This window comes from Flavobacterium sp. GNP010 (genome assembly GCF_056428945.1).
In genome coordinates this window covers 1-81,010 of the sequence record NZ_JBWJVK010000016.1, presented here as the reverse complement: position 1 = coordinate 81,010, position 81,010 = coordinate 1, and the positions used below count along the sequence as shown (strand labels likewise).

63 protein-coding genes and 1 tRNA gene are annotated in these 81,010 nt (G+C 34.7%); 39 read left to right on the top strand and 25 right to left on the bottom strand.

All coding sequences use genetic code 11. The features are described 5' to 3' along the window. The 4 genes from mreC to rodA form a co-directional block, all read left to right on the top strand. On the top strand, positions 1–494 hold a 494-nt coding region (gene mreC / locus AC061C_RS08770), incomplete at its 5' end, for a rod shape-determining protein MreC (protein WP_478290853.1). Beyond that, positions 487–993, top strand: coding sequence for a rod shape-determining protein MreD (locus AC061C_RS08765; RefSeq protein ID WP_417968934.1), 507 nt, complete (start codon positions 487–489; stop codon positions 991–993). The genes mreC and AC061C_RS08765, both read left to right, overlap by 8 nt. Further along, positions 990–2,945, top strand: coding sequence for a penicillin-binding protein 2 (mrdA, locus tag AC061C_RS08760; protein ID WP_478290852.1), 1,956 nt, complete (start codon positions 990–992; stop codon positions 2,943–2,945). The genes AC061C_RS08765 and mrdA overlap by 4 nt, the downstream gene beginning before the upstream one ends. A 5-nt stretch (positions 2,946–2,950) precedes the next feature. Beyond that, on the top strand, positions 2,951–4,186 hold the full coding sequence (gene rodA, locus AC061C_RS08755) for a rod shape-determining protein RodA (RefSeq protein WP_478290851.1): 1,236 nt from the start codon (positions 2,951–2,953) through the stop codon (positions 4,184–4,186). 81 nt (positions 4,187–4,267) lie between these two features. Here the strand turns inward: rodA and AC061C_RS08750 are convergent, their stop codons facing one another. Then, positions 4,268–5,128 carry a DNA/RNA non-specific endonuclease gene (locus AC061C_RS08750; RefSeq protein WP_478290850.1) on the bottom strand — a complete coding sequence of 287 codons (861 nt, stop codon included), beginning with the start codon at positions 5,126–5,128 and terminating at the stop codon, positions 4,268–4,270. Between the two features lie 224 nt (positions 5,129–5,352). Further along, a complete protein-coding gene (locus AC061C_RS08745; RefSeq protein WP_478290849.1) occupies positions 5,353–7,530 on the bottom strand; it encodes a carboxy terminal-processing peptidase in 2,178 nt (725 codons plus the stop codon). 208 nt (positions 7,531–7,738) lie between these two features. Here AC061C_RS08745 and surE point away from each other — a divergent pair, with 208 nt between their 5' ends. The 5 genes from surE (at position 7,739) to AC061C_RS08720 (ending at position 12,654) form a co-directional block, all read left to right on the top strand. Then, entirely contained in the window at positions 7,739–8,518 is a 780-nt protein-coding gene (gene surE, locus AC061C_RS08740; protein ID WP_478290848.1) for a 5'/3'-nucleotidase SurE, read from the top strand. Next, positions 8,511–8,783, top strand: coding sequence for a hypothetical protein (locus AC061C_RS08735; RefSeq protein ID WP_478290847.1), 273 nt, complete (start codon positions 8,511–8,513; stop codon positions 8,781–8,783). Before surE ends, AC061C_RS08735 begins: the two co-directional genes overlap by 8 nt. A 100-nt stretch (positions 8,784–8,883) precedes the next feature. Then, on the top strand, positions 8,884–9,996 hold the full coding sequence (lpxB, locus tag AC061C_RS08730) for a lipid-A-disaccharide synthase (RefSeq protein WP_478290846.1): 1,113 nt from the start codon (positions 8,884–8,886) through the stop codon (positions 9,994–9,996). 29 nt (positions 9,997–10,025) lie between these two features. Continuing rightward, positions 10,026–10,547 carry a C40 family peptidase gene (locus AC061C_RS08725; protein ID WP_478290845.1) on the top strand — a complete coding sequence of 174 codons (522 nt, stop codon included), beginning with the start codon at positions 10,026–10,028 and terminating at the stop codon, positions 10,545–10,547. Between the two features lie 70 nt (positions 10,548–10,617). Continuing rightward, positions 10,618–12,654 (top strand): ComEC/Rec2 family competence protein, encoded by a 2,037-nt coding sequence (locus AC061C_RS08720; protein WP_478290844.1) that lies wholly within the window; start codon positions 10,618–10,620, stop codon positions 12,652–12,654. A gap of 3 nt (positions 12,655–12,657) precedes the next feature. Here AC061C_RS08720 and AC061C_RS08715 read toward each other — a convergent pair whose 3' ends face one another. The 5 genes from AC061C_RS08715 to AC061C_RS08695 all read right to left on the bottom strand — a co-directional run bounded on the left by AC061C_RS08715 (position 12,658) and on the right by AC061C_RS08695 (position 19,264). Next, positions 12,658–13,116, bottom strand: coding sequence for a thioredoxin family protein (locus tag AC061C_RS08715; RefSeq protein ID WP_478290843.1), 459 nt, complete (start codon positions 13,114–13,116; stop codon positions 12,658–12,660). Positions 13,117–13,225: 109 nt separating this feature from the next. After that, on the bottom strand, positions 13,226–13,684 hold the full coding sequence (locus AC061C_RS08710) for a thioredoxin family protein (RefSeq protein ID WP_478290842.1): 459 nt from the start codon (positions 13,682–13,684) through the stop codon (positions 13,226–13,228). A gap of 44 nt (positions 13,685–13,728) precedes the next feature. After that, the gene (locus AC061C_RS08705; protein ID WP_417947870.1) at positions 13,729–15,534 is read right to left on the bottom strand and encodes a peptide MFS transporter; all 1,806 of its coding nucleotides are present in this window, start codon (positions 15,532–15,534) and stop codon (positions 13,729–13,731) included. 4 nt (positions 15,535–15,538) lie between these two features. Beyond that, a complete protein-coding gene (locus AC061C_RS08700; RefSeq protein ID WP_478290841.1) occupies positions 15,539–17,083 on the bottom strand; it encodes a peptide MFS transporter in 1,545 nt (514 codons plus the stop codon). Positions 17,084–17,092: 9 nt separating this feature from the next. Further along, positions 17,093–19,264 carry a S9 family peptidase gene (locus AC061C_RS08695; RefSeq protein ID WP_478290840.1) on the bottom strand — a complete coding sequence of 724 codons (2,172 nt, stop codon included), beginning with the start codon at positions 19,262–19,264 and terminating at the stop codon, positions 17,093–17,095. A gap of 179 nt (positions 19,265–19,443) precedes the next feature. On the opposite strand from AC061C_RS08695, the gene AC061C_RS08690 reads away from it, so the two are divergent. Both AC061C_RS08690 and AC061C_RS08685 read left to right on the top strand, forming a co-directional pair. Further along, positions 19,444–20,760: a hydroxymethylglutaryl-CoA reductase, degradative gene (locus tag AC061C_RS08690; RefSeq protein WP_478290839.1), complete on the top strand. Its 1,317-nt coding sequence runs from the start codon at positions 19,444–19,446 to the stop codon at positions 20,758–20,760. Positions 20,761–20,829: 69 nt separating this feature from the next. After that, positions 20,830–21,747, top strand: a complete 918-nt coding sequence (locus AC061C_RS08685; RefSeq protein ID WP_478290838.1) for a GYDIA family GHMP kinase — start codon at positions 20,830–20,832, stop codon at positions 21,745–21,747. Between the two features lie 198 nt (positions 21,748–21,945). Here the strand turns inward: AC061C_RS08685 and AC061C_RS08680 are convergent, their stop codons facing one another. From AC061C_RS08680 to AC061C_RS08655, 6 genes are all read right to left on the bottom strand, one after another. Continuing rightward, positions 21,946–24,042 (bottom strand): peptidylprolyl isomerase, encoded by a 2,097-nt coding sequence (locus tag AC061C_RS08680; RefSeq protein WP_478290837.1) that lies wholly within the window; start codon positions 24,040–24,042, stop codon positions 21,946–21,948. A gap of 108 nt (positions 24,043–24,150) precedes the next feature. Further along, on the bottom strand, positions 24,151–25,410 hold the full coding sequence (locus tag AC061C_RS08675) for a hemolysin family protein (protein ID WP_478290836.1): 1,260 nt from the start codon (positions 25,408–25,410) through the stop codon (positions 24,151–24,153). 3 nt (positions 25,411–25,413) lie between these two features. Beyond that, complete coding sequence (locus AC061C_RS08670; protein WP_309755206.1) at positions 25,414–25,608, bottom strand: hypothetical protein; 195 nt, start codon at positions 25,606–25,608, stop codon at positions 25,414–25,416. Between the two features lie 12 nt (positions 25,609–25,620). Next, positions 25,621–26,175 (bottom strand): LPS export ABC transporter periplasmic protein LptC, encoded by a 555-nt coding sequence (lptC, locus tag AC061C_RS08665; protein ID WP_417968902.1) that lies wholly within the window; start codon positions 26,173–26,175, stop codon positions 25,621–25,623. Positions 26,176–26,222: 47 nt separating this feature from the next. After that, complete coding sequence (gene bamG / locus AC061C_RS08660) at positions 26,223–27,473, bottom strand: BamG family beta-barrel-assembly machinery protein (protein WP_478290835.1); 1,251 nt, start codon at positions 27,471–27,473, stop codon at positions 26,223–26,225. Continuing rightward, positions 27,466–28,200: a type III pantothenate kinase gene (locus AC061C_RS08655; RefSeq protein WP_478290834.1), complete on the bottom strand. Its 735-nt coding sequence runs from the start codon at positions 28,198–28,200 to the stop codon at positions 27,466–27,468. Before AC061C_RS08655 ends, bamG begins: the two co-directional genes overlap by 8 nt. 98 nt (positions 28,201–28,298) lie before the next feature. Between AC061C_RS08655 and AC061C_RS08650 the strand changes: the two genes are divergently transcribed. Beyond that, a tRNA-Phe gene (locus tag AC061C_RS08650) sits at positions 28,299–28,374 on the top strand. Between the two features lie 522 nt (positions 28,375–28,896). Here the strand turns inward: AC061C_RS08650 and AC061C_RS08645 are convergent. Next, positions 28,897–30,207, bottom strand: a complete 1,311-nt coding sequence (locus AC061C_RS08645; RefSeq protein ID WP_478290833.1) for a M28 family peptidase — start codon at positions 30,205–30,207, stop codon at positions 28,897–28,899. A 748-nt stretch (positions 30,208–30,955) separates the two neighbouring features. Here AC061C_RS08645 and AC061C_RS08640 point away from each other — a divergent pair. From AC061C_RS08640 to acs, 8 genes are all read left to right on the top strand, one after another. After that, positions 30,956–31,375 (top strand): IS1/IS1595 family N-terminal zinc-binding domain-containing protein, encoded by a 420-nt coding sequence (locus tag AC061C_RS08640; RefSeq protein WP_478290832.1) that lies wholly within the window; start codon positions 30,956–30,958, stop codon positions 31,373–31,375. 112 nt (positions 31,376–31,487) lie between these two features. Beyond that, entirely contained in the window at positions 31,488–32,867 is a 1,380-nt protein-coding gene (locus AC061C_RS08635) for a porin (RefSeq protein ID WP_478290831.1), read from the top strand. A gap of 25 nt (positions 32,868–32,892) precedes the next feature. Then, positions 32,893–34,428 carry an MFS transporter gene (locus AC061C_RS08630; protein WP_478290830.1) on the top strand — a complete coding sequence of 512 codons (1,536 nt, stop codon included), beginning with the start codon at positions 32,893–32,895 and terminating at the stop codon, positions 34,426–34,428. 10 nt (positions 34,429–34,438) lie between these two features. Continuing rightward, positions 34,439–34,663 (top strand): DUF6814 family protein, encoded by a 225-nt coding sequence (locus tag AC061C_RS08625; protein WP_309758767.1) that lies wholly within the window; start codon positions 34,439–34,441, stop codon positions 34,661–34,663. 329 nt (positions 34,664–34,992) lie between these two features. Beyond that, positions 34,993–37,698, top strand: coding sequence for an ATP-binding protein (locus AC061C_RS08620; RefSeq protein WP_478290829.1), 2,706 nt, complete (start codon positions 34,993–34,995; stop codon positions 37,696–37,698). A gap of 2 nt (positions 37,699–37,700) precedes the next feature. Beyond that, entirely contained in the window at positions 37,701–38,063 is a 363-nt protein-coding gene (locus AC061C_RS08615; RefSeq protein WP_309758763.1) for a response regulator transcription factor, read from the top strand. A 17-nt stretch (positions 38,064–38,080) separates the two neighbouring features. Continuing rightward, the gene (locus AC061C_RS08610; protein ID WP_478290828.1) at positions 38,081–39,979 is read left to right on the top strand and encodes an acetate--CoA ligase; all 1,899 of its coding nucleotides are present in this window, start codon (positions 38,081–38,083) and stop codon (positions 39,977–39,979) included. Positions 39,980–39,993: 14 nt separating this feature from the next. After that, on the top strand, positions 39,994–41,901 hold the full coding sequence (gene acs / locus AC061C_RS08605) for an acetate--CoA ligase (RefSeq protein WP_478290827.1): 1,908 nt from the start codon (positions 39,994–39,996) through the stop codon (positions 41,899–41,901). A 111-nt stretch (positions 41,902–42,012) separates the two neighbouring features. Here the strand turns inward: acs and AC061C_RS08600 are convergent, their stop codons facing one another. From AC061C_RS08600 to AC061C_RS08580, 5 genes are all read right to left on the bottom strand, one after another. Next, positions 42,013–44,901, bottom strand: a complete 2,889-nt coding sequence (locus AC061C_RS08600; protein ID WP_478290826.1) for an alpha-amylase family glycosyl hydrolase — start codon at positions 44,899–44,901, stop codon at positions 42,013–42,015. A gap of 73 nt (positions 44,902–44,974) precedes the next feature. Further along, a complete protein-coding gene (locus AC061C_RS08595) occupies positions 44,975–45,790 on the bottom strand; it encodes a SusE domain-containing protein (protein ID WP_478290825.1) in 816 nt (271 codons plus the stop codon). Positions 45,791–45,801: 11 nt separating this feature from the next. Beyond that, a complete protein-coding gene (locus tag AC061C_RS08590) occupies positions 45,802–46,800 on the bottom strand; it encodes a SusE domain-containing protein (RefSeq protein ID WP_478290824.1) in 999 nt (332 codons plus the stop codon). 21 nt (positions 46,801–46,821) lie between these two features. Beyond that, positions 46,822–48,432, bottom strand: a complete 1,611-nt coding sequence (locus AC061C_RS08585) for a RagB/SusD family nutrient uptake outer membrane protein (RefSeq protein WP_478290823.1) — start codon at positions 48,430–48,432, stop codon at positions 46,822–46,824. 10 nt (positions 48,433–48,442) lie between these two features. Further along, entirely contained in the window at positions 48,443–51,388 is a 2,946-nt protein-coding gene (locus tag AC061C_RS08580; RefSeq protein ID WP_478290822.1) for a SusC/RagA family TonB-linked outer membrane protein, read from the bottom strand. Between the two features lie 236 nt (positions 51,389–51,624). Between AC061C_RS08580 and AC061C_RS08575 the strand changes: the two genes are divergently transcribed. The 9 genes from AC061C_RS08575 (at position 51,625) to AC061C_RS08535 (ending at position 64,027) form a co-directional block, all read left to right on the top strand. Next, positions 51,625–52,647: a LacI family DNA-binding transcriptional regulator gene (locus tag AC061C_RS08575; RefSeq protein ID WP_309760261.1), complete on the top strand. Its 1,023-nt coding sequence runs from the start codon at positions 51,625–51,627 to the stop codon at positions 52,645–52,647. A gap of 190 nt (positions 52,648–52,837) precedes the next feature. After that, positions 52,838–54,358, top strand: a complete 1,521-nt coding sequence (locus AC061C_RS08570; RefSeq protein WP_478290821.1) for an MFS transporter — start codon at positions 52,838–52,840, stop codon at positions 54,356–54,358. Continuing rightward, the gene (gene pgmB, locus AC061C_RS08565) at positions 54,351–55,010 is read left to right on the top strand and encodes a beta-phosphoglucomutase (protein WP_478290820.1); all 660 of its coding nucleotides are present in this window, start codon (positions 54,351–54,353) and stop codon (positions 55,008–55,010) included. The genes AC061C_RS08570 and pgmB overlap by 8 nt, the downstream gene beginning before the upstream one ends. Before the next feature lie 95 nt (positions 55,011–55,105). After that, positions 55,106–57,409 carry a maltose phosphorylase MdxK gene (locus AC061C_RS08560; RefSeq protein ID WP_478290819.1) on the top strand — a complete coding sequence of 768 codons (2,304 nt, stop codon included), beginning with the start codon at positions 55,106–55,108 and terminating at the stop codon, positions 57,407–57,409. 175 nt (positions 57,410–57,584) lie between these two features. Then, positions 57,585–59,459 carry a glycoside hydrolase family 13 protein gene (locus AC061C_RS08555; protein WP_478290818.1) on the top strand — a complete coding sequence of 625 codons (1,875 nt, stop codon included), beginning with the start codon at positions 57,585–57,587 and terminating at the stop codon, positions 59,457–59,459. Between the two features lie 105 nt (positions 59,460–59,564). After that, positions 59,565–61,223, top strand: coding sequence for an alpha-amylase family glycosyl hydrolase (locus AC061C_RS08550; protein ID WP_478290817.1), 1,659 nt, complete (start codon positions 59,565–59,567; stop codon positions 61,221–61,223). Positions 61,224–61,303: 80 nt separating this feature from the next. Further along, entirely contained in the window at positions 61,304–61,981 is a 678-nt protein-coding gene (locus AC061C_RS08545; protein WP_417968865.1) for a glycerophosphodiester phosphodiesterase, read from the top strand. Then, on the top strand, positions 61,978–63,198 hold the full coding sequence (locus AC061C_RS08540; protein ID WP_478290816.1) for a BaiN/RdsA family NAD(P)/FAD-dependent oxidoreductase: 1,221 nt from the start codon (positions 61,978–61,980) through the stop codon (positions 63,196–63,198). Before AC061C_RS08545 ends, AC061C_RS08540 begins: the two co-directional genes overlap by 4 nt. A gap of 85 nt (positions 63,199–63,283) precedes the next feature. Then, the gene (locus AC061C_RS08535) at positions 63,284–64,027 is read left to right on the top strand and encodes a BamP family beta-assembly machinery protein (protein WP_478290815.1); all 744 of its coding nucleotides are present in this window, start codon (positions 63,284–63,286) and stop codon (positions 64,025–64,027) included. 64 nt (positions 64,028–64,091) lie between these two features. On the opposite strand, the gene AC061C_RS08530 is transcribed toward AC061C_RS08535, so the two are convergent. From AC061C_RS08530 to AC061C_RS08520, 3 genes are all read right to left on the bottom strand, one after another. Continuing rightward, positions 64,092–64,568, bottom strand: a complete 477-nt coding sequence (locus AC061C_RS08530) for a TspO/MBR family protein (RefSeq protein ID WP_478290814.1) — start codon at positions 64,566–64,568, stop codon at positions 64,092–64,094. A 204-nt stretch (positions 64,569–64,772) separates the two neighbouring features. After that, entirely contained in the window at positions 64,773–65,486 is a 714-nt protein-coding gene (locus tag AC061C_RS08525) for a LytR/AlgR family response regulator transcription factor (protein WP_478290813.1), read from the bottom strand. A 3-nt stretch (positions 65,487–65,489) separates the two neighbouring features. Continuing rightward, positions 65,490–66,536 (bottom strand): sensor histidine kinase, encoded by a 1,047-nt coding sequence (locus AC061C_RS08520; RefSeq protein WP_478290812.1) that lies wholly within the window; start codon positions 66,534–66,536, stop codon positions 65,490–65,492. Positions 66,537–66,738: 202 nt separating this feature from the next. Here AC061C_RS08520 and AC061C_RS08515 point away from each other — a divergent pair, with 202 nt between their 5' ends. The 10 genes from AC061C_RS08515 (at position 66,739) to AC061C_RS08470 (ending at position 78,350) form a co-directional block, all read left to right on the top strand. After that, positions 66,739–69,138: a TonB-dependent receptor gene (locus AC061C_RS08515; RefSeq protein ID WP_478290811.1), complete on the top strand. Its 2,400-nt coding sequence runs from the start codon at positions 66,739–66,741 to the stop codon at positions 69,136–69,138. Between the two features lie 102 nt (positions 69,139–69,240). Further along, positions 69,241–70,323, top strand: coding sequence for a diphosphomevalonate decarboxylase (locus tag AC061C_RS08510; protein WP_478290810.1), 1,083 nt, complete (start codon positions 69,241–69,243; stop codon positions 70,321–70,323). 41 nt (positions 70,324–70,364) lie between these two features. Next, a complete protein-coding gene (locus AC061C_RS08505) occupies positions 70,365–70,559 on the top strand; it encodes a hypothetical protein (RefSeq protein ID WP_309755039.1) in 195 nt (64 codons plus the stop codon). A 49-nt stretch (positions 70,560–70,608) separates the two neighbouring features. Further along, a complete protein-coding gene (locus tag AC061C_RS08500; protein ID WP_478290809.1) occupies positions 70,609–71,547 on the top strand; it encodes a mevalonate kinase family protein in 939 nt (312 codons plus the stop codon). A 262-nt stretch (positions 71,548–71,809) separates the two neighbouring features. Further along, positions 71,810–73,243 carry a sensor histidine kinase gene (locus AC061C_RS08495; RefSeq protein WP_478290808.1) on the top strand — a complete coding sequence of 478 codons (1,434 nt, stop codon included), beginning with the start codon at positions 71,810–71,812 and terminating at the stop codon, positions 73,241–73,243. Then, complete coding sequence (locus AC061C_RS08490; RefSeq protein ID WP_478290807.1) at positions 73,227–73,667, top strand: response regulator; 441 nt, start codon at positions 73,227–73,229, stop codon at positions 73,665–73,667. Before AC061C_RS08495 ends, AC061C_RS08490 begins: the two co-directional genes overlap by 17 nt. A gap of 123 nt (positions 73,668–73,790) precedes the next feature. Continuing rightward, the gene (locus AC061C_RS08485) at positions 73,791–74,747 is read left to right on the top strand and encodes a geranylgeranylglycerol-phosphate geranylgeranyltransferase (RefSeq protein WP_478290806.1); all 957 of its coding nucleotides are present in this window, start codon (positions 73,791–73,793) and stop codon (positions 74,745–74,747) included. A 274-nt stretch (positions 74,748–75,021) separates the two neighbouring features. Further along, a complete protein-coding gene (locus tag AC061C_RS08480; protein ID WP_478290805.1) occupies positions 75,022–75,930 on the top strand; it encodes a pseudouridine synthase in 909 nt (302 codons plus the stop codon). A gap of 83 nt (positions 75,931–76,013) precedes the next feature. Next, positions 76,014–76,376 carry a nuclear transport factor 2 family protein gene (locus AC061C_RS08475; protein WP_478290804.1) on the top strand — a complete coding sequence of 121 codons (363 nt, stop codon included), beginning with the start codon at positions 76,014–76,016 and terminating at the stop codon, positions 76,374–76,376. A gap of 210 nt (positions 76,377–76,586) precedes the next feature. Next, complete coding sequence (locus tag AC061C_RS08470; protein ID WP_478290803.1) at positions 76,587–78,350, top strand: DUF885 domain-containing protein; 1,764 nt, start codon at positions 76,587–76,589, stop codon at positions 78,348–78,350. 108 nt (positions 78,351–78,458) lie between these two features. Here AC061C_RS08470 and AC061C_RS08465 read toward each other — a convergent pair whose 3' ends face one another. From AC061C_RS08465 to AC061C_RS08455, 3 genes are all read right to left on the bottom strand, one after another. After that, entirely contained in the window at positions 78,459–78,608 is a 150-nt protein-coding gene (locus AC061C_RS08465) for a hypothetical protein (RefSeq protein ID WP_478290802.1), read from the bottom strand. A gap of 264 nt (positions 78,609–78,872) precedes the next feature. Beyond that, positions 78,873–79,751 carry a viperin family antiviral radical SAM protein gene (locus AC061C_RS08460; RefSeq protein ID WP_478290801.1) on the bottom strand — a complete coding sequence of 293 codons (879 nt, stop codon included), beginning with the start codon at positions 79,749–79,751 and terminating at the stop codon, positions 78,873–78,875. A gap of 117 nt (positions 79,752–79,868) precedes the next feature. Next, a complete protein-coding gene (locus AC061C_RS08455; RefSeq protein WP_478290800.1) occupies positions 79,869–80,627 on the bottom strand; it encodes a LytR/AlgR family response regulator transcription factor in 759 nt (252 codons plus the stop codon). Between the last annotated feature and the right edge of the window lie 383 nt (positions 80,628–81,010).

Here is an 81,010-nt window from a genome sequence, read left to right as displayed (position 1 = left end):
ACAACTCCTATAATGTACATGAAAATTATCTAACTTTAAATTCGGGTGAGTTAGAAGGTATTAAACCAGATATGGGCGTAATAAACAGTTTGGGAATTGTTGGTATTATTGAAAACACTTCTCCTAATTACGCTACTGTCATTAGTATCTTAAACAAAAAATCACAAATCAATGCCAAAATCAAGAAATCAAATCATTTTGGTTCTTTAATTTGGAACGGTAAAAGTACCGGATTCGTTCAATTGGTCGATGTACCACGATTAGCTGCAATTCGAAAAGGAGATACCATTGTTACTGGTGGACAATCTGTAATTTTTCCAGAAAATATCAATATTGGAACAATTGACAAGATAGAAATAGACAATCAAACAAATTATTACACGATAACTGTGAGACTGTTTAATGACATGACTAACTTAGGCCATGTGTATATCATCAAAAATAAAGATCGAGAAGAGATTACTAATTTAGAAAAAAAGGGTAAAGATGAATAGCGCATTGTTAGTCAATATTTTTCGATTTATTCTATTATTAGCATTTCAAATTATCATATTCAACAATATGAATTTTTTGGGCTACATCAGTCCCTTTCCATATTTATTATTCATCATACTGTATCCTGTCAATGGGAACAAGACAGGTCTTGTGGTAGCTAGTTTTTTACTCGGTATTATGATGGATATGTTCAGTAATTCAGGAGGGATACATGCAACTGCCTGTTTGCTCCTAGCCTATTTTAGAACATCTATTTTTAAATTCTCATTTGGTTTAAGTTATGAGTATCAAACGGTAAAATTAAATGACGTATTAACCCCTGAGCGGTTCTCGTTTATTTTACTATCAATAGTCATACATCATTTTACACTATTTTTATTAGAAGCTTTCCAGTTTAGCCTAATTTTTGATGTATTACTCAGAACTGTATTGAGCACTGTTTTTACACTAATTATTTGTATTATTATCATTTACCTTATTAAGCCAAACAAAAGATGAGAAAAGTCTTGTTGCCTTCTTTAATCATTCTAGCAACCTCTTTGCTTGTGGTTCGCATCTTTTATTTGCAAATTGTTGACGATACTTTAAAGCTAAAGTCCGAAAACAACGCCATTAAAAAAAAATACGATTATCCAGAACGCGGTTACATTTATGACAGAAAAGGAAAGCTATTGGTTGCCAATCAAGCTTCCTATGACATTATGGTTATTCCTCGAGAGGTAAAAAATACAGATACTTTAGAATTCTGTCAACTATTAAACATCACCAAAGAAGATTTTATAAAAAAAATAGAGAAAGCTACGGTTTACAGTCCGCGATTACCTTCTGTTTTTTTACCACAATTGAATAAAAGCGAATTTGCTGCTTTTCAAGAAAAAATAAGAAAGTATGAAGGCTTCTATTTTCAAAAACGTTCCTTACGTGACTACGAAGTGGCTTTTGGTGCAAATGTGTTTGGATTTATCACTCAAGTAAATGAAAAGCTGGTTGCTAAAAATCCGTATTACAATAGTGGCGACTTAATAGGAAGACAGGGAGTTGAAGAAAGTTACGAAGATCTTTTACGCGGAATTAAAGGCGTCAAATACATTCAAAAAGATAAATTTAACCGTGAAATAGGTTCCTATAAAAATGGAAAATACGACACCATTGCGGTACAAGGAGAAGATATCAATCTAACTCTAGATGCCGAACTCCAAAAATACGGTGAAGAATTAATGATCAACAAAAGAGGTGGGATTGTTGCCATTGAACCAAGTAGTGGTGAAATATTGGCATTAGTCACCGCTCCATCCTATGATCCAGGAATACTAGTTGGAAGACAGCGCTCTAAAAACTATACCCAATTATACCGCGACTCCATAGCAAAACCGTTGTATGATCGTGGATTACTTGCCGAGTATCCTCCAGGATCTCCATTTAAAATACTTACTGGTCTTATAGCATTGCAGGAAGGTGTAGTCGATGAGCAGACCACTTTCTTCTGCAACGGTGGATTTAGTTATGGCCGAGGTCGTTTTCAAAAATGCCACTGCAAATCATTTGGACCACTACAATTACACAATGGAATTTACAAATCGTGTAACGCTTATTTCTCGAATGCCTATTTGAAAACAATTGGCAAATATGCTAAACCTGCTATTTCAGTAGACATTTGGTCCAATCACGTAAAAAGTTTTGGTCTGGGTCAATTTATGGGTTATGATTTACCTACAGGTAAAAAAGGGAACATCCCAGATTCAAAAACATATAAAAAAGTGTATCCTAATGGTGGTTGGCGAGGAACAACGATCATATCTAATGCTATTGGTCAAGGAGAGGTACTGATGACACCTATCCAATTAGCAAACATGATGGCAACGGTCGCTAATGAAGGCTATTATTACACCCCTCATATTATCAAAAGAATAGAAGGTCATAAAATTGATGAAAAATTCACAACTAAACACGTTACCACTATTGATAAAAAACATTTCAAACCCATGATTAGCGGCTTGTTTGATGTGTATAACTTAGGAACAGCAAGTGCACTGCGAGTGGATGGTATTACTATTTGTGGGAAAACTGGAACCGCAGAAAATTATGCCAAAATTGGTGGGATGCGCGTAAAAATGGAGGATCATTCTATCTTTGTCGCTTTTGCACCAATGGAAAATCCAAAAATTGCCATTGCTGTAATGATTGAAAATGGTGGATTCGGGTCTGCAATTGCTGGACCTATTGCCAGTTTACTAATTGAAAAATACCTTCGTCAAAAAATAACTAGAGTTGATCTAGAAAAAAGAGTACTTGCAACAAGTTTACAAAGCCGTTATGCTAAATTAGGAGGATTGTCAGAGGCCATAAAATTACAACTACGCATTGCTGACTCACTCCAAAAAAAGAAAACAGCAATTCCTGCAGTCAAAGCAAAAATAGACACTACTAAAACGAACAAACAAGCCATTTAAATAAAATGAAAAACCAAAGCATAGCCAATAATATTGACTGGATAAGCATTATAATCTATGCTTTATTGGTTATTTTGGGATGGCTCAACATCTATTCCTCGTCACTCTCTTCCATGGAGGATACCTATGAAAAACAATTAATTTTTATTGTATTAACCATACCTTTAATATTTATTGTTTTGTCTGTTGATGGGAAATTTTATGAAAAATACGCTACAATTATATTTGGACTATCCCTGCTAACACTGGCAGGACTATTCTTATTTGGAAAAACGATTGCAGGACAGCGCTGCTGGTATGCAATAGGAAGTTTTACCATACAACCGTCTGAATTTGCGAAAGCAGCAACATCATTAGCATTAGCAAAATTTCTAAGTGATACACAAATAAATCTCAAAGAAACGAATAGGCAAGTACAAGCACTTGCTATCCTTTTATTACCAGTTTTACTTATACTACCACAACCAGATCCAGGAAGTGCTTTAATTTATAGTATATTCATTATCGTTTTATATCGCGAAGGACTTCCGTCCTGGTATGTTTGGACTGGGTTTATCACCGTACTATTATTTGTTTTAACCTTAATTCTGGAACCACAATATGTAATATTATCTGCCTTACTTGTTTTAGTATTAGTGCATTTTAAATCCCGATTAGCGGATAGAAACATAGTAGTTAGCAGTATTCTTTTGGTCCTAATATCAGGATTTGTATTTTCTGTAGATTATATTTTTGATAACGTTTTCAAGCAACATCATAGAGACCGATTTAACATCCTATTGGGGAAATCTGTAGATATGAGTGGATCGGGATACAATACCAATCAATCTGAAATAGCTATTGGATCAGGCGGATGGTTAGGGAAAGGGTTCCTCGAGGGCACACAAACCAAAGGAGGATTTGTTCCAGAACAACACACCGATTATATCTTTACTACAGTAGGCGAAGAATGGGGTTTTGCTGGTTCCTTAGTTGTAATGGCGCTATTTGCAGGATTGTTACTCAGAATAATTTACTTAGCAGAACGACAAAAAACAAAATTCAGTAGGGTTTATGGCTACTGTGTTGCAGGAATTTTATTTACCCATTTCTTTGTAAATATTGCCATGGTTTCAGGCATCTTCCCAACTATTGGAGTTCCACTTCCATTTTTCTCTTACGGAGGGTCTGGACTTTGGGGCTTTACAATTTTACTATTTATTTTTATCAAAATGGATGCAAATAAAGTAAACGAATGGTAAAAATTAGCTCTTTAAAACACAAAAAATGCGATTAGGGTATGAACAAACGCTTACTACTGAACGCTAAAAACTAAAACTAGATTACTCAAAACTCCAGTTTTTATAACTACTTCCTTTTTCTAATGTACTTTCGAGTACGTCATTCAATTTTGGAAAAAAATTAATACCCGTTACTTTTTCGATAGCATCTACCGATACCACAAATTGATATAAAGGTGCGTTACTTTCTTTATTGGGGATTAAAAACCCTATCATCATGCAATTTTTTTCTGATTTGCTGAGCACTATTTTATAAAACAGTTTAGGAACAGCCACTTTCTCTTTACCAATAGTTGCCAAATTAGGTTCTAAAACACCACCTGTCACCACATAAAGACCATCATATTTAACTGCCCAATACCTCACTTTCTGCTCTAACCTATTCCATACTCCATTATTAAAATTATGCTCTTGCGGTGCAATGTTGGACGTCAAAAAAGTATCATTATATCCATTTACATCAAATTCCATATCACCCGCTGGACAAAGATGTCCTTTATCAAATGATGACTTTTTATAATTTCTCCAGTCAGCAGAACCAGTCTTAACTTTGATGTCTTTAATAAAAAAAGGGCGTTTGAAATTATTGTTTTTAACATAGCTACTTTTCAACTCATAGGCAACCCATTCTGCTTGTTCATACTCTTCATTATAGGATAAAGAATAATACTGATGATTTACTATTTGATTGGTGGTAGATACAGGCAAAAAATCAAAAACTAACGCTCTTGTTGTTGCTCTATCTGTTTTAGGTTCGACAAGCGCGCTACTATCAATAGTGAAAGGGCGACCGCTACTCACATTATCTTTTGACAGATTTGTTACTTCCTCCTTTTTGCAAGAGGATATGAATAAAACAATACTGCTAAAAATAACTGCGCTACCAAAAGACTTCCATTTCATATTTGATTCTATTAATTATTTCTATTATAAATACGCATATCACATTAAGAATTACTGTCAATTTCTCAAAAACCAACCTTCAATTTCATTTTTAATACTATCAATTTACTTATTTAAAAAGTTTATTTATCCTAATTTCAAAATAAAAACGCTCCATAAATTCTCAGTGAATTTATGGAGCGTTTTGCTTTACTAAATGTTATATCTTACTAAACAATGCCTATTTATGATTTAGCCAATTTATCCTTTTTAATTTTAACTGGTATATCTTTTGCAGACATTGATCTTGGTTGCAAATCATCCAAAACATTTATTGCTTCCTCCATATAAATATCTTTTGACAAAGCCTCATGCCAACTGTCTCTTTTTTCTTTTAATGAGGCATCTTTACTCATAGCCTCCATTTCATTTGGTAAAGAAGAAAAACTCAATGTGCTTTTATAGTTTACAAGTGGTTTGTATTTTTTAGCTTTCTCTTCAATATCCGCTTGAGCAACTTTAAATTTATCGATGTTTAGGCTATACACATTCTCTTCACTTCTACTATCAATCCATTTTGCATTTTCTTCAATTAATTGGAAGTTTGGATTAATACTAATTCTATTCTTACTATTTGTAATGGCTTGATTAAAATTAGAATTGTTGTTCCAAATAGTATAATCAGTAGGATCAATTTTATCCCAAGGCATAGCATTATCAATATCACGTTCCCCCATTTTTAAATAAGTATAACGATCTGGCATAACAATATCACTGCTTACTCCTTCTAATTGTGTAGACCCACCATTTATTCTATAAAATTTTTGAGTAGTCGTTTTAATAGCTCCAAGGTCGCCTACTGCATTGCTTCTTACAAACTGATTTAAATCAATTACATTTTGAACCGTACCTTTACCGTAAGTTTGTTTACTACCAATGATTATACCTCTTTTATAATCTTGTATGGCTGCTGCGAGAATTTCTGATGCTGATGCTGAAAAACTATTCACCATAATCACTAAAGGACCATCCCACTCAATTTTTTTGTCTCGATCATACAGCACCTCTTTTCTAATACCCGCAGATTTTATTTGAACAATAGGACCTTGTTCAATGAATAATCCAGCAATATCAACAACTGTTGACAACGATCCACCACCATCATCGCGTACGTCAAGAACAATACCGTTGACTCCAGCTTTTTTCAATCGACTCACTTCTAATGCGATATCTTTACCTGCATCTCTACCGTCTTTATTTTCAAAATCAATGTAGAATTTTGGTAAATAAATGACGCCATACTTTAATCCGTTCTTGTTTACAATACTAGACTTAGCATACGTTTCCTCAATTTCAACGATGTCTCTAATGATAGAAATAATTTTAATAGTGCCATCTACTTTTTTAACCGTAAGACGCACTTCAGAACCTTTTGGTCCTTTAATTTTCTTTACAACATCATCCAGACGCATTCCAACTACATCAACTGCTTCGCTTTTGCCTTGAGCAACTTTCATAATTAAATCTCCAGCTTCTAACTCTTTTCCTCTCCAGGCTGGACCGCCTGAAATAAGTTCAGAAATCTCTGTAAGATCATTCTTTTTTTGTAAACGAGCACCAATTCCTTCAAGTTTACCGCTAATACTTACATCGAAACGTTCTTTCTCTTCTGCTGCAAAATAATTTGTATGCGGATCAAAACGAGCGGTTATGGAATTAATGTATACTGAAAACCAATCATTTCTATCTAAATCTTTGATAAAACCAAAATATTCATCAAGTGCTTTTTTAGAACTTTCTCTAGTTTCTTTTTCTAAAGCATAATAAGACTTCGTTTGATACGTGGGGTCATTTTTCTTTTTGTCTTGTTCAAGCTTTTGCTTATCAACTAGGGAAGAAAGTGTCGATAATTTAATTTGCTTGCGCCACTTGTCATTAAGCTCTGCTGCGTTTTTAGAATACGGCGCTTTTTCGTAATCTATGTTAAAACTTTCATCAACAGCATAATCAAAAGGCTTGCTTAATACACTATTGTAAATTCTAGTACTTTCTTCCATACGTTTCACCAAACGGTCGTACGTTAGATTGAAAAAACTCAAATCTTTATTCAACAACTGATTGTCTAATTGTAGTTCATATTTTGAAAATTCATCGATATCCGATTGCAAAAAGAAACGTTTAGAAGGATCTAAAGCTTGAATATAATCTTTATAAATACCTTTAGAAAAGGCATCATCAATAGTCGATGGACTGTAATGTCCTTTCTCTATAACAAAAGTCAACAACTCTAATAGCAACTTATCTTTTTCTGGATCTGTTGTCTTTGCACCATTCATTTTGAATGCAAATAGTGTAACCGATAGGCCTAAAACAACTAGAAGTATTTTATAATTTCTTTTCATAAAGGTAACAATAGTATTCATGAATTTTTTTATCTAAAGTACAGTAAAAACTGTGCCAACGGTGGCATAACTCGCATAAATTTTTGTTAAAGATATAAAAATGTTCTTTCCTTTTAACTTAAATAAAACAACATTAACTATTTTTATTTTTTGTTTATAAATTCAGATACATGTAGTTACATTTGTCTTACAAAAAATAAATATACTATCTCTTTTTGAACTCTTAATGATGAAAAAAAACAAACCTTTAATTTTGATTACCAATGATGACGGTATTGCTGCACCAGGAATACGTGCTTTAATCGAAGTTATGTCCGAAATTGGCGAAATCGTAGTGGTAGCACCAGACAAACCACAAAGCGCTATGGGACACGCCATTACTATAAATAGTACATTATATCTCAATAAAATCTCAAAAGAGACTGATCCTTTTTTAGAATACAGTTGCTCTGGAACACCGGTTGACTGTGTAAAACTTGCTGTAAATGAAATCCTAAAGCGCAAACCGGATCTTTGCGTTTCTGGAGTAAACCACGGATCCAATTCCTCTATAAATGTGATCTATTCTGGAACAATGAGCGCAGCCGTTGAAGCAGGCATAGAAGGAATTCCTGCTATTGGTTTCTCATTATTGGATTATGACTGGAACGCCGATTTTGAAACCATAAAATCTTTTATCCGAAAAATAACTTTAGAAGTTTTACAAAACGGGCTGCCTAATGGTGTCGTTTTGAATGTGAATTTTCCTAAGTTAAAAGAATCAGAAATTAAAGGAATCAGAATTTGTCGTCAAGCTAAAGCGCTTTGGGTAGAGAAATTTGACAAGCGAAAAACACCTCAAGGAAAAGACTATTACTGGCTTGCAGGAGAATTTGTAAACCAAGACAAGGGAGAAGATACCGATGAATGGGCGCTACAAAATGATTTCATATCGGTTGTACCCGTGCAATTTGACTTGACGGCCCATCACACGATACAAGAACTTAACACTTGGAAATGGAATGAATAAAAAAGACTTGTTTTTTGGGTTTATCCTAGGATTTGTTACAACCTTATTGGGTAGTTATATTTTTATAACTCTTTTCACTGACTTTACTTTTACAGCCGGAATCCAAATCATGCATTCGCAAGGAAAGCTTGGTAAAATCATAACCTTGGGAACCATTTTGACACTAATAACTTTCGGAGTTTTGCTAAAATTAAATAGAGAAACAATGGCACGAGGTGTTGTTTTAGCAGTGATAACGATGACTTTTTTAACCCTATTTATTTAAGAAATAATATAAGTTTATCTTTGCGATTGCAAAATAACGATACAAAAACAAAAACGTGACTGGTTTGTTATCCTACTCATAAATTCCTAATCAATAAAGCATGAAATATTATATTATCGCAGGTGAAGCGTCTGGAGATTTGCACGGTTCAAATTTGATGAAAGAATTATACAAAAAAGATCTCAATGCCAACATTCGATTTTGGGGTGGAGACTTGATGAAAAATGAAGGCGGCACTCTTGTTAAGCACTATCGAGAGTTGGCATTTATGGGTTTCATCGAAGTGATTTTTAATTTAAAAACGATCTTAAATAATATCACAATATGTAAAAAAGACATTCTAGAGTTTCAGCCTGATGTATTAATTTTTATCGATTATCCTGGTTTTAATATGCGCATTGCAAAATGGGCTAAAGCATTAGGAATGAAAACACATTATTATATTTCTCCACAAATCTGGGCATGGAAAGAAAGTAGAATAAGCGCTATCAAACGGGATATTGATAAAATGTACGTGATTTTGCCTTTCGAAAAACAATTTTACGAAGACAAACACCACTTTCCTGTTGCGTTCGTTGGACATCCGCTCATCGATGCTATTCAAAATCAGCCTGCAATCGATGCCACTACTTTTAGAAGAGAAAATCAGTTGGATCAAAAACCAATAATCGCCATTTTACCAGGAAGCCGAAAACAAGAAATTACAAAAATGCTTTCTGTAATGCTAAGCGTTGTTAATGATTTTCCTGCTTACCAATTTGTAATTGCTGGCGCTCCAAGTCAAGAATTTAATTTTTATAAAGATTTTATTTCGCAGGAAAACATAAAATTCATCTCCAATAAAACATACGATTTATTACGAAATTCAACTGCAGCATTAGTTACCTCTGGGACTGCAACTCTAGAGACGGCACTTTTTAAAGTTCCAGAAGTTGTATGTTACAAAGGCAGTTGGGCCTCCTACCAAATTGCGAAACGAATCATTACACTCAAATACATTTCATTAGTAAATTTAATAATGGATGAAGAGGTGGTCACAGAATTAATTCAAGAAGAATGCACCACAAAACGCATTAGAGAAGAATTGACAAAAATACTAGAAGTAAACCATAGGAATACGCTTTTAGAAAAATATGCGTTATTAGAAAATAAATTAGGCGGAATTGGTGCGAGTGAAAAAACAGCTGCATTGATTATTAATGATTTACAATAACACGTTTCTATTCATCAAAAAAAACTCTTTTGAAACATTTTACAGGCTTACTACTAGTTCTTATTTTTTTCTCGGCTTGTAAATCGAGTAGTCCAATAGTCACCTCTAAAAAAACAGAACTCAAAAATGAAAAAATAGTAAAGGGAGCCAAAAGAAAAACTAATCGGCAAGCCGAAGAACTTGTTGAAAAAGCGAGTGAAAATCTAGGAGCAAAATACAAGTATGGTGGCACAACCGCTGCAGGTTTTGATTGTTCAGGTTTGGTTTACCACGTTTTCGAACTGCAAAATATAACATTGCCTCGTAACTCTTATCTGCAATCATTAGTAGGCACCGTTTTAGATCCAAATCGGGATGAAATTCAAAAAGGAGACTTAATTTTTTTTAAAACCAACAATAAATCACAAATAAACCACGTGGGAATTGTTATTGAAGCTACTGATATTGAGATAAAATTTATTCATTCCTCTACTTCAAAAGGTGTAATTATTTCCTCTACAAAAGAACCGTATTACAAAAAAACTTTTGCGCAATTGAATCGAATCCTTTAAAACAAGGAAATTCATAAACCACACATAAAATACAAAGTTGTTTCTTACTAAAAATGCGTACTTTAGATACATGAAAGTACTCCATTTTCCGTTGACAAGAATAACATTAGGTTTTGTAATAGGCATCCTTTATGCCAATTACGTTCCCCTACAGGACTTTGTGTATTATTTTTTACTAGCCACATCCATAAGCGCTTTTGGAGTATTATTCCTTTTGTTTAAAAAAAATAGTCGGTATACTTTTTACTTTGGTCTATCCACTTACGTACTCTCTTTTATAATCGGAATTTCAACACAAATAATTCATACCCATCGCTACCAAAAAAGCAACTACATCCACAATACTACAATATTTGAAAAACCGAGTCCCATATCCCTCACTATTCGTGAAAAACTGAAAAGTAATGCCTTTAGTGATCGCTACATAGCAGAGATTAACACTATAGGTAAAGAAAGGCAAACGGGGAGGATTATTTTGAACATACAAAAGGACAGTTTGCATCGAAAATTCGAAATTGGAACACCATTACTAATTAAATCTGTTTTGTCTAAAAATAGGCCTCCTAACAATCCATATCAGTTTAATTACAGCAAATATCTAGAAAATAAACAAATTTATGCGCAATTGTATGCTGATGCACTTGATATAAAAATTGGTTCAGAAATTAAGAAAGACATTTGGTATTATTCCTCAAAATTAAGAGCACGAATCATTCATAATTTAGAAAAAAATAACTTCCATAAAACAGAATTAAACGTTGCAGTAGCTTTAATAATGGGACAACAACAAGATATTGACCCAGATATTATTCGGGATTACCAATATGCTGGTGCCGTACATATTTTATCCGTGTCAGGATTACATATTGGCTTTATTTTAATTTTTGCAACTTTTATATTAAGACCCATTCCTAATACAAAACGCGGCTCTTTTATTAAATTACTAATTATTCTGTGTTGCTTGTTCACTTTTGGGATTCTTGCAGGTTTAGCACCCTCCGTTGTTCGATCCGTGACTATGTTTTCATTTGTGGCCATAGGAAATCATTTACGTCGTAGCGATAATATTTACCATACTTTAATTGTCTCCATGTTATTGATTTTGCTTTTCGAACCATCGTTCCTTTTTGATGTGGGTTTTCAATTAAGCTATTTGGCCTTGTTCTTTATCATTTGGCTGCAACCGCTATTAGCCTCGATTTGGATACCGCAACATAAAATTACAAAATACATTTGGGACATTCTTACTGTTTCATTCGCAGCACAATTAGGAACACTACCGCTAAGTATTTATTACTTTCATCAATTTCCCGGACTATTTTTTATCACCAACCTCGTGGTAATTCCGCTATTAAGTATTATAATGATTTTGGGTGTTGTAGTGATTACTTTAGCAGCGTTAAACAGCATTCCTTTGTTCCTCTCTCAATTATTAGAACAAAGCATATTTTACTTGAATAAAATTATCAATTCAATTGCATCTTTTGAACAATTTATAATTCATGATATCCCTTTGCATTATTCTGTGATGGTGGGCAGTTACTTTGTCATTACAACTGTTATCGTTTGGATAAAAAAACCCACTTTTAACAAACTAGCGTTAATGCTAATTGCTATCATTACAGTACAAATATGTTGCTTAAGCAAGCAGTGGGAAATACAAAATGAACAAGAATTGATTGTATTTAATGTCAAGAAGAACACTATTGTCACAGAGAGAAATGGGCAAAACATAACGGTTTATGCTACTGATAGCATCTTAAAAAACATTCAAAAAAACAACACAATAACCTCCTACCGTATAGGCAGTTTAAGTGTTATTGAAACGAAAAAAAAATTACAAAACTTTTTTTATTTTAACGGGAAAAGGATTTTCATTATTGACAGTTCAGGCATTTATCCAAAAAACATCAATCCAGATGTTGTCATATTAACCCATTCTACTAAAATAAATCTAGATCGTTTAATAATGACCCTACAGCCAAAAATAATTGTAGCTGATGCCTCCAATTACAAAACCATTCAAAAAGTATGGAAGTCAAGTTGCGAGAAAAAGAAAATCCCTTTTCACGCAACTGTTGAAAAGGGATTTTATAAATTACAGTAAAAATTATTCTTCAACAGGTCCAGCCAAAACTATTTTTGCATCAGCAATCCAAGATTTAACGCCTCCAGGTTTAACACCAATTTTACCTATTAATTCGTAATTAATTTTTTCCTTTCTAATTTTTGCCTTAGCAAAGCAAATTGTAGGCAATTCCTGCACTCCAAAAGCTTTTTTTAATGACGAACTACGTTCTAAAGATCCATTGGATTCGTCATCTGTTAAATCTAATTTTACCGCAACCACATTATCTCTAGCCCAAATAGCAAAATCTAATGTATTAAAAATTTGAGCAAACAATGGGCTTTTGCTGGAATTAGCATCTGTAAAGATCAAGAGCATAGGCTTGTTCTCTTTATTACTAATTGAAATAGCACTATCAACATCAGTAATCCAGTTAAAAACTTGAGCGTTCGAATTAAAAAAGATAAGTAATAAAAAAGGCAATAGTAGTTTAGTAGTCATAAGGGGTTGTTTTGGAATATTTTTCTAAAAATAACAAAAAACAAACACACCTGACAATTAAAATACAAAAACCTTCCGTATAATTTAAAAAATTAAGTAAATACCACTTTTATTTTTTAAGAAAGCCATTGGCAACAGCCAACCAAGCAGTGGGCCCGCCAGCTACATAACCGGTACTTCCAATGCCTTCAAAATTAACTTTACCCTCTTTGGTCGTAGCATTTGCCAATATAATGGTTGGAAACCCTTGAATTCCAAAAGCCATTTGCAATTCTTCATTTTGCTTTTTAATCTCAGGAGTTTGTGGGGCTCTTCTAGGATAATCCAACTCTACTAAAACCACATTATCCTTTGCCCAAGTAGCAAATTCTGGTGTTTTTAAAACCTCTTTTTGCAAACGAATACACCATCCGCACCAATCGCTACCCGTAAAAAATAACAATAACGGTTTCTTGGTTTCATTCGAAATTGCCATTGCCTTAGTGACATTGGTTTCCCAAACTAATTCTTGTGCTTCGGCGGCAAACGAGCCTGCAAACAATAACAAAGCAACTATTATTTTCTTCATATTTATAATTTTATTGATTCAAAATCAAAAATGATGCCTAAAATTTATCGAACCCCGTGCATCAATTTTTTAATAACCGGAGTCATCGCAACAGAAAATAAAGCAACTACAATAGAGATGATGGTCAACATCCAAAAGAAGTAACTCAATCCGTGTTCATTGGCAATTTTATCAATATTTTCTCCAAACATACCTGCTCCTTTCATACCGATTGCTACAGCTAAGTACCAAACACCAAACATAAAAGCAATCATACGAGCCGGAACTAATTTACTCACATAAGACAATCCTACAGGGGAAATACACAATTCAGCCATTGTATGAAACAGGTAAACTAGAATCAACCAAATCATACTTACAGAAGCAGTTTTCGCACCAGCTTCAATTCCGCTTGCACCAAAAGCAACACAAGCCATTCCAAGCGCTAATAACCCCATTCCAATTCCGTATTTTAAATTGGCTGAAGGATTGTATTTACTCTCCCACCATTTAGAAAATAACGGCGCTAAAGAAATAATAAATAAAGAGTTTAAAGTAGAAAACCAAGTAGCAGGAACTTCGGTCAATGCCGTTGTTACTTTATCAATTTTAAGTGCTTGCAACGTCTCATCAGACAAAGTTAAATATCCTGCCGTGTAATAATCTTTGGCTAACATCCAGATTGCAATTGCCCAAATTATAACAAAACTGATGCTCAAAATAATATTGGCAACAGCATACAACTTGAAAGTTTGCTTGAATAATAATATTAATACCCAAGTAATAATTACTAATGGTAAAATCGTAATCAAAGAATTCATTACCAAAAAAACTACACTCCAATTACCCGTTAAAACACGATCTGTATAATCACTCGCAAAAATGGTTAAACTATTTGGAGATTGTTCAAATATAGCCCAAAAGAAAATAGTTAAGAAAGCAAAAAATGTCACCGCAATTAATTTTTCTTTAGTGATTTTTGAGTACTGAGTAAAGCGATAAATTAAAAGAAGAATAAATACTACCAGTGCTGAAAGAATAGCAATAGCGTTACCATTTTCGCCCAAGAATGCAAAAACATTTACTTTACCACCTGATATTTTTGAAGCAGGATCGTTCAATAACCATAACAAAGCTAAAATAGAAGAGAAAGCAATTGCTGCTAATTGTATAGGAGAAAAAGGATTTCTTTTATCGGTATCCAAAGCTTCTGCTTTTGCTTTGCTTTCTTTATTGGGTTTCAAACCAATATCTCCAAAGATGTTTTGAGACAACCAAAACTGTAACATTCCAAAAAACATAAAGATTCCGGCTAAACCAAACCCGTATGTCCATCCTACTTTTTCACCTAAATAACCGCATAATAAAATCCCAAAGAACGCTCCAGCATTTACACCCATATAAAACAATGTATACGCACCATCTTTCTTTTCAGGACGATCTTTGTACATTTCAGATACAATAGAGGTCATGTTTGGTTTGAAAAAACCATTTCCAAAAACCAATAATACCAATCCTAGATAAATAGAAAATTCTGTTTCAACAGCCATAGCAGCATGACCTAAAGTCATCAAACTTGCACCCACAACTACTGCCCATCTAAAACCAATTACTTTATCTGCAAAATAACCACCCAACATAGTAGATAAATAAACCAAACCTACATACGATCCAAATAATGCAGAAGCATTTTCACGAGTCCATTCCCAACCACCATCTGTAAAGGAAGCGGTTAAAAATAATATCAATAAAGAACGCATTCCGTAGAATGAGAAACGTTCCCACATCTCTGTGAAAAACAAAACGAATAATCCCGCTGGATGTCCTAAAACGGTACTTTTAAAAAATTGATCTGTAGTATTTTGACTCATGTTATTAATTGTTTAATTCTTTATCTACTCCGTGCATTAATTTTTTTATTATTGGCGAAAGTACTAACAGTAGTACTCCGAAACCAAGTCCTGTGTAAAATAAATATTCAAAAAGGACTAAGTAACTCTGTTTTGCTAAATTCAAATCTGGCGCTGTACCATTTGAAGTATCGACAGAAGCTATATTTGCTAAAATAGAAGCAATAAATTCTGAACTGGCTGTTGCCAAAAACCAAACGCCCATCATAAACCCAACAATTTTTGTTGGAGATAATTTAGTTACTGCAGAAAGCCCTACTGGCGATAAACTCAGCTCTCCACAAGTATGTAAAAAATAGGCTAATATCAACCAAATAGCCGCTACTTTACCAGTACCAGAAAGATTTATTCCCATGACTAACGCTCCAAAACCTAAACCGACTAAAGCTAATGCTAAAGCAAATTTTACGGCTGTATTAGGATTATATTTTCCCAAATTAGGCCATATCCAAGCGAAAACGGGTGCCAACAAAATAATAAATAAGGCATTAAAACTTAAAAACTGTCCAGCAGAAACTTCATAACCAAAAACAGTTCTATCTAAAATTCTATCGGCAAATAAATTCATGGATGTATAGGCTTGTTCAAACAATGCCCAGAATACAATGGTAAAAACAATTAAAATTGTCAAAGCCATCAATTGATGACGTGCTTTACCATCTAAATGTGTAATGGCATAATAAACAATATATACAAAAGAAATCCCACCTGCAATTTTTAAAGCCCAAGAAACAGCGTCGTGATTTTGAACCATTTGCCAAAACAATACTGTAGACAAAACGCTTCCCGCATAAATTAACCATTCATTTTTAAGTCCGAATGATTTTATCTCTAAAAACGAAGCGTTGTTCGATTCTCCTTTCCCCATTAATAATTTCCTTCCGGAAATAAAAGTCAATAATCCAAAAAACATTCCGACTCCAGCTGCACCAAAACCATAACTCCAGCCGTATTTTTCACCAAGCCAAACACAAATTAGCGTAGCCAAAAATGAACCTAAGTTGATTCCCATGTAAAACAATGTAAATCCAGAATCTCTTCTTTTATCTCCTGTTTCGTAGAGCTCGCCTACTAATGACGAGATGTTTGCTTTAAGAAAACCAACACCAACAATTATTAACGACAAAGAAAAGTAGAATATCTGCAAGGCCGTATTGTCTCGTGTGATCTCGCCAGTCATGGATTGTGTGGCGGCATTCCCTTCATAAGCCATTCCTAAATGACCTAATACAAGCATTATACCTCCAAAAACAATTGCTTTTCTAAATCCCAAATACCTATCGGCTATAAAACCTCCTATTACGGGAACAGCGTACACTAAAGCTGCATAACTACCAATTAATAAATTCCCCGAAGTGTCTGAAAACAAATGGTACTTTGTCAGATAAAAAATCAACAATGCTTTCATTCCATAAAAGGAGAAACGTTCCCACATTTCGGTAAAAAACAGTATAAAAAGCGCTTTTGGATGTCCAAAAAATTCTTCCTTATTCAATGCATCGTTCGTCATAAAGCGCTGTTATAAATTTTCTTTAATAAAATTAGTCATTTTTGTATACAATTGAATTCTAGTTTTTCCACCGTAAATACCGTGATTATTGTCTGGATAAATTTGCGAATCAAATTGTTTATTGGCTTGAATCAAGGCTTCCATCATTTGCATGGAGTTTTGAACATGCACATTGTCATCTCCTGAGCCATGTATCAAAAGAAATTTCCCTTTCAATTTGTTCACATGGTTTATTGGTGAATTGTCATCGTAACCGTTTGCATTTTCTTGCGGTGTCTGCATGTAACGCTCGGTGTATACACTATCATAAAAACGCCAGTTGGTAACCGGAGCTACTGCAATTGCCATTTTAAAAACATCACTCCCTTTCAAAAGGCAATTAGAAGACATAAATCCTCCATACGACCAGCCAAATATACCGATTCTAGATTTGTCTACAAATGAGTAATTCCCTATAACTCTAGCAGCATCAATTTGATCCTCTACTTCGTATTTTCCTAACTGTAATTGCGTCACTTTCTTGAAAGCAGCTCCTTTAAAACCAGTTCCGCGACCATCAACACAAGCGACAATATATCCTTGTTGTGATAACATCATAAACCAGTAATCATCCGTACTGTTCCACTCGTTGTTCACTTGTTGTGAACCTGGACCTGAATATTGGTACATGAAAACAGGATATTTTTTAGTAGGATCAAAATCTTTAGGCTTAATCATCCATGCATTCAATTGATTCCCTTTATCTGTTTTTAAAACAAAAAATTCTTTTGAAGGTAAATTATACCCTTTCAACTTTACAGCCAATGCTTCATTATTTTCAATAACCTGAACTTGTTTACCTGCTTTAGCCTCGTTCAAAGTGTAGGTTGTAGGTTGTGACGCACTAGAAAAAGTATTGATATAATATTGAAAATTAGGACTAAATGTCGCAGCATTTGTACCCGTATTTTGAGATAAACGAATTTTACTTTTTCCGTCTAGGCCTATTCTGTAAACATCTCTGTTAATGGAACCATTTTCTACAGACTGATAGAAAACTGTATTAGTCTTTTCATCTAAGCCATAGTAATTTGTAACTTCCCACGCTCCTTTGGTCAGTTGATTTTTTAGTTTTCCGTTTTTATCGTATAAATAAATATGATTGAAACCATCTTTTTCAGAAGTCCAAATAAAACTGTTGTCTTTTAAAAAAGTTAAATTATCAGTTACATCAACGTATGCTTTATCTTTTTCATTTAAAACTACTTTTACAGCACCTGAATTCCCATCGATAAAAACGAGGTCTAAATTATCTTGGTGACGATTCAAAACTTGAGCTGATAACGTATTGGCATCGTTCGTCCATTTTAATCTGGCGATGTAAAAATCATTGTAATTCCCTAGATTTATGTTTGTCACTGCATTCGAACTTACATCATAAACATGCAACGATACTACTGCGTTCTTTTCACCCGCTTTAGGATATTTAAATGTTTGCATTGTAGGATACAAGTCTTTTCCAAACATAGACATCGAAAATTCAGGAACCTGACTTTCATCAAAACGAATGTAGGCTACTTTCTTGCTGTCAGAGCTCCAATCAAATGCTTTTACAAAAGCAAATTCTTCTTCATAAACCCAATCCGTAATACCGTTGATAATACTATTTTTTTGTCCGTCTCTAGTTATTGGAGTCGATGTTCTTGTAGTTACATCATATACAAACAGATTATTTTCTTTGGCATACGCTATTTTTTTTCCATCAGGAGAAAAAGTTGGCTCTTGCACTTGAAAATCGAATAATTTCTTTAATTTTTTACTGGCGATATCGTACAAATAATAATCTGCAGTAAAGGAGTGGCGAAAGATTTGATTGGTGTTGCAAGCAATTAAAATCAATTTTTCGGTAGCATCAAACGTATAACTATCAATCCCCTGTGCCAACTCTTTGTGTGCCTTAGTATCAATTAGTGTTGCTACTTTTTTTAAGGTTGCAAAATCATACAAATCAATCTGCATGCTTCTACTCTGTCTGTCTGCATTTAAGACCGTGTATTGATTTGTATTTATCAAGGACTGTAATTCATCCATACCCTTTGCACGAAATGAACCGTTATACATTTCATCAATTGTGATTTTTTGTTGACCCACAACCGTAAAACATAAGAACAAAAATAAAGTTATAATTTTTTTAGAATGCATGATAAATATTTAAAGATAAAAACCGTCAATTTTAGTGAAAAAATTACAATTAATGGTCATTTTATATGTTAAATGTAAAAAGTATCATTTACAACAACCTGGAGCTACGATAAATTTGATTGTAAATAAAAGGGCTAAAACCGTATATTTGCAACCAGTTATACCATAATTAATTGAGAATGAACAAGGCTATTAGCGGATTTTCTAAATTATCCAAAGAAGAAAAAATAAAATGGATTGCCAATGAATATTTTTCAACACCTGCGGATGCCGTTGCCTTGCTGAAAAACTATTGGAATTCTGACGAAAAACTACAGCAACTACACGATGAATTCATCGAAAATACTATCACTAATTTCTATATTCCGCTTGGAGTTGCCCCTAATTTTCTCATTAACGGAAAATACAGCACCATTCCCATGGCCATTGAAGAAAGCTCAGTGGTTGCAGCTGCCTCAAAAGCAGCTAAATTTTGGTCTACACGTGGTGGTTTTAAAGCTACCGTCATTAATACCGAAAAAATAGGGCAGGTTCATTTTATCTATAAAGGCGATGTGTCAAAATTGAATTTGTTTTTTGCTCAACACAAAAACAAATTTTTCTCAGAAACCGAATCGATTACCACAAATATGCAAAAACGCGGTGGTGGGATTTTAGACATTATTCTAAAAGACAAAACCGATTTGTTGCCTAATTATTTTCAGCTACATGCCACTTTTGATACCAAAGACAGCATGGGCGCCAATTTCATCAATTCGTGTTTGGAACAATTTTCTAAAACATTAAAAACAGAAGCAAACAATTATACGTTGTTCACAGAAACGGAAAAAGAGATTGAAGTTGTGATGAGTATTCTATCTAATTATGTTCCAAATTGCATCGTAAGAGCAGAAGTATCATGTGCAGTAGCTGACTTGGAAGATAAAAACATTCTACATCCACAAGAATTCGCCGATAAATTTGTGCAAGCCGTTCAAATCGCCGAAGTCGAGCCGTATCGCGCTGTAACACATAATAAAGGAATTATGAATGGTGTAGATGCCGTTGTATTGGCTACGGGTAATGATTTCCGTGCCGTTGAAGCCGGAATACATGCCTACGCCTCTAGGAATGGAAAATACTCGAGTCTTTCTCATGCCAAAATCGAAAATGATACTTTTACTTTTTGGATGGAAATCCCATTAGCATTAGGAACTGTTGGTGGTTTAACCTCGTTGCATCCTTTAGTAAAATTATCTCTAGAAATGCTGGAAAAACCATCTGCCAAAGAATTAATGCAGTTTGTAGCTGTGGCCGGATTAGCACAGAATTTTGCAGCTTTACGCTCTTTGACAACTACTGGAATTCAGGAAGGACATATGAAAATGCATTTGAACAACATTATCAATCAGTTTGAAGCTACTAATGCAGAACGCCTCATGATTCAGAAACATTTCAAGAAAAATCCCGTAACACACAATGCTGTGGTCACTTATATTGAAAGTTTAAGAAAATAATTTTTAGAATAAGCTCAGAGTTCCTAGACTTTAAGGAGTGAAAAAGATACTGAAATAAATTCAGCATACATGAAAAAAAAATTTTATAGCAACGGCAAGCTTTTAATCACGGGAGAATATCTTGTTCTTGATGGCGCCAAGGCTTTTGCATTACCAACAAAAAAAGGTCAAAATCTCATCATTGAAGATGGAAATAACAATGAAATCATCTGGAAAAGTTATGATGCCGATGGCAGTATTTGGTTTGAAGACACCCTTTTATTTGCTACTATTTCTAGCGGAATAACTGATGAAAATGAGTCGGTAAAGGTTACATTGATTACCATTTTGCACGAGGCATACAAACTAAATCCAGATTTTATTTCAAATTCGAACGGTTATAATATCACAACAGAACTTGGGTTTCCTAAAAGCTGGGGACTAGGAACGTCATCTACGTTGATAAACAATATTGCGCAGTGGCTGCAAATTGACGCCTTTACGTTGCTTAAAAACAGTTTTGGCGGTAGCGGTTATGACATCGCCTGCGCGCAAAATGACACTCCTATTGTATACCATTTGGATCAAGGCGTTCCTTCTGTTGAACAAGTTACTTTTAACCCTCCATTTACAAATCATTTATACTTTGTTTACCTAAATAGAAAACAAAGTAGCAAAAATGCTATTGCTGCATACGAAGTGAATAAAAAAAATAGTTTGGCTGAAACCATTAGTAACAATAACGCTTTAACCGCGCAAGTTCTAGAGGCTAACACCATCCAATCCTTTGCGACAGCACTGCAAAAACATGAAATTGCAATGAGCATACTATTAGAAACGGCAACCATCAAAGAATCACTCTTTCCTGATTTTGATGGCATAATTAAAAGTCTTGGTGCTTGGGGTGGCGATTTTGTAATGGCGCTTTCTGCGGACCATCCTGCTGAATATTTTGCTGCCAAAGGATATGAAACTATTGTAGCTTACGAGGATATGATATTGAGCTAGCCTTATCATTATTACCATTAAACCTCTTTTTTTTGGAGCAAGGATCTAAAAAGTTAAAGCAACTCTACAGATACTTAAAACTTGTGTAAGCTATACAAAATTAGTGGCGATACTATTTACAAAACGAACCATACAAAAAATCCCGATACATTTAAATGCATCGGGATTTCTATTTGAATTAATTACCTTCTAAAAAAATTAGTAACTAAAATCTATTCTGTTATCTTCAATTTTAGCGTTAGCTTTCAATGCAGGAATTACTCTGTTTGCATCAGAAGCAGTTTGCGCTTTCAATTTCGTTACATAAGCAGCGTGGCTTTTTAAAACTGGCGCTTTTACAGTACTCACGTTTTTTACAACATAAACACCGCTGTTTCCTTCGATTGGTGCAGATAATTTATTAGCCTGAAGTGCAAATGCGCTCCCCACTACTTTTGCCTCTGGACCAACGTTTGGCAACATTGTATTTTGCATTGTTAAATCTGTAGCTTGCTGAACCGTTCCACCCACTGCTTTAGCAATCACTTCTAGTGATGAACCTGTCATTTTAGCTTTGATCAACTCTGCTTTTTTCTTGTTTTTAAGGATAGACTCCACATAAGGACGAACAACAGTAACTGCCACTAATCCAGAATTGTCAATGCTTTTCAATTTAGCAATTACGTGACCAATATTAGCCACTTCAAATCTTTTTACCGATCCAATTTTTACATCCTTTTCAAAAGCCCATCTTACAATAGTTCTTTGTTTCCCTAATGTTCCGAAGTTCTCATCCATTCCTTTTACAGAAACCGCTGGAGCAACAGTAAGTCCCATTCCTTTTGCTACTTTATTAAAGTCTTTATCTGCAGCATCCATTTCTAACTTAGTTGCTTGCGTAAAAATTTTATCAGAAGTTGCTTCTGAAGCTTCGATTTTTTGAGCTACGGTAGCCAAACGGATTCCGTCTTGCTTGTCAGTGATTTTAATAATATGAAAACCAAAAGCAGTTTCTACTAAACCAACTTTACCAATGCCGTTACTAAATACGAAATCATTAAAAGGTTTCACCATTTGGTTTGGACCAAAACTTCCTAAATCGCCACCTTGTTGTGCAGATGAATCATCAGAATTAGTAAAAGCCAACATCATGAAACTATCTGGATTAGCATTTACTTGTGCCAAAATACTTTCAGCTTTAGCTTTCGCTTCCTCTTTCGTTCTTTTTTCTTTTTGATTTGGAACTTGTGAACCTTCATATCCAATTAAAATATGACTCGCTTTGGCATTAACACCAGATTTCATACCTAAAGATTTAGAAATACAATAGTATTTTCCAAATATATACGGCCCATAAACAGCACCTGCAGGAAGGTTAAACAACTTGTCTGCATCTACTGCAGGTAAATCTTTCTTAGCAATATAAGTTGAATCGTAAGGAACATCTGAATTAGAGTTCACAAAATCAATTGTGTTTGCAGTAGTTCTAAATCCTGGCAACGTATCGTTTTTACCTGTAGCTTGGTTGTAAACTACACTTCCAGACAACAATGAATTTATTTTTGTTTTAACTTCTGTTTCGTCAGCAGGCGAAGCTTTATCTTCGATCAAAACATATTCTACTTCACGAGACTCCTCTGCTTTGTATTTTTTTTCATTTTTCTTCATGAAATCAACAATCTCAGCATCTGTGATTTTTACATCACTGTCCTTAATTGTAGAGTATAAACCTGCTACATATGCAAAGTTCACTTTGTTTGATTCCATTTCGTATTTAAACTTTCCTTCGCTTTCAGTTGTGTATACACCCGCTTTGATCATGGTAGTATACATTTGGTATTTTGCATTCAAGTCGGCATCCTTTTCTCTATCTTTTAAGAATTGAGCTTGAGCAGGGTTTGCCTTGAAATATTCTTTGAATTTTACAACATCAAATACACCTGCAGCATTTAAAAATAATGGATTTCCTCCAATGTTTTGATCCGCTTTCAAAACTTCTAATAAGTGCTTTTCACCTACTCTAAGTCCTAGTTTCTCAAATTCAGTTGTGAGTAAAGCCACAGAAACTTCTTGCTCCCAAACTCTGTTTGCTGCCTCAGTTGAAGTAATACCCTGACCACTTTTTTCTACATTACTTACTTTCACTCTAAAATCTTCAAAAGAAATATCTTTTCCATCAATGCTTCCTACATCTTTTGATGTACTATTGAAACCACCGCTATTAAAAATATCACCTATGATAAAAGCTAATAAACAAAACCCAATAACGAGTATGAGAAGAAGTGAACGTTGTCTAATTTTTTGTAAAACTGCCATTTTTTTGTTGTTAATTTTTATAATCAGTTTGCGAAAATACAATTATCTAATTAATAATTATACTAGTAGCGTTTTATTTTGCAAGAAATTTTATTTTCCTAAAAAAAATCACTCTTGCCGTGTCATTTTTACTAATTCTATTTTCTTATTTGTGGCCTCTTCAATGATAAAATGATAGCTACCAATGGTAATCACCTCTCCTTTTTGAGGAATTTCTTTTGTGAAATCGACTATAAAACCCCCGAGTGTACCATAGGAATCACTTTCTGGAATAGCAAACTTGTAAGTGTTGTTTAAATATTCAACATCAAATCGAGTAGAAAAAATAAAAACCCCATCACCCAAGTCTTTTTCTATTAGCTCTTCATTTGAATCGTGCTCGTCTTCTATTTCCCCAAAAAGCTCCTCTACGATGTCCTCAATAGTTATAATTCCTGAGGTTCCGCCATATTCGTCTATAACTACTGCTACGCTTTTACGTTTCTTAGTTAGCAAATTCATAGCATCCTTTATAAAGATAGTTTCAGGAACAAACTCAACCGAAATTACCACCTCTTTAATATTTCTTGGCTTTTTAAACAAATCAAATGAATGCACATACCCAATAATATCATCTAGCGAATTTTGATACACTACTATTTTTGAATAGCCTGTCTCGATAAACAATTCTTTAAGATTTTCAATAGAATCAAATAAATCTACAGCAATAATCTCAGTACGCGGACTCATTACATCTCTGGCCTTTACACCTGAAAATTCTAATGCGTTTTGAAACATTTGTATTTCAGAGTCTACCATCTCATTATCCTCCACGCTACTCATTTGCTCTGTAATGTAATTCCCTAGCTCGATTTTACTAAAATACAACTGAATTGTATCTCCATCTGTTTTAAAGAATTTGCGTAAGATAAAATCTGAAACCCCAATATAAAAGGCCGCTATCAAATAGAATAACTTGTAAAATACGAATGCTGGGACAGCAAAAATCTTAATCAAAGAATTGGCATAAATTTGAAAAAAAACTTTAGGTAAAAACTCTGCAGTAATTAAAATTACGAATGTCGAAATCACGATTTGCAACAGCAGAATAAACCCATTAGAAAAATGAAATGACAAATCCCCAAACCACAGCAGCACGAGTTTGCCTATAAAAAAACCATAGACCGCTGTAGCCATGGTATTACCAATAAGCATTGTAACGATGAAATTAGTTGGTTTTTCTGTAAGCTTTGTCAGAATTTTTGAAACGAAATTATCTTGTTTTTTTTCAATCTCAAGATAAATTTTATTGGAAGAGACAAAGGCTATCTCCATTCCTGAAAAAAAAGCACTTAGTATTAGACACAATATGATAATACTAATTTCCATTTACTAGGATTTTTTGTTTCGATCCTCAAATTTTTTGGCAAATTTACGTCTAAAGAAAAACATAAAAATAGCCAATCCTGCAATCATGAAACTCAACCAAAAGGTCCCTGAAGGATCACTTAATTTAGTAATTCCGTCGTAAATAAAATACGCTCCAAAAACCAGATAAACGTATTGTGTATATTTTAAGTAGTTCATATTGTTTTGATATTAATCGGCAGATTGTATTTCGCCAGTTATTTTTTGGGAATTTATCACTTTAAAGTCTTTGCTAAAATCGATTCCTTGCCCATTGGAAGTTCCCTTTGGATCTGATAATTTAAATTTTCTTTCTGTAAAAAACCATTCGTTTTTTTGATCAAAATACAATTGCTCCGTCTCTAAGGTTTTCCCATCTTCAGTAGAAATTTTTACTTTTCCTTGCAAATCAATAATGTTGGTTCCTTTGTAGGAAATCGCATAATTGGATTTTATGAATGTTTTCTTTGCCTTTTTATCAAATAAAGTGACGTCAATCCCTTTTGGAAATTCAGTAAAAGGAAAATCAACACTGGTGTAATCTAACATTTTAGAACTAACCAAAATGGCTGTAATTCTGCCTGAGTCGGTATACTTTAAATTTACCATATCTGCATCACTACCAGGAACAAATTCAGAGAAGTTAATTTTTTGAATTTCCTTAAAATTACTTTCGCACCCAAAAAACAGTGTCACGGCAAATACCGTGACAACTAATTTGATATACTTTTTTTGGACTAAAGTCATACGCTATACTTTGCATAGACAACTGGCACTGCTACCAATCCTTGTTGTTAGTTGAATTTTCGTTTTTCAAACCATTTATCGTTAAGTGAGAAACTCACACTTAAATTTGCATAGTTTTCCTGAACAAGAGCTGCTTTTGTAGTCCCTTTTTTCCCTAGTTCGAAACCAAAATTTACATTCGAAAAAGTCCCTGTTATTGGCAATCCTAAACCAAAAGTCATTCCCATATCATTGATAGACTCATTGTTGATCACTAATCCTGTTTTTTCATATTTAAGACCAGCTCTGTAAACAATTCTTTTAGCATAACTCGTAAACGAATTATAATTCGGAATAAAATAACCTCCTAAGCTTACGCTACCGTATTTACCATAGCCCACATTAGCCTGATCGTTATAATTATTTGCCTGACCTGAAGTTTTGCCATAAGCAATTTTCCCTCCTACAAGCCACTTTCGAGCTTCTCCTATTCCTCCACTCAAGGCTATTTTACTTGGCATGGTTAGACTAACTTCTGACTTTACATCATCCAAAGCATCAACAACTCCCAAATCAAAATTCGAATTAAAAACTACTGTAGCAATATTTCGAGTATTTTTAGAATTTAAAGTGCTTTCTAATGAATACGTTAAACTACTAAAAATTGATATTTTTTTATAAACCTTGGTTTGATACATCATTCCAAAATTAAAATTTACTCCTGATAAATCCGCTGAATTCAATTCGCGTGTCCCTACTGGAACTCCGTTAATATATTCAAAGCTTGTACTTTCAATTTTTCCAAAATTATAATTTGCATCCGCACCAACGCTTAACTTACGATTTATTTGATATCCAACGCCCAAAAATGCTTTGTTTAAACCACCAGTACCATTAAAACGTCTGCTGTTTTCTGTATCATTTTCTGCGTCATACTTAATTTTATATCCAACAGAAGAATAAGGAATCAATCCAAAACCAACTCCTAACTTACCCAAAGGCAATCCAACTGCCATATAATCTAGCGTTGTTCTTGTAGCTTTCGCAGATTCTGTTGAGTTCTTTAAAGTTGCTGTCGCATATGTACCACCTAAAGTAAAAGTTGTAAGCTTAAGATTTGCATAACTTGCTGGATTTTGAATATTCATGTGAATACTATCTTGCTCAACAGCAACACCAGCCATAGAACGATTTTCAAGCGTTCCTTTGAACCTTACATCCCCAATCCCATAAAAAGAGTACGGTGATGATGTGCCTTCTTGTGCAAAAGACACTAATGATAAAAGCAAACAAGCGCTTACTAGAATTTTTTTAATCATTTTTGATTTTATATTGAAATGTTTGGTTCAAACTCTCCAGAAGAAAATTTGAATTGGCAAATATGGTATTTTTTAATCGTTTAGCCAAAAAATCTGCATCTCCACCCGTTAAAATTATTATAAAATTTGAATACTTTGCTTCGTACGCCTCTATAAAACCATCGATTTCAAACACAAGACCATTCACTACGCCAGAATGAATGGATTCCGTTGTAGCGTTTCCAATGAAATTTTTTGGACTATCCAAAGACAATAAGGGAAGCTTAGCGGTAAAATTATGCAATGCTTCATAGCGTAGTCGCAGTCCTGGTGAGATAGCGCCACCTAAATAATTATTTTCAATATCAATAAAATCATAAGTAACGCACGTTCCTGCATCGATAACCAATCGATTCATCATTGGGAACTGCAATGTTGCTCCGGCAGCAAGAACCATTCTATCTATGCCTAATGTTGCAGGTGTTGCATAACTATTGTTAAACGGAAAAGGATCGTCATGATTTAAAAAATGAACATTTACCCGATTGTCATACTCCAAAAAAGATTGTTTTTCGACATCACCAACAGACGAAACGACCAAATCTGCTATATTCTCAAAATTTTTTAAAATATTTTCAATTTTTTTTTGCAGTTCAATCTTTGAGAAAATAAAAATTTCAAAAAGGGTATCACCCTCAAAAACAGCGGCTTTAATTCGGGAGTTTCCAACATCAATAACTAAAATCATAACTAAGTTTTTATGGAGGCGAAGGTACGAATTGATTTTTTTTAAAAAATGTTTTGGATAAACTAAAAATGATTCTATATTTGCACCCGCAACAGCGAGGTACCTTAGCTCAGATGGTAGAGCAATGGACTGAAAATCCATGTGTCCCTGGTTCGATCCCTGGAGGTACCACCAAAACCCACTAAGAAATTAGTGGGTTTTTTGTTTTATGTAGTGTACCTGAAAAATTGCAATTTTTATTTATAAAAATTGGCTTCTAAACTAAAATTACTTTACACTTAAATCATTCATTAACTAGCATGAAAGATATATTGTCCCAATTATTAAAGGAGTTTTTTTTCCACAGATTAGAAGGATTAAAAAGATTTTTAAAATTACATAACGAATTAATTTGTGCTAATTTTTGAAATCTGTCGCAAAGAAATTTAGTGCTTTATTAAAGTACGTCATTAAATTTTAGCCATCACTTAAAACACAAGTTTTATTTTAACCATCGATTTATAAAACTTTGCTATACCTAAGGAACATCATTTTATACAGTCCGTAGCTATGAGATCCTCTTCAAATGGTTAAAAAATCAAATAAAAAATAAGCAAAATAAACCAAACAAAAATGGGCAATTATCTGCTTATAAATTGCAAATAATTACCCATTGTCGCACATTCTCAGTATTAGAAATGAAAATGTAGAAGTTTATTATTTTCTAATCAAAGTACTACTGTCAACACGTGATGGCGTATCCTTTCCGTTGATGATTGAAGCCGAACTAATTGCAATAGCTTTTATAATTTCAGTCATGTTTACCATATCTAAAGTTTCTATTTCATCGCTTACTTTATGATAATTAGGTTCGCTATCCATTTTTGAGGTAGAAATCGTGTGTGCTGGAACGCCAAGCTTAGCGAGCGTAGCATTATCTGAACGATAGAACAACTGTTGTTCTGGATAAGGATCTGGATAAAATTTAAACGCTGATCCTTCTAAATTTTTTTGAAGTATTTCTCCCATACTTGATTTTTCAAAACCAGTTATGTAAGCAGAATTTTTACCCCACTTTGATTCCGTTCCTATCATTTCTAGGTTAAACATAGCCACAACCTGCTCTGGATTTAATTGTTTTGAAAAATATTGAGAGCCATAACCTCCTATTTCTTCAGCCACGAATGTGGTAAATAGGATTGTGCGCTCATTATTATTTAGTTTTTTAAAATATTTGGCCAACATGATCACGGCTGTTGTTCCCGCAGCATCATCATTGGCACCATTGTAAATAGAATCAGTTGCATCATGTTGTTCTCCTTCGGCTGGTGACCCAACACCTAAATGATCATAATGCCCAGAAAACACTACATATTCATTTGGCTTACTTTTTCCTGCTATGACACCTACTACATTATTTAATGCTTTTTTTGTGACTACGTTAGTACCTTCAATAGAGAATTGTGTTGCTTCCATTGTTCCAAAAACAAAAACTACCGTATTACCGGCAGGATTAGCACTCATTTGCGGAATGTGCTTTACATTTTGAATTCGGGATTTGAAAGAGGCATCTACTAAAACCAAAAGATTCTTACCGCCTTGATAGTATTCGTAAAATTTTGGACCAAATTTATCTCCAGCATTAATTTTCACAACTTGAACGTCGCTTTTTTCAGTCATAAGGACTTGCGGTTGGTATGAAAAAGAAACTACATCTACTTCATCCATTGTTTTACCATCAATAAGCACTTTGATACTACTATTTTTAGACTCGGTCATGAAAAACTCCTGCTTAAAATTTTTCGCACCGTTAAAGGTTTGTAAGCCTATTTTCTTGAATTCAGATTCAATAAAAGAGGAAGCCTTATCAATACCCGGAGTAAATGCTCTACGGCCTTGCATATCATCTGCCGCGAGTGTTTTCTCAATTTTAGTAACGTCGTTTTTATTAATAATTGTATTGATGGACTGTGCTTGTAACAAGCACGTTGAACAAAGCACAACAGCACTTAAAATGATTTTTTTCATAAAGTATATTTTTTACAATAGATTCAACAGTAAGAGTGTCATATTACAAATGTGTTACAGTAAAACTACTAAAAAGGTTTGGTCTAATTGATAAGTTGGAGCAGAATGATTGCCATTTTCAAGAATAAATCCTCCTGCTGTACGCTCTATCTCTTTGCTACGCTACGAGGATGCCGCTTCCATCAGGGCTAAAAATCACGAACTATTTTCATAATACCGTTTTCACAATCTGAACCTTACGCAAAACGAATCCATTGCAATACATTATTCCCTAAAACAATTAATCCAGTTAAACTACTAAAATACCAGAATCTATCGTGCTGCAATGTCATTAAGTTAAGTGTTTATTTGTCATTCCGACGAACGAGGAATCTCTGTTTTTTGCGCACGTTTGTTGAGATTCCTCCTTCGTCGGAATGACACAATCATAGGGATTATTCCTTAACCTAATGACATTGACCGCGTGCATTCCCCTCGTGCCTCTAAACAATATTAGTTACATGCTTTTTATAAAAATATCTTTTACTTTAAAAATCGTATCAAAACCATAAGAGCGAATTTTTAAACAAATCGATTTCAAGATATACCTACAGTTGAAAGTGAAATATTTGTTTAAAAGGATAAAAATTATCAACCACGTACATTTTTTATAATAAAAATGCATCTTTCACTAAATTAAAACAGATTACTTGGACAATTCATTTTTATATAATTGCTAAATTGCTATATTTATGCAAAATTTATATATATGGAACTTTTAACGTGTCCAAAATGCCAAAATAACCACATTATAAAAAGTGGCATAATCAACAGTAAACAAAGGTACTTATGTAAAAAATGTAACTATTTTTTTACGGTAAATAAAATAGGCAAAAAGATCGATGATTACTATGTAACCAAGGCATTGCAACTATACCTTGAAGGGTTGAGTTTTCGTGAAATTGAGCGAATTATAGGCGTCTCCCACGTCACTGTAGGCAACTGGGTTAAGACCTTCAACATAAAAAAACCATCGCATGCCAACTACCATCCTACTTACAAGATATTAAGTCATTTAGAGCTTATTGAATACCTTAAAAACAAAGAACAATTATCTGGAGCAGGCATGATCATAACCGAACTAGGAGATAAATTTATGCTTATAAAATGGGAGCGATTTAAAGATTAACTATAGCAGTTTACACATAAATATATCTAAATTTTTTTTAACAATAAAATAATAGAATTTGGCACTTTATTAACCAACCATTTACTAACCATTTACTAACCAAATTTTATTTATGAAAAAAATATTTTTTTTGGTGGCAGTACTCTTACTGTCACTCAAAGGATTTTCACAAGGCTCCACTGACTATGGCGCTGGATTGAAATTTAACCTGAACGAAGACGGTTCCAAATTCATGCGAGTAATTGCGTGGAACCAAATCTGGTTTCGTTCTGCACAGATGAATCCCGGAACCATGATTGGAGGGGAGCCAACATCAACTGCAACAGATATTGGTAATCGACGTTTGCGTTTTCTAGCGTATGCTCAAGTATCCAAAAGATACATGATCTTAACCCATTTTGGAATCAACAACCAAACTTTTATTAATGGCGGTGCAGCAGGAACCTCAGGTACTGGTGGCTACGGTGCCGGAAAAAAACCTGGTTTATTTTTTCATGACGCATGGAATGAATATGCAGTTGTATTGCCAGAAAAAGACAAGAAATTTAGTTTTACCCTTGGTGCTGGATTGCACTACTACATGGGATTGTCTAGACTTACGATGGCTTCAACACTAAACTTCTTAACCATAGACGCCCCTATTTTTAACTGGCCATTAATAGAGAACTCCGATCAGTTTGCCAGACAAGTAGGTTTATTCGCTAAAGGAAAATACGGTAAGTTAGAATACAGAATGAGTTATAATAAACCGTATGCTACAAATTTAGTCCCTACTAATGTAACAGCAGCCGATAATGCAGTAGCGGTTGACAATAGTGGCAACACTAAATGGTCTAAAGCAGGTTATTTTGAGTATCAATTTTTAGAACAAGAAGCTAATGTATTGCCTTTTAAAGTAGGCAGCTATTTAGGAACTAAAAAAGTATTCAACATTGGCGCTGGTTTTTACACCGCGCCTGATGCCACAAAAACTTCTGTAAACAGCACTATCAACAAACACGATATCAAACTTTTCTCTGCCGATGTTTTTCTTGATATGCCTATTGGAAAAAAAGAAAATAAAATGGCCGTTACAGCTTACAGTGTACTATATGATTATGATTTTGGTCCTAATTATTTGCGTAATGTTGGGATTATGAATATTGGCTCAGTAGATCCAAATTTCACAGGGAATAGAGCTATAGCGGGGGCTGGAAATGCACAGCCAACGATGGGTTCTGGAAATATTTGGTACACACAAGCGGGTGTTTTATTACCATGTAAAGACGCAAAACCTAAAATTCGTATCCAGCCTTTTGGTGCTGTTACCTATAAAAAATTTGATGCTTTGGAACAATTAAGCACACAGTTTGACGTAGGATCTAACTTTTTCCTAGACGGCCATCATGCAAAAATAACAGCACAATATTCTACTAGACCTGTTTATACAGCTCCAACGACTCGTTCTGGATCATTGGGAGACTTCATAGTACAAATTCAAATCTATCTATAAACCAATTTTAAAAAAATATAAATTTATGAGTACAAAATCAACAAAAGGAATTTGGAAAGTCATTTCCGCATCCTCAATGGGTACTATGATCGAATGGTATGACTTTTACATCTTTGGAAGTTTAGCCGTCGTAATTTCAACTAAATTTTTCCCTTCAGATAATCCTACAGCAGCCTTCTTATCAACCTTGGCAACATTCGCAGCAGGATTCGTAGTTCGTCCTTTCGGAGCCCTTTTCTTTGGTAGATTAGGCGATTTAATTGGAAGAAAATATACGTTTATGGTTACGCTTTTATTAATGGGTGGAGCAACTTTCCTTATAGGCTGTATACCGAGTTATGAAACTATTGGATTCATGGCGCCTTTATTAGTATTAATTCTTCGTTTATTACAAGGTCTTGCACTGGGTGGTGAATATGGTGGAGCCGCAACCTATGTGGCTGAGCATGCTCCTGTAGGTCAACGAGGATATTGGACTTCTTGGATTCAGACTACTGCAACGGTGGGTTTATTCATCTCTTTAATGGTAATTCTTGCTACAAGAAATATCTTAACACCAGAACAATTTGATGAATGGGGATGGAGAGTTCCGTTTTGGTTATCGATAGTTATGGTTGGAGTTTCATATTTGATTAGAAAAAACATGGATGAATCACCTGTTTTCGCCAAAGCTAAAAGCGAAGGAAAAACAAGTACAAATCCTTTGAAAGAAAGTTTTGGAAATCGTTACAATATGAAATTTGTATTATTGGCTTTATTTGGAGCTACAATGGGGCAAGGTGTTGTTTGGTATACTGGTCAGTTTTACGCAATGAATTTCATGAAAACAGTAATGTCCATTGACTCCTCTCAAGTGGATACCTTATTAGGAGTTGCTTTAATTCTTGGAACCCCATTTTTCGTGTTTTTTGGTTGGTTGAGTGATAAAGTAGGTAGAAAATACATTATGATGGGCGGAATGTTATTGGCCATTTTATTATACCGACCAATCTACAAACAAATGTACGAAACCACATCGGTGAAAAACAAAACCGAAATGGTCGAAAAAACTACGGTACTTGCTGAATTGAAAGAAAATAAAAAGCAAACCATGGATTCTATCTACACGACTAACAAAGGGTATTCAGATGGAACAACTTTAGTAGAAGTAAAAACGGTACCTTTAGAAAACGGTACAGCTAAAGTTGTAGATGGTAAACCTAAAACAGAAACTAAAACCACTATTAAAATTAACTCCAGTGACAATTGGGCTTTGATATTTTTAGTATTTGTACAAGTAATTTTTGTAACTATGGTTTATGGTCCTATTGCAGCGTTCTTAGTTGAAATGTTCCCGGTAAAAATTAGATACACATCAATGTCATTGCCATATCACGTAGGAAATGGGATTTTTGGAGGGTTACTTCCTGCTATTTCAACCTATTTTGTGACAAATGCAAAAGACTTAGGCCATCCGGAGTTTTACCTGGAAGGACTTTGGTATCCAATTGTTATCGCTGCAGTCAGTTTTGTAGTTGGAATGGTTTACATTAAAAATAAAGATAAAAACGCTCACGAATAAAAACACAGCTATGAATCAGATAAAAAGACTTTTAGGATTAGTTTGGATTGCATTAGCAGTTGCTACGGCCTATTATTGCATTGACATTTTTGGAGGAAAATTGACCTCCGGCAAACAGGAAGATTTAGTTTTCGGAATAATCATATTTTTCATACTGCTACCGCTTGTGGTTTTAGGACTCGGCACTTTTGGTTACTTCTCCTTAATGGGAGATTACGATGAAAAAGACAGTTAACCAAACCATTACCAAAATAGACAGTCTCTGCATGAATTTACAGAGGTTGTTTGTTTTTTTTAATTTAAGCCTTCGATTCTAAAACAGAATTATAACAAAAAGACGAATGCACATTCCGCTGCAAAACAAACTGCACCATCGTATGAAAAAGAGACATGAACAAAAGTTGGTTATCCTTTCAATGCTAATATTATTGGCTTTGAACGCGCCTCTCTTGCTGCTATTTGACAGTTCACAACCACTTTTTGGATTCCCAATAATCTATATTTATATCTTCTCGGCTTGGCTGTTTTCAATCGCCATATCGTACCTAATTATAAAAAGATATTATGAATAGCATTGGACTCTTATTAATATTGGTGCTTTATTTGTCGATTCTTTTTTACATTGCCTATTGGTCCGAAAAAAGAAACCATTCTAAATGGACAAATAATCCCTACATTTATTCCTTTTCATTAGCCGTATATTGTACAGCCTGGACCTATTACGGAAGTATTGGTGTTGCTGCAGAATCTGGTTTGGGTTATTTACCCATTTATTTAGGCCCCATATTAATTATCCCAACGTGGATGATCATTCTGAAAAAAATTATCCGAATTTCGAGAGTAAATAAAATTTCCAGCATTGCAGATTTTATTTCTTTACGATACGGAAACAGTAGATTTCTGGGAGCATTAGTTACCATAGTTTGTATTTCTGGAATTTTACCCTACATTTCCCTACAACTTAAATCGATATCAGATACCTTTCATATTGTTACAAAAACACAAGCAAGTTCAAATATTTTTACTGATACTACAACCTACGTATGTCTTGCTTTAGCCCTTTTTGCCTCCTATTACGGAACAAGATATGTAGACGCTTCCGAAAAAAGACGCGGAATAGTAACCGCCGTGGCTATGGAATCTATCCTGAAGTTAGTTTTCTTTTTGATCGTAGGTATTTATGTTACCTATTTTGTTTTTGACGGTTTTGATGATATTTATCAAAAAGCGGCTATCCTTAAAGATTTCGATAAAAAAAATACGATTGGCGGCATTACAAACGGAATCAACTGGTTTTTCCTTTGTATTCTATCCATGTTTGCTATTTTCCTTTTGCCAAGACAATTCCACACGGCGATTGTCGAGAACAATAAAGAAAGTCACATCCGAACAGCCATTTGGCTTTTTCCGTTGTACCTACTACTTTTCAACCTTTTTGTATTCCCAATAGCATGGGGCGGTAATATTCTTTTTGAAGGCAAAGACCATAATGCAGACACCTATTCACTGCTGATTCCTCAGTTATTTGACAATAATATATTGACAGTGATGGTCTTTCTAGGTGGATTTTCTGCAGCGATTTCAATGATTATCGTTTCGTCTATATCTCTAGCCACAATGTTAAGTAACAACTTATTGATTCCGTATGGCTTTATTGGCTCCTTAGAAAATTCGTCGCAAGAAAAAAATAGCAAACGCATCGTAAACAGTCGTAAAATTGGAATTTTTTCTCTAATTATTTTGGCCTATGCCATTTACAGATTATTTATTTTAGACTATTCACTGGTTTCAATAGGCTTAGTAGCATTTGTAGTCATTGCCCAATTAGCGCCCTCCTTTTTTGGCGCTATCTTTTGGCGAAGAGGCTCAAAAAATGGCGCTATCACAGGAATCATTCTCGGATTTGCTGTTTGTTTTTATACCTTACTAATTCCGTATGCAACCGGAATGACTAATTCAGTCAGTCTTTTTGTTACCGAAGGACCTTGGGGAATTTCCCTCTTAAAGCCTTTTCAACTTTTTGGGTTGGATTATTTAGAGCCTATTCCGCATGCTGTTTTTTGGAGCTTATTAATTAATATCATGAGTTATGCTGCAGTATCGGTGAGTTTCAAAGGAAATTACAGAGAACGTAATTATGCCGAAATGTTTGTGGATATTGACAAATACATTACCAATCACGAAAACGCTTTTGTGTGGAAAGGAACCGCTTACATCTCGGATATTCAAAAAGTGTTGCAGCGCTTTCTTGGCGAAGACCGAACAAAACGAGCGTTGACTATTTTCAATTTAAAATACAACATCGATAAAAATATTACGACTGCCGATGCCCGATTTATAAAGTTTGCCGAAAATTTATTAACAGGTCACATTGGTACGGCTTCCGCCAAAATATTAATATCGAGTGTGGTCAAAGAAGATAAAATCAGTTTGCCCGAAGTATTGCGAATTTTGGAGGAATCCAAAGAGAATATCATCATCAACAAAAAGTTGACTGACACTTCGAATGAATTAAAAAAAATATCCGAACAACTCAAAAATGCCAATCAGGAACTGGTCAACAAAGACATTCAAAAAGATGAATTTCTGGATACGGTTACCCATGAATTGAGAACACCAATAACCGCCATTCGTGCAGCGAGTGAAATCCTTCACGATGATGACGACATTCCGGAGGAGTTGAGAAAGCAGTTTTTGCAAAACATCATATCGGAGTCCGATCGTTTGAATCGTTTGATTGATAAAATTCTGGATTTAGAAAAATTTGAAACCGGAAAACAAAAGATTTATTTGTCTAAAAACAACATTACAAAAACCATTAAAAACACCTTAGAATCCTTAAATCAATTAATTAAAAACAAAAAAATTCGCATTGAATTTGATGATTCAAACAAGGTAATAAGAGCTTTTTACGATGAAGAACGCATTGTTCAGGTCATTCATAATTTGTTATCGAATGCTATAAAATTTTGTTCAGAAACAAATGGAAAAATAGCTATTTCGATACTTGAAAATGAAACCAATATAGAAGTCAAAATTCACAATAATGGTAAAATCATTAAAGAAGAAGATGCTGAAGCAATTTTTGATAAATTCTATCAATCCAGAAACCAGAATATAAAGAAACCAGTAGGGAGCGGATTAGGATTAGCCATTTGCAAACAAATTATAGAACACCATAAAGGAAGCATTTGGAGTGAAAACAATGTAACTGACGGAGCCACTTTCATCTTTACATTACCCAATTATAATACAACAGAAAACAGCTGAAAATGAAGAAAATTTTAATTGTAGATGACGAGCCAAATATTGTAATGGCTCTGGAATATACTTTCAAAAAGAACAATTTTGAAGTTTTTATAGCGCGCGACGGCCAAGAGGCTTTAGATATTTTGAAAGTACAACTTCCGGATGTGATTATTCTGGATGTTATGATGCCTATGGTTGATGGTTTTGCCACATTGGAACAAATAAAAAAAGACGAACGATTGCGGCACTGCAAAGTCATTTTCCTTTCGGCAAAAAACAAAGAAAAACACATTGAAAAAGGACTTGCATTAGGTGCAAATTTATATGTGGTAAAGCCTTTTTCAGTCAAAAAATTAGTAGAACAAGTACAGGATTTAATTCAATAAGAAACAAATTCAACACCATGAAATACGAGGAAATTTATACCCGAAGCATCGACCAACCAGAAGCATTTTGGGCAGCACAGGCCAATGAAATTGAATGGTATAGTAAACCGGAAACGATTTTGTCGAAAGATGAAAATGGATATCCACTTTGGTACAAAGATGGCGAATTGAATATTTGTTATCTCACATTAGACAAGCATATTCAAGATGGATATGGCGATCAAACCGCCTTTATTTATGATTCCCCAGTAACGCAAACTATAAAAAAATACACCTATTCAGAAGTAAAAACCGAAGTGGCAAAATTAGCCGGAGGCATGCAGTCACTGGGATTGAAAAAAGGAGACACGGCCATAATTTACATGCCAATGATTCCACAAACCGCCTTTGCCATGTTGGCTTGCGCGAGAATTGGAGTGATTCATTCAGTTGTTTTTGGAGGTTTTGCGCCTCATGAATTAGCCATCAGAATCGATGATTGCAAACCAAGAGCAATCATAACAGCATCATCTGGAATTGAGATTGATCGATTAATTGCTTACAAACCTTTGGTCGACGAGGCCATTGAACTTGCTTCACACCGACCGAAAAAAGTAATTGTTTTCAATAGAAAATTAGGCGCCCGAATTCCGTTTAAAAAGTACGATGTAGATTACGATGCCTTAGTTTATGGATCCGAAGAAACCCCTTGTGTTCCTGTGAATTCAAATCATCCGCTGTATATTTTATACACATCTGGCACTACGGGAAAACCGAAAGGAATTATAAGAGACACTGGTGGATATGCCGTAGCATTGAAATTTTCTATGAAATACATCTATAATGTCAAAGAAGATGAAACTTTCTGGGCAGCATCAGATATGGGTTGGGCAGTAGGTCACAGCTATATTCTTTACGGACCATTATTAAACCGAAATACAACCATAATTTTTGAAGGAAAACCCATAAAAACTCCCGATGCAAGTACGTTTTGGAGAATAATTTCGGAGCATAAAGTGAGCACCATGTTTACGGCTCCAACCGCCATCAGAGCCATCAAAAAAGAAGATCCCAACGGAGAATTCATCAAACAATATGATTTGAGCGTTCTTAAAAACCAATTTTTGGCGGGAGAACGCTGTGATAATGCCACATTAGAATGGTATCAAAAACACATTCCCATTCCTGTAATTGACCATTGGTGGCAAACAGAATCAGGCTGGCCAATGATTGCCAATTCTCTTGGTATTGAAAAAATGCCTGTGAAATCCGGTTCAGCAACAAAAGCAGTTTGTGGGTATGACATCCGGATTTTTAATGAAAACGGCGATGAATTAAAAGCCAATGAAGAAGGCTTGGTTGTTGTAAAACTGCCATTGCCTCCTGGAAATATGTTGGGCATTTGGGAAAACGAAGCACGTTTCAAAGCAGGTTATTTCAGCAAATTTGACGGTTATTATTTGTCTGGCGATGGAGGCTATAAAGATAAAGACGGATATATTTTCATCACCGGAAGAACGGATGACGTGATAAATGTAGCGGGACATCGATTGTCAACGGCTGAAATGGAAGAAGTCGTTGCTTCCCACCGTTCCGTTGCTGAATGTGCCGTTATTGGAATTCAAGATGAGTTGAAAGGACAAATTCCTTTGGCTTTGGTGGTAACCAAATCAGGAGATGAAATCGAACAGTATCAATTGGAACAAGAAATAATTAAACTGGTTCGACACCAAATTGGGGCAGTTGCTTCCTTGAGAAATGTAGTTATTGTACAACGATTACCAAAAACGCGCTCAGGAAAAATCCTCCGAAAACTGATGCGAAGCATTACCGATGGTGCCGAATTTCAGATTCCGTCCACCATTGATGACGAATCCATTGTCCACGAAATCGTTACCACATTAAAAAAGTATAAAATAGGCGTTTATCATATTTAATATTTACCAAAATCATGAGTTACTATAAAATTAATAATTTAGAAGAATACTTTAAACATTACAAAAAATCAGTTCGTGAACCCAAAAAATTCTGGGACAAAGTGGCGTCTGAAAATTTTACTTGGTACCAAGAGTGGGATAAAGTTGTAGACTTTAATATGGCTGAAGCCGATATAAAATGGTTTACGAATGCTAAAGTAAACATTGTAAAAAACTGTATCGACAGACATCTTGCCAAAAAAGGAGATAAAACAGCTATCATTTTTGAACCAAATGATCCAAATGAAGAAGCTTTACATATTTCGTATAATGAATTGTACGAACGTGTTTGCAAAATGGCAAATGTCTTAAAAGAACAAGGCATACAAAAAGGAGATCGTGTTTGTATTTACCTACCCATGATTCCTGAATTAGCAATTACCACTTTGGCGTGTGCCAGAATTGGAGCCATTCACTCGGTTGTTTTTGCAGGATTTTCCGCTTCGGCAGTAGCAGCAAGAATCAACGACAGCGAATGTAAAATGGTCATCACCTCAGATGGTGGCTATCGTGGGAACAAAACGATTGATTTAAAAAGTATTGTTGATGAAGCCTTATTGAATTGTCCTTGCGTTGAGAACGTATTAGTTGCTAAAAGAATCAACTCAACTATTGAGATGAAAGAAGGTCGTGACCAATGGTTGCAACCACTTCTAGACCAAGCTTCGGATAATAATGTGGCTGAAATCATGGATGCCGAAGATCCATTATTCATCCTTTACACTTCCGGTTCTACCGGAAAACCAAAAGGAATGGTACACACTACGGCGGGTTATATGGTGTATTCCGCGTATACGTTTAAGAATGTTTTTAATTATGAAGACAATGATATTTTTTGGTGTACCGCTGATATTGGTTGGATTACCGGACATTCCTATATTCTTTACGGACCGTTATTGAATGGAGCTACGACGGTAATTTTCGAAGGCGTTCCGTCTTATCCAGATTTCAGTCGTTTTTGGCAGACTATCGAAAAGCATAAGGTCACCCAATTTTACACGGCACCAACAGCCATTAGAGCTTTGGCAAAAGAAAGCATCGAATATGTGCAACGCTACCAATTGACTTCTTTGAAAGTAATTGGATCCGTGGGAGAACCCATCAATGAGGAAGCTTGGCACTGGTACAACAACCACGTAGGAGACAAGAAATGTCCTGTCGTGGATACATGGTGGCAAACGGAAACTGGAGGAATTATGATTTCGCCAATTGCTTTTGTAACGCCTACAAAACCTACGTATGCTTCTTTACCATTGCCGGGAATTCAGCCCGTTTTGATGGATGAGAAACGCAACGAAATTGAAGGAAATCAGGTTACCGGGAGTTTATGTATTAAATTCCCTTGGCCCGGAATTGCCAGAACCATTTGGGGCGATCATCAAAGATACAAGGACACCTATTTTTCTACCTTTCCAGGTAAATATTTCACTGGAGACGGCGCTTTACGTGACGAAGTTGGGTATTACAGAATCACGGGTCGCGTAGATGATGTGGTTATTGTTTCTGGACACAATCTTGGAACTGCACCTATCGAAGATGCCATCAATGAGCATCCTGCAGTTGCCGAAAGTGCTATTGTTGGCTTCACACATGACATCAAAGGAAATGCCTTGTATGGTTTTGTAATTCTAAAAGAAACCGGAGAATATCGCGATAGAGAAAACCTTAGTAAAGAAATTAATCAACATATATCTGATCATATTGGACCAATTGCAAAATTGGATAAAATTCAGTTTGTTTCCGGTTTACCAAAAACCCGTTCAGGAAAAATCATGCGCAGAATTTTGCGCAAAATTGCCGAAGGAGATTACTCTAATTTCGGAGATACTTCAACCTTATTGAATCCAGAAATTGTGGACGAAATCAAAGAAGGTAAAATTTAATTTTAGGTTTTAATTTGTTGTTGATAAACTGCTTCGTTTCTGGAGCAGTTTTTTTATACAAAAACGGCTGTCTTTTTAGGGACAGCCGTTTTTCACTAATTCAAAACATTCTTAATTTTTCAATAATTTTAATACCGTCATTTCATTATTTTCATCAAACGCTTTTACAATGTAAAGACCTTGATTCAAATCACTAACTGAAAATTCAGATCCTGCCGATTGATTAGTATCAAAACTTTTTACCAATTGTCCCGTGACAGAAAAAATCTGAACTTTAGCGGCCGTTTCGTTTAAGGTAAAATAATCAGATGCAGGATTTGGATATAAAGCAATTGTAGCTGCTTTTTCGTAATCAGCAATTGCTAATGAAGCAACTTTATTACCATAGATTCTAAATTCTCCTGCTGGTATTGACATCGTTGCATTGACATCGCTAACTACAAAAGAGGTGTTGTCCATTAAGTTATACCAAGTTCCCGGATAAGGAAAGCCAGTAGGTACATTTTGAGTTGTGACATTAAAATTGGCCAACACTAAAACATCCTTTAATTGAGTTGATGCCAGAGCATTATTCGCAATCTTAATATTAGGTAACAAAGTACTCGTATTGCTAATACTGGCTGTTCCTAAAAACACAGGTTCTGTAGTTTTCATAGTAATCATTTTAGACCAGTCGGTATAAATTTTATTCCTATTACTATCACCGAGCCAATTAGAAGTCCATTGCGGTTGAGGCTTAGTATCTAATTTACAATCACCCGCTATACCATCTGAAGAGGTATTCACTGATCCATTGTTACAAGAAAAAATTGATTTTTCCCATCCCAATTCGCCAAATTGCCAAATCATTTTAGGCCCAGGAACCAATAAAGAAACAGCACCTAGAGCAGACATTCTGGATAATGCCACAGACAATGTTTTCACATCGTGAGCAGAAGCGGAACTATTACCCGATTGTAGATTATTATACATTAAACGTTCCTCATCATGACTTTCTGCATATCCCATCAAGCGGTGTGCAGTAAAACCTCTACTAGACGCAACCATTCTTGAAATATTACCACCGTAGCCCTTTGTTAAATTGTTATAATCGTTGGTCAATATTCCCCACATCATAACTCCTTTGCTCGGCGTTTCATTCAATCTATAATTGGCCCATTGCTGTTCTTCATCATTAGTTCCTAAATGTTCAAAAATAGCATAGTGTGTTGGGTCTAAATTCCAAGAATAATCAGCATATTTTCGTAATACATCTACTCTATCCTGTTGTCTGCTACCCGTGCAATTCTCTTGACCACCAACTACATTAGAAGGACAATTTTGAGTAAACCCTTTGGTTAAATCCCAACGAAATCCGTCAATTTTATATTCTTCTACCCATTGTTTAATGACACGCTGCACATAATTTTGCGTTCTTGCCTGTTGATGATTAAAATCTTCACCTACACTATAGCTGTGCATTGCCGTTGTATTAAAATACGGATTTTCAGTAGATGGTGAACCCCAACCATCGCCATCAGAATCGTTCATCCACATTCTGACCATTGGATTTCTTCCAAAAGCATGATTCAGCGCCACATCAAGAATAACTGCAATTCCGTTTTGATGACACAAATCAATAAACTCTTTTAACTTATCAGAAGTACCATAGAATTTATCCAAAGCCATGTGAAAAGAAGTATTGTATCCCCAACTCTCATTGCCCTCAAATTCCATTACCGGCATTAATTCAATCGCGTTTATTTTCAAATTTTTGAAATAATCAATCTTATTAATTAAGTCTTGGTAGCTTCTGTTAGCATCAAAATCACGCACCAACAATTCGTATACCACTAAATTTTCTTTAGCTGGTTTCACAAAATTGGTTGTTGCCGCACTCCAAGCATAAGGAACTTTTCCTGTTTGTAAAACTGTAACTTCTCTTTCTTGTCCTACTGGATAAGCAGGCAAATTAGGATAACTTGCAGCCGGAATACCTCCATCATCAAAAGGAGATAACACTAAAGTAGAATAAGGATCTGCAGTTTTCACTAAAGAAGGCGTTCCTGCCATAGGCGATTGGTCTACCACCCAATACTGATACGTATATGTGGCAGGAGTAGCTAAACCAGTAAGTTCTAACCAAAATTTTGTCGAGGCAGGATCTTTTTTCATGGCGTATGCAGCTGTAGGTTGCCAATTATTGAAACTTCCGGCCACATAGACAAAATCTTTATATGGCGCATCTAAAACTAAAGTAGCTTTCGTAGCATCGGTAGTATTATAATTAATCCCATCTACTAAACCGGCCGGCAATGCTTCGTTAACAACATTTGGGTTTACAATGGCGCTGAATTTTTTTGTGATAACTGTAGTTCCTTGTGTAACCTGTAGCTCATAATTTTGATTTACAGTAATACTCGTATGATTATACGAGTAGCTTGAAGTAGCAGCATTTGTGTTTAAAGTTGTACCGTTAGCCCTGAGCACATAACTAGCAATTCCGCCTGTATTAGCAGCAGCAATACTCAAACTTCCGCCAGATGTCATTATGGTAGCGCTATTTTCTGCAGGAGCAGTCAAGGCTACTTGAAAACTACCTACTTCATGGATTATATCTTGAGATTTTTCATCACCCGTACCATCTTTGGCTTTGACTAAAAAACCTATTCGACCTATTCCGTTTCTGTTGTAAAAAGTATTAGGAGTAATAGTTTTGGTATACGTATCTGAGCCTGCGTTATACGTAAAGCGGTTCGCTTCATTAGATGCAGTCCATGCACCATTAGTAGGACAATCAAAAATATTTGCATCATTGATGTCAAAAGACCATGCCCACATATACAAAGCATTTCCAGATACTCCCCAAGCTAATTCATCTACACTACTACCGTTAATAGTAATTGTGATAGAAGTAGTTTCTTCAAAAGTAGGAGGATTAATGCTACTGGTAACTGTTTGTTGTTGAGCAAATGCAGCGATAGAAATCCAAAATACTATAAAAAGTATTGTTTTTTTCATAGTTTATATTTGTTAGAATAAGAAAAATAAAAAAAAGGGCTATCAAGGAGATAGCCCTTTAAAGATCTTAAAATTAATTTAAGGTAATTGTCTTAGCAGTACCGTCTATTTTCAAGACTCTTAGACCTGTAGACCCTGTATATCTGAAATTTTTATCTCCATCATTTGCATTAACTAATTCAGGAGTAATCGTATACCCAGCATTTACATAAAACGGATAGTTTCGACTAGCATCCCAGTTGCCATTGCTTGTAAAATTGTTTCCTAAAAATATTCTAAAAGATTCTCCTCCATTCAAATTAATTGAAACTTGATAAACATTTGAGGATCCTGGCACTAAAGGAAATTCAGTTTCTGCATCATTTTCCCAAGTCCAACCGCCAGGTGTAGCAGCACCCACAAGCCACAAAGAGCTTGCAAGAGGAACACGGTAAGGAGTTGCTTTGATTTTCACCGAATTAGAAAACTGTTCAACACCACTTACAGCTCCAACAGAAGATTTTATGCGAATATCCACTTCACTTTCCACTTTGTCTTTAAATCCACCATTTATTAATGCTGAATTTAATTCAGCAACAGTGATACTTTTAAAACGGTTTGTAGTTGTTGTTACGACTGAAGGCGAAGCGAATTTAGTTCCAGCTTTTGCAATCTCAATAGTATAATTTACTACGGTATTCGTTCCTAAATAACTTGCATCTTTCCAAACCATGGTAGTTGCAACTTCCTTTTCAGTTAGTTTAGTTAACACGATATTGAAATTATTCGTGGGAGTTAATAGTTCAGGTGCAGCACTTGCAACTACCGCTTCTCTATCTGATATTTCATCAGTACAAGATAGTGTAATGACGCTTAAAAAAGCAATTAATAATTTAGATATATTTTTCATACTGTTTGTATTTATAATTGTTTGATAGTATAATTCAATCCATTAAAATCAGCCGTGATATAATAATTTCCTGCAATCTTTACAGCAATGTTAGCACCACCTGATTCTAACGACAAATTGTTATCGTTATCACCATAGTTATTTCCCCAATCACGATTTAATCTGAATTTAAATTCACCTGCATTCATTTTTACAGTTATAGAATACTTTTGAGTCGTAGGATTATAGTCCATAAGTGTATCTGCACCCCATCCTGTTGGAGTTGCGTCTCCAATAATTCCCCACGCATTAGTGAGGCGAGTTATTGTGTACGTCTTAGTAGTAAAGTTAGCCGTGATGGTGTAATCTCCTGCCGTTACGGCAATGTTACTTCCCCCAGCGTCAAGTGATAGGTTATTTCCATCATCACCAAAGTTAGTAGCCCAACTGTTATCTAATCTAAACTTTAATTCACCTGTAGTTAAACCTAGAGAGATTGAATAAGTACCTGTTGTAGCATTGTACGTCATATCTGTACTTGCATCCCAGCCTTTTGGCGTCGCACTACCTATGATTCCCCAATTTGGTTGATAAGGAGTTACCTTTAGTGTGAAAACATTAGAAATTCCAGCTGATGATTTAATACGAACATCAATAGCATTTTCTACAAGTGAAGGTAGTCCTAATGTTTTTGCTACAGCATCAAGACTCCCTACTGTTACATCCTTAAACAAACTGGTTGTAGGTGTTCCTAATGCTACTGGTGCAGCAAAATTTGTACCTGCCTTAGCTGCTTCAATAGTATAGCTTACAGGTGTACCCGCAGTACCATTTGACATATCATTCCATACAAAAGTTGTAGCTATGTCATTTAATTTAGCACCATCTAATACTAGATTAAAACTAGAATTAGGAGTCAATAGGACAATCCCAGATGCTTTCTCAGCTGCAATTTTAGTTTCAACATCTTCCGAACATGATAAGGTAAGGAAGCTGATGAAAGCAATTAATAATTTGATCGTGTTTTTCATCTTTATAAATTTTAGATTAGTCTAATATCCGTTATTTTGAGTCAGATTTGGATTTGCCGCGATTGAAGCAGAAGGAAGTGGAAAAACATTTAAATTAGTTCCAAAAGAAGTTCCATTAGCAACATTTCCTTTCCAAGCCCAATTATAGCTACCACCACCATACTTATTAAAACGAATTAAATCTTGTCTTCTATGTCCTTCCCAGTGCAATTCTCTCGCTCTTTCATCTATGATGAAATCTAAATTCACTTGGCTTTGAATAACATTAGCAGCAGTTGAACCATTGTTAGCTCTCTGTCTTAATGCATTAATATAGGTCAACGATTGTGCTGATGCTGTATTTGCAGTATTAGAGTTTGTAGCACCATCTTTTCTCATTTGTGCTTCAGCATACATCAAATACGCATCTGCTAACCTGAATAAAGGGAAATCAGTATCAACAAATGTTGAGCTTAAACCAGCAACACCTGCGCTTGTTTTATTGGAAAACTTATGTAAAATATAACCTTGCCCCGCATTTGTAGGCTCAGCAATATCAATTGGTCTTGAACCTGCAGTGTATGTTTTTCTCACATCTGTTGCAAATTGAGATCCATCAAACTTTTCTACTAATTGTTTTCTAATTCTCAAAGCACCTCCAAAACCACCAACACCAAACTCAGCACCATTGCCTTCAAGTGATCCTACTTGACCGTTGATAATGATCGTAGAAGCACCATAGTTTTGTGTTCTGACACCATCCGATTGCAAAGTAAAAATCATCTCAGACGAAGTATGGTTATCTGCCTTGAAGTTGTCTAAATAATTAGTTTTTAAAACATAACCCCCAGCAATTACATCAGCACACTTAGCCATACATTCCGTATACTTTGGCGTTCCAATATACACTTGAGCATTTAGATACATTTTAGCTAAGATCATTTGAGCCATCGCTTTATCTAATCTACCGTACTCGTTTGTTCTTGCCGCTTTCAAGTTCGGAATAACTTCATTTAATTCTTTTTCAATAAAAGTAAACAGTTGTTGTCTATCGTATTGAGGTCCTTTAAAATCTAAAGGATCATTTTCAGTTACAAAAGGTGCTTTTCCAAACAAGTCCATCATATTGTAATACGCAAAAGCTCTCAAGACACGTACTTCATTTCTGTAAAAATTGATTTCAGCAACATCAGCAGGAGCAGTAATCCCTCTAGAATTTAGTAAGGCAGGCGTAGATTGTCTTAAAAAATCATTGGCAATCGCAACCTCAGCCATAGTTCTACTAAACATTCCTAGTAAAATAGGATTAGCAGCAGTCCAAGTATTACGTTGCAATTCAGCTACACCTCCATCATTTTCATACGTCCAGATTACCTCATCAGTAGTCAAATCTTGTAAGTACCACATACACCTTCCAAATTGGCTTGTTCCAGCATCTATTCCTTGTAAAAACGAAGAACCTGCATCACCTGTTCCTGTTAAACTAAGATTTCCATATACTCCAGCAAGTGCTTGTTTGTATCCTTTTGGCGTAGCAAATAATTCTTCAGGAGAAAGAACACGTGGGTCCTCAGAAACTACATCTAAATCACTAGTACACGATTGCAATGCCGCGAATGCGAATAGAACGTAAATAAATTTTATTTTTTTCATGATCTGTTTATTAAAATTTAACATTAACCCCACCTAATATTGAACGTTGTCTAGGGTATATGGTATTATCAACTCCGTTATTAGCAACCTCAGGATCCAATCCAGAATAATCTGTAATTACAAATACATTTTGCATTCCAGCAAATAATCGTAAAGAAGCTTTCCCTTCCAACCATTTTGGGAATGTATATCCTAATGTGATGTTATCCATTCTTAAAAATGATGCGTTTTCTACATACAAATCAGATAAAACTACGTTTGATGTTGTCGTAAAATCAGTATCTAAAACAGATGTTGGAATGTTTCCTAATTGAGAATCGGGTACTAATTGTCTGTACTGTGCTCTTGCAGCATTAACTGCATTAAATACACGATTCCCAACACTAGCTCTTAAATTAAAAGAGAAATCAAGATTCTTGTAATTTAAGGTAGATGCAAAACCAAAAACTGCTTTTGGATCTGGATTTTTATAAATATACTTATCATTTGCATTGATTATACCATCAGCATTTGAATCTTCGTAGGCACCTTCAACCGGTTTACCGCTAGCATCATATAGTTGCTTATGTACTAAGAATGAGTAAGGCGCAAAACCTACTTGAAACACTTGACCTTGTGTCCCTGTCCCCGCCAAATTATCTCCTAAGAAAATAGAAGAAGGATTTAAACTAGTGATCTTTCTTTCAAAAGCAGTCGCATTGAAATTTAAATTCCAAGTTACATCATCTGTTCTTACTACGTCTGTACTTATAGAAAGCTCTACACCCTTTGTTGTCAAATTTCCTATATTTTGCCATGATCTATTCGAAAAGTTACCTCCGTCTGCTGTGGCAACATCTGCTAACAAATCTTTAGAATCCTTGTAAAAAACTTCTAAACTACCCGTTACTCTATTGTTGTACAATCCAAAATCTAAACCTGCATTATATGTAGTTGTTTCCTCCCACTTTATATCTGAACTTTGTCTTGCCGAAACCGCAATAGGCAAAGCAACTGTGCCAAAATAATACTGAGAGCTACCACTTCCTAGATTGTATTGTTGCAAAAAATCATTATTATTACCTATTTCCTGTTGTCCAGTAATACCGTACCCTACTCTAAGTTTCAAGTCAGATACTGTAGTGCTGTTTGACAGTAAATCTTCTTTAATTTTCCAAGCAAATGCAGCAGCTGGAAAATTTGCCCATTTATTGTTTTTATCAAAACGAGAAGAACCGTCTCTTCTAAATGATACTGTTAATAGATATTTATCATCAAAATTCAAGTTAGATCTCCCAAAGAAACCAACATTTACTCTGTCAAAATCAATCGTAGTTCTAGGGAAACCACCTTCAGACGCTGGTTGTAAATTTGCATCATTTGTATTTCCTGTAACATAATTATATGAATCCCATTTTTGATATGAATATCCTGCTGTAGCATCAAAAACAAGTTTATCAAATGTTTTGTTGTACACTAAATAAGCATCCAGCAACTTGTTTTTTCTTTCGCTTTTTGAAAATTCATTTGTTCCAAAAGGAACATTGTTATTTGCACCTGAGCTAGCAGCAAATCTAGAAGCTGTTTTTGATCTTTCTCCATTGGCTTGATCAAAACCAGCATTCACAACCGCTCTCACAGCAGGAAAGAAATGAAGTTTATAGTCTAATTCAAAGTTACCAAAAAACCTATTATTAATTCCTTTATCAAAAGTTTGCAATAATTGAGCTACTGGATTACGTGGTGATTGAGCAGACAATTCGCCGTTGCTACGGTTATAGTATTCAAAGAATCCTCCATAAACAGATCCAGCACTATAAATAGGTTGTGTAGGATCGAATCTAATAGCTGCACCTTCTACTCCATCTGCAAATCTATTTTTCTCGTTCGAGTAATTAGCATTTAGCTTAATTTTCAAATGATCTTTAAGAAAAGATGGATTTAATGCTAAACCAACTGTACTTCTATTGAACGTATTTGTTAATCGCAATCCTTCTTGATACGTATTTCCTATTGTTAAACGAGTTGGAATCGCATTAAATAAATTTCCTCTCAAAGAAATATTGTTGTCAACAAAATCTGTTTTTCTATAAATTGCTTTTTGCCAATCAGTGTTAGCGGTACCTAATTTTGATACATCTGCAGGACGTTTTTCTGCAATAATTGCTCGGAAAGCCGCAGCATCAAATACATCTGTGGTCTTAACTAGTTCTCCACTTCCGTATTGAAAGTTATAATCTACTGCAAGTGTTTTTCCTCCCTTTTTTGTAGTGATGATAATCACACCATTAGACGCACGCGAACCGTAAATTGCGGTAGCAGAGGCATCTTTTAATACTGTCATCGACTCAATAGTACTTGGGTTTAACGATGCTAAAATAGAAGTAGAACCAAAGTTTTTATCTGAGTTATTTTCAATAGGCAAACCATCTATTACAATTAATGGATCATTACTCGCAAATAAAGAGGAACCTCCACGAATTCTAATTTGAGAACCAGAACCTGGAGCACCACTAGTATTAATGGTCACACCGGCAACTCTACCATTTAATAAGTTTTCAACTGTAACGTTGGCTCCTTTATTAAAATCTTTGGTTCCTAAAACGGTCACTGCTCCTGTGGCATCCTTTTTCTTAACGGTACCATATCCTACTTGAACAACAACTTCTTTTAACTGATTTGCATCTTCTTCTAATAAAACATTTAGTGATTTTTGACCAGTATAGCCTACAATACTATTTTTATATCCTATGTAAGAAAATAATATTTTATCACCACTTTTGACGTTTGTCAACTGATATGTACCATCAAAACCGGTTGAGACACCATTAGAAGATCCTTGTACATTTACATTTACCCCCGGAAGTGGCTGTCCTGATACTTTATCAACAACAGAACCAGTAACTGTGCTCTGAGCCAAGACACTAAAAGGGAGTAATAGTACTAAAATCAACAACTTTTTGTAAATTGTTTTCATACTTTTTGTTTAATTTAATTTAATTTTTTGGTTTAGTTTTAAGTTTAACTAGTACTTCGAATGTTAAATTTATGTAAATTTTAGCATACCCCAACAACACCACTATTTATTTGAGTTACGAAAACGTAATAGTGTTGAAAACTTTCTGATTTACATAATTTTTTATCACTTTAATTACCATTTCTAAAATTAAATTTTATCTTTATTACGAAATAAATTTATTCCCCAAAAACAACATGAAAAGGAAAATAACGCTTAAACAAATTGCAAAAGAATTAGACGTTTCCATTTCTACCGTTTCAAAATCATTGCGAAACAGCCTTGAAATAGGTGAAGAAACAAGACTCAAAGTGCAGGCTTTTGCCAAATTCTATAATTACAAACCCAACAACATTGCACTGAGCTTAAAAAATCGAAAAACTAAAGCTATTGGAATCATTATCCCTGAAATTGTGCACCACTTTTTCTCCACGGTCATCAATGGAATTGAACAAGTTGCCAATGAACACGGCTACAGTGTCATCATTTGTTTATCTGATGATTCCTTTGATAAAGAAGTTCTTAATATGGAAATGCTCGCGAATGGAAGTATCGATGGTTTTATCATGTCACTTTCTAAGGAAACCCAATTTAGAGGGGATTTTCACCATATTACCGAAGTGATCAATCAAGGAATGCCCGTAGTCATGTTTGACCGTGTGACCAATGATATTCTTTGTGATAAAGTCATTATCGATGACAAACACGCTGCTTATGAAGCCGTACAAAGCTTAATTAATAAAGGAAGAAAAAAAATTGCCTTAGTTACCACAGTTGATTACGTATCTGTAGGGAAACTGAGAACTGATGGCTATATCAAAGCACTTCTAGACAACGGAATTCCATTTAATGAGAATCTAATCATCAAAATTGAAGACATTGATACCTGCGAAATCACCATTGGAAAATTATTAGAAGACAAGGCCATTGATGCCGTTTTTGCAGTTAACGAACTTTTTGCGGTTACCATCATCAAAACTGCTAATAAAATTGGACTCAATGTCCCTAAAGATCTTGCTGTTATCGCATTTACGGATGGTATAATTTCAAAATATTCTACACCTACTATAACGACTGTAAGTCAGAGCGGTATAAAAATGGGAAATAAAGCAGCCAAAATGCTAATCGAAAGACTAGAATCTGAGGAAGATGAAGAGGACGAAAACTACAAAACAGAGGTAATTGAAACCCATTTGATAGAAAGAGAATCAACTAATTAACCCTTAAATGTTAATTTATTTGCAACTACAACCTTGTAGTTGCAAAAGATCAATATAATTTGTTTCTCAAAAACAAAAGTTTAAAATATATTTTTATATTTACCACTCAAAGCTTTAACTTTTACTTCGAAAATAAGGTAAGTTTTGATAAGCATAGCGCTTATCGTATTAATTTTTTTAAATTACGATAATGGAAAAGCGTAAGTTAAGTTTCTGGCAAATCTGGAACATGAGTTTTGGATTTCTAGGAATACAATTTGGTTTTGCACTGCAAAATGCAAACACTTCAAGAATTTTTGAAACCTTGGGTGCAAAAGTTGACGAAATCCCTATTTTATGGATTGCTGCCCCAGTAACAGGTTTAATAATCCAGCCGATAATTGGTTATTTTAGTGATCGAACATGGACTAAATTAGGTCGTCGCAGACCTTATTTCTTGGTTGGCGCTATTTTATCTTCAATTGCATTATTTATTATGCCGAATTCTGCTTCATTGTGGATTGCCGCTGGAACCTTGTGGATGATGGATGCGTCTATCAACATTTCAATGGAACCTTTCCGTGCCTTTGTGGGAGACAATTTACCTGAAAAACAGCGCACGTTAGGTTTTGCCATGCAAAGTTTTTTCATTGGTTTGGGTGCTGTAGTTGGTTCCTTATTACCGTATATTTTCACCAATGTTTTTGGGGTAAGCAATACTGCAGCTGAAGGAATTATCCCTGACTCTGTAAAATGGTCTTTCTATATAGGAGGCGTAGTTTTTCTTTTGGCTGTACTGTGGACTGTTTTCAAATCTACAGAATACACGCCAGCAGAATTAGAAGCTTTTGAACAGTCAGAGAAAGATATTGCAATGCAAGCGCCAACAGAAACCGAATCTGAAGCTAAGTCGAATATCAAAAGACAATTTAATTTAGGTCTCATCATGACCGTGCTAGGAAGTGTTGTTTCTTACCTGATTTATGAAAATAACCTTACCAAAGAACTTTATATTCTATTTTTAGGTCTTATTGTCATTGGAATTTTATTTATGGTCACCGCTAGACTAAGAATAATTCAAATTAAAAATGGCTTTACCATTATTATGACCGATTTATTGAATATGCCAACAACAATGAAAAAATTAGCTTGGGTTCAATTCTTTTCTTGGTTTGCCCTTTTCTCCATGTGGATTTACACAACGCAAGCCGTAACCCAACATATTTTTGGGACAACAGATACGACTTCAAAAGTATATAATGATGCTGCAGATTGGGTATCAGTTTTGTTTACAGTATATAACGGAGTTGCTGCTGCAGTGGCTTTCTTGTTGCCCGTAATAGCAAAAAAAGTTGGTGTCCGTTACACACATTTATTAGCTCTTTGCTCAGGCGGCGTTGGCTTACTGTCTATCTATTTCATCGGAGACAAGTATTTATTATTGATTCCAATGCTCGGAGTTGGTATTGCTTGGGCCAGTATTTTATCGATGCCCTATGCCATGTTATCTGGCGCTTTACCGGCCTCAAAAATGGGATATTACATGGGCGTTTTTAATTTTTTTGTGGTTATTCCTCAAATTGTTGCCGCAACAATCCTAGGTTTTATCGTTAAACAATTTTTTCAAAACGAACCTATTTACGCAGTACTAATTGGTGGAGTATCGATGATATTTGCCGGTTTACTTACCCTTAGAGTAAACAACAGAACAAAAATTGAAATTCATGAATAATAAAAAAGCATTTATATTCGACCTAGACGGAGTGATTGTAGATACGGCTAAATACCATTATTTAGCGTGGCAAAAGATCGCGAATGAATTGAATATCGAATTTACACACGAATATAATGAATTATTAAAAGGAGTTAGCCGTGTTCGCTCTTTAGACATCATATTAGAATTAGGAAAAGTAACCGCTTCGCAAGAAGATAAAGACAAATGGCTCTTTCAAAAAAATGAAGACTATTTATCGTATTTAGTTGATATGGATGAAAGTGAAATTCTGCCAGGAGTTTTTACAATTTTACAATTTCTGAAAGAAAATAACCAACCCATTGCACTAGGTTCAGCTAGCAAGAATGCCCGACCTATTTTAGAAAAAACAGGTTTGCTATCGTATTTTGATGCAGTTGTAGATGGAAATGACGTGACCAATGCCAAACCAGATCCGGAAGTTTTCCTAATGGCTTCAAAATTGCTAAACATTACTCCTGAAAATTCGATCGTTTTTGAAGATTCAGTAGCGGGAGTTCAGGCTGCCAATATTGGGAATATGACCAGCATCGGAATTGGAGAAGCATCTACGTTGCATGAAGCAAAATATATCTTTAAAGATTTTACCGCAATTGATACGCACTTCATAGAAGAATTGATTAAAGAATAAAAAACAAGATTCAAAAACAAGAAAAAAAATCAGATTGTATTTGACCCACAACAATCATTGAATTTTAAAATCATTGAATTTTAAATTAGAAAAAAATGAATCAAGATTATATAAAACCAGATAATTGGTCCATCATAGAAGAAGGATTTGATGTAGAGCGCGTGAAATCTTCTGAAAGTTTGTTCAGCATTGGCAACGGTGCTATGGGACAACGTGCTAATTTTGAAGAAAATTATACTGGCAAAACATTCCAAGGAAGTTATATTGCCGGAATTTACTATCCAGACAAGACAAAAGTAGGCTGGTGGAAAAACGGCTATCCAGAATATTTTGCTAAAGTTTTAAATGCACCCAACTGGATTGGAATTGAAATTGAAATCAACGGTGAAAAATTTGATTTGAATGCGTGTTCCAACGTGAAAAATTTCCGTCGGGAACTCAACATGAAAGAAGGCTGGTACCATCGTTCTTTTGAAGCTACTTTGAAAAACGGAACCGAAATAGCAGTCTCCATTCGTCGTTTTCTATCAATCGTTCTAGACGAAGTGGGAGTTATCAATTACGAAATTACGTCTTTGAACAAGGACTCAAAAATAATTTACAAACCCTATATCGACGCTGGTGTTAGCAATGAAGATGCCAACTGGGAAGAAAAATTTTGGGAACCTCTTGATGTTAAAAAATCAGGAAATGAAGCTTTTGTAACGGCTCAAACCTTCAAAACGCATTTCAAGGTGACCACTTTCATGCACAATAGCATTTTGACAAATGGTGAAAAAACAAGTATTTCGCCATCCAATATTGACGCAACTGCAGATAAAATTCAGTTTAGCTATGATGTAATTGTGGCTCAAGGCCAAAAATCATCCATTCAGAAAATTGGTGGTTATACGGTTTCTTTAAACCATGACAACACGGTAACCGCTGCCGAAAAAGCCATACAAGCCTCCTTAACTTTAGGCTACGACCAATTACTACAAGATCAAATTGATGCGTGGGCAAAAATCTGGGACATGTCAGACATTACCATTGATGGCGATGTCAAAGCACAACAAGGAATTCGTTTCAATATATTTCAATTGAACCAAACGTATTTAGGAAAAGATTCTCGATTAAATATTGGACCAAAAGGTTTTACTGGCGAAAAATATGGTGGATCTACCTATTGGGATACCGAGGCCTATTGCATTCCGTTCTACATGGCAACCAAAGACCAAGAAGTAGCCCGAAATTTATTGACGTACCGCTACAATCAATTGGACAAAGCCATAGAAAATGCTGCTAAATTAGGATTTACAAACGGCGCTGCTTTATACCCAATGGTTACTATGAACGGTGAAGAATGCCATAACGAATGGGAAATTACGTTTGAAGAAATTCACAGAAACGGAGCCATTGCATTTGCCATTTATAACTTTTATAGATTTACAGGAGACTACAGTTATATTCCTGAAAAGGGACTAGAAGTATTAATAGGAATTGCACGTTTCTGGCATCAAAGAGCGAATTTTTCGACTAATTTAAACCAATACGTAATCCTTGGAGTTACGGGTCCAAATGAATATGAAAACAATGTAAACAATAATTTCTATACCAATTATATTGCAAAATGGTGTTTAGAATATACGTACGAACAAATTCAGAAAGTATCTCTGGAATATCCCGTTGATCACAAGAGAATTACCGAAAAAGTAAAAATCACAGACGCGGAATTGCAATCTTGGAAAAAAGTATCGGATGCTATGTACTTTCCTTTTTCGGAAGAACATAACGTTTACTTGCAGCAAGATGGTTTCTTAGACAAGGAATTGGTTCGCGTGGCCGATTTAGACACAAGCCAAAGACCAATCAATCAAAAATGGTCTTGGGATAGAATTTTACGCTCGCCTTACATCAAACAAGCTGATGTTTTGCAGTGTTTCTACTTCTTCGAAGATCATTTTTCGAGAGAAGAACTAAAAAATAATTTTGAATTTTACGAATCGTTCACCGTTCATGAAAGTTCACTTTCGCCCTGCGTGCACTCGATTCAAGCTGCTTTATTAGACAAAATGGATATGGCGTACACGTTCTATTTAAGAACTTCACGCTTGGATTTAGATGACTACAACAAAGAAGTGGAAGAAGGATGTCATATTACATCGATGGCCGGAACTTGGATGAGTATTGTGGAAGGTTTTGGTGGAATGAGAATTAAAGACGATACGCTTCATTTTTCCCCAAAAATTCCAAAAGAATGGAAAGGGTATTCGTTTAAAATTAATTTCAGAAACCAGATTTTGACAGTCGCAATCAATCATAAAGAGACTATTTTTTCAATAGATGGGAATCAAGAAATAGCGATTGTTGTAAACGGTCAGCCAGTATTGGTTAACTCGGAACATTTAGCTACAGTATAATCAAAAATTGTTCGCAGGTATCGTTCCTTATAACATTCGATTAAAAGATATGTACTATTAAAAACAATCCCAATTTTCATTGGGATTGTTTGATTTGCAACCATTTAAAACACAAGAGAGAATTCAATTTCGACTTGAGGAGAAAAAAATTAAAACACTAAAAACATACTTAATAATGAATAAAATGATTCCTTTATTGCTACAAGATAAAAGCTTCCTAAAAAAAACAACTTTATTCCTTTTTTTTATGTCTTTAACTTTAAGCGCTCAAATCGACAAAATGGAACCTCCTTTTTGGTATGCAGGTATGCAAAATCCAGAATTGCAAATACTATTTTACGGGAAAGATATTGCACAAAATAAAGTTTCTGTATCTAATGGTATAAAAATTACTAACATTACAAAAACCGAAAATCCCAACTATATTTTTGTCACCATTGATACCAAAAAAGTGACTGCATCTGATTTTGTTTTTACTTTTAAAAACAACACAGCAACCCTTACACAAAAATACAGTCTCAAGAAACGAAGAGAAAATTCTGCGGAACGCAAAAGCTTTGATTCTTCGGATATGATGTATTTATTAATGCCAGACCGATTTGCCAATGGTAACAACAATAACGACAGTGAAAACAATACCAAAGAAAAACACAACAGAGAATTACCTGGCGGAAGACACGGTGGCGATATTGAAGGAATCATAAAAAACCTAGATTATATTGCGTCACTTGGCGCTACTGCAATTTGGAGTACGCCACTTTGCGAGGATAATGATGCAGCTTATTCGTATCATACTTACGGACAATCTGATGTGTATAAAATAGATCCGCGTTATGGAACCAATGAAGACTATGCAAGACTAGCAGCAGAAATGCACAAACGAAAAATGAAGCTCGTGATGGATTATGTAACCAATCACTGGGGTATTGAACATTGGATGATCAAAGATCTACCTACAAAAGAATGGATCAATCAATTTGAAACCTACACCCAAACCAATCACAAGCGAACAGTAATTCATGACATCAACGCTGCTGAAATTGATAAAAAAACAGCAATAGACGGTTGGTTTGTACCCACAATGCCTGATTTAAATTTAAAAAATCCGTTGACTTTAAAATACCTCATTCAAAATGCGATTTGGTGGATTGAATCATGTGATTTGGATGGCTTTAGAGTAGACACCTATAATTATTCAGATCCAAAAGGAATTGCAACTTGGACCAAATCTATCACCGATGAATATCCCAATTTTAATATTGTAGGCGAAATATGGATGCAAAGTCAGGCGCAAATGGCGTATTGGCAAAAAGACAGTAAAATTGCAGCCATCCAAAATTACAATTCTTACTTACCAAGTGTAATGGATTTTACACTTTACGAAGCCACAACAAAAGTATTCAACGAAGACGAAAGCGGTTGGGACAAAGGAATGATGAAATTGTATGACAATTTTACTAATGATTTTCTATATCCAAACCCCAGCAACATTTTAATCTTTGCAGAGAATCATGACACCAATCGAATCAATGAAACGTATGGAAACGACATAAGAAAATATAAAATGGCCATGACCGTTTTAGCAACCATCCGAGGTATTCCGCAATTGTATTATGGTAGCGAGATAGGCATGGCAGGCAATAAGGACAAGGGAGATGCAGCTATTCGTCAAGATTTTCCAGGCGGTTGGGATGGCGATGCGAACAATGCATTTACCAAAGAAGGACGAACTGCAACCCAAAACGAATACTTTGATTTTACGGCTAAATTGTTCAATTGGCGCAAAGCAAAAACAGCTATTCATACTGGAAAAATGACGCACTACATTCCAGAGAACAATGTGTATGCCTATTTTAGATACAACAATAATGAAACAGTGATGGTTTTAATAAACAACAGCAACGAAACTAAAACAATAAAAACCGATAGATTCAAAGAAAACATTAAGAACTTCAAAACAGGAAAAGATGTCATTTCTGAACTTACATTTGACGTATCAAACGAAATAATAATAGAACCTAAATCGGTTTTGATTTTAGAATTAAACTAATTTAAACTATACCATGCATTAAAGAAAAATAGGAGTTTAAAAGAAGGGTAAACTTCAAACTTATATGACTTACATGTTACAAAAAAATTATTTAAAACTTTAAAAATGAAAAAATATTCAATCCCACTTTTACTGTTTACTATGACAATTTTAAGCAGTTGTTCCAGCACAAAAAAGATTGCTGAGAGTAACAAAACACCTTTCGTTTGGGAAGGGGCGAACGTTTATTTCCTGATGACAGACCGTTTTAACAATGGTGACAAATCCAACGACTTAAACTTCAATAGAACCAAAACAACAGGAAAACTTCGTGGATTCGAAGGTGGAGATATCAAAGGAATTTCTCAAAAAATTGACGAAGGTTATTTTGACAAACTAGGAATTAATGCGATTTGGTTTACTCCAATAGTGGAACAAATTCACGATGGCGTAGATGAAGGAACTGGTTTAAGTTATGGCTTTCACGGCTATTGGACTAGAGATTGGACCACCTTAGATCCTAACTTTGGAACCATAGAAGACTTGGCGGCATTAGTTCAAAAAGCACACGCACACGGAATCAGAATTATTCTGGATGGCGTAATCAATCATACAGGACCTGTTACTGCTGAAGATACGGTTTGGCCAAATGACTGGGTGAGAACAGGACCAAATTGCGATTACAAATCGTTTGAGAACACAACTGCCTGCACGCTAATTTCTAATCTTGCGGATATAAAAACAGAGAGTCTACAAAATGTTGCTTTACCTCCTTTTCTTGTCGAAAAATGGAAAAAAGAAGGCCGCTACGAACAAGAAATAAAAGAAATCGATGCGTTTTTTGCTCGCACTGGATATCCAAGAGCTCCAAAATATTACATCATCAAATGGTTGACGGATTATATTACTGAATACGGAATTGACGGATACAGAGGCGACACTGTAAAACACACCGACGAAACAGTTTGGGCCGATTTCAAGACCCAATGTGATTACGCATTTGAAACTTGGAAGAAAAACAATCCATCAAAAGTATTAGACAACAATTCCTTTTACACCATTGCCGAAGTATACAATTACGGAATTAGCGGCGGACAAGATTTTGATTTTGGAGACAAAAAAGTAAACTATTTCATGAATGGTTTTAACAATATGATCAATTTCGAATTCAAATGGGATGCCCAGAAAGACTATGAATTTATTTTCTCTAAATATTCAAACAAGCTGAACAATGAGTTAAAAAGATACAGCGTTCTGAACTATATGTCTTCGCACGATGATGGCGCACCATTTGATGCAAAACGCAATAAAAGCAAAGAAACAGGAACTAAATTATTGCTTTCGCCTGGAGTTTCACAAGTGTATTACGGTGATGAAAGCGCTCGTTCATTAGTAATTGAAGGAACACAAGGCGATGCAACTTTACGATCTTTTATGAATTGGGAGGCCATAAAATCAAATCCTGAAACTCAAAAAACATTGTTGCATTGGCAAAAATTAGGTCAATTCCGAAAAAATCATCCATCAGTTGGAGCAGGAATTCACCAGCAAATTTCGACGAAACCGTATACTTTTTCCAGAACTTTTACTAAAGAAGAATATATCGATAAAGTAGTAGTTGCATTGGATTTAAAAATTGGTGCCAAAGAAATTTCAGTTGAAACCATTTTTGCGAACGGCACCTTATTAACAGATGCATACTCCGGAAAAGAAGCCCTAGTTGCTAATGGAAAAGTGACAATCGATACTGAATTTGACATTGTTTTATTAGAACTAAAAAAATAAGTCTAAAAATAATTACACTAGAACGCCTTTAGAAATGAAGGCGTTTTTTTTATGTTTACCTTTACCAAAAATTATAGACAATGCTCAAAATTGGACATCGTGGCGCAAAAGGATATGAACCTGAGAATACATTAGTCTCTTTCCAAAAAGCATTAGACATGCAAGTGGACGGCATTGAGCTCGACGTGCATTTGAGTGCTGATGGTGAAATAATCGTTATTCACGACGAAACCATTGACCGAACGACCAACGGAAAAGGTTTTGTAAATACATTATCTTTGCGCGAATTGAATGCTTTTCGAATAGATGGAAAGCACCAAATCCCGATGCTGAAAGAGGTTTTTGATTTGGTAAACCAAGACTGTTTTATCAATATTGAAATCAAAAGTTATGAGGCTACGGATAAAGTAGTTTCACTAATTGAAAAGTATGTCGCTAAAAAAGGCTGGAAATACGACCGATTTTTAGTTTCTAGTTTTGATTGGAATGCGTTGCAGCAAGTGGCATTTTTAAATGATAAAATTCCTATTGGCGTATTAACAGAAACCGATTTAGACTTGGCTTTGGCTTTCGCCAAATTCATTCAGGCAAAATCCATTCACCCACATTTTCATTTATTGACAAAAGAAAACACCGCGCAAATACAAGAAAAAGGATTGCAGGTTTTCCCCTGGACCATCAATGAATTAGAAGACATACAAAAAATAAAAACATTCCACGTAAACGGAATCATCACTGATTTCCCAAATAGAATATGAATCAGAATTTTGATATAATAATAGTAGGCGGAGGCGCAGCAGGTTTTTTTACAGCGATTAATATTGTGGAGAAAAATCCAAAACTGAAAGTCGCAATTTTAGAACGCGGTGCAGATGTTTTGCAAAAAGTTAGAATTTCCGGCGGTGGAAGATGCAACGTCACGCACGCTATTTTTGAGCCGAACGAATTAGTGAAATTTTACCCTCGTGGGGAAAAAGAACTACGCGGACCTTTTCATCAGTTTTGTTCAGGCGACACGATTGAATGGTTCGAAAAACATGGCGTAGAACTTAAAATTGAAGCAGACGGACGCATGTTCCCTGTTTCGAATTCGTCACAAACCATTATTGATTGTTTTCTAAAAGCAACTCAAAAACTAGGAATCTCGGTTCTTACCGGACAAAGTGTACAATCTATTTTCAATACCGAAGTTTCGGGAGAAAACGTTTGGAAGATAGAAACACCAACAGAAAATTATCTTGTCGAAAAGTTAATTTTAGCAACAGGAAGCAACCCGAAAGTATGGGAAATGCTTCAAAATTTTGGTCACGCTGTTATCAGTCCGGTCCCTTCCCTATTCACTTTCAACATCAAAGATTCCAGAATAAAAGAATTACCCGGAGTTGCGGCACAGGTTACCGTAACCGTAAAAGACACCAAACTCACATCAACAGGACCTTTATTAATTACCCATTGGGGAATGAGCGGACCAGCAATTTTGAAGCTCTCTGCTTGGGGTGCCCGAATTTTGCATGACAAAAGTTACCAGTTTACCATTTTTGTAAATTGGTTGAATGATGAAGACATAGCGGATGTTGAGAAAAAATTAAAAGACTTAAAACAGGAACACGCTAAAAAATCAGTTTCTAAGAAATCACCTTTCGAAATCACCAACAGATTATGGGAAAGCTTGGTTCTTGCTTCCGGAATTGAAGTGGAGACCAAATGGGCCGATTTGTCGAAAACGCACTTGCAAAATCTATCCAATCAATTAACAAAAGGAACTTTTCAAGTGAATGGAAAAAGTACTTTCAAAGAAGAATTTGTAACGGCTGGTGGAATCGATTTAAAGGAAATCAATTTCAAAACCATGGAAAGCAAATTGCATGAAAATCTATATTTTGCTGGAGAAATTGTAAATATCGATGCCATCACTGGCGGATTCAATTTTCAGAATGCATGGACAAGTGGGTCTATTGTGGCTAATGCTATCTAAAAACAGTATTAACAAGAGTTTATAAATCCACTAAGTTTTATTTAAGAAGATTCTGATAACTTTACTCCCGTATTATCAAATCTTTATGACAACAAAACTACTCGCTTCTATTTTCATTTTTATATTTTATCAAAGTGGGCTAGCACAAGGAAACAAAAGTATTCGGGGGCAAGTCTACTTTGACAAAACCGCGGCAACCAAAGTTGAGGTAATCAACGCAACCGCAAAAACAGTTACTTTGACCGATGCTGAAGGAAAGTTTACCATTGGTATCAATGTAAACGACCAATTGGTTTTTGTTGCTAAAAATCATAAAATAAAAGAAATAAAAATTTCGATAGCCGTATTAAACCAAGGTGACATTAAAATCTCATTATCCCCAAAAGTCGAAGAACTTAAAGAAGTAATAGTTCAAAGCATGCCATCAATAAAACTAAGTAAAGATGCAAAATGGGAACAAGCCAAACTTGATCAATACACATTAGAGAAAAATGCAAAAAAATTAAAAAATCCTGGAGTTTACACAGGGAGTATTGAAAACGGCATGGATTTAATGCGAATTGGAGAGATGATTCTTAAGCTATTCCTAAAAGAAAAAGAGGAAGTTAAAAAAGTAGCAATAACCGACATAGATTTTATAACACTAGCTAAATCGAGTTGTGACCAAAAATTTTATATCGAAACTTTAAAATTAAAATCAGATGAAATAGCTCTTTTCCTCCAGTTTTGTGAAGCCGACCCAAAATCGAAAACACTACTAGAAAATAGTACTGTTTTATCTATGATGGATTTTTTATCAATCAAAAATATTGAGTTTAAAAAGTTATGAAACTTTAAAGGAAACTAGCGTTTAATCACTCCATGAAAAAATGACTAAAACTAAAAACTTCCTACTATCTATTCAACCACCAAATACTTCCATTCAACACCGCAGCAAAACTCACCCACGCCAAATACGGAATAAACAAATAACCCGCAATTTTATTGATTTTAGCAAATTGAATGTAGGTTTCAAAAATCATCAACCACAATACAATTATTTCTAGTCCAGCAAGCATTGGGTTTTGTAATCCGAAGAACAAATACGACCACAAAGCATTAAGTGCCAATTGAATTGCAAAGAAAAGCAACGCTTTTTTCACGTCTTCTTTCTCAACTTCAATTCTGTCCCAAACCAATCCTGCGGCCACACCCATCATCACATAGAGCATACTCCAAACCGGTGCAAAAATCCAATTGGGTGGATTAAAACTAGGTTTTACTAAAGTCGGATACCATGTCGTAATAGCTGAACGAGTAACCATTCCAGAGAAATAACCAATGGCAAGACACGTAACGACAACTGCTAATATTCGGGTGATTTTATTCATTTTTACTTTTTCTAATGAAAGTCAAATTTACTCAAATATTCACTGGGATTCCATAAAATGAAAAAAGCTTTCGCTAAACCGGCAAACGGAGTACAATTGAAACTAATTTTAAGGAATTTAGTACAACATAAAAGTACATCCAGAAAATTTGACAAAATATTAATTGAAAAAGTCGCTTTTTACCTCAATGAAGATTTTACAACGTTACAGTTTTTTTTGTTGAATGATTTCAAATAATTCTTTTTTGTAGGTATCGCCAATAGGAATGCTTTTTCCGTTTATAAAAACATTTAAGGAATCCGTTTTCGTGATATGACGCAACGAAACAATAAATGATTTATGCGTTTTAACAAAGTCACTAGTTGGTAAAAAATCCTCGATACTTTTTAAGGTATTGTTAGTAATTACTTGTCTGTCCTTTAAATGAATGGCTACATAATTTTTCAGCCCTTCGATATAGCAAATCTCATTAATTTGCACTTTTTCAAAATTATTTTTACCATCAGTTTTGATAAAAATAAAATCATCCATCTCTTTTGGAATCTCCTTTACCTCAGCTTTAAAACTATTTTTCACTTTTAAAACCGCTTCGTAAAAACGTTCAAATTCAAATGGTTTCAATAAATAATCAACAGCATCCACTTCGTAACTTTGTATGGCAAACTGCGGATAAGCAGTAGTGAAAATAATTTTTGTTTTCCCTTTCACGAGTTTAGACAATTGCAAGCCTGTTAAATCTGGCATTTGAATATCCATAAAAACGAGGTCGACACCTCCTTCTTCTATTAGCGAAAGCGCCGTTAGTGCACTTGTGGTTGAGGAAACTAATTCTAAGAAAGGAACCCTACTCAAATATTTTTCTATCAATCGGATAGCAGGCGGTTCATCATCAACAATAAGGCATTTTATTACTTTCATAATTTATATTTTAAAGGGCAACTTCAGCAAGGTTGTAAACACATCATTAGAATTGGTGTAAAGTAAAACAAAATCCTCTTTATAAATCGCACTCAATCTACGTTCTAAATTGTCTTTTCCAATACCAGTATTCGTATACTTTTCTGAAGAAGAGATACTATTTGACGTTTCAATAATTACTTCATAATCTGTAATTTGTATTTTAATTTTGGCTGGAAAGGCTACATTATTAATCATTCCATGTTTAAAAATATTTTCTACAAAATGTATAAAAACAAGCGAAGGCACTCTTTGTTCGCCAACAATTCCCTCAACGGTGTATTCTAAAAATAAAGTATCTTCAAATCTTTTTCGGTGCAAATAAATGTAATCTTCTATGAATTTAATCTCTTTGCTCAGGGGCATAAATTCATTTCCAGCTTCATACGTTACATACCGCAGGAGTTGAGACAACCGATAGATATCTTTGGCCACCTTGGGTTGCACGTCAATTAAATCAGTGTAAAAAGTATTTAAGGTATTGAACAAAAAGTGAGGTTCGATTTGTGATTTAAGTAAATTCAATTCTGCTTTGTTGTAATCCAGTTCTAGTTTGTGCAGTCGACTTTGATTGGCAGCGAATTCAAAAAAGTAGTACACTACGGTACTATACAAAATTGATTTTATAGAAAAAATCGAATTGTCAAAAGTGTAGAACAAAAACTTACGGGATTCTTCAAAATAATTGTGCTTTCCTGTAAAATGATACAAAATGACTTCCTCAAGCAAGTATCGAACACGTCCAAAAATAATGATCAGGAATAGTACACCAATAGCAAATCTCCAATAATGTTTCTTTCCTAAAGTGTACGGACATACCAGATAATAATTAACAGCATACGTTGTAAATGTTGCCGTGTACATGATGATTTGATTGTAGTTTAAGGGGAGTTGAAAATTCCTCAAAAAGCCTTCCCCGCCTCCATATACATAATCCGAAAAAAGGTCCATTAGTACCATCACGAGTAAGAGCCCTAGATGAAAGTACCATTGTTTTTTATTTATTTCCATGGTCCGAATTTACACATTCTAACATTATCTTCTCACGTTTTTGGACGAACACCTATTTTCTTTGTACGAACAGGTTTTTTTCAACCAAAATAATAAAAAAGTTCTTTTTTCAGGTTTCATGTAGTAGAAAACCTCGATGGTGTAAAACCAGTTTTTGCCTTTGTAATCTCCTATACATTTGCTAACAACAAAACCAAACAACATGAAAACCACCATCGCCTTTTTACTATTTTTCAACATTAGCCTACTTTTTGCACAAGAAACCAAACTTACTGGAGTCGTTACTACAAAAAACGGTGCCGAAAAAGTAGCCTTTGCAAACGTTGCTATATTTGATGCTGCAAGCAATACTTTTTTCAAATATACCACAACAGATGAAAACGGATTATACGAAATACAACTTCCTACTACTTCTTTTTTTGTTAAGATTGAGTTGTTGGGTTTTAAAACGGTACAGTCAAAAACTTTTGTATCAACTACTAAAAACATAACTCAAAATTTTGAATTAGAGGAAGATTCAGTAGCGCTAAACGAAGTTGTAGTGCTGCAAAAGAAGAGCATAATAAAACTCAGCAGAGACAAGATGATTGTAGATATTGACAAAGCAGGTTTTGGCAATGGCAATGACGGACTAGAAACCTTAAGCAAATTGCCTGGTGTACAATTAGACAAAGATGACAATGTAGTATTTAGAGGCAACGCCAACCTTCAAATAATGATTGACGGAAAGCCATCTCTTTTATCAGGTGAGGAGTTGAAACAGTATCTTAAATCAGTAGATGGCGCCAACATTAAATCGATTGAAATAATAGCAAATCCTTCTGCAAAATATGATGCCTCGGGAAGTGCAGGAATTTTTAATATCGTTCTAAAAAAATCAGCTGCTACTGGTTTAACTGGAAATGCAAGAACCTCAGTAGGCTATGCTGAGTTTATCAAAAACAGTAATGGACTAAATCTGTACAATAATACCGCAAAATGGAATCTGAAATTGGGTATGAATTACGGCTATGTAGAAAGTGTAAATCGCAGAACGATAGACCAAACCGTAGTAACGCCAACAATCACCACTACTTTGCAACAAAAAAATGATTGGCTACCGGTTTCAAACAATTATTCAGGAAATTTTGGAGCAGGATACAAAATAAATAAAAATGCGAGCATGGGTGCTTCAGCCAATTATTCCTTGTACAAAAGTGATGAATTTACAAAAGGACGTACCAACGAATTTGATGATATGGTTTACAAAAGATACACCATCTTAAACACTCAAAACGACTTGGTAAACAAAACACTAACGGGAACTGTATTTTACAATTTCGCATCTGATAGTTTGGATACCAAAATAGATGCTCAAATAAATTATGCTAATTATAAAAATGATAGCGACCGCATTACGACCAACTCCTACTTCACATCGGATACGAATGAAATGTACCGCAAAACCGAAGATGTTAAATATCAAAACCCTACAAACTTTAATATCATCAGTGCACGAGTAGACTTCGAGAAAAAGATTAATGACAAATTCAACTTTGAAACCGGTAGCAAACTGAGTTACGTAAACAATGACTACACCATTATTTTAAAAGATAGAAATGATCAAGGAGAATACATTACCAACACTAACAGAAGCAATCAATTAATTTACAAAGAATCCATTCTATCGGGCTATGGCATTACCAATTTCACCAAAGGGAATTTTGACATTCAAGCCGGACTAAGAGCAGAATATATCAATTACAATGCAACCTCATTAACCTCAAATAATACTAATAAAGACAACTATTTATCGCTTTTCCCTTCCTTCAGTATTAACGGAAATTTCAAAAACGATCAATTCAAATTTTCATACAGCCGCCGTATTCAAAGACCACGCTACTTGTACTTAAATCCTTATTTTGAATATATTGATACCTACAACGTATCTGTAGGGAATCCAAATTTAACACCTCAATTTACAGATGCATTTGAAGTGGTGTGGATTAAAAAACAAAAAACGTCACTTTCCCTTTTTGCTAATTTCTTGAAAGATGAAATGTACCAAATTATTGATTATGATACTGATACCAAAATAACTACTTTGTCCTATGACAATATCGGAAAGTCAAAAACTATTGGATTGTCAATCAATACCAGCATTACCGTTAAAAAATGGTGGGAAGCACAACTTAGTAGCGAGCTTACATATGGCCAAGCAACTTCTGATTTAGAAGGCTACAAATTTAACGATAGTGGTGTCTCATTTTCGGGCGCATTAAATCAATCATTTACTTTGGCTAAAGATTGGAGCGCTACTTGGAACAGTTTTTACAGCCAAAATGGCGCTTACGGAAACACCACTTTCAAACCATCCTACGACATGTCATTTACGATGAGAAAAGACTTTTTTGACAAAAAAATTCGTTTGAACTTGAGTGCTCAAAATGTATTAAGAAAGAGCCAATGGATACAAAGCACCAAACAAGATAATGTAACTACTAATTGGGTCAATCGATGGGAAACTCGCAAAATAACGGTATCCCTTACGTACAATTTTGGAACAGCAAAAAAGAAAGAAGTAAAAGAGGCTGACCTGAATGACGAGCAAAACAGATTGTAAGGGAAAGTAATGCGGTTTTTATTCTAAAAATGGTGCCGATTTCAAAAAACTACGAATCAGTGGTTGCGAAAAAAAAGTATCTTTGCGTAAATTTTTCATTTTATGATTGCAGCAAACGATTTTATTCCATTATCATATACCAATACAGTTGAAAGCGGAAATTTTCAATGGAGCGCCCCCAGTAATATTGCACTTGTAAAATACTGGGGGAAAAAAGAGAATCAAATTCCAGCTAATCCATCGGTTAGTTTTACCTTGAATAATTGCAAAACGATTACCAAATTGGCTTTCGCCAAAAAAGAAAACGACGGTTCTTTCTCGTTTGATTTGCTTTTTGAAGGGCATCCTAAAGAAGATTTCAAACCGAAAATTCAAAAGTTTTTGGAGCGAATAGAAATTTATTTACCGTTTTTAAAAGACTATCATTTTACGATTGATACAGAAAATACGTTTCCGCACAGTTCCGGAATTGCGTCATCAGCATCAGGAATGGCAGCTTTAGCAATAAACTTGATGAGTTTAGAAAAAGCGTTAAACCCAGCAATGTCTGACGATTATTTCTATCAGAAAGCATCTTTACTTGCCCGTTTGGGTTCTGGAAGTGCTTGCCGAAGTGTAAAAGGACAAGTCGTGGTTTGGGGAAACCAAGCCAATATCCCAGGAAGTTCAGACTTATTTGGAGTTGAATTTCCGCATGCGATTCATGCTAATTTTTCGAATTTTCAAGACACGATTTTACTGGTTGACAAAGGCGAAAAACAAGTTTCAAGTACCGTAGGTCATGACTTGATGCACAACCATCCTTTTGCCGAAAGGCGATTTGCTCAAGCACACGAAAATTTAGATGCATTGATTACTATTTTTGAAAGTGGCGATTTAATCGCGTTTATCAAAATTGTAGAAAGCGAAGCCTTGACATTACACGCCATGATGATGACTTCTATGCCGTATTTTATCTTGATGAAACCAAACACATTACAAATCATTAATGCTATTTGGAAATTTAGGAATGAAACGCAAATTCCCGTTTGTTTCACCCTAGATGCTGGTGCCAATGTACATGTTTTGTATCCCGAAAACGTTAGCGAAAAAGTTTTGCAATTTATTAAAGACGAATTAGTTGGCTATTGTCAAAATGGGCAGTACATTTGTGATCAAATAGGAAACGGAGCAGCGCTTGTTTAATCTTTTTTTGTGTATCTTTAAACATTATTAAAAAAAAGTTGATGGATATTCAATCAGAAAAAATAGAATTGATCAAAATGTTACTCGCAACTACTGATGTCACTTTATTAAAAGCTGTAAGAAACGTTTTTGAAAAACAACAACAAACCGTTTGGACAGAACTATCAGCCGAAGAACAAGAACAAATTGAAATTAAAATCCAAGAAGACAATCGAGGCGATCAATTGGATTTATAAAATAAATACATTACAATTACCAACCCCAAATTGTTAATTTAAAATACATATGAAAGGACCTTTATTTTATTCAAAAATATTACTCTTTGGAGAATACGGAATCATTCGTGACTCAAAAGGGCTTTCAATTCCATATAATTTTTATAATGGTGCGCTAAAAAAAGAGGATAATCCCTCTCACGAAGCAATCCAATCAAACGGTCACTTGAAACGTTTTGTAACGTATTTAGAGACATTGCAAAACGAGCAACCAGAACTTGTTACTTTTGATTTATCTCTTTTAAAAGAAGATGTTGAAACCGGAATGTATTTTGACTCTAGCATCCCACAAGGATATGGAGTTGGAAGTAGTGGCGCATTAGTAGCTGCTATTTACGACAAATATGCAAACCATAAAATAACAGTTTTAGAAAACCTAACCCGTGAAAAATTATTGCAATTAAAAAACATATTTTCTCAAATGGAGAGTTTTTTCCACGGGAAAAGTTCAGGATTAGATCCTTTGAATAGTTACTTGAGTATTCCAATTTTAATTAATTCTAAAGATCACATTGAAGCAACGGGAATTCCTACTCAAAGTTTTGATGGTAAAGGTGCTGTATTTTTATTAGATTCAGGTATTGTGGGCGAAACCGCTCCGATGGTAAATATCTTTATGGAAAACCTAAAAGACAAAGGTTTTAGAACCATGCTGAAAAATCAATTTGTAAAATATACCGACGCATGCGTTGAAAATTTCTTAGGCGGAGATATGAAATCACTTTTCATGAACACTAAGAAGCTTTCAAAAGTAGTTTTAAACAATTTTAAACCTATGATTCCTGAGCAATTTCATGGAATCTGGCAACAAGGAATTGACAGCAATGACTATTATCTAAAACTCTGTGGGTCAGGTGGCGGAGGTTATATTTTGGGCTTTACCGAAGATTTAGAGCGCGCAAAAGCATCGTTGAAAGATTATAAACTAGAAGTAGTATATCAGTTTTAACAATTAAATTGTAACAAACTATTAGGTACTCGATACTAATAATCGGAATCAAAACTTTATTAATGAGAAAGTTTTGATTCCGATTTGTGTTTTTATAGCCCTCGATCCAATATCGACTATTGCAAATTATCTATTGGGTAGTTCCGTAATAAATACTTTGTCATAAGCAAAAAGATTAAACTATTTTAATGAAATTTAACATTACTTATCTTTAAAAATATATATCTTTAACATTATCCTAATATAATTCGTGATTTACTATATGCTACAAAAAAAGAATGATACAATCTCTCAGTTCAATACCGTCTTCATTCCACTAGCAATAGTTGTATTATCTTGTTCCTTGTTAATTTTAGTGAACTTTTTTACTATTAAAATCCTATATTCTTCCCGCGCTTACGTTAATGGTGAATCTCATTATTCTAAAGCACAAAAAGAGGGTACAAGACACCTAACGACCTATCTATTTACCAAAGAGACCAAGCACTGGCTAGCCTACAATAGAGAAATTAAAGTGCCTCTGGGCGATCGAGATGCAAGGATTGCATTATTGAATAACAAATCTATTGCAGAAATAAAAAAAGGCTTCAGCGCAGGCAGAAACGACAAAAAAGATTTAGACACAATGATCTGGCTTTTTGAAAACTTTAAAAACGTTCCCTTTTTCACGAAAGCAATAATCAAATGGGGTGAAGCTGACGCTTCAATCGAAAAACTTGTTGTATTAGCCAATCACATACATCGAAGAATAAACAAAAAAGAAATAGATTTAAGAGAAAAACAAATTATTTTAGGCCAAATAAATAGTATTGCTACAAAAATAAGCATCAGTCAAAGTCAATTCTCTGATACACTTGGTGAAGGTACACATACTATAAAAAACAACTTATTACTCATTAATATCGTTCTCACACTAATTATCATAGGAAGTGTGAGCATCTACTACAATTTTTTGGTTACTAAATTAAAGCGACTAACGACAGAAACCGAACAGAAAAACAACAAATTATTACTAGCTAATAAGGAACTGGACAAGTTTGTTTATAGTGCTTCTCATGATCTACGAGCACCTATATCCTCTTTGCAAGGACTTATTGAGGTTATGAAACTAGAGGACGACATAACGGAATGTAAAACATACTTGAATCTCATGCATGAAAGCCTCAACAAACAAGACAAATACATTCGAGACATCATCGATTATTCTAGAAACACAAGAAAACAAATAAACATTACCGAAGTAAACCTCAACACTATCGTTCAGGAGGCTATTTCTCAAAATCAGTTCACAAAAGATTCAGATAAAATAAAAATAACAACTGATCTCGAGGTCGAAAAAATTAAAAGTGATGCACTTAAACTAAAAATAATTATCAATAATTTTATATCAAATGCTATAAAATACGCCGATCCTAAAAAGGACAATAAGTTCTTTTCGATCAAAACATATCGGAATGGAAATTGCTGCAATATCGAATTTAAAGATAACGGCATTGGTATTGACTTAGAATACCAAGATAAAATTTTTGAAATGTTTTTTGTAACAAGCAATAACAATAACGGAACTGGATTAGGACTTTATATCGTGAAAGAGGCTGTCGAAAACCTAAATGGGACAATTACAGTATGCTCAAAAATAAACATTGGAACAACATTTACAGTAATCATCCCCGAACAATATGAAGCAAAATTATAAGGTCTTAATTATCGATGATAACGTCATTGACCAAATTGTTACGAAGCAATTATTAAAAAAGCACCTAAATTTAACCGAAATACATGCGGTGAGTGGTGGCAAACAGGGACTGGAATGGCTTAGAAACTTTAAAAACGAAGTACAATACCAGCTCATTATTCTATTAGACATCAAAATGCCACAAATGGATGGCTTTGAATTCCTTGAGGAATATAAAAAACTTGATAAAGAACTAACTAGCCAAATTATCATATTCATGCTATCTTCTACATTAGATCCTTTAGACAAAAAGAGAGCAAAAAACAACAGCTCTGTCAAAACACTTCTGTGTAAACCGCTAGCAGTAGACGAACTTTGTTTATTACTAGAGAAGGAGTTGAGAGATGACGATACACTTTTTCAAACTTATACTAAATCACTTTAGCTACTATCGTTCTAAAAAATATGTTTAAAAGATTATTAAGGCAATATTAAAAACAAAACCCTAAATTTGAGACCAAATTAAGGCGTTACTTTAACTATATAATACTTAAAACTCTTTCATAGAATGTTCAGCAGAAAACAGAAACTTTTATTGATGAAAATTATCAGTTTGTTCTCTGTTGTGCGAGGATACAACATTCCCATCATTATTTTAGCCCAGTATCTTTCGGCTGTATTTATTTTGGCTCCCGAAAAAAGGGCGCTTGATATTTTACTCGATTTCAATTTATTTATTCTGGTTTTCGCATCTTCACTAACGATTGCATCCGGATATATCATCAATAACTTTTACGATAGTCAGAAGGATTTAATCAACCGTCCTACTAAATCGATGCTGGATCGATTGGTGAGTCAAAAAACAAAATTAAACGTTTATTTTACACTTAATTTCATTGTCGCTTTGATGGCTTTGTTTGTTTCGTGGCGTGTATTTTTATTCTTTTCAGGATATATATTTTTCATTTGGTTGTACTCCCATAAAATAAAAAAATACCCAATCATAGGAAACCTAATGGCTGCTTTACTGGCTGTTTTGCCTTTTTTTGCGATACTTCTGTATTTTTACACCCGAATTCCATTTGAAGAAATTGAAAATTACAAACAGCAACTTGGAGTAATATTTGCGCATGCCTCCTTTTTGTTTTTGCTGTTGCTCATTCGGGAAATGATTAAAGATTTAGAAAATCTTAAGGGGGATTTAGTAAACGACTACAAAACGATTCCCATTGTTTACGGCGAGGAAACATCAAAAAAAATAATTACTCTTTTGACTCTTTTGACAGTACTTCCTGTTTATCTTTTGATCGAAATTTACGATGTTGGCTACATGGACGGCTACTTTTATTCCTGTTTGATAGTACTTATTTTTTTTCTGATTTACCTGTGGAAGTCAACTACTAAGCTACAATTCTTGTTGCTTCATAATCTTTTAAAATTTCTTATCGTAGCTGGAGTCTTTTGCATTGTTTTGATTAATCCAAGTGTTTTATGGCACGGGAAAAGATTGTTGATGACGGTTTAGATTCATTCTAGTTTTAGCATATAAAAGTGTTGCAAAAACACTCTGAAAGACTACCAAATGTTTCATTGAAGATAGCCCCGATAGTAGTGAAAATCCTTTTCTTTTTTCCTTTAAAAAAGAAAAGATTGCAACGGATAGCGGGAATTAGCTCCAAAAAAAACGATACTTAAATATATTAATTAGCTTACTAACTAGCCAGTTAGCGTTTTTATAATTGGCGGTTATTGATTGTCAAGTATATAAATAGTATCTTTGCACAAATTATTGGAATATTATGAATAAAAAGGAAGGCAATAATAAGAAAAGTGGTCCAAGAGCAGCTAGCTCAAGACCCAGTTCAAATAAGCCAAAACCTGCCATGCAGAAGCGCGCCCAAGGGCCAAAAAAAGTTAAAGTTACTACTAAAGTTGCCGATATCGCTACTGATAAAGTAGAGAAAAAACCAAATCAAGCACCAAAGAGACCGAAAGTAAAAGACGAAATTCGTTTGAATAAATACATTGCAAATTCTGGTGCGTGCTCGCGTCGTGATGCGGATATTTACATTCAATCTGGTACTGTAAAAGTAAATGGAATTCCTGTAACCGAAATGGGATACATGGTAAAACCGGGAGATGTTGTTAATTTTGATGGATCTACATTGACTCCAGAGAAAAAAGTATACATCTTGCTGAACAAACCTAAAAACTTCACCACTGCTATGGATGAAGGTCAGGAATACCGTAATGTATTAGAACTGGTAAAAGGTTCTACTACTGCAAAAATTGGTGCAGTAGGACGAATGGACAAAAACACAACTGGTTTGTTATTGTTCACGAACGATACGGACATGATTCGTAAGTTTACATTACCAAGTCAAAAATCATCTAAAATTTACCAAGTTTCATTAGATAAAAACTTAAAATTTGAAGATTTAGAAAAAATCCAAAAAGGATTAACACTAGACGGTCACCGTGTTTTTGTAGAAGACGTAAGTTACATAGAAGGCGAGGCAAAAAGTGAAATCGGATTGCAATTAAGATCAGCTAACGTGAAAGTTGTTCGTTCTATCTTTGAACACTTTAGCTATGATGTACTGCGTATCGACAGAGTTTCTTTTGCAGGTTTAACCAAAAAGAATTTACCTAGAGGAAACTGGAGGTTGCTTACCGAACAAGAAATCATCAATTTGAAAAACGTTTAATACATTTTCAAATTATAAATAGTAAATCCCGTTTCGCATTGCGAAAGGGGATTTTTTGATTAAAAACACAATCTTACAATAGTATGACGCCAGAAAAATTACAATCAATTGCTTTTAAATGGTTTGAAAGTTTCAACAATAAAGAATTAGAAAAATTACTATCCTTATACGATGACGATGCGGTACATTTTAGTCCAAAACTAAAAATGCAACATCCCGAAAGCGATGGTTTTGTTAGCGGCAAAGAAGCTTTGCGTAGCTGGTGGAAAGATGCTTTTGAACGTTTACCCAGTTTAAACTACAAAGTAAAATCGCTCACCGCAAATGGAGACCGCGTATTCATGGAATATACCAGAACGGTTACTGGTGAAGTTGACCTGCAAGTGGCAGAAGTCCTAGACATTAAAGAAAATAAAATAATTGCCTCGAGAGTGTATCACGGATAAAAAATTGATTTTTTTAAATCTGGTATTGTACGTATATGCCAAAACAGATACCTAAGATCCCATTCATTTTAAACCAAATGGGATTTTTTTTTGACCGATAAGGAATGAAAATATAAAAAGTCCGTGTACCGCATTACAATAGCAATATATTTGGGGTAATAATTAATTATTTTTGGATAAATTAGCTTCACTAATAATCAAATCTAAACAATGAAAAAAATAACCACACTTTTCTTCGCAATAACAGCATCTTTGCTGCTTATTAATTGTAAATCTGAAGACAAAAAACAAGATTTTACAAGTTTAACAAAAAGCTATTTTGACGACAAAAACGCTATGGATCCTTTAGGAGCAACACAAAGTGGTCAAAATCAATACAACGATCAGTTGCAATTTGAAATGACAGACAGTTATAGAAATTCGCAAGCTGCTTTTTATGACAAATACGAAACAGCATTAAATACAATTTCAAAAGAAAACTTAACAGCGGAAGAAAAAAACAGCTACGAAATCATAAAATGGGAAGTTGAGATTGGAAAAAATCTACTCAAACAACCGACCAATTTACTTCCTGTACATCAATTTTGGGGTACACACCTTACGATGGGACAATTTGCAGGAGGAACTAGCGCACAACCTTTTAAAACTGAGCAAGACTACACCAATTTCTTGAAAAGAATGGAAAAATACTCCGTTTGGATCGATTCGGCAATGGTCTACATGAAAAAAGGAATGGCAAAAGGAGTAGTATTACCTAAATCACTGACGGTAAAACTAATTCCGCAATTTGCAGAGATGGCGACACCCAAAATCGAAGATAATTTATTTTACTCTGCCATTAAACTGATGCCAGACTCTTTCCCGGAAAGTATCAAAAAAGATTTAACAGCCAAGTATACTGCCACCATCAACGACAAACTGATTCCGAAGTATAAAAAAATGGCTGATTTCTTAAACAAGGAATACCTTCCTGCATCTAGAACAACAAGCGGAATAGGCAGTTTGCCTTTTGGAAAAGATTTATATGCTGCCTACGTAAAGCAATGGACCACTACTGATATGACTCCCGAAGCCATTCATGAATTAGGATTGAAAGAAGTAGCCCGATTGACTGCCGAAATGGAAAAGGTAAAAACTCAAGTGGGTTTTAAAGGTACATTAATCGAGTTTTTTGAAGAGGTTCGAAACAAAAAAGAATTAAAACCATTTACAAAACCAGAGGAGGTTATTGCTAATTTTCAAAGTATTTACACGCGTATTAAACCCAACGTAGACAAATTATTTGCATTACAACCGCAAACAAAATTTGAAATCAGACGCACAGAAGCTTTTAGAGAACAAACAGCGAGTGCCGAGTATAATCAAGGAACGGCTGACGGAACGCGACCAGGAATTTTTTATGTTCCTATTCCAGATGTAGCAAATTATAACATGTATGGTGACGAAGATTTATTTTTACATGAAGCAATACCGGGACATCACTTCCAAATATCCTTGCAGCAGGAAAACAAAAGCTTGCCTGATTTTAGAAAATTCAATTGGTTTGGTGCTTACGGCGAAGGCTGGGCATTATACACCGAGAGTTTAGGTAAAGAGTTAGGATTGTATCAAGATCCGTATCAGTATTTTGGTATGCTGGGCAATGAAATGCACCGAGCGGTTCGATTAGTGGTAGATACTGGTTTACACGCTAAAGGTTGGTCGAGAGAGAAAGCTATCCAGTTTTCTTTAGCCAATGAAGCCGAAAGTGAAGCGAGTATTATCCCTGAAATAGAGCGTTACATGGCTATTCCTGGACAAGCACTTTCGTATAAAATTGGTCAGTTAAAAATAATGGAGCTCCGCAAAAAAGCCGAAACTAAAATGGGAGCTAAATTTGATATTAAAAAATTCCATGAAAAAGTATTAGAATCAGGTGTAATGCCTTTAGCATTATTAGAGATGAAAATAAATGCGTGGATAGAAAACAAATAAATTTCACCTATAACTATAAAAAAAGCTTCTCGATTGAGAAGCTTTTTTTGTGCGGTATTTAAAAAGTCAAACCCATTTTTCTAATACATTTTAAGAAAACTTAATAAATTACTTTTTCTTGCTGCTTGATTGGTTAGGATTCATTTGTTTACCTCTATTTCCTTCATTTTTCGCATTTTGTTTATTCACTCCGCTATTTCCTTTGTTGGGATTTTGAATATTAGCAGCGTTGTCTGCTGGTGTTACTTTTTTTGACATTTTTAATAATTTTTTAAATTGTTTCTAATTATTTTTTCGATGTATTTCCTCGACCTTTCCCAGATTCATTTCCTGTTTTACTAGGATAGTTTTGATTTTGTAATGGACTACTTGGTTTCGGGCTGTTTACAGGGCCTTGTAAAGGTTTTGAATTGCTCCTTTTTATTAATTTTAATTTATTAGTTATAGTTATTGATTGAATTTCCTGTTTTAATTGAACAATTAGGTTGTGGAGGACTTCTTGTTCTTTGATTACTAATCATCTTATGCTATTTTTAATTTTGATCTTTCCCAAGTATAGTTACCACCTCGTTCATCAAATTTTAAAGCATCATAATTCATTTGTTGAATAGCCGCATCACAACCTACTTCTAAAATAGGATCACTGTAAAAATGTTTTCCAGTTGTATTGTCAAAAAAACGACCTGCCGGATCAACCATTACGTAACTTCCCTTCATTTGATGGTTATTTTCGGGTACTATCTTGGTAATATTCTCTAATGATTTATGATTTTCAAGAAAATTATTAAATTGCTCTTGAGATGCTAAAAACGAATCAATTTTTAGGTCATTTTGTCCCATTATGGGTAAAACTTGAAGTATTTTCCAACGGCTTGGCTGACTGTAAATAATAAAATCTGACAGGTTTTCATCACAATTTTTCGCATTAACTACAGTATTGATTTTTAATCCATATCCGTAATATTTTATTTTATCTACTAGCTCAAAATAGTTTGATTTTTTAATGGTTTTTTTGCCCAAAACGGCTCTACCTGTAGCTAAATTGGTTTCATCACTCAAACTATCAACGCTCAAAGCAATCCAATCTAATATGTTTTGATTAGCCAATAAAAATTCATCTGTTAGATTAGTGCCGTTGGTTACAATCATAGTTGTTAAACCTGTATTTTTTGCTGTAGCAATTAATTCTGGCAACCAACCGCATAATGTGGGTTCGCCACCTGCAAACGTGATTTTTTGAAAACCTGCTTTTGCCAACTTAGAAACTACTTCAATGGCTTGTTCTTTTGGCAGATGCCCTTTGGGTAAAATACTTTTCTTAACATCTTGAAAAGTTGCGAAACAAAATTGGCAACGCATATTACACGGTTCCCATAAATGAAAATTAACTGCTGGTATCATTTTAGTTTTTTTAGTTTGATACAGCAAATCTCAGCAAGAAGTGATTAGAAAAATAATGTAGGATAATATTACCTTATCGCAAGGAACGAAAGGATTCAAATGAGGAATAAGAGCGGTTTATTTCTTTAATTGCTTAATAATTGGCTGGTAGTTTTCGGAGACTGGTAGGTGTTTAGTTTCTAATTTTCCTAATGCAGTAAAAAATTCTACCTCAACTGATTCAGTCCTCTTGTGGTAGGCTTTTATGTGATTTAGATTCACTCTAAAAGATTTATGAATAGTAATGAAATGAGACTTTAACAACCCTTTTTCTTCCATTTTAGAAAATGAAAAATCAATGAGATTTTCAGTTTTCCGATTCGTAAAATGTATTTGTTTGTTGTTAGACTCTGCTCCATTGGCTTTATCAGATGACAGATAAACAATACTATTGATCGCTATTTTGTTTCGTTTTGAGTTACCAAAATCCAAATGTATGAAATGCTCTTTTTTGAAAAAATCGACTTCTTTCAGAAAGCGTGTTGTGGTTTTCAAAAATTCTTGTTCCGTAAACGGTTTTGTAATATGATCAACACACAAATCATGGTTGCGTTTCAACATTTCAATTTCTTTGATATACTGTCCTGTATTACTACTAACAAATAAAACGGGTAGCTTTAAATCAAAAGCCACTTCCATCCCTGTCATATAGGAATCCCCTAAATTAAGATCCAGAAACAATATCTCAGGACTTATGAATTTTGCTTCTTCCAGAAAGTTTTTGGCAGAAGTACAAGTTAAAACTACATCTATTAAACCAGTGCTTTCAAGCATAAGCTTATTTTTATTCAATTGTTCCTGGTTATCATCGAGTAAAGCAGCTTTTAGTTTTGACATTCCTATTAATTAAGTAAGATAAATGAGCCTTTCATTTTTCAAATATAGGACAAAAGTGACGAACGTTAATTCTTTTGTCTATACATTTCTTTCTTAAAAAACTTGAATTAGTTAGCTATTAAAATTATAAAAATCACGTCAACGGTATAAAATTTCCCGTTATTTGCACACTTAAATTGTACTTTTTTTGTAAGAATAACTCTTAAAAATCACGTTAAATCACGTTAAATTGGAATTAGCTGATCAATATCACTAGAATTTGCAACTGATTGATTATGAAAAAGATTTGAAAAATAAAATCAAAATCATGAAGGATGATATAGAAATATTCACTGCTATCCGAAAGTCTAAAATAAAAAGAGCCTTAGAATCCCGTATTTTTG

Bases quoted from the DNA above. Each gene is read 5' to 3' on its own strand.
- AC061C_RS08545 (WP_417968865.1), top strand. From the start codon at position 61,304: ATGCTCAAAATTGGACATCGTGGCGCAAAAGGATATGAACCTGAGAAT.
- AC061C_RS08575 (WP_309760261.1), top strand. From the start codon at position 51,625: ATGAAAAGGAAAATAACGCTTAAACAAATTGCAAAAGAATTAGACGTT.
- AC061C_RS08735 (WP_478290847.1), top strand. From the start codon at position 8,511: ATGAATAAAAAAGACTTGTTTTTTGGGTTTATCCTAGGATTTGTTACA.
- AC061C_RS08625 (WP_309758767.1), top strand. From the start codon at position 34,439: ATGAATCAGATAAAAAGACTTTTAGGATTAGTTTGGATTGCATTAGCA.
- AC061C_RS08700 (WP_478290841.1), bottom strand. From the start codon at position 17,083: ATGACGAACGATGCATTGAATAAGGAAGAATTTTTTGGACATCCAAAA.
- AC061C_RS08560 (WP_478290819.1), top strand. From the start codon at position 55,106: ATGAATCAAGATTATATAAAACCAGATAATTGGTCCATCATAGAAGAA.
- AC061C_RS08610 (WP_478290828.1), top strand. From the start codon at position 38,081: ATGAAATACGAGGAAATTTATACCCGAAGCATCGACCAACCAGAAGCA.
- pgmB (WP_478290820.1), top strand. From the start codon at position 54,351: ATGAATAATAAAAAAGCATTTATATTCGACCTAGACGGAGTGATTGTA.
- AC061C_RS08615 (WP_309758763.1), top strand. From the start codon at position 37,701: ATGAAGAAAATTTTAATTGTAGATGACGAGCCAAATATTGTAATGGCT.
- AC061C_RS08495 (WP_478290808.1), top strand. From the start codon at position 71,810: ATGCTACAAAAAAAGAATGATACAATCTCTCAGTTCAATACCGTCTTC.
- AC061C_RS08745 (WP_478290849.1), bottom strand. From the start codon at position 7,530: ATGAATACTATTGTTACCTTTATGAAAAGAAATTATAAAATACTTCTA.
- AC061C_RS08580 (WP_478290822.1), bottom strand. From the start codon at position 51,388: ATGAAAACAATTTACAAAAAGTTGTTGATTTTAGTACTATTACTCCCT.
- AC061C_RS08570 (WP_478290821.1), top strand. From the start codon at position 52,838: ATGGAAAAGCGTAAGTTAAGTTTCTGGCAAATCTGGAACATGAGTTTT.
- AC061C_RS08510 (WP_478290810.1), top strand. From the start codon at position 69,241: ATGATTGCAGCAAACGATTTTATTCCATTATCATATACCAATACAGTT.
- AC061C_RS08655 (WP_478290834.1), bottom strand. From the start codon at position 28,200: ATGATTTTAGTTATTGATGTTGGAAACTCCCGAATTAAAGCCGCTGTT.
- bamG (WP_478290835.1), bottom strand. From the start codon at position 27,473: ATGATTAAAAAAATTCTAGTAAGCGCTTGTTTGCTTTTATCATTAGTG.
- AC061C_RS08595 (WP_478290825.1), bottom strand. From the start codon at position 45,790: ATGAAAAATATATCTAAATTATTAATTGCTTTTTTAAGCGTCATTACA.
- AC061C_RS08635 (WP_478290831.1), top strand. From the start codon at position 31,488: ATGAAAAAAATATTTTTTTTGGTGGCAGTACTCTTACTGTCACTCAAA.
- AC061C_RS08520 (WP_478290812.1), bottom strand. From the start codon at position 66,536: ATGGAAATAAATAAAAAACAATGGTACTTTCATCTAGGGCTCTTACTC.
- AC061C_RS08490 (WP_478290807.1), top strand. From the start codon at position 73,227: ATGAAGCAAAATTATAAGGTCTTAATTATCGATGATAACGTCATTGAC.
- AC061C_RS08695 (WP_478290840.1), bottom strand. From the start codon at position 19,264: ATGCATTCTAAAAAAATTATAACTTTATTTTTGTTCTTATGTTTTACG.
- AC061C_RS08555 (WP_478290818.1), top strand. From the start codon at position 57,585: ATGAATAAAATGATTCCTTTATTGCTACAAGATAAAAGCTTCCTAAAA.
- AC061C_RS08530 (WP_478290814.1), bottom strand. From the start codon at position 64,568: ATGAATAAAATCACCCGAATATTAGCAGTTGTCGTTACGTGTCTTGCC.
- AC061C_RS08525 (WP_478290813.1), bottom strand. From the start codon at position 65,486: ATGAAAGTAATAAAATGCCTTATTGTTGATGATGAACCGCCTGCTATC.
- AC061C_RS08535 (WP_478290815.1), top strand. From the start codon at position 63,284: ATGACAACAAAACTACTCGCTTCTATTTTCATTTTTATATTTTATCAA.
- AC061C_RS08475 (WP_478290804.1), top strand. From the start codon at position 76,014: ATGACGCCAGAAAAATTACAATCAATTGCTTTTAAATGGTTTGAAAGT.
- AC061C_RS08685 (WP_478290838.1), top strand. From the start codon at position 20,830: ATGAAAAAAAAATTTTATAGCAACGGCAAGCTTTTAATCACGGGAGAA.
- AC061C_RS08540 (WP_478290816.1), top strand. From the start codon at position 61,978: ATGAATCAGAATTTTGATATAATAATAGTAGGCGGAGGCGCAGCAGGT.
- AC061C_RS08460 (WP_478290801.1), bottom strand. From the start codon at position 79,751: ATGATACCAGCAGTTAATTTTCATTTATGGGAACCGTGTAATATGCGT.
- AC061C_RS08710 (WP_478290842.1), bottom strand. From the start codon at position 13,684: ATGAAGAAAATAATAGTTGCTTTGTTATTGTTTGCAGGCTCGTTTGCC.
- AC061C_RS08465 (WP_478290802.1), bottom strand. From the start codon at position 78,608: ATGTCAAAAAAAGTAACACCAGCAGACAACGCTGCTAATATTCAAAAT.
- AC061C_RS08470 (WP_478290803.1), top strand. From the start codon at position 76,587: ATGAAAAAAATAACCACACTTTTCTTCGCAATAACAGCATCTTTGCTG.
- AC061C_RS08505 (WP_309755039.1), top strand. From the start codon at position 70,365: ATGGATATTCAATCAGAAAAAATAGAATTGATCAAAATGTTACTCGCA.
- surE (WP_478290848.1), top strand. From the start codon at position 7,739: ATGAAAAAAAACAAACCTTTAATTTTGATTACCAATGATGACGGTATT.
- AC061C_RS08550 (WP_478290817.1), top strand. From the start codon at position 59,565: ATGAAAAAATATTCAATCCCACTTTTACTGTTTACTATGACAATTTTA.
- AC061C_RS08630 (WP_478290830.1), top strand. From the start codon at position 32,893: ATGAGTACAAAATCAACAAAAGGAATTTGGAAAGTCATTTCCGCATCC.
- AC061C_RS08455 (WP_478290800.1), bottom strand. From the start codon at position 80,627: ATGTCAAAACTAAAAGCTGCTTTACTCGATGATAACCAGGAACAATTG.
- AC061C_RS08640 (WP_478290832.1), top strand. From the start codon at position 30,956: ATGGAACTTTTAACGTGTCCAAAATGCCAAAATAACCACATTATAAAA.
- AC061C_RS08675 (WP_478290836.1), bottom strand. From the start codon at position 25,410: ATGGAAATTAGTATTATCATATTGTGTCTAATACTAAGTGCTTTTTTT.
- AC061C_RS08670 (WP_309755206.1), bottom strand. From the start codon at position 25,608: ATGAACTACTTAAAATATACACAATACGTTTATCTGGTTTTTGGAGCG.
- AC061C_RS08620 (WP_478290829.1), top strand. From the start codon at position 34,993: ATGAATAGCATTGGACTCTTATTAATATTGGTGCTTTATTTGTCGATT.
- lpxB (WP_478290846.1), top strand. From the start codon at position 8,884: ATGAAATATTATATTATCGCAGGTGAAGCGTCTGGAGATTTGCACGGT.
- AC061C_RS08590 (WP_478290824.1), bottom strand. From the start codon at position 46,800: ATGAAAAACACGATCAAATTATTAATTGCTTTCATCAGCTTCCTTACC.
- AC061C_RS08600 (WP_478290826.1), bottom strand. From the start codon at position 44,901: ATGAAAAAAACAATACTTTTTATAGTATTTTGGATTTCTATCGCTGCA.
- acs (WP_478290827.1), top strand. From the start codon at position 39,994: ATGAGTTACTATAAAATTAATAATTTAGAAGAATACTTTAAACATTAC.
- AC061C_RS08715 (WP_478290843.1), bottom strand. From the start codon at position 13,116: ATGACTACTAAACTACTATTGCCTTTTTTATTACTTATCTTTTTTAAT.
- AC061C_RS08720 (WP_478290844.1), top strand. From the start codon at position 10,618: ATGAAAGTACTCCATTTTCCGTTGACAAGAATAACATTAGGTTTTGTA.
- AC061C_RS08690 (WP_478290839.1), top strand. From the start codon at position 19,444: ATGAACAAGGCTATTAGCGGATTTTCTAAATTATCCAAAGAAGAAAAA.
- AC061C_RS08750 (WP_478290850.1), bottom strand. From the start codon at position 5,128: ATGAAATGGAAGTCTTTTGGTAGCGCAGTTATTTTTAGCAGTATTGTT.
- AC061C_RS08485 (WP_478290806.1), top strand. From the start codon at position 73,791: ATGTTCAGCAGAAAACAGAAACTTTTATTGATGAAAATTATCAGTTTG.
- AC061C_RS08585 (WP_478290823.1), bottom strand. From the start codon at position 48,432: ATGAAAAAAATAAAATTTATTTACGTTCTATTCGCATTCGCGGCATTG.
- AC061C_RS08705 (WP_417947870.1), bottom strand. From the start codon at position 15,534: ATGAGTCAAAATACTACAGATCAATTTTTTAAAAGTACCGTTTTAGGA.
- rodA (WP_478290851.1), top strand. From the start codon at position 2,951: ATGAAAAACCAAAGCATAGCCAATAATATTGACTGGATAAGCATTATA.
- AC061C_RS08765 (WP_417968934.1), top strand. From the start codon at position 487: ATGAATAGCGCATTGTTAGTCAATATTTTTCGATTTATTCTATTATTA.
- AC061C_RS08645 (WP_478290833.1), bottom strand. From the start codon at position 30,207: ATGAAAAAAATCATTTTAAGTGCTGTTGTGCTTTGTTCAACGTGCTTG.
- AC061C_RS08680 (WP_478290837.1), bottom strand. From the start codon at position 24,042: ATGGCAGTTTTACAAAAAATTAGACAACGTTCACTTCTTCTCATACTC.
- mrdA (WP_478290852.1), top strand. From the start codon at position 990: ATGAGAAAAGTCTTGTTGCCTTCTTTAATCATTCTAGCAACCTCTTTG.
- AC061C_RS08480 (WP_478290805.1), top strand. From the start codon at position 75,022: ATGAATAAAAAGGAAGGCAATAATAAGAAAAGTGGTCCAAGAGCAGCT.
- AC061C_RS08515 (WP_478290811.1), top strand. From the start codon at position 66,739: ATGAAAACCACCATCGCCTTTTTACTATTTTTCAACATTAGCCTACTT.
- AC061C_RS08500 (WP_478290809.1), top strand. From the start codon at position 70,609: ATGAAAGGACCTTTATTTTATTCAAAAATATTACTCTTTGGAGAATAC.
- lptC (WP_417968902.1), bottom strand. From the start codon at position 26,175: ATGACTTTAGTCCAAAAAAAGTATATCAAATTAGTTGTCACGGTATTT.